The sequence below is a fragment of the Agarivorans albus genome (assembly GCF_019670105.1).
Lineage (GTDB): Bacteria > Pseudomonadota > Gammaproteobacteria > Enterobacterales > Celerinatantimonadaceae > Agarivorans > Agarivorans albus.
In genome coordinates this window covers 3320467-3435809 of the sequence record NZ_AP023032.1, presented here as the reverse complement: position 1 = coordinate 3435809, position 115343 = coordinate 3320467, and the positions used below count along the sequence as shown (strand labels likewise).

Sequence of the window (115343 nt, the reverse complement as noted above, 5' to 3'; positions counted from 1 at the left end):
TTGGCGTAGAAGTTAATGCCGTGTTTAGACTCTTCGTAAACCTCTTTTTGAGGGTGGTCTGGACCTAGGTGACACTTACCACAGGCTTCTGGTCTGCGCGCTTGCACCATCGAGAATTCGTGGCGTTGGTGACAAGCAGTACAAGCGCCAACCGAACCATCTGGGTTAATTCGTCCAATGCCGGTGTTGGGCCACGTGGTGGGGTCTAAATCACCGTTTTCCAGCACTTTCACCTCTGAACCGTGACACTGCCAGCAGCCATTAACCGCAGCGGGAGACTGGCCATTAAAGGTGAGTGCTCCTTCCACTACCTCTGCGAGGAAGTTATCTAGCGAACCAATGATCTGCCCAGCTTTTGCGTGGTGGCTTTTAGCGAACTCGTCAACTTCTTGAGTATGGCAATTAGCACAATCGGTAGGTGAAACAATCACCGAAATGGTGTGGCCTTCGTGAGTGATGGCGTCTTTGTCTTCAGGGTTTGCTTGGTGACATTCGTAGCACCCTACGTTGGCTCCGTAGTGTTTCGAACGGCCCCATTGTGCATAAATTGATGGGTTTTTGTCTTTATGACATCCGGCACACTCGGCGCTTTCTTGGCTGAGCTGCTTGAATGGTTTTAGCACTAAGGCTTTGGGTTCCGCATTACTTGAAAATGACAGTATTAAACACAGCGCCGCTGCCAAGGTGAGTATTGCGGTAATAACACTAGAACTACGGGGATGGTTATCCATATTTGTACCCTCTTTTTGCTTCCTGCTAGAAGTTCTTGTTGTTCGCTTTTTGAGCAAATTAACCATAGTAAAAATATGGTTAAGAGGGTATGTTCTACATCAACTTTATGTGATTTATTTGTAAATAGGGATGATGGTTTGTTGAGAAAGTTTTTTAAGTCCTTGCTTTACCGAGGTAAAAGCTATTTTGTCTAAAGGAAGGTTTTTTAGATTGTGCCATTGCCAGCCTGCCACATCATCTCTTGCTTGTGGTGATATCTTGCTGTCTAGCAAGTAAACAAAAAAGCTATCGCAAGTATGATAAAGCACTTGGTTGTAGGTATATTGATTAGCAAATGAGCCAAAGTAGCTAAATTTTTCGGTGGCTAGTTCAAGCCCAAGTTCTTCATTTAGCTCTCGTTGTAAGCCCTGTTCTAAGCTTTCACCATATTCGATGAATCCACCCGGTAAGTCCCAGTAGCCTTTTTTCGGATCAATGGCGCGCTCTACTAGTAATAGTTCTCCTTTATAAATGAGTAAGGCGCCAGCGGTAGAGGCCATATTGTGAAAGTAGCTAAATTTGCATTGTTTGCAAGCCCATTGTTTAACATCGATTTGCTTGAATGTAGTACTGGAACATTGAGGGCAATAAGTAAGGGCTGGCAAGCTATGTTCGCTTTTTGAGATTGAGACTTAGTTAAATACTACCCAGCTTTAGGTCTTAAATGAAGTCAAGGATTTGGGCCTTAGTGTTATATGGGGGATTAGTATCTCTATTTAGTTTTAAGCGTTGCTCACCACTGTATATGCTCTGCAATTATCTTGATAATTAGACTATTTACCTTTGTTTGTATTGAAGTTTTCGCCAGCGTTTAAAATTGGTGTCAGGTCATTTTATGGTCTAGCTCTCTCGCATATACTGCTTTTAGTTATTATTCAATTGCCTAGTTAGGCAGCTACTTACAAGGATCGTTAATGAAACCGCAGTTAAAACCCAATTGCCCAAACTTTTCATCTGGGCCTTGTGCAAAACGTCCGGGCTACGCGCTTAGCCAGCTGAACATTGATGCGCTTGGTCGCTCTCATCGCAGTAAAATTGGTAAAGCTCAACTAGGCGAAGCGATTCAACTTACCGAGCAATTATTGGAGTTACCGGAAGGTTACCGAGTGGGTATTGTTCCAGGCTCTGACACGGGGGCGATGGAAATGGTGATGTGGTCGCTATTAGGCCCTAAGCCACTAGATATTTTTAGTTGGGAGTCGTTTGGTAAAGGGTGGTTCACCGACGTGAGCAAGCAGCTAAAGCTTGAGCAAGTTAATCACTACAGCAGCGATTACGGCCAGCTACCAGACATGAACCAAGCTAACCCTGATAATGATTGTATTTTTACTTGGAACGGCACTACCTCTGGTGTAGCCGTGCCAAATGGTGATTGGATAAGCTCTCAACGCAGTGGTTTAACTATTTGTGATGCTACTTCTGCAGTATTTGCCATGCCTATGCCTTGGGAAAAGCTTGATGTTGTGACTTACAGCTGGCAAAAAGCTCTGGGCGGTGAGGGTGCTCACGGGGTGATTATTCTTAGCCCACGAGCAGTAGCACGATTAGAGAGCCACCAACCAAGCTGGCCAATGCCTAAAGTATTTCGATTAACCCAAGGAGGGAAACTCATTGAAGGTATATTCAAAGGCGAAACGATTAACACGCCGTCGATGTTATGTGTGGCGGACTATATCGACGCCCTCAAATGGGTTCAATCGTTGGGCGGAGTCTCGGCAAGCATCAGCAAATCCCAACAAAACCTCGAAGTCATAAAACAGTTTGTTGCCGACAACGCGTGGATTAGTTTCTTGGCGAAACAGCCTGAAACCCTATCAAATACCAGTGTTTGTTTAACATTGGATGCGTCTGCTGAACAGGTTAAAACTATCATCGGCCTGTTAGACCAAGAGCAGGTTGCTTTTGACATAGGTGCTTACCGAGATGCTCCTGCAGGCTTGCGCATTTGGTGTGGCGCCACTGTTGAGAAAGAAGATCTAGAGCGCTTTATGCCTTGGTTAGCTTGGGCTTATAAGCAGGTGTGCCTATAAGTTTGTAAAGATTTTAATATTCTATTTTCGTGCTGCAGTTTGTCACGAAAACACCGTAATTGTTGTTTAGGGAGAAGCTGTATGCCGAATATTCGGACCATTAATAATATTCACCAACAAGGCTTGGCATGTTTTAAGGAGCGTTACCAAGTAGCTGAAGGGCAGGAGGCACCAGATGCCATTATGCTCCGCAGCGCTAATTTACATGACTACGATTTTCCAAGTGAAGTTAAAGCCTTAGCGCGTTGTGGTGCGGGGGTAAATAATATTCCCATCCAGCGTTGTAGTGAGCAGGGCATCGTTGTGTTTAATACGCCTGGCGCCAATGCCAACGCCGTAAAAGAGTTAGTCTTGGGGGGAATGCTACTAAGTGCGCGTAACATCGCCGCCGGTTTAAGCTTTATTGAAGGCTTGAGCGAAGATATGGATGCAAAAGCTTTACAGCTTAAAGTTGAAGCCGAGAAAAAAGGGTTTGTTGGCTCTGAGCTCACCGGTAAAACGCTAGGAGTAGTTGGCTTAGGTGCTATTGGTGCCGAGGTGGCTCATGCTGCTCTTGGTTTAGGCATGAAGGTGGTTGGTTTTGACCCTGCACTGAGTGTGCAAGCAGCTTGGCGCTTATCTTCAGAAGTTGAGTGTGCTGATGAGCTAAAAGATCTTTTAGCTGCGAGTGATTATGTCACTATTCATGTGCCTGCTAACAAACATACCCAAGGCTTAATTAATAGCGATAACTTAGCATCTATTAAACAAGGTGCAGTGTTGCTGAACTTTGCGCGAGGCAGCATTGTAGACGAAGATGCCTTGCTTACCGCCTTAGCTAAACAGCAGTTATCTCAATACGTTAGCGATTTTCCGAGCCTTGCTTTGCTAAAACATCCTAAGGTACTTAGTTTGCCACACCTAGGCGCAAGCACTAACGAAGCCGAGCAAAACTGCGCCGTAATGGCTGCACGCCAATTAATTGATTTCTTGGAAAATGGCAACATTCATAATTCGGTTAACTTTCCTAACATTAAGTTAAGCAGAACAGAGGGCTACCGTATTGCCTTTGCCAACGACAACGTACCCAAGGTACTAAGTAATGTATTAGCCTTGCTCTCAGACATGGATATCAACGTGATTGATATGCTGAACAAGAGTCGCAATGATATTGCTTACACCTTGATGGACATTGCAACACCAGCCACCACCGAGTTGCTAGAGGCGATTGCCAATGTAGAGCATGTATTCCATGTGAATGCCATTGGTGAACACGCTTAAGACTTATGCTGTTGTTTACGAATTTCCCGGTTTTGTAGCTTACTAAGTGTGAAGCTGGGAAATCTTAAATCGAGTTCTATAGCCAGTACCCGTAACAGAAAAGCCGCGCCACTAGATAACAAGATATTGTAGACCTCGTTAATACCAAAGTGACTTAGCACTACGTAAGACAAGCTTCCTAATAAACAAGCTGTTACGTATATTTCAGGCTCAAAAATCACCAGCTTCACTTGTATCATTAAATCGCGAATTGCAGATCCTAAAGTGGAGCTGATTACCCCCATTAAAATAGCAATCAGCGGCGCGACCTCGTAACTTAAGGCCTTACTGGTACCTAATACTGCAAACAAGGCGATGCCCGCTGCATCCATCCACAATAAGATTCGATCAATTTTGATTACCCAATGGGCAAAAAAATAGGTCATCACTGAAGCGACAATACACACCGTGAGGTAGTTAGGATCGGCAATCCAGAAGATTTGATCAGTTCTCAGCAATAAATCGCGAATTGTTCCGCCACCTATGCCTGTGACAATGCCAACAAATACAAAAGCAAGGATGTCTAGCTCGCGCTTAGCAGCAGCCAGCGCGCCAGTTAGCGCAAAAACAAATACTGCGATTAAGCCTATTAGGTATAAGGTGGAGTGGAAATCTAAATCAAGAGTCATGCTAGTTAAGGCTGGTGAGAGACAGCTAGATTATAGTGCATATTAGCCTTGAGACTTTGATTTCTAACGTTTGAGCTGCTTTTTTTGGAGCTTAGATTAGCCCCATAAGTGCGGCTTTAACCGTAGCGGCAGTTTTATTAACCACGTCCAACTTACGCATCGCCTGGCTGATGTGAAAGTTTACTGTACGCGCAGTGATATTGAGAATGGTAGCTATTTCATCGGCAGTTTTGCCATCGGCTGTCCATTTCAACATTTCTAGCTCTCGTAAACTTAATTCTGGCATCTCAAGCTTTTCTTCGGTTATTCGAGATGCAAGACCGTGGTGAGTTACTTGGGTTAACCACAGTAATTGATAGCGATAACGCACTAGCTCGGCTGGCGTTAGCATTTCTGAAGAGCGGGCTAGGGTTAGCATGCCTACTGTGCCATTCGCTTGGCGAGACGATTGCGCCCAGCCATACTCAAGGCCAAAGGCGCGAGCGTCTTCCATTAGCTCTGGCGTTTGGGAGAACACTTGGTCACTCCAAACAATCGGAAGTTGGGACGTCATCCCATGGTGCACCGTAGGATCAACCGCCAAGTAGTTTTTCTCTTGGTAGGTATGTTGCCAAATGGTGGGGTAGTTATTAAGCATTTCGGTGCGAGGAGCAGACAAGGGATAAGGAACTCGCAAGCCATAAGCACAAAAGTCAAACCCTAAAGCGTTGGTGATTTTAGATAATTCTTGGAAAAAGGCCTCACTAGAGCCTTGGGTTTCCAACAAACAGAACTGTTCTTCTAACCAAGCTTCCATGACAGCTTTATCTTCTCCTAGTTATGCAAATACTGCGCATAATCATTTTTCCCGTAGAATTACCAGTATAACGCAACTGTTAATGTTGACAATTGATGCTTAGACCTCACAATGCTTTCATTGAGGGGAAGCTCAAATAATTAAAAAATAAAATTATGAAAACACAGGCAAGTGTACAGAATGTAATCGAATCACATCGCTATCAGGTTGTTCCCTGCAGTGATGGTTTGGTGAGGTTGTCAATTGAGCAGCTTAATGTGCTCGCTTTTAGCCATATTATTTCTGGCTTAGACAATATTAGTAGTGAAGAATTTAATAGTGAACAGGCTATTTTCAGTGGCTATACCGAATGGCTATTTGAAAATGTGTGCGCTATCACCCTAGGGTGGGACTGGCATTGGCAATGGCATAACGGCCGGATGCAATGTCGAGTAAAAGGCCTACCACGCAGTAATATTCAGTTGCAAGAAGAGGGCTTTGATGTGAGCCCGCGTCGCAATGATGAGTTGTTGCTAGAGGCTATTGAAGCGATGGCTTGGCAAGCAACAACGGCGGAAGCGATAAAAAATCGCTACCGCGAGTCGCCAATGGTAATGAGTTAAGCAATATCTATGTAGCAGGCAAACAGTGCGTAGCCATTCACAATTTTAGGTGGGCCGGCACGGTGGTAGCGAAAACCTGCATTGCGTAACATTCGCTCTATACCTAGCGGAGAGACTGAGATTAAGCGCTTAGCACCTTGTTTTTTGGCGCACTCGATTGAGGCGGTGAGCAAGGCTAAAGCTTCACTCGACATGAGTTGAGTTGGCGCTTGATTATGATTATCAAAGTCTACTGCAGCAAAGCGCGAAAGTTCCCAAACGTCGTGTTGCTTGGGGCAGGGAAGGCCATTCAATAACTCTGGAAATACTTCTTCCAGTAGGTAGGGTTTGGTGGTCGGCAATAAACGAGCGCAACCGCTAATATGGTCTTGTTCGTTTTTAGCGATAACATAAACGGTGTCATCGCGATCAAATTGGTCTTGCTCTATGCCATCAGGGGTATCGAGTTCCCAGCCAAGCATTTCTACAAACACTTGATGACGGTAGTTGTTTAGGTGTTGAAATGTAGTTGGTGAAAGTTGTTCTGCAACGCCGTTAACAAAGTCCATTAGCATCTCTCCCTTAGTGATGATGCTATGAGTACAATCCAGTGCGCACTGTTTTTAAACTGTTAAACCTAACAGCTAGCTAAGGACGTAATAATCAGCTATGGCTTTGTTTTTGTTGGATTTATCAATTGACTCTTAGTTTTAGTTCTAATATCGCTGCTCAAAAAATAAACTTATTATAATTCAGTTGACTAGCTAAATTTTTATTTAACTTTGATGAAGATGCACCCTACATTCGCTAATCATGCTATTAGGGAATTGTCGGTAGTCTGGGTAAGGGGTAAACAAAATATTTGGCCTTAAATAAATCCATTTTTTTTGATTTATGGCACTTTTTTCTACAACTGCCGTGTCAAATCGTTGCCAGTTAGCTTTTCCCGCCACAACGTGTATTTGCGCAGATTTGACTAAAACCTGCTTAAAATTAATTTGCTGTTTAAGCAGTAAATCTTGATGCAAATAACTTCGCCAATCTTCATCAGGTGCACAAAGCTTGGCAAAGATAGTTAGCACTTTACGCCAATTATTATTGTTGTTTTCTAGAATTGCCTGGCTTAGTTCAGCACCCTTTAGATCTTGATAACTAATTGGCAGAGAGGGAACTTGAGTATTGAGATAGAGTACGATTTGCGGATTTTCGCTACCTAATTGCACTTAACAGTCCTTGTTATTTATCCACTTTCTAAGTGTGGGAGTGTCATGCAACTGACACAAAATTGTTGCTTCTTTGTCATCTTCTGCTTCTAGCCTAACGGCGAATACAGGGAGAGAGCAATGATTTCAGCACAGCAGGTACTCAATCAACATTACCCCAGCCTAGCACAGCATCCGCGTCGTTATTCCTTGGCGAAATGGTTTTTTTCTAAAGTGTTGTTTGAAGACGAGTTCCAAGCCTTTGGCGAAAAGCACCCTCACTTAAAAGGGGTGGCTTTTATCGACCAAGTATTCACCGAGCTTAATGTTAGTTATCGCGTTAGTCAGAATGAGCGAGAGCGCATTCCTAGCGAAGGACGAGTGATTATTGTAGCTAACCACCCAATAGGTTCGATAGATGGCCTTGCTTTGCTGCACTTGGTTAGTCAGGTACGTAAAGACGTTAAAATTGTTGCTAATGAAATTCTCTCCGCCATTAAGCCACTTGACGATTTATTACTGCCAGTAGACAACATGCGCGGCAATAGCCAGCGTAAGCAGCTTAATGCCATTAAAGCGTTATTAGATGAAGAAGGGGCGGTGATTATTTTTCCTGCCGGTGAGGTCTCTCGTTTAAAGGGCGTTAAGGTAAAAGATGGAAAGTGGACCAAGGGTTTTGTGAGCATTGCCAAAAAAACCAACACTCCCTTATTGCCTATTTGCGTAAAGGCTAAAAACAGCAAGTTGTTTTACTTTTGCTCTTTTGTATATAGACCTTTATCTACTTTGTTATTGGTAAAAGAGCTGTTCTTTCATCGAAACAAAGTGTTCTCGATGGTGGTGGGTGAGCAGATCCCAGTAAAGAGTTTTGGTTTAAGTGGTCTAGACCGTTCCACTCAAGCTCAGTTAATCAAAAAGCACCTTTATCGTATTGGCAGTAACAAAAAAGGCCTGTTCCAAACAGAGGCTGCGATTGCTCATCCAGAGCAGCGCCTTGCTTTAAAAAAGGCGATTAAGCAATTAGAGAAAATAGGCGAGACGCCAGATGGAAAGCAGATTTGCATCTGTTATGGAAACTCCCAACCTTTAGTTTTATCTGAACTTGGTCGCCTCCGAGAGCTAGCTTTTCGCGCTGTAGGTGAAGGCACCGGTCGACGCACCGATACCGACAAATACGATGCAAACTATATGCATCTTATATTGTGGGACGCAGAGCAACTTGAAATTGCCGGAGCTTATCGTTTTGCCGATACTAAACGCTTAATCGAAGATAAGGGAATTGGCGCACTATATAGCCAATCACTATTCGAATACGATGAGAAAAACTGTGACTTTTTAGCTTCGGGTATTGAGTTAGGGCGCAGCTTTGTGCAACCCAAATATTGGGGCAAACGCAGCTTAGACTACCTGTGGCTGGGTATTGGCGCATTTTTGGCGCGCAATCCTCACTACCGATACTTGTTCGGCCCAGTGAGCATTAGCGCCGCAATGCCAGAGGCTGGCAGAGACTTACTGATTCATTTTTATCAAACCTACTTTCCTTCGAACAAAAGTTATGCGCGCTCGCGTCAGCCTTACCAGCTGGCCAAGCAACTAAAAAACAGTATTCATATGTCTTTCAGCGGTGATGATTATAAAGCTGATTTTGCCCAGCTAAAAAGTGCATTGGCAGCAATGGGGACCGCAGTGCCAACGCTGTATAAGCAATATACCGAGTTATGTCACGCCGGTGGGGTTCAGTTCATCGATTTCAATGTCGATCCAGAATTCAACCAGTGTATTGATGGTTTGGTATTAGTTGATTTACATCAGCTAAAAGAAAAGAAAAAAGCCCGCTATATCGACACTCACATTAGTGAAGAGTCGATGTTGGTTGAAGCGAAATAAAGACGTTCTATTTCATAGGCGAACATTGCAGCAGCGCCTTTTTTAAGCGGCTTACTGCCTGCTCCAGCTGAGGCTCTGTTAAGGCAGTGAAGTTTAGTCTAATTGCTTGGTAGTCTGGTGTATGATTGCTTGGCCAAAACTCATCACCCGGCACTATTGCTACCTTTTGTCTTAATGCAGCCTCTGCTAAAGACATTGCATTGTGGTGGGGGAGCCTTGCCCAGATAAACATGCCTCCTTGAGGGACATTAAATTCTAGTTTATCGCTAAGTTGCTGCTGCAAAAGCTCTGCTAGGTAGTCGCGCCGAGTTCGGTAAGTGTTGGTCAACTTATCTAAGTGCTCAGTAAAAGAAGGGTGGCGAACCGTGGCTAATAGCATCAATTGCATGGGCTGAGCGGAATGTAAATCGCTTGCTTGTTTCACTTTTATTAGCGGTGCTAGCAATGCTTGTTTGGCTCTTACATAGCCTACGCGCATACCTGGTGTGGCTATTTTTGAAAAAGAGCCGAGGTGAAATGCTGCATAACTAGATAGCTTGCTTACCGTGGGAAGTGGCTCACCTTGGTAGCGAAGTTGGCGGTAAGGAGCATCTTCTATAAGTGCGACGTTATATTTAGCTAGTAGGCTAGCAACGGCCTTTCGTTTGCTAAGGCTCCAACAGTGGCCGCTAGGGTTTTGAAAATCTGGCACAGCATAAAAAAGCTTTATTTTATAGTTAGCCAACTGTTGCTCTAGCTGGGCTAAATTGGGGCCGTCAGCTTCGGCTATCACGGTATGTATCTCGGCTTCCGCTAAATCAAAAACCTGCAAGGCGCCTAAATAGCTGGGGGCTTCACACAATACTTTATCCCCTGGGTTTAAGTAACTACGAGCGATTAAATCCAAGGCTTGTTGTGAGCCTGTGGTAATTAATACGTCCTCTGCGGCGCCATTTTCTTCAAGTAGCCATTGGCGAAGCTCAGTTAAGCCTTCGGTAGCACCATATTGAAAGATGCTAGGTGATTGAGCCAACTCATCAGCTGCCTGCGTTAAAATATCTAGCGGAAACAATTCTGCATCGGGTAAACCGCCGGCAAGAGAGAGCATATCAGCTTGCTGAGTCACCTTTAAAATGTTGCGTATATATGATGGTTTAGTTTGTTTAACTCGTTTGCTCACCGCTAACATGGCCATTTACCTACTTAGTAAAAACTGCTGACTATCATTGCAGAAACTGCTGTGGCAATGCTTTAGCGTTTATGTGTAATGACTTGTCCATATGTGCTATTTTGAGGAACTGACGGTGGATCTTTAAGGTATCGAATGTCTTTAAGCACAGATGGAGTGCGGGTAAATCGAATCAACGATGCTCTGTACTACATTCACCAACATATCGCCGAGCCCTTAGATGCGAGGCAATTGGCTAAAGTAGCTGCGTATTCCGCCTATCATTTTCATCGTTGTTTTAAGCAAGTGACCGGCGAAAATGTTAATGAGTATATTCGTCGTGCGCGGTTGGAGCGTTGTGCAAATTTATTAATGTTTTCACCCGGCCTCACCATACAAGAAGCATCACAATGTTGTGGTTTTTTGTCACCGGCGTCGTTTTCTCAAGCTTTTAAAAAGCACTTTGCCTGCTCACCTACACAATGGCGAAACCATGGTTACAGTAAGTTTAGCCAAGCTAATTACCAGCAGCATTGGAGCGATGACTTACAACAGCGAATCTTAAATGCCAAGGCGCTGCAAATGCCTGAGGTTAAGGTGCAGCGCTTGCCTGCCCAACCAGTCGCTTATGTGAGGCACCAAGGCTACGATCGTTCTATTCGCCAAGCCTATGAAAAACTGCATGTTTGGGCTGATAGCCAAGGCGTGGAGTGGCAAGTAAACAAGCTATTAGGTTTGTATCATTCTAATCCTGATATTGTTCCGGCTCCGCTTTGTCACTATGTTGCTTGTTTAGCGGTAGACGACCCAATAGTGCGTCGAGGTGGAGTTAGTGCCTTAACGATTCCCGAAGGCATGCATGCAACCTTACATGCCGCTGGAGGATATGGGGATTTGTTACCAATATTGCATAAATTTTATATGCAATGGCTGCCCAATAGTGGTTACCGTTTAGGTAATACGCCTGCTTATGTGCGCTATTCTCGATGTCAATTTCTGGATCCAAATGAACGCTTTGAGTTACAGCTTTGTATACCGATAACATTGTAGTTAAGTTGCTGTAATTGTTGATTTTCATTTATATATCAAATGCTTTGCTATTTTTAACACAGTTATCAATGTAATATTATTGTCATATTTTAGTCATAAAATCTTCGCCCAAATTAGCGCCTAATAGGCCTGTTAGGGATTGCCGCAGAGCTAGTTTTAGCCAATCTGCGAATGGAGTTTTTATGCGAGTATCACGATTCTCTAGACTATCTGCGATAGCATTATTTGCCGTAAGTGCGGTGTTAATTGCAGCCTTATACTTTTCCTTAGTTGAGTTGTCGAGCTCCAATCAGCAGCTACAAAATTATCAATCTCTCAAATCTCAATTTAATAGCCAGCTGGTGGCTAAGGTAAACAATTACTTAAATACCGGTAACGCGTTAGAGCTTAGTGAAGCTGAGCGTTTGCTGCTGGAACTGGTAGAGCGCTCCAATCAGCAGCATTTGCCAGGTTTGGCTGAGCTACTAAATCAACTACATATTGCCTTGCAAGACCGTTATTTAGCGCTGGGCAAACTCAGCGGTAATGAGCAAGGCTTGTTGATAAATGCAGAGCGTGAAATGCTTGGTTGGGCAGACAGTACCGTTGACTACGGCTTAAGCGCTCAAGCAGCCAGTTCTCGTGACTATATTCAACAAGGTACAGAACTTCTTAATGCTTTAGTTAACTTGTCGATGCAGCGAAGCCGCTATTTTGTAGACCCTAGTGCTAACAGTAAATCTGCTTACGATGATGCGTTTTTGCGGGTAAACAAACATGCAAAATCAATTGATGCTTTACCATTGTTGGGGGTGATGAGCGAAGTTGAAGTTGATGAGTTTGCCTTAGGCGACCCCGAAGAAGCTGTCGATTTAGCCGAAGAGATAAAGAGCGAGCTAGTAAGTTTAACTCAGCGCTACCCAAGAGAGCTGCAATCGACTAATGCTTTAATCGAACAACGGATGGTATTACGCAGCGCATTAGCGGCCGACATTGAGTTACTTACCCAGCAAATATCTCAAGCAGAGCAGGGCGTTATTAAGCAACGAGATGGGGTTACTCAAACGGTTAAAATCACACTATACAGTGTTGCGGGCTTAATTTTGCTAATTGCCATCGTAATGCAAGTTGTGATGCAAAGTACCGTATTAAAACCGCTTCGTGAACTGCGAAATGGCTTTGCCTCACTGGTTGAGAACGGCAGCATTGAGCGATTAAAAGTACGCCGAAATAATACCGAAATTGGCGAAATTGCTACCTTTTTCAACCAGCTATTGGCCAAGCAAGAAGACTTAGAAGAGCTTAAGAACAAGCAGCTATCTGTGGTATCTAATTCACTCGATTCGGTGACTAAACAGGTACGTGAAGTGTACTTAACCTCAGAGCAAACCGATCACCAAGTAGCTGAATCTCAATTGCTGATGGAACAACTGCGTTCATTAACAGAGCAGCTTAATCAGGTATCTAGTGACGTCGAGCACAATGCCAACGCTACCCAGAGCGCGATGAACGAATCGCAGCAAAATGTAGAACAGGTGATGAATGCCAGTAAGCGCACCAGTACCGCGGTCACCGAAGGGCGAGAATCTCTGGCGACCTTAGTTAAAGCGGTAACTGATGTAAGTGCAATCTTGGATGTTATTCGTAGCATTGCCGAACAAACTAACTTGCTCGCCCTAAATGCTGCTATTGAGTCAGCCCGAGCCGGTGAACATGGCCGTGGTTTTGCCGTGGTGGCAGATGAAGTTAGAACGCTATCAATGCGCACCCAAACTTCACTAGAAGAAATAACCGGTATTTTGAATCAGCTAAAACAGTCTTCGACTAGCCTAGAGTCAAACATTGGTGGAATAGAAGAAGCCAGTGAACATCAGCAGGCTATTTCTTCTAAGCTTATGGAAACCACTCATCAGGTACGTGAGCAAGCAGAAACTTCTGCTCAAGTGGCACATCAAGCCAGTGAGTATATTCGTGAACAAAGTGAGCATGTAGGTAGCTTCACTTCCAAAATGAGCACGGTGAAAACGCAAGTAGAGTCGGCCTACAAATTAGCCACTAAAATTGAATCCGATGTAAGCCAGCAAGTCTCTACTATTGTTAACGCATTAAAACCAGCCTAAGCCAATTAAGCCAAGTGCATCTTGGCCTTTGCATGCTATACTCGCGCATTGGCTCATACTGAGCTTATCGAATGTGAAAAGAGAGATAAAATGCTAGAAATTGGACGCCTTAATCAACTAGCCGTGATTGAAATGGCTGACTTAGGTGCCTACCTAGAAGGTGGCGAGTTCGGTGATATTTTGCTTTCAAGCAAAGAGCTGCCTGCTGATTTAAGCATTGGTCAGCAAATAGAGGTATTTGTTTACCGAGATAGCCAAGGTAATCTATTAGCGACTTTACAGAAGCCTTTGGTGCAAGTAGGCGAATGCGCTAACTTGCAGGTGAAGGACATTAACGATGTTGGCATCTTCCTCGATTGGGGCCTAGACAAAGATTTGTTCTTACCTTTTGGTGAGCAACAGCAGCCAATGGAAGTTGATCGTCATTACGTAGTGTATGTCTACTTAGACAATGAGCAACGCATTACCGCCAGCAATAAGCTCGATCGTTACATCGATAAGTCAGACCACAAGTATAAGCGTGGCGACAAAGTTGAGTTATTGGTTGCTGGGCGTACTGAGCTAGGTTACAAAGCAGTAGTAAATAACAAGCACTGGGGCGTACTGTATTACGATCAAGTGTTTAAGCGTATTCGCGCGGGTTATGCTGGTACTGGTTATATTCAAAAAGTACGAGAAGACCAAAAGCTAGACGTAAGTTTAGAGCCCATTGGCATACAAAAAGCCATTGATATTGGCGACACCATTTTAGCTAAGCTTCGCGAAGAGCAAGGCTACCTGGCCTTGAGTGATAAAAGTACCCCGCAAGCCATTTCTGCTATTTTTGGTGTGAGTAAAGGTACCTTTAAAAAAGCGATTGGTAAGCTTTATAAAGAAGGTTTAATCACCATTAGTAAAACTGGCATAGTGTTAAACGACAAAGAATAGTGAGCGTTTTTCATTAGCCAGATTAGCCCGCAACTTAGCGGGCTTTTTTGTAGCTGGCATATAGCGTTGAGCGACAGTAATTTTTATACGAAGGTGGGTTTTACTTGGGCTCCATGCTAGGCAATGGCTCCTCGTTAGAGACTGTTAAATTGTCTAAATTAATAGTTGCCGAATAAGCGATATTGTCGCGTTGAAACACGATGATTACAGAGTGCTCGCCGACAATTTTGTATCCATTTACAAAGTCGATATCTTTTAGTAATTCAAGGTACTCTTGGCCATTTGGCTTCGATATAGCTACGGTTTTTAGATCAGATGATGTTAACGAATTATTGTTATTAGTGTCCGACTTAACCACGTAATAAAGAATGGCTTTAGTTTCTTTGGTTTGCTCTGAATAAGAAGTATTTGGTAACTGATGAATGCTTGTTATCAAGTAGTCATTTTTATCAAATAACCAATACTTACTATTTGTTTCTACATTAATGAAGAGGTAGTTTCTGGTTGACGATGCCGACTTGCTGTATGACGCTGTGCTTATATTTTGCTCTGAATAGAGTGGGACCATTATTACGCTAGATCCATTAATGCTTATTAGATTTCCTAGCCGCCACTTTTTTTTATCTTCCTGTGTTTCTTCAATATTAACAATGTTTCTTACGTTTCTATCACGTGTAATGTCTTGGTAGATTGTAATGGCAGCGAATAGGCTTAGCGCTAGACCTACAATTCCAACTAACATAATTACAATGGCATTAAATCGCCATATTTTTTTGAAGAGTTTGCTTTCTTCCATCTTTATTCCTAAGTGAGCTTGCGTCTTTTTTATGTGAATAAAGCTACCACTAAGCTATTAATTAAAAAGAAAATACTATTTAAACGCTCAGAGCTTTCCTCTCTAGCTGTTTGCCAGTTTGCCAGTTTGCCAGTTTGCCAGTTTGGCTATTTAGTCATCATAAAGGCAGAGCTTGGTAATTTTAATCGCCGGCCTCTGCCTTTATCTAAATGATTAGCGATATTGGCTAATTGATGTTTTGAGTTGCTGCAGTGACGCTTGGACTTTTTCTAACGGTGAGGCAAAGTTCATCCGATAATAATTTTCGTTTATTTCACCAAACCAGGTGCCGGGTGTTAGCGCGAGTTTAGCATGCTGGCTTAATAGCTCTTTTAATTGCTCTGGGGCTAAGTTTAAGCCGGATAAATCAAACCATATTTGATTGGTACCTTCGGGTAGAAAGGCTTTAACTTGGGGGAGTTCCTTGGCCATAAATGCCATAATCCAGTTTCTTACTTCTTGGGTATAAGCCAAAAACTTTTCGAACCACTCTTTGCCATGCTGGTAGGCTGCAATGGTGGCATACAAACTAAATGCATTGCCGTGGTCTAGTGACATAGACACCGAGCTTGCTTTGATTTTTTCTCGTAAGGCTTGGTTATCACTATAGATATAGCCATTAGCAATGCTATTTAAGCCAAAGTTTTTAGCGGGGGAGCCAATAATGGTGAGGCTGTTGTCGTAGTTTAACGAGGCCATGCTGGTGAATCTTGCACCTTCAAACACGATATCGGCATGAACTTCATCACTTATAATCATTACCTGGTACTTTTTGGCAATGGTAACTAACTGTTGCAACTCTTGTTTAGTCCACACTCTACCTACCGGATTATGAGGGTTACATAACAACACCATGCGCACTTTGCCGCTGCTTAGCTGTTGCTCAAAATCTTGGTAATCAAATAGGTAACGATCTCCCTCTAGCTTAAGCGGGCTAGTCACAGCTTTGCGTCCGGCAGATTCAATTAAACGGCGAAATTGGTGGTACACCGGAGTTTGAATTAATACGCCGTCGCCTTCTTGAGTAAAGTCGCGAATTAGCAATGCTATTGCGCTGAGTACCCCTGGAACTTGCACAAAATGATTAGGGTTTAGGTCAAGCTGGTGGCGCTGTTGATTCCAATGAGCAATCGCCTTAAATACGGTTTGTGAATCAAATTCGTAAGAGTATTGCTCACGGTTTACTAATTGCTGCATAGCTTGGCTAATTGGAGAGGCAATGGGGAAATCCATATCGGCTATCCAGTAAGGTGTCAGCTGGTCGCTGCCATAAATTTGCTTTAGCATTTTACTATCATGCTTAATGAATTTGTCGCTAATACCTTGGTGGCTCGGGGTGGTTTGAAACATTAAGTTTTCCATTGATTTAGGTTGATAGTGTTAGGACGCAGCCTTAACCAAAAAGACGCAAGTTTTTAGCTTATGCGTCACTTAATACCAAGGAATCTAAAATACCTTTACCGCTGTGGATCCCGCCTTCGTTCTCACTCGCGGGTTTACTACGAATAAGATAGCCAGCATATCCGTTTAGCGGTGTTGCTGGTTCTTCATCGTAATAAGCACTAAATAAGCCTATCTCGCTCACCAGATCGTCGACGTGGGTTTGAGTGCTATTACGCACTGCGATGGTGGGGACTTCGCGTTCGTGTGGATATAAGCGCTGCATTAAAGCCCAAGCGTCATACTCATGAGGGGCTAACTGTTCAAGTTTATTAGCTATTTCTTCACCAAAAACGCAATGTCCACCACCTTCTCCTTGGTTTTTTAGTACCCATTCTTGCTTATCTGCCTGCCTATTAAACCAGCCGATGGTTGCTTGGTTTATTGGCTTCATATCTGCCAAGACACTTTTGATTAGCTTGGCATCATCTAGGTTTAACCCCCAGCGGGCATAGTCTTCTGCTGGCATGGTTGTTAGGAGCATTTGCATGGTTTTACTGGTGGCGAGTTGCTGGCTAAACGTGGCGTTTACGGCTACTTTGTGTTGCTCGATAAATAGCCTAGTTTGGCTAAGGGTTTCGCAGCAAACTCTTTCGCTGCGTGTTGTTGAGTAGTAGTCAGCGTATTGGTAACCGGCTCTAAGATATACCACATCAATAGCGCCTACGTCCTTTAACAGTAGGCGTTGATTATCGCCGCTGGATAATTGGGTACTAAGTTGCTCGAAGGTGCGCCTTAGGGTGCGAATCCCTTGTTTCTGTAGAGCTAGTTCCAGAAGATGTTGGTCGTACACATTGTCTTCATTTTCTTGTATCACCATTAAGAAAGTTGGTTTACTCGCTAAACCGTCTAAAGAAGCTTGAGCACGTGATTCAAAGCTTGCTTTAATGCTGTTTGCAGCTTTAACGATCGCAAGGGCGAGCTGTTCAATAGCTTGGTTTTCTGCTGGTGAGGCGTGCTTATCTTCTAGGTAGGTTTGGTAAAGCTGAGGCCATTGATTTTGTATAAAAGCATGCAGCTCTGTTGCGCGTTGGCCAAACGGCGCCATGCCTGCAGCAATACCATTAAACTCGATAACTTTTGGACCATGTTGTCGGTCGTCCATAAAATCGGTACGCATTATTAGCAGCGGTTTTCTAGCAGGTGATAAGCGATGTGCTGAGTCACCATGGGCTTGTTGGTGCAGGGCTAATAAACGTTCAAAAAAGGGCTCTGCTTTTGCCACTTTAGCGAGCGACGACTGAAGAAAGTCGTGATCTTCTGACACATTGTTAATTAGCCTTGTAATAAGAGATGTGGCTCTATGCAGGCGTTCGAATACTTCATGCGGCATAGTTATTGGCGCAATACTAAACGGACAATGCCTGGCAGAGTGATCGGCTTGACGAAAAGCTACGCCATGCATAATGGCCCATTCAGTTATTTCTTGGATTATTTGAGCTGAAATAAGAGGGCGCGTTGGTTTGGGCATGTGTTCTCCAGAGTACTCGTGGGAGCGAGCATTAATTTGATTGTTAACCGCTTTGTTGCAGACAAACAGCATTTAACATTTAGTCGATGAGCTTGTCTTTTTTGGGGAGTAGTCGGTGATGCCCTCTTGTCCTACTTCAAAGTCACAGCAAGCCATCATTTGTTCTCTAAACTTCACTCGGCTTCTTTGTACTCGGCTTTTAGCGCCAGAGAGCGATAAACCGAGCTGTTCGGCGATACTTTGTTGTGAGTAACCTTCTAACTCAGCTAAACGAAGCGGTGTGCCGTATTTTTCGGGCAGTTCATCGATGAGAGGGCGCAGGCACTCTGCTAACTCTTTACGGGCTAGACTACCGCTATCGTTATCTTCTGCGACCAAGTCTTCAGGCAATTCTTCATAGGGTTTCTGCTGGCGATAAAAATCCATAATGGTGTTATGGGCGATACGATATAACCAGCCTTTTAAGCTGCCCTTTGACTTAAGTTGATGCAAATTGCTACTGGCCTTGATGTAAACATCTTGCAAGATGTCATCGACAGCGTGGCTGTCATTTATCCGCTTGCTAACATAGCTTCTAAGCTGGGCTTTGTGGTTTTGCCATTCAGATATCATACAAACAGGGTCTCAAGGTTAAAAATCTTTGATTACTTTTAGTAAGACTAAGCAATTCACTAAAAGACGCAAAACTTTCTGATTTTTATTAAGCCTGCAGGCAACAAAAAAATACTTGGGTCGCTCTATCGAGCATTTAAGCTTGTTGTTACTTATTGATGTGTTAGCGTTATTCATCACGCATATTCAATGAGTTAGCTTTATGACACGTATTTTGGTTGCTGGTTTAGTCAATATTGAGACCACCTTAAAAATTGAAGGATTTCCTCAACACTACTACCCAGTGACTTACCCTTTCGACGGTATTCAAAGCAGTGTGTCTGGAGTGGCATTTAATGTGGCTAAAGCGCTTGCTACCCTGGGTGATGAGGTTGACTTATGCACGCTGCTGGCACCCGATATGGCAGGAGAGCAAGTGCAACAAGCCATAGCTCAAATACCGAAAGTTAAACCTTGTTTTGAGCTAACTATGCAAGATACACCACAGTCGGTCATTTTGTATGACCCAGAGGGGCGGCGGCAAATACATGTAGACCTGAAAGATATTCAGCAACGCAGATACTCGGAACAAGGCTTTAAGAAACAGCTTATACATAGCGACGCAGTTGTTGCTTGTAACATTAATTTTGCCCGGCCAATGCTAGAGCTGGCTAAGCAAGCTGGCAAACTAATTGCTACCGATGTACATACCCTAGGTAACATTGAAGACGAATATAACCAGCAATTTCTTGCCATGGCCGATGTGCTGTTTTTGAGTGACGAGCAAGTAAGTGGTGACTATCATCAGTTTATTTGGCAGTTGGTGGAGCGTTATCACAACTCGGTTATTGTGATGGGATTAGGCAGCAACGGTGCTTTGCTGTATACCCAACAGGCAAATTCCATTCAACATTTTCCCGCGACAACAACACGACCCGTGCTTAATACTATTGGTGCTGGAGATGCGTTATTTTCATGTTTTTTACATTACTACTTGTTAGAAAGTAACCCAGAAAAAGCGCTCAGCCGGGCGATGCTGTTTGCGTCTTACAAAATTGGAGAAGCGGGCGCTGCTTCAGGCTTTTTAAGCCATCAGCAGCTAGAAGACTTTGTTTCTACCTAGCAGCTGAATATTTAGTGAAGTTAAACTGTAAAAGTGTGATGCACTTACAAGCCTCGGTAAGCTTATAAGTGCATTTCTTGGGGATTAGATGTTTTCTACAAAGTTATATTCAGTTGTTTCGCCTGATACTACAGAGATAGTGGCCTGCTGCTCACTTGGGTCTGCAATCATTACAGCATCATAAATTTCTGGGTCATCATCTATCGCACTACAACTAAACGCCAGTAAATAGTCCGCAGCAGGTAAGTGAGCAAAACTGTAGGAGTATTCACCAGTTTCACTATCTAGTTGAACCATTTTCGAAGCGTAAGGCTGAACGACATTCGCGGGAACCTCGGTGTCTATTTCTGGATCAAACTCATCACCAAGTACAGACTCTTCAGCAATAGGGCTGGTGTAAAGGTAAACAACATTCCCTGTGTCAGCGACACATTCACCTGCAGAGAGAAGGTTTGGGTCTACAGTGCCCGAGACATTGCCAACTGTGGTATTGTCAATAATAGTTACGCCATGAGGTTTTAAGTTGTAGCTAGCGCCGCCAGCGGTGCTCACTAACGATTTTCTCAAGTTAAAGTCGATAGTATAGGCCTGAGTTCCCTCTGTAGTTACTGTAAAGCCACCTAAACGAAGTTTATTACTTGGCGTTTTTAACGGTAGTACTGCATTTGATTCTTCTACTACGTTGCAGTGTTGAGTATCACCATTTTGATTTTGTGGGCATTCGTAGGTGTTAATGATTAATTCGCTGTATTCGCCTATTGGTAATTCTGCATCGCTTAGCACTAACAGGCTGTCACCATTTTGGTAATCAAGTAAGTTGATGCTTATTGGATCGCCATTTTCATCTTCAATCGGTAATTCGATATCACCTTGGTCAGTACGCTTTAAGGTTAACGAAGCGTAGCTTACATTTACTTCTTGGGCGCTATCGACAGGTGCGTCTGCGATGGAAAAGGAGACCAATGCTGTAGTGGGTTGAGTGTCGGAGTCATCGCTACCACAGGCGGTAAGCCCAAGGGTTAACGAGGCAATAAGTGATAGCTTAAATATATTATTCATATTTTTCTCTTGTTAGCGTTTAGTCTAAATTTTGCGTCGTCTAGTTTTAATGTTTCGCCTTTGAGTATAGTTTTTTTGGCGAATGGCGCTAATTTAGCACAGTATTTGCTGGCAATGAGTAACAATATGTAAGTTGAGAATTTATTGATTGGGATAGTTAAAAAAGCCCAATCAGTAATGATTGGGCAAACAATTGCAGTTAGGAAATATTATAAACTGTAACGTAGCTTTAGCTCATTGGGGTGAGGGGCTAGGTAAGCTTGCTTCGCAACATAGTGGTTCGGATGCTCTCGCAAGTAGTGCTGAATAAGGCTAATTGGCACCAGTAAAGGCAATAAACCTTCGCGATATTCATGAATACGTTCGGCCAGTTCTTCACGTTGTTGGGCTGTGATTTCTCGCTTAAAGTAACCTTGCAAGTGTTGTAATACATTACAGTGGTTTTTGCGGCTGCAGTTATGTTTCAAAATTTCCATAAAACCTTTGATATAACTAGCGAAACCTTCTAGGTCTTGATTACTGCTAATGTTGGCTAATAAGGGGCCCAGTTCGCGGTATTTGGCAGGGTGGTGCGCCATCAATAAGTATTTATATTTAGCGTGAAAATCCTGCACTTTAGCCACGGTAAAGCCTTCGTGCTCAAGCTTTTTCCATTGGTGATAAGCAAATACACGATTAACAAAGTTTTCGCGCAGTACAGGGTCATTTAAACGGCCGTCTTCTTCAACTGGCAATAAAGGATAAGCTTTCATTAACTCGGCGGTAAATATACCAACACCGTCTTTGGTGGCGTTGTTTTTAGCCGGTGAATAAACACTGACTCGTTCCATACCGCAGCTAGGAGACTTTGCACATACAACGTAACCGCTATGATGGCTAAGTTGTGGTAAGCGACGCTTAGCGTATTGTTGCATTTTTTCGGTAACATCAAAGCTGCCGTCACTGGCTTGAATGCTTATAACGTCTTCTTGCTGAACTAAACGAATGGTTTTTCTTGGGGTGCCCATGCCTATAGCCATTTCTGGGCAAGTGGGCTCAAAATCAAAATACTTGGCTAATTCGATGCGACAAAAGCGCGATTGTTTGTGTCCGCCATCGTAGCGCACTTCTTCACCTAATAAGCAGCTACTAATACCTACAGAAATTTTGTCGCTAGAAAATTTATTCATGCTGTCAGCTCCTTCACATTATATTGAGTATAACGTTGCTCAAACAATTAGGATCACTTAGAGCTCAGCATTTCTATACCTTGTTATTAAATATATGATTTAGCTTGTCGGCTAAGCGTTTGCCGGCACGAACAATTTGTAGCTCTAAAGTGGGGCGATGTTGGTTTGCGTAGTTATCGGATAAGTTTTTATCGCCAAATTGATAAACAGCCGGTAATAGTTCACGGCTTTGATTTAGCCATTCTTCATAGTGAAAAAGCGGGTCGTTGCTAGGATATTGGCGCTGAAGTTGCTCGGCATATTTGCCCAAAGACAGCTTGTTACTATCAAGTAGTTGGCTATCCCACACCCGATGTAGATTTGAGCTTTTTCCATACCAACTAACTGAGACCTTATTACCACCCCGATCGCTTGCGTAACCTACATGCAACGGTTGATGAATGTCACTGACAAAATGAATATAAAACTTTAGGGCTTGTTGGCGCTCTAACTTACTTATATTCGGCTGCTTGAGCTGCTGTTCAAAATACTCCAATTGGCTGAGTACATCTCCTTTGGGGTTTCGCTGGCTTTGCTCAAGGGACTGCCCTTTGGGAATGTTAATGTAGTGCCAGGGGCCTGTGTGCTTCCAGGCTTTTTGTTTTCTCGCATAGTCTGCCCATGTTGCAAGTACTACCATGCTCTTGCCATCAAGTATTTGTTCGATGTGTTTTTGGCTTTGCGGGTCGAGTTGTTGCTGGGCAATATAAGCGATTAGTTGATGCCCTTTCATGCCAAAGGCAAAACAGCTTTGAGACAGAGAGAATAGGCAAATAAAAACAATACTAAATCGCACTGCCACTAGATGTTGAGCATTTAGACGACTTAGCATTGCTAGTTTATTGATGTTTATAGTTGACTAAGAACATGTTCGGCCTTGCTCACCTCAAAGGATTTAGGTGGTTCTACATTTAGCTGAGTAACCGTTAAGTTATCAATTATCATTGCGTAGCGCTGCGAACGTACCCCGCCAAAACTGGCGGTGTCCATATCTAAGCCTAGTGCTTTAGTAAAACTGGCATCGCCATCGCCCAACATCAGTATGTTTTCTGCGTTTTGCGCTTCGCCCCATGCTTGCATAACAAAGGCATCATTTACTGATACACAGGCTATAAGATCTACGCCTTTGGCTTTTATTTCGTCAGCCAGTACGACGTATCCGGGGAGGTGGGCTTCAGAACAAGTGGGGGTAAATGCACCGGGTACCGCAAATAGAACCACCTTTTTGCCCGCAAACAGCTCATGGCTGGTGTGATTCTGCATACCTTGTTGATTAAGTTCGGCTAATGGGGTGTCTGGAATAACTTGCCCTAGTTCTATCATTTTGCTCTTCCTAGTGAGTAGTGAAACCAAGCTATAGCTTGCTTAGACGTTTTAGCCTAAGGGGGAAAGGAGCTTAGTGCAAGTGGCGTAGCAAATAACAACTTCAAGCTTTGCACTAAGGTGTTTAAGCTCTGCTTGTTGGTTAGAGAGAGCCAAGCTTGATGCCGCCTAAAATAAAAAGAGCAGCCAATTGGCTACCCTTGTTAATATCTAAGCTTAGTGACTTACTTCGATGGACTTAAATCTTGCTCTAGCTTATCGCAAATATACTTACCAATTGGGAAGGCAGACGTGGCCGCGGGTGAGGGCGCATTACATACGTGTAAGCTACGCTGGCTGCTTGCAAATAAAAAGTCATGAACCAAGGTTCCATCTCTTAACACTGCTTGAGCCCGAATGCCGCTAGGATAAGGGCGAAGGTCATGAATGTTTAAGCTAGGGCAGTATTTTCTTACCCGCTGCAGATAACCTGATTTAAACATGGAGTCTTTGGTTTCGCTGAGGCCGCTACGAAAATGCTGTTTAGCCACTTTCCAAAAACCCTTGAAACCGAGCATTTCTTTGGTGTCGGCAAGGTTAAAGGACCCCTTGTTGTAACCCTCTCTGGACCAACCTTGTACGGCGTTGGGGCCTACCGTCACACTACCATCTATCATCTTAGTAAGATGAACACCCAAAAATGGCAAGTCGGGATTAGGGATGGGGTAAATAAGGTGTTTAATCAGTTGGTTATGCCTAGGTTGTAATTGATAGTATTCGCCTCGATAAGGAACAATTTGAAAGTCGATATCTAGCTTAAGCATGTTGCATAGGCGGTCGGCCATAAGCCCTCCGCAGGCAATAAGGTATTGGCTACTAATTTGACCATGCTGCGTATCAATCAATATCTTATCGGTTTGTTCGCTCAATCCTGTTACTTGGTGAGACAGCAAAATTTCACCGCCGGCTTGTTGAAATAACTCGGCCAGTTTTTGGCAGATTTGAGGATAACTAACGATGCCGGTGTCTTTTACTTGCAAAGCACCTAAGCCAACGATGTTAGGTTCTATTTCCTGCAGTTGTTTGGCGTTAAGCGGTTTTACCTTAATGCCATTCTGCTCACAGCGTGTGGCGAGCGCCTGCATATCACTCAATTCTTGTTGATTAGTGGCCACGAGTAGCTTGCCGCATTGCAAGTAGGGAATGTCGTGCTGTTGGCAAAAGCTGATGGTGTCTATTAAACCCTGCTTACAGAATTCGGCTTTTAGGCTGCCTGGCTGGTAGTAAACTCCAGCATGAATTACGCCGCTGTTATGGCCTGTTTGATGAAAGGCGAGTGAAGATTCTTTTTCTAGTAGCACTATTTTGGCGCTAGGTTTTCGCTTAATCAGTTCTAAAGCGCTGGCGAGGCCTACGATGCCTCCACCAATAATGCTGTAATCATAGTTCACTGAACCATTCCTTTTACTACTGATATCCATATGACTTTAAGCTTCATTCTGGCAAAGAAAAATCTCAGCTTAGACTAAAGATAAAAATCTGCTACTGAATAAAGCCTGCGTCAGTGATAAGGTCAAACTTACCAAAGGGCTAATGAGGCGCTAAATGGATTTCACAATTTATCATGGATTGTTGTTACTCACAGTAGGATTATTTGCCGGAGTTATCAATACCTTGGCGGGAGGGGGATCGAATCTAACACTTCCTGCGTTAATGGTAATGGGGATGCCAGCAGAGGTTGCAAATGCAACCAATAGGGTGGGTATTTTTTTGCAGTGTTTAACTGGGGTATTGGGCTTCAAAAAACACGGTAAATTGGATACTGATGATGTCGCCCCTATTTTATGGCCAACCTTAGTGGGTGGTTTGGTTGGCGCAGTAGCGGCCTCTTATGCTCCTTCATGGATCATTAAATATTTGTTGCTTGGCGCCATGCTGGCGATGGCTGCACTAATGCTAATTAAACCTAGTGTTGTAGCCCCCGAGGCCGGAACTGAAGCGCGTAAAATGAAAGATACTCCCTCGGCTAAATGGAGCTTGGCCGTCGCCGGTTTTTACGGCGGTTTTGTACAAGCTGGGGTCGGGTTTATTTTGGTTGCCGCGTTGGCAGGGAGTTTGCGCTACGATTTAGTCAGGGCTAACGCGCTGAAATTAGTATGTACCATTGCTTTTACTAGTGTGGCCTTGGTGGTCTTTATCGCCCGTGACCAAGTGTTATGGCTACCGGGGTTGGTATTGGCCATTGGTTACATTATTGGCGCACATTACGCGGTTAAATTTGCCATAAAAGCTGCCGCTAATACGCTTAAATGGTTTTTGTTTGTGATGACCTTAGTAGGCTGCATAGCCGCATTGTGGTTTTAGATCTTATAGCGGCAAATTAATAGGAAGGTAGTATGCAAAAAGTGTTAATTATCATTGCTATGCTAGCATTGAGTGCTTGCAGTTCTAAGCCTGAAGGTATTGAGCCTGTTCAGAATTTCAATCTAGATAAGTACTTAGGTACTTGGTACGAAATCGCTCGCTTGGATCATTCATTTGAGCGCGGCATGAGTCACGTTACTGCAACTTATACCCTGCGTGATGACGGCAAGGTATCTGTTCTGAATAAAGGCTTTTCCGAGCAAGACCACCAATGGTTTGAAGCAGAAGGTGTGGCGCAGTTTGTTAGTGAGCCTGATGTTGCACACTTGAAAGTGTCATTCTTTAGGCCATTTTACGGCGCTTATGTGGTGTTTGCTTTAGATGAAAAAGACTATCAATATGCTCTAGTGGCAGGGCCAAACCGAGATTATTTGTGGTTGTTAGCCAGAAGCCCCGAGCTATCACACGCCATTCGTACCGATTTAGTACATCAAGCTAAAGAGCTTGGATTTGATACTAGCGAACTGATTTTTGTAGAACACCACGGTGATGTGATAGCGTCAAAAGAGTGAAGAGATTTACAACAGGAGCAACTATGTGGACTGAAGGTAAAGTAATTCAACGTATAGATTGGAACGATGAACTGTTTTCCTTACGCATTAAAGCAGAGATAGATCCTTTTGTTGCAGGGCAGTTTATCAAGTTGTCTGAAATGCGAGATGACAAGCGTATTGCCCGTGCTTACTCGCTGGTTAACCCTCCCAACACAGACTATTTAGAAATACTGGCTATTAAGGTGGAAGATGGGCTGCTGTCACCCAATCTACACTTATTGCAAGTTGGCGATAGCATTGAAGTTTCAACTGCGGCAGCAGGGTTTATGGTACTAGACGAAGTCCCTCTCGCTAAGCACCTTTGGTTAATTGGTACGGGCACCGGAATAGGCCCATTTTTCTCAATGTTAGAAACTCCAGAGCCTTGGGAGCGATTCGAGAAAATTGTGCTGGTTTACGGTGTACGAAAAGCTAAGGACATTGCTTATCAAGAGCTGATTGATAAGTACTTAAATGAGCAAGCGGATAAATTTGTCTTTCAAGCCATGGTAACCAGAGAAGATTGCGTCGGCGCACTCAGGGCCAGGATCCCAGCTGCACTGGAAGCGGATCAACTAGAGGATGCAGTAGGGCTTAGTCTTAATGCGCAAGACTCTCAGGTGATCATGTGTGGTAATCCGCAAATGATCACTGATGCTCAAAGCATACTTGAGAATAAAGGCTTAAAGAAAAACCTTCGACGAAAGCCAGGACAAGTGACGGTAGAACGCTATTGGTAGTGTGTTTTTTTGAGCGTAAATGTTACTCTTTCGTATAGAAGTTTTGTCACTTATTTGATGTATTGATTAGCAATAAGCGTAAAATCTCAGCAATTGTTGTCGGTATTTTTTACAATATGACAATAATAATTTAAATCTATTATTTAAGTTGCTGTATATAAAGAGTTATTTATCTTGGCTTAATTTTTGCTTTAATCTGCTTAGTGATATTAAAGATATACATACTGCTATTTTGGGGGCACTGTGTTTAAACAAATTTTATTAGTAGCAAGTTGCGCGGTTTCGTTGTCTGCTTTCTCTGCCGAGCAAGTTTGGGATTTTGATGACGGCACATTAAACGGTGGCAACCGTAACGGTTATGGCAATACGCTTGACCTAGATGGCCTTAGTGTTCAAGGCTGGTCTGATACTGCGCGTCCTGCGGATTCAACCTTAAGAACAACTAAACTTACGTACAGCAGTAACTGGGGTCTAATGTCGTACAACCGCGATAATGAAAGCGGTACTCCTCAGCACTCAATTGATAGCTATGGCAATGACTTTGACATGGTGCTTCTAAGCTTTGATGAAGCAGTTAACCTAGCTGGCTTTACCTTAGGTTGGGCTAGCGAAGACTATGGCACTAACAGTCAATCAAGCCATGCTGATGTATCAGTATTAGCATATTCTGGCAATGATGCTCCTGCTTTGTACAACAATACCTGGGCTGATTTAGCCGGATTGGGTTGGACCACTGAAGCAGAAGTAAGCAACGCTGACGAATTCGCGTACCAAGCTATTGATTCTAGTGCTGCTTCAAAATATTGGTTGATTGGTGCTTATAATCCAATTTTCGGGAGTTTAGGGTGGTCTAGTGGTAATGATGGCTTTAAGTTGGCGGGTGTATCAACTAACAGCCCTCAAGTACCTGTAACCAGCGTACCAGAGCCAGGCACTGTACTACTGTTTGCTGCTGGCTTATTTGGCATCGCATTACGTAGCAGAAAGCGCCAAGCTTAAACCAATACTTCCTTTTCCTGTTTAATTAAAAATACGAAATACTCTGTATTTCGTATTTTTTTGTCTTTTTTTTACTATCTGTTCATTAGATACTGTTTAAGGCTTAATTGACTAGCCCTTGAAGCAACAAGGAATTAGCTTTGATAATGAACAAATTTTTAGTAGCTCTGTGTTTACTGTGTATAACAAATCTTAGCTTTGCTGATCAGCAGGCTAACGAGTACGAACTCGCTGTTAAAGCCTTTCATAGTGGAGAAGAAAATGAAGCCTTCATCCATTTAAAAAATGCACTAAAAGCTAATCCTGAACACCTTTCCTCAAAGCTAATGCTCGCCAAAGTATACTTTAACGCAAATAACTTAGGTTCTGCTGAGAAACAGTTAGAAGAGGCCTTAGTCTTAGGAGCCGACATTAATTTGGTATTACCACTGCTTGGCAATATCCTACTGTTGCAGGGGAAAACTAACGAACTGCTTGCGTTTGAAGAGCGAATTAATGAGTTCTCTAAGCCGAGTTTGTTTGAGTGGAAGTTATTGCGTGGTCGAATTTACTTAAAGAATGCTCAACCAGAATTAGCGCGCAATGAATTTGAGCAAGCTACTAAGCTTATGCCGAATAAGACAAGTGCGATGAATACCTTAGCAACTTTATATTTAAGACAAAAAGAATACGTACTTGCAGAGCAATGGATAGAGCGTTCATTACAAATAGCCAAAAATAATGAGAGAACATGGTTGTTGAAAGGCGATTTAGCTGCGGGTCAGAACAACTTACCTCTTGCCTTGGAGCATTATCAAACCGCTTATCGACTTGATCCTCAAGACCCAAAGATTTTGCGAAGCTTAGTGATGACTCACCTTAAGCTTAACCAGATTGAGCAAGCTAAAGGCTATTTAAAGATAATCCAAGAACAAACACCCAATGATCCTACAGCGATATTGATCGGCGCTACTTTGTTTGCCGGTGAAGACAATACCGAAATGGCCGAGCGAGCCTTAGCAGATTTATCTCAAAAGGTCTCTGCTGCAGAAACTGAGGAGCTAACAGACGCAAACACTTTGCTATTTATTCAGGGCGCGTCGGAATTTATTTTAGAAAACGATGAAAAAGCCCAGCAGTACTTAAGTCAGTACTTACGTCAAAAGCCCAGTGATCTCGGGGCTACCCGAATGCTGTCTAAGCTTTACCTTCGTAATAACGAGTCCTACAAGCTGCAGTTACTTTTGCAAGATAACTTCGATTACATTATTCGCGACTTAGGCTTGTCGGTTCAGTTAGTATATTTGTACATTGATGCCGGTAGGCTACGTGCGGCTCAACAAGCTTTTGAGCAAATTAGAGCCTACCATAGCGACTCAAATTACATGGTGATTTTGGATGCTGAATTGGCTCGGGCAAGTGGTGAATCCGAGCGGGCCTTTAGTCTGTTGGAAGAGCTTCCTTTTACCGAGGATAATGCGCCGATAAAGTGGTTACAGTTGAAAGGCGAATTAGCTTTAGAACTGAACAAGTTTGACCAAGCTAGCCCTGTAATTGAGAGTTTAATTGCCAGAAACATAAACAATGCCAATGCGCAAAACTTAATTGCTGCTTATTACATTAAGACAAAACAAGCAGAATTGGCACTGCGTTATCTTGATGAAGTGTTAGCAAACAACCCAAATAATGTAGGTGCTAGCTTTAACAAAGCAGTGGTCTGGAGAGCGCAGGGCAGCACTGAAGAAGCACTACAAATCTTAGACACCTTGTTAGCCGTAAACAAACAGCACACGCCAAGTCACCTTTTGGCTGCTCGCATTCACCTTGAGCAAAAAAACTATCTAGAAGCGACTGAACAGCTTGATAAAGTTTTGCTATACGAACAAGACAATCGCCAGGCACGCGAGCTAAAACTTGATACGTATATGCAAACAGCACAATGGTCGAATGCCTTAGCCGAAGTTGAGAAGCTAAATCGAGAGTATATTTTGAATGAGCGTTACTTAAGTGCTTATGCAGAAATTCTTATTCGATTAGAACGATATGAAGACGCAGACTACCCCTTAGGTTTATTGGACAGTATTTGGAAAGAGCAGCCAAATAAGTTAATAGGCTTAGCCAGAATGCAAGCCCAAGCCAAGCAGTTAGCAAATGCTAAGAGCTCTCTATTAAAGTCTCACCAGTTGGCACCGGAAAATATGTCAACTTTGATCCTGTTAACTAAAGTAGAACTGGAACAAAATGACTTGGAAGCTGCGGAAAAGACGGTGGCAGATTTAGCCAACAAATTTGGTGAAAGTAGCCAGTTGTTTCTCTTGCAAGGCGATATTCAAATGCGCAAAAGCCAAAAGGAACAAGCTCAGCAAAATTACAGTAAAGCTGTAGAGTTGAATGCGTTTAATCGAGAGGCGGTAGTGCGTTTGTATCAACTGGCTAAACAAGGCATTGCCGATGATGCTTTTCATCAACAAATGGAAGGTTTAGTTACTACTGCTGCAGAGTTGGCTTGGCATAAACGTATTTTGGCCGATAGCTATTTGCACCATAAGCAGCTTGTTAAAGCTCAACAACACTATGAAGACTTGCTCGCCTTGCCAGCATTAAAGCAAGATCCGGGTATTTTGAATAATTTAGCAAATATTTACTCTGGCCAAGACTTAGATAAAGCTTATCAAACTGTCGCACAGGTAGTAGAGCAGGGTGCTAAAAACGCCGCTATTTTGGACACTATTGGATGGATTGAAGTACAGCGTGGCAATGTTGACCAGGGTTTAGTTTACTTACGTGAAGCCTACACAATGAACGCATCAGATGCCGCAATTCGCTATCACTTGGCATTTGCTCTTAGTAAGTTGGGGCGCAAGGCCGAGGCTAAAGCGGAAGCAGAAGCAGCTGTGGAATTAGATCAGCAATTCTCTGAGTATGAAGACGCTAAAGCATTACTGGAGAGCTTGGGCTAAGCTCCTTGGAGGAATAAAAAAGGCCACGTAAGTGGCCTTTTTTGTCGCTCATACTTAGCCAATACGTTTGTATTTTATGCGATGAGGCTGAGCGGCTTCTTCACCAATGGTTTCTTTTAACCAAGCTTCGTACTCGGTAAAGTTGCCTGCGTGGAAGTTAACTTGTCCTTCGTCGCGGTAATCTAGAATGTGAGTGGCGATACGGTCTAAGAACCAACGGTCATGCGAGATAACCATAGCACAGCCAGCAAATTCCAAGAGTGCATTTTCTAGCGCTCGTAGTGTTTCAACATCTAAGTCGTTGGTTGGTTCATCTAGTAGCAGTACGTTACCACCAGTTTGAAGTAACTTAGCCAAATGCAAACGGCCACGTTCACCACCCGATAGCTCCCCAACGCGTTTTTGTTGGTCACCACCTCTAAAGTTGAATCGACCAACATAAGCGCGACTTGGTACTTCGATATTACCAATTTTTAGAATATCGGAACCGCCAGACACTTCTTGCCATACGGTGGCTTTATCATCCATCGCATCACGGAACTGGTCCACGCTAGCTATCTGAACACTTTCGCCAACTTCTACGCTACCTGAGTCTGCCTTTTCTGCACCAGTAATCATCTTAAATAGAGTCGATTTACCCGCCCCGTTAGGACCGATAATACCTACAATCGCTCCCTTAGGAATACTAAATGACAGGTCGTTAATTAGCACTCGTCCATCATAAGCCTTGCTTAGGTTGTTAACATCAATAACCTTATCACCTAGTCGTTGCGCTGCTGGAATGAATAGCTCGTTGGTTTCATTTCGGCTTTGAAAACTTTGAGTATTAAGTTCTTCAAAGCGAGCCATACGAGACTTACTTTTACTCTGACGGCCTTTCGCATTTGAACGAACCCACTCCAGCTCTTTCTGAATTGATTTCATTCGAGCTTTTTCTTGAGAGGCTTCTTGGTTCAAGCGGTCTTCTTTTTGTTCAAGCCAAGAAGAGTAGTTACCTTCCCACGGAATACCTTCACCGCGGTCTAGTTCCAAAATCCAGCCCGCTACGTTATCAAGGAAGTAACGGTCGTGGGTTACCGCCACAACAGTACCTTCATAATCATGTAAGAAGCGCTCTAACCAAGCTACAGATTCTGCATCTAAGTGGTTGGTAGGTTCGTCAAGTAGCAGCATGTCTGGTTTTTCAAGCAACAAGCGACACAGTGCTACGCGGCGACGTTCACCCCCAGAAAGCTTCTCAATTTTTTGGTCCCACTCTGGTAGGCGTAAGGCATCGGCTGCACGCTCTAGTTGATTCTCTAAACTATGTGCATCATGAGTAGCCAAAATCGCTTCTAATTCACCTTGCTCTTTAGCTAAGGCGTCAAAGTCTGCATCGGGTTCTGCGTATTCGGCATAAACTTGGTCTAAGCGAGTTTGGGCATTTTTTACCACAGCTACTGCTTCTTCAACCACTTCGCGAACCGTTTTGTCTAAGTCCATTTGAGGTTCTTGGGCAAGGTAACCAATTTTGGTTCCTGGGTTAGCACGTGCTTCACCCTCAATATCGGTATCAATACCCGCCATAATGCGTAGTAGGGTAGATTTACCTGAGCCGTTTAAACCGAGTACGCCAATTTTAGCGCCAGGGAAAAAGCTTAAAGAAATGTTTTTAAGAATATGTTTTTTAGGGGGAACGATTTTACCAACGCGGTTCATCGTATAAATAAATTGGGCCATTTGCCGTTCCTTTAAGGGTCTATACTCGAATTTTTGTGTCGCTAAAGCATACACCCAAATTCGCTACTTTTATCTTCCGCTATGATACTGGCTTCGTAGATGGAAGCTAGCTTTGTAAGCCACTTTATGCGGCGGTTTTTTGATGTTGCATAGTGAAGCAGCATAAAGCGGTACTATCTGCTTGTTTTTAACAGAGATAGCCATCAGGGCTTGTCGAATTTCTAAAGTAATAGTGGTATGTTGGAATCATCACAATTTGACACTGCAGATTAAATGAAACAGATTTTATTGGCCTGTGTTGCCCTATGTATGGCATTTTCAGTTTCAGCCTTAACTTACGATTTACCCGAAGATGGAAGTCGCCTGCTGGGCGGAAACCAATGGCACAGAGTGCAAAAAGGCGAAACTATTGCGCTTATCGCCGAGCGTTATGGTGTAGGTTTTTTAGCGGTAATGGCGGCGAACAAAGGGGTTGACCCTTTCTTACCAGAGGAAGATACAGAGCTTCTTATTCCCACTCAAATTTTGCTACCCGATGTGGAGCGTAAAGGGGTGGTGGTAAATCTTGCGGAATTGCGTTTGTATTACTTCCGACCAAATAGCACTGAAGTAGATGTGTTACCTATTGGCATTGGCCGAATTGGCCGCGAAACGCCAGAGATGAGCACTTACATTAGTCAAAAACGAGAGCAACCTACTTGGACACCTACTCAAAATATTCGTAATGAATATGCAGCTAAGGGGATTATTTTGCCACCGGTTGTACAGGCGGGGCCAGAAAATCCACTGGGTGAATACGCCCTGCGTTTGGCTTATGGTAATGGTGAGTATTTAATTCATGGCACTAACAAAGAGTTTGGTGTTGGCTTGCGTGTTAGCTCTGGTTGTATACGCTTGTTTCCCGACGATATCGAATACCTGTTTTCGCAGGTTAATCTGAAAACGCCAGTGAGGATCATTAATCAATCGATTAAACATTCGCTTGAACCTAGTGGCGAGTACTTATTAGAAGTGCACCAGCCGCTTAATCGCTCTGAAGAAGAAGTGACCCAAGCAACTACCTTACAATTGAGTCGTGATGATATTAAGTTTATTACTCAAGCAGGAGTTGACTCGTCGGTGGTGAATCAAGCGCTGAAAAACCAGCAAGGCATTGCTTTGTCGGTAGGTGAAAAACAAGGATAAAAAAAAGGTGATGCTTAGCATCACCTTTTTTCACATCGCTTTAAACTTACTTAGTGTAAGAAGATGCGATGTTGTCGATACGTTCGTTAGCGCGCATCGCTTCAGCTTTAGCTTGGTCAGCACTCATTTGAGCTGACTTAATGTCGCCACTCAAAGAGCTTTGCTCTGCACGAAGAGCTGCAACTTCGTTTGATAGTGCATCAACTTTGTCGCTTAGAGATTGTACGTTGTTTTCTAAAGCGGTAGTGTTTGAAGAACAACCCGCTAGTAAAATGGTAGAAGCAATAGCGCCTGCAACTAAAAACTTATTCATGGTAAGTCCGTCCTTTATATTCAATTCTAACGATTGTTAGCAATCGTTGATTCGTTTAAGCAAAGCTATTCACTGCAATTGAGTGAGCCGCTGGTATGATTATGGCTCAATATGAGCAAGCTGCAAGCGTTTGTTAGTAAAACCAAAAAAAAATAAGGCGAATACAGTTATTTAAGTTGATTTGTTAACATTTATTTAACAAGGGGCGTCGCCGCCTAGAGACATTTTAAGTAACAGCTAGCTAATTGTTAGTTAGCGCTTTTACACTGCTTACTAGATTGTTTCTTAATATGCTTAAATTCTGCTTGCTGATTAGCTTTGTTTTGATAACGCACCGGCAGGCTTTTTACCACAATTAAGTAGTCACCTAATGCTTGTTTTTGTTGCTCGCTTAATTTAATAAACTCACTGTGGTTTATCGCCACTAAAGAACTAACTTTTTTACCTTCAAGACGTTGTTCTACTCTTGAGTAGGTGCCTTGTCGTTGTTCAATATGAAAGTTGCCCACCGTGTGCATCACCTGTTGAGTAGTTTGAGACTGCAGTTGCAGAGTAATAGATTCTGCCATTGTCTCATCCCAAGCTAACATGGCGAAAAAGTGATTTTTGCTTTGTTCGCTATCGCCATGGTGAGCGTTACCAAACAGTCGCTGTTGGTAGGCCGGATCGTTGGTTGTAAAGTCTTGGGCAAGTTTGCTGCGTTCAGATTCTTCTAAGCCCTCTAAATAGCCTAAGCCTTGCTGACCAATACAGCGAACATGCTCGCGAGGCGCATTGGCTGCTACTACCGTAAGTTGTTTATCTTTGGCAAATTCAACTAGCGGCCGGTAATCAGATCGGTAGTTATCCCAGGCTTTGGTTTGTTTGATAAGCCATTCTTCACCTATTTCGTTAGCTAGGTAGCTATCTAATAAAGCTTGTTGGCTGCGATTAAATTGCTCCATCGATAAACTAATTTGGTTTTGTTGCTGATATAAGGCTTCCAATAAGCGCAGCTGTGCTAAGTGGATAGCGGGATGACTGTGGTATTCGCCAAACAGTATTACCTGAGAATCAGCCAGTTGCTTGGCAAGTGATTGGGTGTTTTCAACAATTTGTTGGTCGTTTGGGTTGTACAGTGCGTAGTCATAGTAAGTCTGCAATTGAATATCTGCGGATGGCGTTGCTTGCTCTTTAGGCGGAGTAGCGCTGCAAGCCGATAGAAAGAAAAGTGACAAAATGAGGCCTGAGAGGCGAAGTGACATAATATAAACTCTAATTGTAGATGATAATCATTATCATCTTAACCTTTGTTGGGCTGAGATGTAATGCTTAAATTAACGTGAATTTATTTCATAAAGATCAAAGCAGCTAGTGAGAAAATTGCAAATTTAATCGGCTAAACGCACACTACAGCTTCCAAGGCAGCTAGCGTTTTATTGTTACATTTGTTCATTTGAATAGCGTTAATGGTAAAAAATTTTGCTGTGATCTGAAAAGGACTCAGGTTAGAATGCGCCTTCGAAAAATCACCCACCAACATGTAACAAAAGAGTCAGGAGATACTGATGTTAAAGCGTGATATGAATATCGCCGATTACGATGCCGAATTATGGCAAGCCATTACTAAAGAAGAAGTTCGTCAAGAAGAGCACATTGAGCTGATTGCTTCTGAGAACTATGCCAGCCCACGAGTAATGGAAGCGCAAGGCTCTTACCTTACTAATAAGTACGCCGAAGGATATCCAGGTAAGCGTTACTATGGTGGTTGTGAGTATGTAGATAAAGCAGAAGTGCTAGCCATTGAGCGCGCCAAGCAACTATTTGGTGCCGACTACGCAAACGTGCAACCACATGCTGGTTCACAAGCTAACTCAGCTGTATTTATGGCTTTGCTTAAAGCAGGTGACACAGTACTAGGCATGAGTTTGGCTCATGGTGGTCACTTAACTCACGGTGCAAGCGTAAGCTTCTCAGGTAAAATCTACAACGCCGTTCAGTACGGGATTAACCCAGAAACTGGCGAGTTAGACTATGCAGAAGTTGAGCGTTTAGCTAAAGAACACAAACCTAAAATGATTATTGCTGGCTTCTCAGCCTACTCAGGTGTGGTTGATTGGCAGCGTTTCCGCGATATCGCAGACGAAGTAGGTGCTTACCTGTTCGTAGATATGGCGCACATTGCTGGTTTAGTGGCAGCTGGCTTGTATCCAAACCCAGTGCCAGTTGCAGATGTAGTAACAACTACTACTCACAAAACACTAGCTGGCCCACGTGGTGGTTTGATTTTGGCACGTGCCAACGAAGAAGTAGAGAAGAAGCTTAACTCTGCAGTATTCCCAGGTGGTCAAGGCGGTCCTTTGATGCATGTTATTGCTGCAAAAGCGGTAGCGTTCAAAGAAGCGATGGAGCCAGAGTTCAAGCAATACCAACAAAACGTATTAGATAATGCCAAAGCTATGGTTGCTGTACTGCAAGAGCGCGGTTATAAGATTGTGTCTAACGGTACAGAAAATCACTTGTTCTTGGTTGATCTCATCGACAAAGACATTACTGGTAAAGATGCCGACGCGGCACTAGGCCGTGCAAACATCACAGTAAATAAAAACTCGGTTCCAAACGATCCGCGTTCTCCATTCGTAACCAGTGGTTTACGTATTGGTACTCCAGCAATTACGCGTCGTGGCTTAGATGTAGCTGCTTCTAAAGAGTTAGCTGGTTGGATTTGTGATGTATTAGATAATTTACAAGACGAAGCGGTAATTGAGCGCGTTAAAGGCCAAGTGTTAGAACTTTGCCAGCGTTTCCCGGTCTACGCTTAAGTAAGCATGTAAACGTCAGGGATTGACGAGATAAAAGAAAGGAGGCTTTATGCCTCCTTTTTTGTATTTGTTTGTTAGTAAAACTACGGATTATTAAGACTAAATGTGAATAGGAACACAAACCAAGGAGGGATAGGCTGGGTTTTAGCCTGAGAATTAGACAGTTGGTACTGAAATTGCTCAGTTTTTAAGACCTAATTGATAAGTCAAATTACCAGCGCTAAAGGGTAATTGCAGAAGAGAGAGAATCACCATGGACATGAATCCTGTGGCTAGTGCAAAACGATTAATGATTATGCAGTTTGTAATTTGGGGCAGCTTTATGTTGTTCATCATTTCTTAATGTTTGCAGATTAAAGATATCCCTTGGCAATGGAATTGCCTGATTCCGCTTGTTTAAGCGAAGGATTAGTGAGTGTTAAGCGCTTGCCTTGATTAAGGTGAGTAGTACAGGCCACTCTAAGTAAAGATGTAAAATTACCTACCTTTTCTTCTCGTTGTAATACCTCATGGTAAATTTGTGTTAAAAAGCCCGCCAAACTAAGGTTAGCCTCATCGGCTATTTGCTCCAGTAGCTGCCAAAATATTGCTTCCAAACGAATACTGGTTACTACGCCATCTAAACGCACCGACCGAGACTTCAATTCAAACAATTCCGCTTCGGCGCCAGAATAAATTTCACACATTGGCAATCCCACCATGATCAAACCGAAGTCTAATCATGGTATACAAAATCAACTTTTGCCGTTTCAATTTAGTATTAAGCCAATAGCTTATTGAATTGCGCTAGCCATTGCGGGTGAGCAGGCCAAGCTGGTGCGGTGACCAAGTTCCCATCGGTAAGGGCTTGGTCAACGGCAATATCTGCATAGTCGCCGCCAGCAGCTGTCACTTCAGGCGCACAAGCTGGGTAGGCAGAAATGTGTCTGCCAGAGGCAATACCTGCCGCTGTTAATAGCTGTGCGCCATGGCATATTGCCGCTATCGGCTGTTGTTTAGCGGCAAAGGCTTGAATTATTTCTAATACCTTAGCATTTAAGCGTAAGTATTCCGGGGCCCGTCCGCCGGGCAATAATAGCGCGTCAAACTCCTCGGTATCGATGTCAGCAAAATTGCCGTTGAGAGTGAAGTTGTGCCCCGGTCTTTCGGTATAGGTTTGATCGCCTTCAAAGTCATGGATGGCGGTTTTAATTTGTTCGCCAATGCATTTCTCTGGGCAAGTTGCGATAACTTCGTGACCTACCATTTGCAGTGCCTGAAATGGCACCATTAACTCATAATCTTCAACAAAATCACCTGCAATAATCAGTATCTTCGCCATGACGCTTTCCTTAACAAGTTGTTTACATTTCTAGTGCAGCCTAACTTGAGCGGTAAGCTAAGCGGTAGTAATTGGTTACTACGCAAGCGCTATTTGCTTATATAACAAGCTTAATTTTAATCTAATCAGACTCTTAACAAGCTAAGGGCTAAACAGTAAGTATTTGGCTCAGTGATTAAACTGAGAGCTAATTCTCATTTTTTCTTCCTTTACTAAGTTAGCACCATTCTCTTTAGATAAGACCTTACCCAAATAAAGGAATTGTGGGCATTTTCGATAGTTACGCTTTAGCTAACCTGTACCTCTGACGGTTTAGCAGATAAAATTGCCGGATACTCGAATAAGGGATCGCCCATGCATTGTCCATTTTGTTCTGCTCATGAAACTAAGGTTATTGACTCGCGTTTGGTTGCCGATGGCCACCAAGTAAGAAGGCGTCGTGAATGCTTAGAATGCCATGAGCGCTTCACTTCTTTTGAAGTGGCCGAGTTGGTAATGCCGCGAGTGATTAAAGGCAATGGCATTAGAGAGCCTTTTAACGAAGAGAAAATGCGTGCTGGTATGATGCGTGCGTTGGAAAAACGCCCAGTAAGCGTTGACCAAGTAGAGCAAGCGGTAAACAAAATTAAGTCGCAGCTGCGGGCGACTGGCGAGCGTGAAGTTGCTACAAAATTCATTGGCAAGATTGTTATGGAACAGTTGATTGGCCTAGATAAAGTGGCCTACGTGCGTTTTGCTTCGGTTTATCACTCTTTTGAAGATATCAAAGAATTTAGTGACGAAATTGCTAAGTTGGAAAAGTAAGTGAGTTTTAGCGTTCAAGATTGCCAGTGTATGGCAAAGGCCATTGCGCTTGCCAAGCGCGGAAAATATACCACGGCACCCAATCCTAATGTGGGCTGCGTGTTGGTAAAAGATGGTCAGATTATTGGTGAAGGTTATCACCGTAAAGCCGGTGAAGGGCACGCCGAAGTGAATGCCGCGGCGGATGCCAAGCAACGTGGTTTTAGCCTAAAGGGGGCAAGCTGTTATGTCACTCTTGAGCCCTGCAGCCATGTAGGTAGAACGCCAGCTTGCGCCACAATGTTAGTAGAACAACAAGTGGCCGAAGTAGTGATTGCCATGGTTGACCCTAACCCACAGGTTGCTGGGCGCGGGATTAAGCGACTTGAAGAGGCTGGCATTAAAGTTCGTACCGGTCTAATGGAGCATTCAGCGCGTGCGCTTAACCCCGGATTTTTGAGCCGCGTTGAGCGTAAACGTCCTTTTGTTCGCTTGAAACTTGCTGGTTCTATCGATGCTAAAATAGCCTTAGCCAATGGCGAAAGCAAGTGGATCACCTCGGCTCATTCTCGCAGCGACGTGCAACGAGAACGGGCCGCTAGCCATGCTATTTTATCCACCGCTACTACGGTTATTCGCGATAATGCCAGCTTAAACGTGAGATTTAATGAGCTCGGTAGCCTTGCTGAGCAACTTGATGAAACACTGCTGCGCCAGCCATTGCGGGTGATTATTGACCGTAAACAACGCTTAGCAGAAGCAGCTCAAGACCTTAATATTTTTAAGAATAGTGAGTCTTTCTGGCTGGCCGGCCATCAATCACAAACGCAACTGCCAGCCGCAAAACAGCTGGTGATTGAAGACACGCCAAATTTTTTGCCGCAATTAATGCAGGAGCTAGCTGAAGCAGAAGTAAATGATATTTGGGTTGAAGCAGGAGCTAATTTTGCTGCAGCCCTGATTCAAGCTAACTTGGTTGATCAGCTTATCTGTTACCAAGCCGGTTTATTGATGGGAGCCGATGCTCACAGTTTAGTGGGGTTTGAGGGATATCAGTCGATGAGTGCGTTAAATTCTTGGCAATGCCTTGAAACTCGCCGAATTGGCCCCGACATTAAAACTATCTGGATCCCGCAAGCACAGGGCACACATTAATGTTTACTGGAATAATTGAAGCCCTAGGCAAGATTTCTCGCATTGAAAAACGCAGTGGTGACGTACGATTAAACATCGCCAGTGCTGGTTTAGATATGTCGGATGTAAGACTTGGCGATAGCATCGCGGTAAATGGTATATGTTTAACCGTGGTCGACTTCAGCAATGAGCACTTTTGCGCCGATGTATCTACCGAAACGTTAAGTTTAACTTCACTAGCTAAATGCAAACAAGGTGACAAGGTTAACCTTGAAAAAGCCATGCTCGCGACTAATCGCTTTGGTGGTCATATTGTCAGTGGTCATGTTGATGGCTTAGCAGAGGTAGTAAGCATTAGCCCCAGCGCACGTGCGATTAATATTTGGCTAAAGGTTCCTAATGATCTGGCGCGTTACATAGCCCATAAAGGCTCCGTAACCGTAGATGGCATTAGCTTAACGGTGAACGAAGTACAGCAGCAACAGCTACGTTTAACGATTATTCCCCATACCGCCGAGCAAACAACCATTGGTGCTTGGTCGCCTGGGCAAAAAATTAACTTAGAAGTTGATGTTATCGCTCGCTATGTGGAGCGTTTAATCGGCTATGCTGATGAGAACACTAACGATTCAAAAATAAATACTGCATTTTTGGCGCAGCACGGCTTTATGAAATAGCTCGCCCAATCAAGATGCGCTAATAACAATAAATACTATCCCCAAAGGTAAGAAAGGTTTTGCTATGTCACTAAGCAGTATCGAAGAAATTATTGAAGATTTACGCCATGGAAAAATGGTGGTGCTAATGGATGATGAAGATCGAGAGAATGAAGGCGATCTCATCATGGCAGCTGATATGGTAACACCAGAGGCCATCAACTTTATGGCTACCTATGGGCGTGGATTGATTTGTTTACCCATGACTAAACAGCGCTGTCAGCAACTAAAGTTGCCACTGATGGTAGATGTTAATACCGAGCAGTTTGCTACTAATTTCACGGTATCTATTGAAGCATCGCAAGGCGTGACTACCGGAATTTCTGCAGCAGATCGCTCACGCACTGTGCAAGCAGCCGTTGCCCGTGATGCTAAGCCTAGTGACATTGTTATGCCTGGCCATATCTTCCCGCTAATGGCGCAAGAAGGTGGGGTACTTACTCGCGCTGGACATACTGAAGCAGGAACTGATTTGGCAAGGTTAGCTGGTCGAGAACCTGCAGCTGTGATTGTTGAGATCCTTAATCAAGATGGCACTATGGCGCGTCGCCCTGATCTTGAGGTGTTCTGTAAAGAACATGGGTTAAAGATGGGCACTATCGCCGATCTCATCGAATACCGTAATAACAACGAAACCACTATTGAGCGAGTAGCAGAATGTAAAATGCCTAGCCGCCACGGTGATTTCAAGCTGATTACCTACCGCGATACCATCGATGAAAAAGTCCACTTTGTTATGCAAGCTGGTGAGATAAAAGAAGATGAGGCCACGCTGGTACGTGTGCACTTACACAATACTTTTAGTGATTTATTAGGCAGTGACCGGGCTGGAAAGATGAGCTGGCCGCTGGATAAAGCGCTAGAAAAAATTGCTCAAGAAAATGGCGTTCTGGTGCTACTTAGTACCGATGATAAGGCCGATAATTTGATTGACCAAGTTAAAGCCTTTGCTCTGCAAGATCGCGGTGAGACTCCAGCCCAGAAACAAGCGCACAGTGCTTCACGTACTGTGGGAGTGGGCTCGCAAATTTTAGCTGATTTGGGTGTAAGTAAAATGCGCTTGTTAAGTTCACCTAAGCGTTATCACGCATTATCTGGCTTCGGTTTGGAAGTGGTTGAGTATATCGACCAAGAATAATCTGAGTTTTAGTGAGAAATTATTTTATTAAGGGCCTAGCAGATTAGTTGTGCTAGAATAGCGCGATTTTTTTGATGGACTCAAAGAAAAGGCAGAATTAAGTATGAAAGTAATTGAAGCAAATTTAGCTACACCAAACGCTAAAGTGGCTATTGTTATCGCTCGTTTTAACAGCTTTATTAACGAGAGCTTGTTATCTGGCGCTGTGGATACGCTAACTCGTCAAGGTGGTATTAGCGATGACAACATTACAGTTGTTCGTGTACCGGGCGCAGTAGAGATCCCACTGGCTGCTAAACGCATTGCAGCAAGCAAAAAGTACGATGCTATTATTGCTTTAGGTACAGTAATTCGTGGTGGCACTTACCACTTTGAATTAGTGGCTAACGAATGCCACAAAGGTTTAGCTCAAGTTATGATGGAATTTGATATTCCAGTAACTTTTGGCGTGCTTACTACTGAGTCTATCGAGCAAGCGATTGAACGCGCTGGCACTAAAATGGGTAATAAAGGTACCGAAGCTGCCCTAAGCGCTTTGGAAATGATCAACTTAGTTGATCAGATAGAAGTTTAATTTGAGGAATTCTCTGTGAAACCAGCTGCACGTCGTAAAGCTAGGCAATTTGCTACTCAAGCAATTTATCAATGGCAGGTGACCAAGGACAGCGTTGCTAACATCGAACATCAGTTCCTAACCGAACAAGACATGAGTAAGGCCGATGTTCCTTATTTTTCTACTCTGCTGACTGGCGTAGTAGCAAACAGCGAAAAGTTAGATGAAGCGATGAGCTCTTCGCTTTCTCGTAAGTTAGAAGAATTAGATATTGTTGAACACGCAATTTTGTTGATTGGTGTTTACGAGCTATTAATGGTGAGCGATGTGCCACCTAAAGTTGTAATTAACGAAGCGATTGAATTAGCTAAGTCATTTGCCGCTGAAGATAGCCACAAGTTTGTTAATGGCGTGCTAGATAAAGTACTACGTTTACAGCAGTTTAAGTCTTAGTTGCATGTCTTCTCAGCCTCCTTTGGGTGAATTTGATATCATCGAAAAGTTCTTCCAGCGCAGTGCTTCACGCCCCGATGTATTACTGGGTGTAGGTGATGATGCAGCGCTGGTAACTGTTCCCGAGAATAACCAAATTGCTATTTCTACCGACACCTTGGTAGAAGGCGTACATTTTTTCTCAGATATCCCACCTCGCGCGCTTGGCCATAAAGCGCTTGCCGTTAATTTAAGCGACATGGCAGCCATGGGGGCAGAGCCGCGTTGGGTGACCTTAGCGATCACCTTGCCGGAAATTGACGAAGCGTGGTTAGCCCAGTTCAGCAAAGGCTTTTATGACTTAGCTGAATACTTCAATGTTGCCTTAATTGGTGGTGACACCACTAAAGGTCCCTTAAGTATTACCGTGACGGTTCACGGCGTAGTACCTGAAGGAAAAGCCTTGCGCAGAGACGGAGCCAAGCCTGGTGACTGGGTATATGTTACTGGCAATATTGGTGACTCTGGTCTTGCGCTAGCGCATCTTCAAGACAAAATCAGCTTAAACCCTCAACAGTTAGAGCTAAGCTTAAAACAGCACTATTACCCGCAACCTCGGGTGCTTGCTGGCTATGGCTTGCGTGATATAGCCTCTGCAACCATTGATATTTCAGATGGCCTATACAACGATTTACAGCATATCCTCAGAAAAAGCCATTGCTCGGCGGTACTAAACCTAGACAGCCTGCCACTTTCAGAGACCATGAATGAAGCCGTTGGTGTAGATCAAAGCATTGCCTTAGCACTAAATGGTGGCGAGGATTACGAGCTATGCTTTACTGTGCCTGAATCTAATAAAGGCTCAGTCGATACTTCTTTATCTTTCAGTGGAATACAGTTTACTTGTATCGGGCAGTTAGCGCCTGGCCATGGCGAGATAAAGCTAAAATATCAAGATAAACCTTATCAAATCGAACCCACTGGGTGGGATCACTTCAACTAATCCTAGCGAGTAGCGAGAACTGCAATGGATAAAGCTTTAGCCAAATTAAGCTTACGGAACCCTCTACACTTATGCGCACTTGGTTTAGGTAGTGGCTTAGCCCCCAAAGCACCGGGTACTTTTGGTACCTTAGCTGCCATTCCTTTGTATTTACTGCTAGCGCCATTACCTGTTTGGGCCTACGTGGCAGTACTACTAGTAAGCTTTGTTTTTGGTGTTTGGTGTTGTCAAAAAGCGAGTGATGCGATGGGGGTACATGATCATGGGGCGATTGTGTGGGATGAGTTTGTTGGCTACTGGATTACCATGTTCATGGTGCCGCTATCTCCCCTTAATGTGCTACTCGGCTTTATACTTTTTCGCTTTTTTGATGTTTTGAAGCCTTGGCCCATCAAAATTTTGGACAAAAAAGTGCACGGTGGCTTTGGTATAATGATAGATGACGTATTAGCCGGTGTGTTTGCTGCTATTTCTTTGCAAGTTGTGCTGTTTGTCCTCGCTTAACAGAGCATTCTCTCTGCTTGCCAAATTTGTTCTCCCCTAAATTTAGTTAATTCTGCTTATGCAAACCTTGCATAAGCTTATTCTTTATTGCATAAATATGACATTATATCGAATCCTTAATCACTATCACTGCCTTCTGTGATTTTTGGATTATAAAATCCTGTTTATGCTATTTACAGTGGCAGATAAAAATACTAATTTATTACGGGCAAAAAGCGGATCAGGCTTGATTAAGTCTTGCTCAGTTCACAATTGTTGTTTGAATAGCGACATTTGCTAGTGCAGGGTCTAGATTTATCAAGAACAATAATTATTAGTCTATTCGCAAACACACCGGAAATGCAGCCATAACGGTTGCATACATGACAAGATGTCACACGGAGAATCATAATGAAGAAAGGATTGGCGAAGCTGTCACTTGCACTTGTAGCTAGTGCGGTAGCTGTGGGCGTTCAAGCGCAAACATTTGTCTTCTGTTCAGAAGGCAGTCCAGAAGGTTTTAACCCAAGTTTATATACAGCAGGAACCACTTTTGATGCGTCTTCTAAGACCATCTTTAACCGTTTGGTTGAATTTGAAGTAGGTACAACCAATGTTGTTCCAGGGTTGGCAGAATCTTGGGATGTTTCTGAAGATGGCCTAGAGTACACCTTTCATTTACGCAAAGGCGTAAAATTTCACAGTCAGAAAAAAGGTTTCAAACCTTCTCGCGAATTTAATGCTGACGACGTAGTGTTCACCTTTGAACGCCAAGATGACCCTGAGCATCCTTACCATAAAGTATCGGGTGGTTCTTACGAGTACTACAGCGGTATGGGTATGAACGACTTGGTTAAAGAGATCGTTAAAGTTGACGATTACACGGTTAAGTTTGTACTAAGCAAGCCTGAAGCTCCGTTTATTGCAAACATGGCGATGGACTTTGCATCTATCTTCTCTGCTGAGCAAGCTGATGCGATGTTAGCTGCTGGTACACCTGAGAAACTAGACTTAGACCCTGTGGGTACTGGTCCTTTCCAAAAAGTACAATACCAAAAAGACTCAATTATTCGCTACGTAGGTAATGCAGATTACTGGCAAGGCGCGCCTAAGATTGACCGTTTGGTATTCTCTATTACACCAGATGCATCAGTACGTTACGCCAAGCTTAAAGCTGGCGAGTGTCACGTAATGCCTTATCCAAACCCGGCTGATGTTGAGCAAATGCAAAAAGATGCTGACATCAACCTAATGAGCCAAGAAGGCTTAAACGTAGGTTACTTGGCATTTAATACCCAAAAACCACCATTTGATAACGTTAAAGTTCGCCAAGCTCTTAGCCTAGCGGTTAACAAGCAAGCGATTATTGATGCGGTATTCCAGGGTAGCGGTAAAATTGCTAAAAACCCAATCCCACCAACAATGTGGTCTTACAACGAAGATACCGTTGATTACCCTTACGATCCGGTTAAAGCAAAAGCTTTATTGGCCGAAGCGGGTGTGACCGATCTTAAGACTAACATTTGGGCAATGCCAGTACAGCGTCCTTACAACCCTAACGCACGTCGTATGGCGGAAGTGATTCAAGCTGACTGGGCAAAAGTAGGCGTACAAGCTGAAATCGTTAGCTACGAATGGGGTGAATACCTTAAGCGTTCTAAGCAAGGTGAGCACGATACCGTGTTACTTGGTTGGACCGGTGATAATGGTGACCCAGATAACTTCCTAAGCGTATTACTAGGCTGTGATGCTGTTGGTGGTGGTAACCGTGCTATGTGGTGTCATAAGCCATTTAACGACGTAATCACTAAAGCTAAACAGATTTCTGTTCAAGCTGAACGTGCACCACTGTACGAAGAAGCACAGTTAATCTTTAAAGAACAAGCTCCGTGGGTAACAATTGCTCACTCAGTGGCTTACAAGCCAGTTCGTAAAGAAGTTCAAGGCTTTAAGATTGATCCATTAGGTGGTCACCACTTCTATGGCGTGTCGCTAAAATAAATATACTTAAGGGGCTGGCAACAGCCCCTTTCCTTCCTTCAGACACAGAGCTGTAGTTATGTTCCAGTTTATTATAAAAAAATTGATGTTGGTGATACCCACCTTCATCGGCATTACTCTTTTAACCTTTACTTTGATTCGCTTGATTCCTGGCGACCCAATAGAAGTAATGGCAGGTGAAAGGGGCGTGTCTCCTGAACGTCACGCAGCCTTGCGTGCCGAGTTGGGCTTAGACCAACCCTTGTTGGTCCAATACTTTGATTATGTGAAGAATATTGCGAGTGGCGATCTTGGACGTTCATTAATCACCAAGACGCCTGTAACCGAAGAATTTATGACCTTGTTTCCTGCCACTGTAGAGTTGGCTACCTGCGCAGCAATCTTTGCGATATTAGTAGGCTTGCCCTGCGGGATTATTGCTGCTGTGAAACGGGGTTCCTTATTTGACCATTCGGTCATGACCTTTTCTCTCACCGGCTATTCCATGCCCATATTCTGGTGGGCCTTGCTGTTAATGCTGGTGTTCTCGGTGAACTTGGGGATAACCCCCGTGTCCGGGCGGCTCGATGTGACCTTCTGGATAGATGAGGTCACCGGTTTTATGTTGATTGACACGCTGCTCTCCGACGAAGACGGCGCATTTCTATCTGCACTACATCACCTAGTTTTGCCAAGTATCGTATTGGGCACTATTCCGATGGCAGTAATCGCCCGTATGACCCGCTCATCAATGCTTGAAGTATTAGGCGAAGACTACATTCGTACCGCTCGCTCAAAAGGCATGGCGCCAATGCGAGTAATTGTAGTGCACGCGTTGCGTAACGCTCTTATTCCAGTAATTACAGTAATTGGTTTGCAGGTGGGCATTTTGTTATCGGGTGCGATTCTTACCGAGACAATTTTTGCTTGGCCAGGCATTGGTAAATGGTTGATTGAATCGATTGGCCGACGCGACTACCCAGTTGTACAAGGGGGCATTCTGATCGTGGCTACCATTATTATTGTGGTGAATTTGATTGTCGATATTCTTTACGGCGTGGTAAACCCACGGATCCGTCACGGCAAATAAGGAGGAGTGTATTATGTCTGAACAAACAACGACTCCAGCCACCACTGGACCACAAGTACAAACGCCGTTACAAGAATTTTGGGGCTACTTTAGTCAAAATACCGGAGCAGTCATTGGCTTGGTATTTATCGCAACAATGATTGTGGTGGCTTTGCTGGCAAATGTGATTGCGCCGCACTCTCCCATTGAACAATATCGTGATGCCTTGCTGCTACCACCGTTTTGGGTAGAGGGGGGGACCACCGCTCATATCCTCGGAACCGACGATGTTGGTCGCGATATCTTGTCGCGTCTAATTCATGGTGCGCAACTATCATTGTTTATTGGTTGCTTAGTGGTAACGCTGTCCTTAGGTATTGGCGTTATTCTGGGGCTAATTGCTGGATTCTTCCGCGGCTATGTTGAAACCATCATCATGCGCGCGGTAGACATTATGTTGGCCATGCCTAGCTTACTACTGGCAATTGCAATTGTGGCTATCTTAGGTCCAAGTATTTTCAACGCAGCTATGGCAATTGCCATTGTATCTATGCCGCACTATGTGCGTTTAACTCGAGCCTCAACCATCGCCGAGTTAAACAAAGATTACGTGATCTCTTCGCGGGTGGCCGGTGCTGGCTCACTGCGTTTAATGTTTATTACAATTCTACCTAACTGTACTGCACCACTTATCGTGCAGGCTACCTTGGGCTTCTCTAACGCTATTTTGGATATGGCTGCACTGGGCTTCCTAGGTTTAGGTGCTCAACCGCCAACGCCAGAGTGGGGAAGCATGTTGGCCGATGCCTTGCAGTTTGTGCAACGTGCTTGGTGGGTAGTTACCTTCCCTGGCTTAGTGATTCTGTTAACGGTATTAGCCTTTAACTTAATGGGCGACGGTTTACGTGATGCCCTTGATCCCAAGTTGAAGCAGTAGGAGAAGCCTTGTGTCTTTATTAGAAGTGAATAACCTTACTGTTGAGTTTGGTGATGGAGATAATCCATTTCGTGCGGTGGACCAAGTAGGTTACAGCGTAGAAAAGGGTGAAATTGTAGGTATTGTTGGCGAATCTGGCTCGGGTAAAAGTGTCAGTTCTTTGTCCATTATGGGGTTGATTGACTACCCGGGAAAAGTGACTGCCGACACCCTTAATTTTGAAGGGCAAGACTTATTGGCCATGCCAGAGGATAAACGTCGCGCGATTACCGGTGCTGAAATCGCGATGATTTTCCAAGAGCCAATGTCAAGCTTAAACCCGTGTTATACCGTTGAATACCAAATTAGTGAAGCCCTTAAAATTCATCAAAGCGGTGACAAAAAGTGGCGTCGTAAACGGGTAATCGAATTACTTGAGCAAGTGGGTATTCCTGATCCCGAATCGCGCTTAAAAACCTATCCGCATCAGTTATCGGGCGGTATGAGTCAGCGGGTGATGATCGCCATGGCGATAGCCTGCGATCCAAAACTGTTGATTGCCGATGAACCAACCACCGCGTTGGATGTAACCATTCAAGCGCAAATCGTCGATTTGTTGTTGGATCTACAAAAGCAGAAAAACATGGGCTTGGTGCTGATTACTCACGATTTAGCATTAGTGGCTGAGTCTGCTCACCGAGTGATTGTGATGTACGCTGGACAAGTGGTGGAAACCGGCCCAGCCGAAGAGATTTTCTCAACGCCGAAACATCCTTATACCCAAGCCTTGCTCCGTTCACTGCCTGAATCATCGGCAGGTAAAGAGCGTTTAGACGCACTACCTGGTGTCGTGCCTGGTGCGTTTGACCGACCAATTGGTTGCTTGTTAAACCCGCGTTGCCCTTATGCCACCGAGCGTTGTCAAAACGAACAGCCTGCAATGCAGGGAGAAGGAATGCGTCAAGTGCGATGCTTTACACCACTGGATGAAAGCGGGAGACCAAGCGCATGAGTGATAGCATTATGAAAGCAGCGGCTTTAGATGCTGCTCCAGTAGAAGAAACTACCCAAGAATCGGTATTGGAGGTAAACGGGGTTAAGAAGCATTACCACGTAAAAGCTGGAATGTTTAAACCAGACGCCACTGTTAAAGCCTTAGATGGTGTGAGCTTTAAGTTAGAGAAGGGTAAAACGTTGGCAGTGGTTGGTGAGTCTGGTTGCGGTAAGTCGACCTTAGCTCGGGTACTAACCATGATCGAAACGCCCACTGCTGGTGAGCTTTGCTTTGATGGCAAAGATATTCTTAGCTTGGGTAAAGATGCCGCCAAAGCCTTGCGTCAGAAAATCCAAATCATCTTCCAAAACCCCTATGGCTCGCTGAATCCGCGTAAAAAAGTAGGGACCATTCTCGAAGAACCTTTGGTGATTAACAGCGATATGAGCAAAGCCGAGCGAAAGCAAAAAGCCTTAGCTATGTTAGCCAAAGTGGGCTTGCGCCCTGAGCATTACGATCGTTACCCACATATGTTCTCTGGTGGTCAGCGTCAACGTATCGCTATTGCACGCGGTTTAATGCTTGACCCTAAGGTTGTGGTAGCCGATGAGCCCGTATCGGCGCTAGACGTATCTGTGCAGGCGCAGGTGTTAAACCTGATGATGGATCTGCAAGATGAGATGGGCTTAAGTTATATCTTCATTTCGCATGATTTATCGGTTGTAGAGCACATTGCAGATGAAGTGATGGTGATGTATTTAGGCAAGGCGGTAGAATATGCTTCTTGTGAGGAGCTGTTTGCTAATCCTAAGCATCCTTATACTCAAGCGCTGTTATCAAGTACGCCGCGCTTAGACCCTAGCCATCGCCGCGAGAAAATTAAGTTAGAAGGTGAACTGCCTTCGCCACTTAACCCACCTAAAGGTTGTGCTTTCCACGCACGTTGTCGTTATGCCAATGAGCGATGCAATAAAGAACAGCCAAGTTTGGTAAGCGAAGCTAATGCGCAAGTTGCGTGTTTTGCTCGAGAAGAAGGACGAATCGCTTAACTTGCACGCTATCCAATCAAAAAGCGGGCTTGTCCCGCTTTTTTTATTGCGTCATCACGTGTAAGTTAGCAGCATTAATCGTTTTAAGGTTCAAGACGTTGGCGTTGTTAGCAAAGTTGAAAATCAAATCCCTGCCTATTACTTTGTTGTTGCTTGTAAGCCTTGGCGCTTGGCAACAAGCTAAGGCCAATACTCTGGTTTGGGGAACCGCTTTTCACGCCGAGCCACAGCAACTTGTTGATGAACTGGATGCCAATAGTAACTTTATTAATCACTTGTTGTTCGACCCCTTATTTTTGCTCGATCAACAAGGGCGTATTGCGCCACGTTTAATCACCAAGTGGAAAATTATTTCTCCCACACAGATTCAGTTTGAATTACGCAGTGGCGTAGTGTTTCACTCTGGTAATCCACTGACGGCCGAAGACGTAGAGTGGACCTTCCAACAAATTTCTCAGCAAGCTCATTTACATGCTTTGTTTGCACCTATTAAGAGCTTAAAGGCGCTTAATACCCTGCAATTTGAAGTTCGTACTTATCGGCCTTTTTCTGAGTTGATTCAACGTTTGAGTTTTATTTTTCCGGCAGATAAGCAGTTTTACACCGCTGAAGAAAACACGAGCTCATCCTTTGCTGTATCGGGTACTGGCCCTTTTAAAGTAAGCCGTTATGTACCGGGTATTGTTACTGAGTTTGAAATTCATTCAAGCTACTGGCGTACTAATCGTAGCAATGTACAGCGGATTAAAGTGGTGCCGATTAAACAAGCTGAAATGCGCATGGCTAGCTTGTTTTCTCGCGATGTTGATATCGTAGATCACGTGCCAGAGAACTACGTAGAGTTGCTCAATAAAGATAAGCAATTGTCGGTGATTCAAACTGAAGGGTTAAAGTGGTTAGCTATTGAATTAAACCAGCGTAACCCAGCCTTAGACAATCGTAGAGTCCGCCAAGCGCTAAACTTAGCCATAGATAATATTCGTTTAGCCGAGGTGCTAGGGCCTTATGCTTTGGCTTCTACTCAGCTAAGCATACCAGGGCAAGCCGGTTACAATGCCGAGCTGTTGCCGCGTTATAACTTGTTATTGGCACATCAATTGTTACAGCAAGCGGGTTACGAAAAAGGCTTTAAACTAACCATGGCTGTACCTGAGTCATTATTTGGTGACCAATCTAAAGTGGTTTCACAGTTGGTGTCGATGTTGGATCGGGTGAATATTTCTTTGCAGCCCCAATGGTTAAGTGATCAAGACTACCAGTTGGCTGTGGATAGTTGTTCAAGTGACTTAGTGTTAACACGTAGGCAGGGAGATGCGGGCAATGTGTTGTCGATTGCGCGGGCGATGTTTCTCAGTGAGGGAGAACCGATTACCGATGAGGGTGGACCTTGTAAAGCCTATCAAAACGATAAAATTAGCCAACTTATTCTGGCCGGTGAGCAAGAGTTAGATGAGGAGAAACGCGCTAAAATTATTCAGTACTTAGAGCAGCAAATCTATCAGGAAGCAGTATTTGTTCCCTTATACTGGCAGCGAAAAATTTGGGCCTTGAACCAGCGGATTGATATAAAGAATATGAATCGGGCTAGTCCATTCCCATTGTTCGAGCAGCTACAGGTGCTCGATTAGTCGCTTAAGCTTGGCAGAAACGTTCAATTTTTTGTTGGATGCCTTTGCTATCTAAACCGAGTAAGTCATAAATTTGTTCTTGGCTACCTTGCTCAACAAAATTATCGGGTAAGCCAATGTTTAGTACTTTTACTTGGTTAAGCTGCTGAGCAAATAAGAATTCGTTTACTGCAGAGCCTGCGCCGCCTTGTATTGCATTTTCTTCCACTGTCACTAGCACATCATGCTCGGCAACCAAGGCTTTAATGCACGCTTCGTCTAAGGGCTTAACAAAGCGCATATCAACCAAGGTTGCATCTAGTTGCTCCGCCACTGGCGCGGCTTTGCACAGTAAACTACCAAAGTTAAGAATGGCGATTTTCTTGCCTTCTCTAATGACCCGAGCTTTACCAATTTCCATAGCGGTCATTTCGCTATTTACCGGTGTATTATCGGCACCACCACGCGGGTAGCGCACCGCTGCTGGGCCTTGGTGCAAGTGGCCGGTGTAGAGCATCTGCCTACATTCGTCTTCGTTAGCTGGTGCCATAATCACTAAGTTAGGCACGGTGCGTAGGTAGCTTAAATCAAAAGCACCTTGGTGAGTTGGGCCATCGGCTCCAACAATGCCAGCACGGTCAATGGCAAACAAAACGGGTAAATTTTGAATTGCTACATCGTGAATTAATTGATCATAGGCGCGTTGTAAAAAGGTACTGTAAATCGCAACAACCGGTTGGTAACCGGCAATTGCTAAGCCTGCAGCAAAGGTTACAGCATGCTGCTCGGCAATGGCCACATCAAAGTATTGTTCTGGAAACTCTTTAGAAAAACGCACCATGCCTGAGCCTTCGCGCATGGCGGGCGTAATTCCCATCAGCTTTTTATCTTTGGCTGCCATGTCGCATAACCAGTCACCAAAAACTTTAGAAAATGTAGGGGCTGCGCCTTTGCTTTTAGGCAAGTTGTCTTGGCTAGGGTCAAATTTAGGCACCCCGTGATAGCCAATCGGATCTTGCTCTGCGGGTAGGTAACCTTTACCTTTTTTGGTCATTACATGCAGAATTTGCGGGCCTTTTAAGTCGCGCATATTGCTTAAGGTGCGCACCAAGCCTTTCACATCATGGCCATCAATTGGACCAATGTAATTAAAACCAAATTCTTCAAACAAAGTACCCGGCACTACCATGCCTTTAAGGTGTTCTTCCGCTCTGCGAGCGAGCTCTTTAATCGGTGGCATGCCACTTAGTACTTTTTTGCCGCCTTCACGTAGCGATGAGTACAAAGAGCCAGAAAGAATATTGGCTAAAGAATTATTCAGTGCGCCAACGTTCTCAGAAATCGACATCTCGTTGTCATTAAGAATCACTAACATGTCGTTATGAATAGCACCAGCATGGTTTAGTGCTTCAAAAGCCATGCCTGCGGTCATTGCGCCATCGCCAATTACAGCAACCACTTTACGGCCTTGCTGTTCTTTTTCAGCCGCAATAGCCATACCTAAGGCGGCACCAATAGAAGTGCTTGAATGGCCTACGCTGAGTACATCGTATTCACTTTCGCCGCGCCATGGGAAAGGGTGCAAGCCTTTAAATTGGCGAATGGTCGACATTTTTTCACGGCGACCAGTTAAAATTTTGTGCGGATAAGCTTGGTGGCCTACGTCCCAAACCAGTTTATCGAACGGGGTGTTATACACGTAATGCAAGGCTACCGTTAGCTCAACAGCACCTAAACCTGATGCTAAATGGCCACTCGATTGGCTGACACTGTTAAGAAGGTATTGGCGAAGTTCATCACACAGTTCAGGTAGCTGCTGTTGCTCAAGCTGGCGAAGTTGCGGAGGCAAGTCAGCCAGAGCAAGTGTAGGGTAATCTTTAATATTCAGTGTCATATAAAATGCTTATCATTATTCTTATTGTTGACGACTAGTTGTTTCGATGTACGACATAATCAGCTAATAAGGCTAGCAACTCACTATTGTAAGGCAAACTCTCTAAGGCTTGAAGCGCTTCTTTACCTAGGTTTTCAGCTTTTTCTACGGCGCCTTCAAGGCCCAGTAAACTTGGGTAAGTGCTCTTATTTAGGGCCTGATCTGAGCCCTGTGGTTTACCTAAAGTGTCGGTATCACTAATTATATCTAAAATGTCATCACGAACTTGAAAGGCTAAGCCTAACGCATCTGCATAACGAGCTAAAGCCTGCTGCTCATTTGCTTGTTCAATCTTGCCACAAACTGCACCTAACATTACCGCTGCTTTGATAATGGCACCGGTTTTGTGTTGGTGCACTCTTTCTAGCTGCTCTAGGCTAACCTGTTGGTTGGTTGCCGCAATATCTAATGCCTGACCACCGCACATACCGTTATAACCAGCCGCTTGGCTTAATATTTTAAGCATTGCCACTTTTTGGGCATCGCTGGCCGGTGCTTCAGCAATTAAGCTAAAGGCGAGGCTTTGTAAGGCGTCACCCGCTAGAATGGCAGTTGCTTCGTCATAAGCAATATGGCAAGTAGGCTGGCCACGGCGCAGTTCATCATCATCCATGGCTGGTAAATCATCATGAATTAGCGAATAGGCGTGAATGCACTCTACAGCCGCTGCCGCAGCATTAAGTATATCTTTGGGCGCATTGTTTAATTGCCCAACTAAATAAACTAACAGAGGGCGAACTCGCTTACCGCCTAGCAATAGGCCGTGACGCATGGCTGCCAGTAGCTTTGGGTCATTAACAACTTGATTGGCTAAAACACTGTCTAAATGGGTGTTTATTTGGGATTGGTAGTCAGCAATGGTGCTAGCTAAACTAGAATTCACTCAGAAGGCTCCTGCACTAAAGGTTCTAGTGAATCGCCATTTGGCCCTTGGCGAAGTATCTCAACTTGCTGTTGAGCCTGCTGCAACTTAGCTTGGCCAGCATTGGCTAAACTGATGCCGCGTTCAAATTGCTTAAGAGAATCTTCGAGGCTTAGCTCACCTTGTTCAAGCTGTTGAACAATGTCTTCAAGTTCATTTAAGGTTTCTTCAAACTTCATCTTTTCTGGTTTTTTTGCAACCATGCTAGAGCCTCTATCAAGCGTATTCTGGCGCAAAGTTACCTTAGCCGTATGGGTAGGTCAAACTTGCGACTCAAGTATTTTAATATTGGCCGATAAATATAGAAGAGCTTGGTAGGTCAAGATATTGAAATGAGAACACAAAATTACCTTCGATTCTGTTTTGCGAGTAGACTAGTATTAGTTTAATTAGAATCTCTAGGCTACAGGTTAAAAGGAAAAAGCAGTGGATTTAGCAACGCTGATTGGGATTATCGGCGCCTTCGCCTTTGTTGTTATGGCGATGGTGATGGGTGGCGGAATTGAGATTTTTATCGACATTCCCTCGGTACTAATTGTTTTTTGTGGCTCCTTGTTTGTTGTATTGATGAAATACAACCTAGGTCAGTTTTTGGGAGCGGTGAAAATTGCGGCTAAGGCTTTTATGTTTAAAGCCGACAAGCCCGACGATCTTATCGAGCGCTCTGTAGAAATGGCCGACGCAGCCCGTAAAGGCGGCTTTTTGGCGCTAGAAGAAGCCGAGATCACCAACCCCTTTATGCAAAAAGGGATCGATATGCTGGTGGATGGCCATGATGCCGACGTCGTGCGCGCCACCATGGAAAAGGATATCTTGCTTACCTCCGAGCGCCATGAATTTGGAGCCGGTATTTTTAAAGCCTTAGGTGATGTAGCACCAGCCATGGGAATGATTGGTACGCTGATTGGCCTGGTAGCCATGTTATCTAACATGGATGACCCTAAATCCATTGGCCCTGCTATGGCGGTAGCCTTGTTAACGACTTTGTATGGAGCCATTCTTGCCAACATGGTGGCCATTCCTATTAGCGAAAAACTGCTATTGCGTGCGGGTGAAGAAAAGCTTAACCGTAGTTTGATTTTGGATGCTGTACTGGGTATTCAAGATGGCCAGAACCCGCGAGTGATTGAGGGTGTTTTGAAAAACTACTTGCCAGAAGGCAAGCGCTCACTAGGCACAACAGACGAGTAGGTAGCGCAGTATGGAAGAACCTTGCAAGTGCCCCCCCGAAGGACTGCCCGCATGGATGGGCACCTTCGCCGATCTCATGTCTCTGTTGATGTGCTTCTTTGTATTGCTGTTGGCCTTCTCGGAAATGGACGTACTAAAGTTTAAGCAAATTGCCGGTTCAATGAAGTATGCTTTTGGTGTGCAAAATCTACTGGAAGTAAAAGACATTCCAAAAGGAACCTCGGTAATTGCGCAAGAGTTTAGGCCGGGCCGCCCTGAGCCAACACCTATCGAAACCATCATGCAGCAAACCATTGATATGACTCAGGCCAAGCTTGAGTTTCATGATGGTGAAGAAGCTGATGCTGGTGGTCAGCAAAAAGCCGCTGGCCAGCAAACGGGTGGCCGAGCCTCAGCTACTCAAGCTCAGTCCTCACAAAGCCAGTCCGAAACCCAAGCCCAACAAAATGAAACGGCCAAGCGAATCGCCCAGCAGTTGCGAGACCAAATTGAAGATGGCGCCATTGAGGTGGAGTCGCTTGGTCAGCAAATTATTATTCGCGTGCGAGAGAAGGGCGCTTTCCCTTCAGGGTCTGCCTTTTTACAACCTAAGTTTCGCCCGGTTATTCGCCGTGTGGGTGAGGTGATTAAAGACATTCCTGGTATTGTCACCGTGTCTGGCCATACCGATAATCAGCAAGCAGAGTCAGAGTTGTACCGCTCTAACTGGGATTTATCTAGTCAGCGTGCTGTGTCGGTGGCCCATGAACTCATTAAAGTGCGTGGCTTTGCCGAAGAGCGCTTAATCGTGAGCGGATTAGCGGATACTCAACCCTTAATGAAAAATAATACTATCGAGAACCGCCGCCGTAACCGCCGCGTAGAAATCGGTATTATGCAAGGTAAGGCCTCTCAATCTGGTGAGATAGCCGTTTCTGGAGAAGAGTAAACCAGCCAACTCGCTTAGCTGAGCTAAGCGAGTTTTGTACTTTCTCAATTTATACTTTCCCCCAAATTCCTACCAAGGCGAGCTAAACTAAACAATATTGGCTCGCTGCCTTAACTCGCGGTATAATTCGCGCCCAAATTTATCAAGGCCCTTGAGTTATGAAGTTCATCGTTAAACTATTTCCAGAAATTGCCATGAAGAGTAAGCCGGTTCGTAAGCGCTTCAGCAAAATTCTTCAAAGCAATATTCGCAATGTAATTAGTCCAATCGATGAAACTATTCGAGTGCGTTTAGATTGGGATCGCATGGTTGTTACTTCGCGTAACGACAGCGAAGATAACCGCGAAGCGGTGATTCAAGCGCTTTCTTCTACGCCGGGTATCGTGCACTTCTTGGAAGTGAAACAACATAGCTACACCGATTTACACAATATTTATGAGTTAACTTTTGACGCTTGGAAAGATCGTTTAAAAGACAAAACCTTTTGTGTACGGGTTAAGCGAAGTGGCAAACACGATTTCTCATCTATTGAAGTAGAGCGTTACGTTGGTGGTGGTTTAAACCAACATTGTGAGAGCAATGGGGTGCGTTTAAAAAATCCTGACGTAACGGTGAAAATCGAAATCGCCGACGACGTGATGTATTTGGTGCAAGAGAAGCACCCAGGTTTAGGCGGTTTCCCAATCGCAACACAAGAAAGTGTATTGTCGCTTATTTCTGGCGGTTTTGACTCGGGCGTGTCGAGTTATCAACTCATCAAACGTGGCGCAAAAGTACACTACTGTTTCTTTAATTTAGGTGGTCGCGCTCATGAGCTAGGCGTTAAGCAGGTTGCTCACCACCTCTGGAAGCGCTTTGGTTCGTCGCATCGGGTTAAGTTTGTTGCGGTGGATTTTGATCCAGTGGTGAACGAGATACTTGAAAAAGTAGACAACGGCCAAATGGGCGTAGTACTCAAACGTATGATGGTGCGAGCAGCGTCTAAGGTGGCTCAGCATTTAGATATTCCCGCATTGGTAACCGGTGAAGCGGTAGGTCAAGTATCTAGCCAAACCTTGGTTAACTTAAGCATGATTGACCGAGTGTCAGAAACCTTGATTCTTCGCCCGCTAATTGCCACCGATAAACAAGATATTATTGATACGGCTAAGCATATTGGCACCAACGATTTTGCCGAAACTATGCCAGAGTACTGTGGTGTTATTTCTAACAAGCCAACGGTAAAAGCGGTTGAGTCTAAGCTACTGGCCGAAGAAGAAAACTTCGATTTTGCGATTTTGGATAAGGTAGTAGAAGAGTGCCGCATTACCGATATTCGTGATGTGACCAAAGAAGCCGACGAGCAAGTGACCGAAGTGCTTAGCGAAGAAGAGCTAGCACAAGATAAAGAAGCGGTTGTTTTAGATATTCGCTCCATAGAAGAACAAGAGCAACAGCCCTTTAGTTTAGAAGAAGTGGAAGTTAAGCATATCCCATTCTTTAAGTTAGCTACTCAGTTTGGCGATTTAGACCAATCTAAGCATTACATGCTGTATTGTGACCGTGGGGTCATGAGCAAATTACAAGCTTTGTATTTGCAAGATGCTGGTTTTAAAAATGTCGGTGTTTATAGCAACAAATAAGCATGAAATAGAGCCGACGAAAGTCGGCTTTTTTATTGGATGTTCCAAGCAAACTCATTAAAAAATAGGCATTTTTCTGCCCACTTAGCATTTTTACAAGCTTTTACTGCTAACCCGCTCAAATCCTGCGTCTTGTCACACCCTTTGCCGCTGGGTGGTATAAACTTAAACTAGGTTTTAGCATAAAGGGGTAGATGTATGAGCGATCTATTTTTAGTTACTGCCACCGGTGAAGATAAGCCTGGTACACTAAATCGCTTGGCCGATATTACCCACTCTCATCAAGGAAAGTGGTTAAGTAGTCGGGTTGTCAATTTAGATGGTCAAGTGGCTTGTATCTTCAAAGTGCAGGTTCCGCAAAAAAATACTCAGGCCTTGCAGCAAGCCTTGCTTGCGGTAGATGACTTACACCTAAGCATTAACGGCTGCAAACCGGCCCACTTATCTCAAAGTGAATCATTAAGCTTGGTCATTGATGCAGAAGATCGCCCCGGCCTCATTAACGATATTACGCGTTTGCTAGTGGGGCATGGCGTTAATGTTAATAAGCTTGAATGCCATCGAATGAGCGTACCTGAAGCAGGAGGCAGTGTGTTTACTGCCGAGCTTGATCTCATGGTGCCAGACAGTGAGAACACTGCTGGAATTATTGCCGAGATAGAAGGTTTGCAATCTCAGATGGTGGTTAATCAAGTTCACTAATCGGTATGTTACCAAAAGCAAAAAAGGGCAGTTTAGCTGCCCTTTTTAGTGGGTAAAGCACAGTGAACTCGTTATTTAAGATTGAATTCTTTCACTGCATTAAGAATGCTTCGAATACTGTATTGACCAATAAATTTGCCATTTTGCACCACTGGCATTCTACGACGTTTTTCTTTAATCAATTTTTCTGCAACAGCAAGAATATCCATGTCGGTACCAATAATATCGACTTCTTCACTCATGTAATCAGCGACTGAACCACCAATCTCCCCATGATAAGTGCCTTTTAAAATGGCCTGTAAGCAGTCAATTTCAGAAATAACACCAACTACTTCACGTCGCTCGTTGATGACGGTCGCGCCAGAAACCTTGGCGGTAATCATGATATCAATGGCTTCAAATAGAGAGTTTGAAGGGGTAACCGTAACCGGATTTTTGGTCATGTAGTCAATTGCTCGAATAGAGGTTAACGGCATGCTTTCTTCCTTAAAATTGCAGGGTTTCTTTAAGATATGAATAAAAAAAATGCTTTTTGTCCAGTTGTTTGTATAAAAAACTGGTGCGACTTAAAAAAACCAGGGTGACTTTGAATTAATTGTAGTTGTAATGTTGCTCAATAGTCGTATTTTTTGTGGGTAATTAGATTATCTGGCTCCTAGTCACTCTTATTATTCAGCTCACGGTTACTACTACCTTGGTCTAGCGATGTAAATTGTGTGAACAATGAATACTTTAGTCTTAGTCGATACACGTTACACTTGAGCATAATTGCTTAAGTTCAGCCAAAGAGATCCCGCTAATGAGTCAACGCAAGCTGCATGATTTGTTTTCGCCAAAGTCTATCGCGGTTATTGGTGCATCTAATCGTGCCTCACGCCCTGGCAATGTGGTAATGAAAAACCTAATGAGCGCCGGCTTTAATGGTCCGGTTATGCCGGTGAGCCCTAAATATAAAGCGGTGTTAGGTGTACTGGCTTATCCCAGTATCGAGAAGCTCCCTCAGCGCCCAGACCTCGCCATTGTTTGTGTAAACGCCAGCCGTTTGCCAGAGGTTGTGGAAAAGCTTGGCCAATTTGGCTGTAAAGCCGCGATTATTACAGCCGGCGGTTTAGATATTAAATTAGACGGCCAAGAGCAAACCATTGCGGAACAGGTTCTGGCCTTTGGCCAGCGTTACGGCATGCGTATTTTAGGGCCAAACAGCTTGGGCTTAATGCTACCTAATATTGGATTAAATGCCTCATTCGCTCACGCCAATAGCCAGTCAGGCAAGATAGCCTTTGTGTCGCAATCTGCAGCTGTGTGCACCACTGTATTAGATTGGGCAAATAATAAGGGCATTGGTTTCTCATCTTTTATCTCTTTAGGAGATGCCTTAGATATCGACTTTGGCGAACTGCTCGACTTCTTAGCCAGAGACGCCAAAACCCAAGTGATTATGCTGTATATCGACTCGGTGAAGGATACCCAGCGCTTTATGTCGGCGGCTCGAGCAGCCTCACGCAATAAAGCCATATTGGTGATTAAGTCCGGCCGCAGCCGCTTAGGCGCGCAAGCGGCAGCCCTGCATACCGGCGGACTAGTGGGCAACGACGCGGTTTACGACGCGGCGTTTAAGCGTGCTGGTATGTTACGGGTAAAAGACCTACACGAGCTGTTTGCTGCGGTAGAAACACTGACTTACGCCAACCCTTTGCAAGGTGAGCGCTTAGCTATTTTGAGTAACGGTGGCGGGCCAGCAGTGCTGGCGGTAGATGCTTTAATGGAGCGCGGGGGGAAACTGGCAGAGTTCTCAGAGGATACTTTGGCTAAGCTATCTGAGGTGCTACCCAGCGCTTGGTCAGGGCAAAACCCCTTAGATATTGTTGGCGACGCCGACCCAAGTCGCTATGCCAAAGCCTTAGACATCGTTGCAAGCTCAGGCGAAGCAGACGCATTGCTGTTAATGCACGCACCTTCGGCGCTGGCGGGGGCAGAGTCCACCGCCGATGCCTTAATTAATGTGATTAAGCAAGACAGCAAGGCGCGCCGTTTAAATATTCTTACCAACTGGATGGGCGAAGAAACCGCCTATTCTGGTCGGTTGGCCTTCACTAAAGCAGGCATTCCTACTTACCGCACCCCCGAGGGGGCTGTGGGAGCATTCATGCATATGGTTGAGTTTCGTCGCAATCAAAAATTGTTGTCAGAAACCCCCAGCACTACCGACAAAACCTTAGTTGATCAAGGTGCTAAGCAGTTGCTCCAGCAAGCGATTGCTAAAGATATTTTTGTGCTGGAAACTCATGATGCCAAGCCCTTGTTGCATGCCTATGGCTTGCAAACTATCGATACTTGGTTTGTGCACAATGTTGAAGAAGCCATTAGTTGCGCCGACACCATTGGCTACCCGGTAGCCTTAAAAATTCAGTCGCCCGATATACTGCACAAGTCTGATGTGCATGGGGTGAGCCTAAATATTAATAACCAGCATGAGCTAGAAATAGCCGCAGAATCGATGCTCGACAGGGTCAAGCAAGCCTACCCACAAGCCAAGGTGGAAGGCATGATTCTGCAACGAATGGCCTTAACTGCTGGCGCACAAGAGCTTCGTGTGGCAGTAATTAATGACCCAGTATTTGGCCCTGCTATTTTCTTGGGCGAAGGCGGCTCTGAGTGGGACGAAACCCAAGATGCAGCGGTGGCCCTGCCGCCACTTAATATGAGTTTGGCGCGTTATTTAGTGATTTCGGCACTTAAAGCTGAAAAAATACGAGACAGACGCTTGCCTAACGGATTGAAAATGCAGGCGCTCTGTACCATGCTAACCCGGCTATCAAACTTGATTATCGATTGCCCAGAGATTGCCCGTTTAGATCTCAATCCGGTGTTGGCTGCTGGCGATAACATTACCTTGCTTGACGTGAATATGCGTTTGCAAAAAACCGATCAGCGCTCAAGCCAGCGTCTTGCTATTCGCCCTTATCCCAAAGAGCTGGAAGAGTATTGCCAGACAAAAAGTGGCACAAAGGTATTGCTTCGCCCAATTTTGCCAGAAGACGAGCCTAACCACTTAGCCTTCGATTCATCACTTACCGAAGAAGATCGCTACAAGCGTTACTTTGGCGCACGTGGGCAAATGACCCATGAAGAAATGGCTTTGCTCACTCAAATTGATTACGCCCGAGAAATGGCCTTTATTGCGGTGGATGAGCAAGCCGAAGACGACCGGATGATACTAGGAGTAGTGCGCGCCAGCATCGATCCCGACAACTTAGATGCCGAGTTCGCCATGGTGGTGAGAAGCGATTTGCAAGGCCAAGGTTTAGGTAAACACTTACTGCAAAAGATGATTCGCTACTATCAACAAATGGGCACCCAAACATTAAGTGGCATGACCATGATCCAAAACCGCGGCATGGCAGGTTTAGCCAAACACCTTGGTTTTAAAGTGAAGTTTGAATTGGAAGATGGGGTAATTGAAATGCAGCTTGAGCTACAAAACAATCCCCCAGCAGAGGCTAGTTAGAAGCTTTTAGTTATTGGCTTGAACTAACAAATTGTTGCATCACAGCGCAGTTAGCATTAATGCGCTGGTCAAAATCTTCTAGTGCAGGGGTTTCGCTGCACGCGCCGCGTTTAGCGCCAATGCGTACTAAGCAAGATTCAAAGGAACTGTCGTAATGGTTGTGAATCAAACCATTGTCCAGTGGGCAACCGTCAATGCTGTTGTCTTCAGCCACCTTAAAGTACTGCGCCAAACTATCTCGCAAACCTAGGCTAAAAGGCCCTGCGTCTTGCTCTGGCTCAAAAGAATACACATAGCAGTGGTGCTGCAATACATCTTCGTGGCAGGTCAGTATGCCGTCACTGCTTAGTGCCTTTAGCAGCGCTTGCTGCTTAATAAGTAACTTGCCTTCTATAGAGCTTTCTTCGGTTTCAAGCGCAGTGCCATCGGCTACTCCAAAACCGCGATTGGGGTTTTCACCATATTGGTTAAAGCGATGTCCGGCTTTAAATCCAGTAGGGTTCACTAGCGGCAATAGGCTTAGGTTTACAGATAGAAATACATCATCGTTAAGCTGGCTAAGAAACTTTAGCATTCCCCATGGTCCAGCTGCTTCTTCTCCATGAAAGCCCGCGCTAATAAGAATATTAGGTAAATGTTGCTTGGGCGCCGCAGGGCTATATAAATCAACAGGGTAGCTTTCAATTTTACCAAGTGTTTGCTGTTGCATGCCTAAGCGCTGCATTTGTTCATGAAGTAATGAATAGAATCTATCGATGTCATTGCTGGCACAGCCAAACTGCTGAGACTGCCAATGAAACTGTTGGAATGAAGAACGGCTCAAAACCTAAGCTCCTGCATGGTTAAGTGATTGCTTAAGCGAACACTACCAGTACTTTTGCTTAGGCTCTAGTCTTGAGCAGTATTTACTTGTTTTTCTAAAAGGAATTAGCGCTTTAGCTTAAGTGGTTAATCGTCGTCATCGTCAGGGTGAAGGCTTACTACTTCGGCAAGTTCTTGTTGAAACAACTCGGCAATAGCGTGATGTTTTTCATTTAAGTAAAAGTAGCTGGTTATGGTAATGAAGGGTTCATTAAAGCAAGGTTTAATTAGCGCCTGATCGGTTTCATCAAGTAAGAACTCTATGGAGCGTTTGGTTGCTGGGAAGTAATCTGCGCGGCCGCGGCGAAGCATTTCCACCATTATGTGCGGGGTAGATACTTTCTCAAACCCCATTTCTGATAATTGATAAAAGATATCAAAGTAGGGTATTCCATTTAAACCTACCGGCTTAAAGTTACTCAGCTGGTTTGGGTCATTCACGCAGTTTTGGTCGTGTGGAACCCAAATCCATAATGATGAGCTCTCGATGGGCACATCTATTTTTATCATGTGGCTGGAATCACGAGTAGGAATTTCGTAGGGGAAAGCCTCGCCGTCTAACTCACCATTTTGCACTAAGCGGTGGGCGCGCGCTTCCGGCAGCGGGATAAGTTCCAGCTCAATATCTATTTGCGCGGCGGCTTCTACTAAATAATCTAAACCTGGCTCATCTTCGCCGGAGTCTAGGTCGTAGTCGAGCACGGCTACTTTCATCAATGCCGCTGCATTAATGAAAAAAGGCGTGAACAAAAAGCTTAGTATTAACAATCGAGTTGGCATTATTACTCAAGCGTTTTATTGGCTTAAGCAAAGTATAGAGGGCATTTTAGTAACGCTGCTCATAATTTAGTCATTTTGTGTTGAGAGCTTAAAAATACTCCGAAATGGCTAGGTAGTGCTGCCGAATATGTTCAATCAGCAATTTGATTTTTTTAGGTTGCTGGCGGGTAAAAGGATACATGGCGTAAATGCCTAACACCTTTGCGGCTTGCCCTGTTAGTACTTCGTGTAAGTCTTGTTTGGCTAAATCTTGGTACACCAAACAGCGTGGCACATAAATTAAACCATGCCCAGCTAACGCGGTTTTGCGTAATGCTCGTGCGTTGTTGGTGCTAAAGCCACTGTTAATGCGAATGGCTTGAGTGGTCTCTTTCACTTTAAATAACCAGTCTTCCGCGCCACCTTCCTGATAGCTATAACTTAGGCAGCGATGTTGTTTAAGCTCATCTGGGGCTTTGGGAGTGCCATGCTTTTTTAAGTAAGCTGGGCTGGCTACCACCACCCAATGCGAGTCGATAATATGCCTGGCAATTAACGATGAGTCAGGCAAGCTACCGGTGCGAATCACCAAATCAAATCCATCTTCTAGCAAGTCTACAAAGCGATTATCCATCGACATCTCAATGCTAATTTCTGGGTGTTGTTCGCTAAATGCTGCTAAGGCTTCGGCAAGTAGCAGTTCCCCAGAGATAGTTGGCACACTAATGCGGATCTTGCCGCTTAGGCTTTCGCCATATTCGCCTACTTCGGCAAAGGCTTCTTGTGCACTAAGCGCAATGTGTTTGGCTTGGCTATATAGTGCTTGGCCAGCCTCAGTGAGTGTAAGTTTTCGGGTAGTGCGATAGAGCAGTTGTACCGCCAGTTGCTGCTCTAAACGAGCCACGCGCTTGCTCACTACCGAATTAGTTAACTCGCGCTGTTCTGCGACCCGAGAGAACGAGCCTTGTTCAACCACGTCGGCAAATAAAATCAAATCATCTACATTTGGCATATTTTGGAAATAATTAATTTCTTTGTTTCTATATATGGATAAATCACCAAGGTGTAAAGTAAATGTTAATTAAAAGTGTGGTTTTAGCTAAGGCTTGCTTATTACTTCACGGTTTACTTGCACTAAGGTCTGATTTCCGCTGGAGCAGGATTAACTAAAATCAAAGCTGAAATGCTAAACCTTGTTTTATAGCTTGTTGTTTATTAGTAAGGGAAAGGGATGAGTCAAACGGGATTAAGGATATACCCCAGCAAACCCAGTAAGGTGTATTTCTACGCAACTTGTTTGCTAGACCTGCTCGATCCCGAAGGTGGCCTTGCCGCCATAGAACTAATTGAACGAGAAGGGGTAGAGGTTATTTGGGTAGAAAAACAAAGCTGCTGTGGCCAACCTGCCTATACCTCTGGCTACCAAGAACAAGCAAAAACCGTTGCCTTAAGCCAAATGGGGCTATTTCCGGAAGATTATCCAATAGTCGTGATGTCGGGTTCTTGTGCCGGAATGATGTTTAAGCACTATCCCCACTTATTTGCTAATGATGATATTTACGCCGACCAAGCGGAAGCATTTGCTGAACGAGTTTTTGAGTTTAGCGAATTTTTAGCCCATATTTGCCGGGCAAAATTACACGACCAAGGGCCCTTAACCTCGGTTGTGTTACACACCTCCTGCAGCGGGCGAAGAGAGTTGGGAATCCATGCCAGCTCGCAAGCTTTGCTATCTCAGTTAGATAAAGTAGAACTTAAAAAAGCCGAGTACGAAAGCGAATGTTGTGGTTTTGGCGGCAGTTTCTCACTGCGCCATAGTGAGATAAGCCAAGCGATGGTGGAAGACAAAGCCAGGCATTTGCAAGGCTCTGGTGCCAGTTATTTAGTGAGTGCCGATTGGGGCTGCTTAGCTAACATTAATGGACATTTGGCCTATCGAGGAGAAGCCAGTCGCTTTAACGGCCAGCACCTCGCGAGCTTTTTATGGCAACGTACCAAGGAAGCTAAAGCATGAGTGTACTGCATTACCAAGCGAGCCAGTTTAAACAACAAGCTAGCGATGCCTTAGCCAATCAAACCTTACGCAGCAACTTTCGCGGCGCCATGGATTATTTGCAACAAAAGCGCAAAGACGCGTTTAGCGATCCGCAAGAGCTCGCACAATTGCGTGAACACGCCGAGAACATTCGCCAGCGCTGTTTAAGCAAGTTACCGCAGCTACTAGAGCAGTTAGAGGAAAACTGCCAAGCCAATGGCATACAAGTGCATTGGGCCGAAGATGCCAAGCAAGCTCAACAGTTAATTGCCGAGTTAATTCAAAGCCAAGGCGCTACTAAGGTCGTTAAAGGCAAATCCATGGTGACAGAGGAGATCGAGCTTAACCAACATCTAGAAGGCCTAGGCATTGAATGTGTAGAGAGCGATATGGGTGAGTACATTGTGCAGCTGGCCAAAGAAACGCCCTCTCACATTATCATGCCGGCCATTCACAAAAATAAGCAGCAAGTAGCCGATTTATTTCAGCAACATATTAAAGACTTTGATTACACCTTATCAGTAGACAAGTTAATCCAAACCGGCCGCGAAGCTTTGCGCACCAAGTTTAAGCAAGCAGAGGTGGGCATATCTGGGGTGAACTTTGCGGTGGCTGAAACGGGCACCTTATGTTTGGTTGAAAATGAAGGTAATGGCCGCATGACCACTACCGTACCACCAGTGCATATTGCGGTTACTGGTATTGAGAAGGTGGTGGAGTTTTTAAGTGATGTGCCACCACTATTTAGCATTTTAACTCGCTCGGCGACTGGCCAGCATATTACCACTTACTTCAATATGATCTCTGGTCCACGACGTGCGCCAGAGCGAGACGGGCCAAACGAAGTGCATTTGGTATTGCTCGATAATGGTCGCTCACAAGCCTATGCCGACGAAGTCTTGCGTAAAACCCTGCAGTGTATTCGCTGTGGTGCCTGTATGAACCATTGCCCAGTTTATACCCGTGTTGGTGGCCATGCCTACGGCACCACTTACCCAGGCCCTATTGGGAAAATAATTTCGCCCCATTTACAGGGTTTAGCGCAAACCAGTGATCTGGTAACCGCCTCAAGCTTGTGTGGTGCCTGTGAAGAAGTGTGTCCGGTTAAGATCCCCATTCCTAGTTTGTTGCAGCGCTTGCGCCATGATGCAAAGCTGCCCGCTGCCGAGCAGACTCCAAGTTTGAAAGGGCAAGCGAGCGCCGCTAGTTGGGCAGAGCACACTGCGTGGCGGATGTGGGCTTGGTTGAGTACTCATCCTAGTATCTACAATTGGGCTATGGCTGTTGGTGTAAAGCTTGCCAAATATTTGCCTATGCCAATGGGAGAGTGGACGCGTTGTCGTAATAAACCTGAGTTAGCCAGCCAAACCTTTCACCAAACTATGAAGCGCCGCGCTAGCAAGTCGGTAACTCGTTCAGCAACTGGAGGAGCACGCTAATGGCGGTGAGTAACTCAAATGCCAAGCAAAACATTATGCAGCGCTTGGCTGCTGTTTCGGCCATAGCACCGACAAACCAAACCAGTGCTAATGCCTGGCAGGCCTCTTCACCAGAGCAGGCTTTAGCCCGTTTTGAACAAAGCTTAATGGCCGCCCATGCTGATGTAATTATTCTAGAAAATTCCAAGCAATTATCGGCTTGTTTGCTGGAGTTACAGCAACAGCACCAATGGCAAACTGCGCTATGTGGGAAAGGCGGCGAATGGAGTAAAGCTTTTAGTTTAGCGCTTGCCGAACACTTACAACTAAACCACTTTTTGCAGCCTTTTGAACAGCTCAAAACTGCCTTGTTTGATAGTACCGATGTCACTTTTACTGGCTGTGCAGCCGGTATTGCCGATACCGGCACTTTAGTGCTTAAACCTAGTGCCGATGAGCCCCGCAGTTTATCGTTGATTGCGCCGTGTCATGTGGCCGTGATTAAAGCCAGCCAAATTGTCGATAATTTTAGCCAATTAATCAGCGAGCAACATTGGCATAAAGGATTGCCAACTAATGTAGTGCTGATATCGGGACCGTCTAAAACCGCCGATATTCAGCAAACCTTAGCTTATGGTGCACACGGCCCCAGCCAGCTAATTGTGATTGTGATAAACGGCGAGTAGCCGAGATTAAACCAATTTTTAACACCAAGCAGAAGCAGTGGAGCAGCCAAAAATATGCCTCAAACACATAACGAGTTAGACGGACCTTACCAACAATTGTTTGAGCACTTGTCACTTACACTTGCTCCCGAGCAGCTAATGACCAGTGAAGCGCAAACTTTAGCTTATGGAACCGACGCTAGTTTTTATCGCCTAATTCCGCAGCTGGTGGTTAAAGTTAACACTTTAGAGCAACTGCAACTAGTAATGGCCAGCTGTGCTAATTTGCAGCTGCCTTATACTTTTCGTGCTGCAGGTACCAGTTTGTCGGGGCAAGCGATCAGTGATTCAGTGCTTATTTTGCTTAGTGATGATTGGCGCTCTCACCAAATATTAGATAACGGCAACAAAATTAGCCTACAGCCAGGGGTGATAGGCGCCGACGCCAACCGTTATTTAGCGCCTTTTCAGCGAAAAATTGGCCCTGATCCGGCTTCGATTAATGCCTGTAAAATTGGAGGTATTGCGGCCAATAATGCCTCGGGCATGTGTTGCGGCACCGCTCAAAACTCTTATCACACTATGGCATCAATTACCTTGGTACTTACCGACGGAACGGTGCTTAATACCGGTGACCCACAAAGTGTAGCGGCCTTTAAGCAAAGCCATGCTAGCTTGTTAGAACAGCTGAGCGAGTTGGCTCAAACCACCCAACAAAATACCGCTTTAGCCGACAAAATCCGCCATAAATATCGACTAAAAAACACCACGGGTTATAGCTTAAACGCGCTGGTGGACTTTACCGACCCCTTCGATATTTTGCAGCACTTGATGATTGGCTCAGAGGGTACCTTGGCCTTTATCGCCGAGCTTACCTACAACACAGTAGTGGAGCATCCACATAAAGCCTCAACGTTGTTGGTGTTCGAAAATAGTGATGTGGCCTGTAAAGCGGTAGAAGTATTAGCCAAGCAAGCGGTTGCGGCAGTGGAGTTAATGGATGGCCGCGCGCTAGCATCAGTGGCTAACCAAGCGGGTATGCCCAAGTTTATCGCCGACCTAGATAATCAAGCCTGCGCTTTACTAGTGGAAACGCGTGGTAGCCAAGCCGATGAATTAAGCCAATTGTGTCAGCAAGTGATGGACAGTTTGCGTAATTTCCCCCGCGTCGGTGAGGTTGCGTTTACCACTAAATCGTCTGAAACGGCTGCCTTGTGGGCCATTCGCAAAGGCATGTTTCCTGCTGTGGGCGCAGTGCGAGAAACCGGCACAACGGTAATTATCGAAGATGTGGCTTTTCCAGTAGAGCGCCTAGCCAATGGCGTGAACGAGCTGCAAGCATTGTTCACCAAACATGGTTATCACGAAGCGATTATTTTTGGCCACGCGCTAGCTGGTAACCTGCATTTTGTATTCACCCAAGGCTTCGAAGACCCGGATGAAGTGGCACGTTATGGCCGTTTTATGGATGAAGTGAGCCAGCTGGTGGCGGTTAAATATCAAGGTTCCCTTAAAGCTGAGCATGGCACTGGCCGCAACATGGCACCCTTTGTTGAGCTAGAGTGGGGCGCCGAAGGCATTGCACTTATGCAACAAATTAAGCAATTGTTTGACCCACAAGGTTTGCTTAATCCCGGCGTTATTCTTAATGATGACAGCCAAGCCCACTTAGCAAACTTAAAACCGATGCCAGCCGCCGATGACTTAGTGGATAAATGTATTGAATGCGGTTTTTGTGAACCGGTTTGTCCCTCGGGCAGCTTAAGCTTGAGCCCGCGGCAACGTATCGTTCTGTACCGAGAGTTAAGTGAATTACGCCGAACTGGCGACAAACCTCTGCGCTTGGCCGAGCTAGAAAAAGACTTTAAGTACCAAGGCGTTGATACCTGTGCTGCAGTAGGCTTGTGTGCCGACCGTTGTCCTGTTGGCATTAACACCGGCGATTTAGTGCGTAAACTGCGCGAAAAACACTATGCCAAACATCAAAATATCGCTCGCTGGACAGCGGAGCATTTTTCTAGCGTAGCTACAATGACACGTTTAGGTTTAGGTACCGCAGAGCTTGGCCATAAAATACTGGGCGACAAAGCCCTAGGTGCCATTAGCAAAGGCATTACTAAGGTATCGGCGGGTAAGGTGCCTACTTGGAACCCTAGTTTTCCGCGTCGGGCCAAGTATCAACCACCTCAAGCACGCTTTCATAAACAAAAGGTGGTGTATATTCCGTCTTGTGCCTCGCGCACTATGGCACCGCCCGCCGATGCTATCGACCCACGCCCCTTACTGGAAGTGACTTGCAGTGTGCTAGAAAAAGCTGGCTACGAAGTGCTTATTCCCGGTAATGGTGACGAGCTATGTTGTGGGATGCCTTATCACAGCAAAGGTATGTTTGATCTTGCTAGCAGTAAATCACAGCAATTAGAAGACGCAATATGGCAGTTAAGTGAACATGGCCGTTGGCCAGTGCTTATGGACACCAGCCCTTGTGCTAAACGCAGTAAAGAACAGTTTGAGCGTGACCTGGATATCCACGAACCCATCGGTTTTATTCACCAGCACGCGCTAGACAAGTTAGAGATTGCCCAACTTGATGAACCCGTGATGCTGCACCTAACTTGTAGTTCGCGGCGAATGGACATGCACGACCCCTTGTTAAGTATTGCCAAGCGCTGTGCTAAGCAAGCGATATTGCCTGAGCATATCTATTGCTGCGGCTGGGCAGGCGACAAAGGCTTTACTACTCCCGAGTTAAACCAAGCCGCGCTAGCCCCACTAAAAGCACAAGTACCAGAAGGCTGCACCCGTGGCTACAGCAATAGCCGAACCTGCGAAATAGGCTTATCACAACACAGCGGTGTGGTGTATCAATCGATATTGTACTTGGTAGATGAAGTGAGTTTGTGAAACTCTTTGGGGCTATGTCTTAAAAGACTAAGAATTGTGCTTAAACTGCAACTCTACTAAGCGTTGATATAGCGGGCAGCTTTGCAGCAGAGATTGGTGATCCCCAACATCAATTAAGCGGCCTTGGTCCATTACTGCGATTTTGTCGGCGTGCTGAATGGTTGAGAGGCGGTGAGCAATAATTAAGGTGGTTCTGTTATTCATTAACTCTTGCAGGGCTTGCTGAACGTGGTGTTCACTTTCGCTGTCTAGGGCACTGGTGGCTTCGTCCAGTAACAATATACTTGGGTTCTTTAATATGGCTCTAGCGATAGCAATGCGCTGGCGTTGGCCGCCAGATAATCGCACGCCTCTCTCGCCTAAAAAGCTGTTATAGCCCTGTGGTAATTGGCTAATAAACTCATGGGCGTGGGCTTTTTTGGCTGCTTCTATTACTTGTTCGTCGCTGGCATCGGGATTGCCATAACGAATGTTGTGGAATACGTCGCTGCTAAACAGGGCTGGGTGTTGTGGCACTAAGGCCATGTGTTGGCGCAGCGATGCTGGTTCTAGTTGGCGAATGTTTACGCCGCCTAAACTTACCTCGCCTATTTGCGGGTCGTAAAAGCGTTGCAGTAGTTCGAACAGGGTGGTTTTACCAGCGCCCGATGGCCCAACAAGTGCTAGCACTTTGCCTTTATCTGCTTTTAATGTGAGTTGCTCTGTTGCTGCAATATCGGGTTTAGAAGGGTAGTGGAAAGTGACATTTTTAAAGGCCACTTCGGCGCTTAACCCGTTAGCTGAGGCAAGGTCTTGACTAGGTGCGGTAATGTGGCTTTTTACTTGTAGAATTTCAATCAAGCGTTCGGTAGCACCCGCAGCGCGTTGTAATTCGCCTAATACTTCTGAAATGGTCGCTAAGGAAGACGCAACCATAATGGCATAAAACACAAAGGCGGCTAAATCTCCGGCCGACATCACGCCGTTGATTACATCGCTTCCGCCTACCCACAACATGCCGGCAATGGCACTAAATACAATCACGATGACGCCGGAGATTAAGATGGCACGTTGTTTAACTCGCTGTCTGCCTACTTCAAAGGCCTTTTCTACTTCTTTTGAAAACAGTGCACTTTCTTGGGCTTCGTTACTGTAACTCTGTACCGTTTTTATTTGCTCAATGGCTTCGCCTGCGTAGCTGCCTACATCGGCCATTGAGTCTTGGCTTTGGCGTGAGAGGGCTCTAACACGTCGGCCGTAAATCAGGATAGGAACCAAGATAAAGGGCACCGAGGCTAATACAATAAGGGTGAGCTTTATATTGGTGGCAAACAGCATGATTATTGCGCCCACACACATTAAGGCACTGCGCATAGCCATAGAAAATGACGAGCCAATAATGCTTTGCAATAAGGTGGTGTCGGTAGTGATGCGCGACATAATGTCGCCGCTGCCGTTGGTTTCAAAGTAGCTTGGGTGCAAGGTAATTACGTGGTTAAACACTGCTAGCCTTATGTCGGCGCTTACTCGCTCTCCCACCGAAGACACTAAGTAAAAACGAAAAAAGGTGCCAATAGAAATGAGCAGGGTGACCATAAGTATAAATTGAATGGCATTACCCAGCTCTTGTTGCGACTGCTGAGCGAAACCTTCATCAATTAAAATGCGCACCCCGTAGCCCACCGAGAGGGTGAGTGACGCAGTAAAAATTAGTGCTAGCAATGCCGCTGCTACTTTCACTTTATAGGGGCGAATAAAAGCAGTTAACTCAAACAATATGCGCAGGTTTTTAGCTTTTTTCTCTGGCTGCGCAGAGTTTGGGTTGGCGTTGTGCGCATGGTTGTTTGTTTGCGTTTGCATTTGCATTGCTGAGCCTTGGTTGTAGCCAACGTTTCGCTAACTATTATGTACTGCATGATTAAGCCGAATATAAGCTTGATAGTGCTGCTCATATAACGATGACTTCAAGTGCTTAGAATAGCAAAGCTTAGTCTTTGAAGTGTGTAGCAATTGTCACTTTGTAAGTGTTGTTAAGCAGGTTTAATAAGGGCGCTTGGTACTTAACTTTGTTGCGCCTTTAACGGTTTTGTAAACCTTTAGTTGGCAGGCATCACAGCGGGTTTCTAAACCAATGTACAAAGGGCCTTGGCAAAAGTGGCAATGGGCAGCCTTTAATGGTTCTAGCTTGGCTCGACGTTGTTTGTGGCTAGGGCGCTTTTTGTGTTTAAGCAACCAAACAAAGCATAAGATGTTGATGGCAAAGCTTAAGCCACGCAGCCACCAAATATAGTCACTGTATTGCGGTGCTTCTGGGTCAAATAGTAAGCCGGTTACGATCAGCGAAAATAACAAAATCACCACTTTTGAGACTAAACCATTGGTGTAGCGGCTATCGGTTTGATTATTACATTCGCTACAAAGCCAATGCTGCCTTTTGTTTAACGGTAAAATCGGGATCCAAAACAAACCTAGCCAAGCGCGATAACGCCACAGCTCGGCAATTACAGGTTTCTCACAGTAATTACAGTAATCTCGGCTGTAGCCAATCCGTTTGGCGTTTCGTTTCTTAATCCCTAAGTGTAAGTACATGCTGGCCGTTATCCGAGCCTAAGGCGCTTAGTGCTTAGGCAAGTGGGGTTTATTTTTTAGTTTACACAAGCGTGTATGTTACTGATTGAAATACAAGTAATACAGAATATTATTGGATTCTGTGATGTGAGATTCACGGAAATAAAAAGGCCAGCAAATAGGCTGGCCTAGGATTAACCTTGGCTATTAAGCTTTGCAGAGTTTATTTAGCAAAATTCAAGATTGGGAAGCACTTAAAGAAGCCATTGTCGGCACAGTTGATTAAGCCAATTTGAACGCCGTCGATTTCTTTGGTCATGTTAAATACACCTAACTGGAAGTTAGACTTTTCTGAAATGCTGGCCAAGCCTAAGTCTGCTTTGGTGTACCCTTCAGATACGTTTACCGCACTCCAGTTTAGGCCGTTTACATCGTTAGTAATGTTTACTGCTGCCAAGTTAACACCGGTAGTTGAGCCGGTATTCCAGTTAAATAAACCTAAAGATGCTCCTTTCATTTCTTCGGTTACTTTAGCGCCACCAAAAAATAGCCCAAAGTTAATACCAGTGGTGCGCTTGGTTTCAGACATACCTAATACCGAGAAGTCTACACCTCTTACTTCGTCTACTTGACCATGAAGTACTGATAAACGTACGCCGCCAACAGCATCTGAATCAGGCGCGTTGTAGCCGTTAATAGTTGAGAACATTACGGGGGATTCGGCAAAGGCAGGAGCAGAAATTAGGGCGCTAAGCGCGATAGCTGAAATGAATCTTTTCAAAGGTAAATCTCCATTAGTTGCATTGATATTATAAGTGGTTTTACCAAGGCAGTTGTCAATCAATAAGGGCGCGCAGTATATAGCAGTGAGTGATGTTGTGAATACCAGAATGCTTATATCTACAATGCGCACCATGTAAACATTTAGTGCCTAATTAAAAGGGTCACTGTATTTTTCATCGGCCAACATCTCATGGTCGGTAAGGGTGTTTAAGAAGGCGATGAGAGCTTGCTTCTCCTCTTCATTAAAGTTGAATTGGAAGGCTTGGCCATTTGAGTCTAACAGTGGTGCTCTTAGGTTTGGGTGTAGTTGAATACCGTTGCTGTAATGATCTATCACTTGCTCTAAGTTGGCAAAACGGCCGTCGTGCATATAGGGCGGACGAATAGCGATGTTTCGCAGTGAAGGCGCTTTAAATTTTCCGCTGTCGTTGCTATTGTCGGTTGTTTCTGCAATACCTAAATCATCGGAGGATATCGCATCTAGTCCATTTACCGTGGCGGTAGTTCTAAGTACTGGGCCATTGGGTATTGGGCCTACAAATGCTTCGCTAACATGGCAACCCGCGCAATTGGCACTATCGCCATTTTCATTTTCTCTTGGTAACAAGAAGAGATCTTTACCCAGGTTTTCTTGGGCGCTAAAACCTGGGAAATCAACACGTGGTGATAGCACCTCACTTCTGGCTACATCGTATTTGGCAGTAGTACTTACCATACTTCTTACAAATTGGGCTAAGGCTTTAGCAATGCGGTCACTGGAAATGCTCTCATCACCAAAGGCATCGTTAAACAGTGCAGGGTAGTAAGTTTGGTTGGAGACTATTTCTTCTAGTTCTGCGAGGATCAGCCCCATTTCTATCGGATCTTGAAATGGCATAAGCACTTGTTCTTCTAAAGTTGCTGCTCGCTCGTCCCAAAAGAACGTGCCACTAAAGTAAAAACGCGCGTTAACAATACTCATTGAATGACGGCGGGTTAGTTCGCCATCAAAACCAATGCTTTGCACTCGCGGGTCTGAGAAGCCATGTTCCGCTAAGTGACAAGATGCGCAGGCAGTGGTGCCGTTGGCACTTAGCTTTTTATCGTAGAACAGTACTCGGCCTAAGGTGGCGCCAGCATCGGTAACGGGGTTGTCTACTGGTGTATTGTCAAACTCGATGGCGGCATGTTGAAACTGAGATTGCGCCGGAAAGTTGTTTTCAGTGTAGTGAGTGGGTAGGGCAATATTGGCGTAATTAAAATGCGCTTCGGGTAAGTTTAGCGCCGATTCTGGCTCGGTGATAGGAGGGGCAACTTTTGTATTATCTTCACTTGAGCTTGTTTCACCACCGCCACCACAAGCACTGAGTAAAAGTACCAAACCAAGTTGAGTCGTAAACTGTTTTATCATCACTGACGTGTACCTTAAAAATTCCTTTTTTTAAACTAACAGCTGCAGTGTAAAGATGTGTAAACCTGCCTAATCTCTGGCGATAGTGTGACGTAATACTAGAGTCAACAAACCCTTACTTAGTTAAAGCACTTTACCGGGAGAGACACCAATAACACGCTTAAACGCCCGAGAAAATGCCGCTTCAGAGTTATAGCCTAGCTCTTCGGCCAGTTCAATTAAAGGAACATGCTGTTGCTGTAAGCGCTGATGAGCGAGGTTCATTCGCCATTGAGTGAGGTAGTTTTTAACGCTGTTGCCAATAAGTTGGCTAAACCGGGCAGAAAACCCTGAGCGCGACATACCACACTCTTGGGCTAGGCTTGCCACTGTCCAGCTTTTTTCTGGCTGGTGGTGAATCGCCCGTAAGGCGATGCCTATTTGTTTATCGCGTAATGCTCCCAACCAACCTTCACTGGCTTGTGGCGCTTGTTCAAGCCAATGGCGAATGAGCTGTATCACCAGAATATCGGCCAAGTGGGTAATGATGGTTTCCCCGCCAGGTTTAAGTAGCTGCGCTTCAGCGGTAATAAGGTCAAGGGTACTGGTAAGCCATTGCGGGTGTTCTAACTCACTTTGGTGCAGGCTTAATACTGGCGGCAATTGTTGAATGAGTTGTTGCGCCGCCAGCTGGTCGAAGCCAAGCACGCCACAGGTTACCTCTGTTAACTCGCCGCTTTGGTTAATCTCTAAGGTTTCGTATCTCTCACTTAGGCGTTTTACCCCAGACTCAAACAGTGGTGTGGGGCTTAATTGAGGATTACTCGTTAAGGTATGACCAAGTGTGTGCGGAATTAATACCAAGCTGCCTTGTTTTAGTTGTTGCGGAGATTGATTGGCTATACACAACCAGCACTGGCCTTTAGTCACTATGTGAAACATCAGCTTGCCTGGTAAAAGAGGCATAGAAATAGACCAGTCCCCGCGCAACACCGAGCGACAATATAAACCGCCATCTACCCGCAGTTGATGCAGCGTTTCTCCCAAAGGGTCGTTAGCAGTAGGAAAAAATACCGGATTGATGGACATAGCCCTTAATCTCGTTAATTTGGACGAATAGTTAAAAATTGTAGCTTTAAGGGCATTAAACATCCAGTTGCTTTATCAAATACTAAATAGGTGATTAACACACTAGATCTTAAACAGATATTTAGGAGCACAAGATGACAGCAACCACCTTAATTATTGGCGCTAAAGGTAAAACCGGACGTCGCGTAGAATCACTACTGCAAGCTAAAGGTATAAGTACTCGCGGTGTTTCCCGCTCAAGCTCTCCAGCTTTTGATTGGCTCAAACCAGAGACTTGGCTAGAGGCAATGCAGGGGTGTGAGTCTGCTTACGTAACTTACCAACCCGATTTGGCGGTTCCCGCCGCCAAACAACACATTGCGGAGTTTATCGTACAGGCTAAAAAAGCCGGCATAAAACACCTAGTGTTGTTATCGGGCAGAGGTGAACAAGGCGCCGAGCAGGCAGAGCAGCAACTCATTAATAGCGGTTTGAAGTGGAATGTAGTGCGAGCCAGTTGGTTTTCGCAAAACTTTAGCGAGGGCTTTCTAATAGAGTCTGTTTTAGCTGGGCAAGTTGCTTTACCCGCCGCAGACGTGCTCGAACCTTTTGTCGATGTAGACGACATTGCCGAGGTGGCAGTAGCTTGTTTAACTAAACCTGCTTTAGCAAATACTTTGTTTGAAGTAACGGGCCCCGAGTTATTAACCTTACGCGACTGCGTAGCGCAAGTTGCTCAAGCACAAAATAAGCCCATTGAGTTTATCGATATTAGTGTAAGCCAGTTTGTTGAAGCGCTAAAAAACCAAGGCATGCCAGCGGACATGCTATGGCTAATGAAGGAGTTATTCGGGTCGGTAATGGATGGTCGAAATAGCCATTTATGCAAGGGGGTAGAGCAAGCTTTGGGGCGCAAACCTAAATCATTTTCTAGTTATGCAGCAGAAGCTCATGCAGCAGGTGCTTGGCAGCGATAGTTTAAATCAACGTCTCCATTAACAAGCGAGTGCTGGGCATTCGCTTTTTCTTTTCTCTATGGTCTTTATTCGCATGGCTATTGCCTCGCTAAAAAATGAGAGACAGTTCAAAAACTAGTTTACTGATAACTGGGTCACTAGCTTGGCTGCAACTAAGCTGAAATGATGAACAAGTATCTCGTTAAATTTAGGGCACTTTTGCTGTTTGTTTGCCCAGCTATGTTTGCTTTTGCGTTGCCATTTGTAAAACCAGTTTCCCAAACTGGCGATTTTTATGGGCAACTTAGCCAAGCTCAGGCTTACAATATTTTGCTAAATCAGCAGGGTGAGCTGAATGATTACCAAGGCAAATATACCTATTTGTTTTTGGGCTTCCAGGGGTGTAGCCAAGCTTGCCCTCGCCAGTTACTCAATCTAGCAGCCTTAGCCGATGAAGCGGCATTACAGGCCGCCCAGTTTTTGTATATTGATTTGGTGATGTCTGCCCCTCACCAGACCTTTAGCTCTGCGATGTTAAACAAGGTGGAGTTTCGTCAGGTTGCTGATTTTCAGCAATCTATCGAGGTCTCACAACGCTTTCCAGGTTACGTCTCAACCAGTTTCGACCAGCAAGTAGTTGACCATTCAGCATACTTGTACCTGCTTAATCCTCTAGGTGAAGTGAGCTTGGTGTATACCCAGCAAAACCTTGATATTAGCCAGGTAGTTACCGATTTTAAGTTATTGCAACAAGGTGATTTATTATGATTTCTAACTCCGCACAGCTAGCCGACAAGCAGGTGCTGTATATTCTGTTGGCTCATTTACCGGTAGTAGGGCTGCTGGTACCTATTGGTTACGCAAGCCATTCTTTTGCGCTAACCATGTCGGTGCTCATCTCTATTGTTGCCTTGCTTAACTACACGTATATGCGCGGAACTCGCTTGTCTTCTTGCATAAATGCCATGTTGCTGATGGTGTACTCCATGGTAATGATTCAGGCCCAACTGGGCCGATTAGAAATGCATTTTCATATATTTGCCGCCTTGGCGTTTGTATTGATCTACAAAGATTGGTTACCGGTGGTGGCTGCAGCGGGCTTAATTGCAGTACATCACTTGGCGTTTACTGCTTTGCAGTTAAATGATGCGAGCTTGGGCGGTATACCAGTGATTTTGTATAGCACCGGTTGCTCCTGGGGAACGGCTTTTGTGCACGCAGCTTTTGTGGTGGTAGAAAGCGGGGTACTGATTTTTTACGCAATCAACATGGCTAAGGATGCGAAGGTGTCGAATTCTGTTATTTTGGCCGTCGATAAGTTGGCCGAAAATAAAGACCTTACTGCCACTATTACCAGCAATACTGAGCACCCCACGGTGATTGCCTTTAATACTTTAATAACCGAATTCAATGAGCTGTTTAGCGACTTAAAACAATCTATTGTGGATATAAATGATTTAGTGAGTGGGCTAAACCAGCAAAGTAGCGAAACCAAAGAAATTGTTATGCAGCAAATGCAGCAAAGTGATTCTGTCGCTAGCGCCTCTGTGCAGTTATCTCATTCGGCGCGTAACGTGTCTGACAATGCCAGCAATGCGGCAAATGCGGCGGAATCTGTAGAGACGCAAATTCAGTCTGGTTCAAAAGATGTAGACGAATCGGTAGCTGCTACGCAAACACTAAATAGCTTGCTTAGCGATTCGGAAGTTTATACCAGCCAACTTAACGAAAATGTTCAGGGAATTAATGCTGTTATCGAAGTGATTAAAGCGATATCGGAACAAACTAATTTGCTGGCCTTAAATGCAGCCATTGAAGCCGCCCGTGCAGGCGAGTTAGGGCGCGGTTTTGCGGTAGTAGCTGATGAAGTGCGGGCATTGGCAGCCAGAACCCAGCAATCGACTGGAGAGGTTAATCAAATCATCGATACCTTGCAAACCAACGCTTCGCAAGTGGTGGATTCAATGCAAAAAGGGTTGGTGTATTCCGATGAATCTAAAGCCAAAATTGAGTCTGGTGGTAGTACTCTTTCTCAGATTAATCAGAGCGTAAGTGATATGCGCGATGTGAATACCCAAATAGCTAATAGCACCACCGAACAAACCGATGCTTGTAACCAGATAGAACAAAGTATTAATGAGATAAGAGATAAAAATACCGTGTTAATTGAGCAAAGCCAGTTGCTTGCCGACACCGCTGAGAAAGTCGCTAATACCATGCTTTCGCTGGAGCAGCGAGTCGCCTTGTATCAAACTCAGAAGTGATTTTATGGCAGGGGGCAAAGCTTAGTCCTTTGCCTTGTTTACCTTAGTTGGGGCTGCGATTGGATACCAACAGGCTGGTAAAACAATTTACTCTAGTGCAAGCATCAACAGTGCTTTTCAGCTCGATGATTTGTTCATTATTCCCTTTTTTATTAAACACAAATCGTAGGCAACGATTAAGCGCGTAGTTTATTGTAAAATGGGTTCAATACCCCTATCGCTAGAGTAAACATGGACGTTAAACCTTACATAGATTATTTCGAAGAAATTGCTCATCTAGAAAGAGATAAGCAGTTTGACTTGTTAGAGCAGGCTTGTGAGCAGATTAATGCTTCCAGTCCTTTACCAGTATTTCCGCTGATTACTCATTTAGTGCGTTTAGGTTTATTGTTGCTATTGCTTGGTGGCAGCTATTTACTCTTTGGTTTAACCATTTGGATCTTAGCCTTAGCTGGTGTACTGGGTTTGTTAGCTGCACGTGTAGTAAGCAGCGAAATAACCGACACACTTATTCGCAAGGCGCTTAAATCACTTTTACTTGAATAAGAATATGTTGACTCATATCAAAAGCTTATAGCGCTTTATTACTTAGCCTCTTGGGGTGTTTTAACCTCAAGGAATAGAGTATGAACAAGTGCGGACAATGCAGGCAATTTACCCGAACACGTGAAAACCAAAAAGATCTTTGCGGAGCATGGGAACAGCCAACCATGGCTGATCGTCAAGCCTGCGATTTTTTTGCTGCTAAAAAGCCTTCTAGTAACTCAGCTTCCTTAGCGTCAGAGTCTGGTAGCTAGCACTGGCAAGAGAGCTTAGCGTGATGTTTCCATTTATTGAGTCTAGCGCTGGCATTGTCTACAATGACGCACTTTTTACGTATTTCAGGTAGTTAACATGAGCGAAAATAACGCTAAACCTGCTTTGCCAGATCATCTTGCAGGCAACCCTCGCAGCCCTTTCCATGTTGCAGAGTGTTTTGAGCACGACATTGGCATTAAACTTAATGGCAAAGAGCGCACCGACGTTGAAGAATACTGTATTAGCGAAGGTTGGGTAAAAATCCCTTCACCTAAAGCTAAAGACCGTTTTGGCCAGCCAATGCTCATTAAACTTAAAGGCGAAGTGGAAGCGTTTTATAAATAGGCCTTTTTTGCCTCAAGCCACAGCGTAACTAGCACTGTGGCTTATATTTTCTACTTAACCAGCATTTACCTTCTTAAGATCAAACCCTAAACCGCAGCTCGTTTTTTAAGCTCTTTCAGTGCTTTACTTCACTTCCGTGTTTCTTCTCAATTGCTTGTTTTTATGTGATTTTTTTAATGCTTAGAGCTGAGAACATTACGTTTTAATTGCTCTTTTGCCATTGCTTTGCGAACGACCAGTTGACCTAGGTAGAGTGTTTATTCTACCATTGCGGGTAGAATAAACACTCTACTTGAGAACGTCAATGCTTGAACAACAAATTGCCGAACAACTTGAGCGGGCATTTAGTGACTATGGGTTTACCGAGCCTAGTGTGGCTAAGTTGCAAAAAGCCTCTGGGGTAAGCTTGCGAACCTTATACCGTTATTACCCTTCTAAAGAATCGATGGTAATTGGCGCTTTGCAGCATAGACATGCTCGTTATATTGAGAAGCTTTCAGCTGAGCAAACAAACTCGCGAAAAGACAATCTGTTGGCAATATTTAGGCAACTAGAACAGTGGATGCAAACTCAAGCACCCAGTGGGTGCATGTCGATGAGTGCTTTGGCAGCGTATCCCGATAACTCTTTAATTAGCGATGCAGTAAAGCAACATAAGCAAGATTTGTTAGCCCTGTTTGAAACGCGCTGTGGCGATAAAGCGCTAGCCATGCAGATCTTTTTGCTGCACGAGGGCGTAAGCGCTGCTTGGCCGGTAATTGGTGCTCCTAGCTTTGAAGCTGCTCAACTCACTTTAGAACAACTTATAGGTAATTCGTAATGACAACTCTTCCAAATGTAATGTGTGCCGTGCATATGACCGGTCACGGAGATACCGATAAACTGAGCTATCGCAGTGATGTAGCAATGCCGATTATTGGCGCGCGTGATGTATTAATTAAAGTCGCGGCCGCCGGGGTAAACAATACCGATATTAATACCCGCATTGGTTGGTATTCGAAAAGTGACAAGGCCGATGACGCCTCTTGGTCGAGTGAGGCTTTGCAGTTTCCGCGTATTCAGGGAGCCGATGTTTGTGGCTACATTGTGGCGGTAGGTGAGCAGGTTGATGCGAGTAGAGTAGGAGAGCGAGTACTTATTGAGCCTTGTTTAACTGAGGTGAATGGCAAAGCGCTAGAGCAAGCTTGGTACTTTGGCTCGGAGTGTGATGGCGGCTTTGCCGAATACACCAAAGTGGCGGCTAGCCATGCCTACAAAATAACCAGTAAATATAGCGATGCAGAGCTCGCGTCTTTTCCTTGCTCTTATTCTACTGCAGAAAACTTACTGACCCGCGCTAAGGTTAAACAGGGTGACAAGGTACTAATTACTGGTGCTTCCGGTGGTGTTGGTTCGGCGGCCATTCAATTGGCTAAAGCACGTGGCGCGTATGTGCTTGCGCTCACTAGCCCAAGCAAGCAGCAAATGATTGAAGATCTTGGCGTTGATGAAGTGGTACTGCGTAGTGACAAGCTTAGCGATGTGATGTCCGCGAACAGTGTCGACGTAGTCATTGACCTAGTTGCGGGTAGTTTATTCCCTCAGTTGCTAGAGGTACTAAGGCCAAAAGGCCGTTACGCGGTATCGGGCGCGATAGGCGGAGCCATAGTGGAATTAGACGTTCGCACCTTGTACTTAAAAGACTTAAGTTTCTTTGGTTGTACGGTGATAGAGCCGGAGGTTTTTGGTAATTTAATTGCTCACATCGAGCGGGAAGATATCGCGCCGCTAGTTGCGCATACCTATCCATTAAAAGAGATAGTGGCTGCGCAAACCACCTTCTTAGAGAAAAAATTCTTAGGTAAAATTGTGCTAACAATGTAGCTAGCTACGCGCTACACATCTTGTTTTTCTATTAAACAAAGCGCTTAATTAAAAAGCCCTGAAGGAAAGTTGCTTCGGGGCTTTTCGGATCTGCAGAGCGTTACTAGCTTCTGAGTTAATGAGTTAAAGGCTTAAGTGCAAAATGGGGAAAGGCTTTCCCATGTCATCAAGCGGAGAGCGGGATACAAGCTTAAATCCCATGTGTTGATAGAAACCTACCGCAGCTGGATTTTGTTCATTCACATCTACTTTAGTGCAGTTTAAGGTGTCGATAGCATATTGCAGCAACAGCTTACCAATGCCTTGCTCACGTGCAGAGTTGGCAATAAACAGCATTTCAATTTTTTCATCGTTAGCGCCAATAAAACCAATAATAGCACCGTTGGCATCTTTAACGCAGCGCAGGGTTACAGCAGGAAAAGCCTGCTCAAGGATGATAGGTTTAAAGAACTCAATATCATCTTCTGTAATAAAGTCGTGAGTTACTCTCACCGAGTCTTCCCAAAGACTAAGCATTTCTGGGTAATCTTCAGCACGCACATTTTCTACAATCATTATTTTTCTCAGAGTACTTGAATCAATTTGAACGGCTAAAATAACCGTACTTTTTGCCCGCCAATATTAGCAAATAAACAGCATTTAGAGATAAGTATCGTCTTTGGGCTAGGCTTATTTTTTAGGTGGCTAGGCGTCGTAATTGGCCTTAACAAATTTGTTGCTGGTATGTCGTAAACCACTTTCCTTGCTAACGCTTTTTAATATGAGTATTTCGTTATTTCGCAAGCGAAACCTTTGTTGATCCGTATCAATTCATCTACTGCACCGCTCTCATTCACACTAGGGCAACTATAAAACAAAAGCTAAAACCAAGGTCAAAGACCAAACACCCGTGGAGCGAGTGATGATAAATATCCCACAAGTAAAATTAGGTATTGTTGCGGTTAGCCGCGATTGTTTCCCACTTTCATTGTCTGAACAGCGGCGCAAAGCAGTGGCTGCAGCGTGTACTGAAAAAGACATTCAAGTGGTTGAGCTACAAACCATTATCGAAAATGAAAACGACGTAGTGAAAGCCTTAGCTGAAGCCGAGCAAGCAGGCATTAATTCACTGGTTATTTACTTAGGCAACTTTGGCCCAGAAGGACCACTAAGCATAATGGCGCAGCGATTCGCTGGCCCAACTATGTTTGTAGCTGCCGCCGAAGAAGCCACTGCGGGGCTTAAAGATGCGCGCGGCGATGCATACTGCGGCGTATTAAATGCTTCTTACAGTGCAGGTTTGCGTAACTTGGCTGTGCATATTCCAGAATACCCAGTTGGCACGCCATGTGAAGTAGCCAAAATGATTGGCGATTTTGTACCGGTTTCTCGCACAATTTTGGGTTTGCAAGGGCTAAAGATTTTCTCGTTTGGCCCGCGTCCACAAGATTTTGTGGCTTGTAATGCGCCTATTAAAGCCTTGTTTGATCTTGGCGTAGAGATCATGGAAAACAGTGAGCTTGATTTACTGGATATCTATCAAGCTGCCGAAGGCCATGCCGACATTCCTAAAATTGTTGCCGAAATGGAAGCAGAACTTGGTGATAACAACCCATACCCAGATTTGTTACCAAAGCTTGCTCAGTATGAAGCTGCCTTGCTAGATTTTCATGCGGCTAATATGGGCGCGTCTACTTTTGGGGTGTTTGCCAATAAGTGCTGGCCGTCGTTTGAGAAGTTCTTTGGTTTTGTGCCATGTTACGTAAATGCACGTTTAGCACAGCGCGGTATTCCGGTTGCTTGTGAAGTGGATATTTATGGTGCCTTGTCTGAGTACATGATCACCTGTGCCACTAACCACCCAGCCACTTTGTTAGACATTAACAACACTGTGCCACAAGACATGGTTGAGGCTAACGCAGCGGTAATGGGTAACTATACGGCGAAAGATTTATTCATGGGCTTCCACTGTGGTAACACCGCGCCAAGCTGCATGAAAAACTCACAGCTACGCTTTCAAAAAATTATGCATAGCTTAATGGAGCCGGGCAAAGAACCTGATATTACTCGTGGCACCTTGGAAGGACAAATTAAACCGGGTGAAGTAACCCTATTTCGTTTGCAATCCACCGCCGATACTAAGTTGCGAGCCTATGTTGCACAGGGTGATATTTTAGATATCGACCCGCAATCGTTTGGTGCAATTGCCGCCTTTGGCATTCCTGAAATGCAGCGTTTTTATCGCCATGTATTGGTTGAGAAACGCTATCCGCACCACGCTGGTATTGCTTTTGGTCATGTAGCTAAAACGCTGTACCAAGTGCTTAACTTATTGGGCGTGTCTGACATCGATTACAACCAGCCAGCTCAAGAGCGCTATCCAAACGAAATCCCAAGTGTGTTTTTGTAAACGCATGATGCGCGAATAATGTAGCAATAAAAAACCGACCTTAGTCGGTTTTTTATTGCTTGATGGTATTAGCTACTAATGCAGAATCTAGATAGGCTCTAACTTTAACGATTTGCTTATCTTCAAACTCACATACCCAGCAATAGCGGTTGTTAAACGGCTTGCCTGCCTTGGTGGTTGAATTAGCAATTAGTTCCACCGCCGCGCTATTTTCACCACAAATACTCGATAAGTAATTAAGTTTTAAAGGAGCATTAAGTACCTCATTTAACTTAGCGATTGTCCCGTTAATAAACGCCTGTTTCGAATGATAGATGCCAGCAAGTGGATGGGAGCCGGTTACTTCCCAGATGACTGAATCACTCACATGTTCAAAAAACTGCTGAGGGTGTTCGCTTTCTAATGTCGCGAATATTTGTTTGAGCCAAATGGGGTTAAGCATTGTCATCCTTGGTATTAAAATTAAACCTATTAATAACTTAACTACCTTATCTCTTCAAACTTACTTATAGTCAAGTTACTCTGCGAGAATTGCTAAAGTGGAAAGGGGAAGTAAATGTGTAAATTAGTTACTGTTGTTTATCGTTCAATTGGCTTAGCTTGTTTAATGTTCGGTCTTACCATTTCTTCATTTGCTTACAGCAAGCCTACTCTGCATCCAAGCCAAGATTACAACTTACAAGTAGAGGCCCTCACTCAACTGCCAGGAGTGCCTTGGGGCATGGCTTGGCTTAATACCGATACATTGATTGTTACTTTGCGCCATGGTGAGTTAGTAAGTGTTAACCTTACTCAAGCTAAACAAGGGAAGAAAGCTTGGAAAAGTATTGCAGGCTTACCGGCAATTTGGGCGCAGGGTCAAGGTGGATTATTAGATGTTGTACGTGGACCCGATGGAAGCTTCTATTTTACCTACAGTAAGCCACTCAATGGCAGCGGCGTAACAACCCTAGCCAAAGCGCAAATAAAGCAAAATGAATTTGGCCAAGTGATGATGAGTAACTGGCAAGATGTACTCGTTACCGACTCTGCGGGTTCTACTAATCGTCATTACGGCAGTCGAATTGCGTTCCATGACACTTATCTGTATTTTTCGATAGGAGATAGAGGTGAGCGTGATAACGGCCAGAATACCGCTAACCATGCCGCTACTATTGTGCGCCTTAACCTAGATGGCAGCTTGCCTAGCGACAATCCGTTTGTGAAAGATAAACAGGTAGATAATGCCATTTATAGTTACGGTCACCGCAATCCTCAAGGTCTCGCTTATGATACAAAGCACCAGCGCCTATGGGCTATAGAGCACGGCCCGCGTGGTGGTGATGAGCTTAATCTAATTGAAGCAGGCGCTAACTATGGTTGGCCGATTACCTCTCATGGCAAAGAGTATTGGGGGCCGTTAAAGGTAGGCGAAGCAGAAATTAAAGAAGGCATAAACTCACCCTTAAAAGTGTATGTTCCTTCGATTGCGCCTGGTTCATTAATGCTTTACACCGGTGCTGCTTTTCCGGCTTGGCAAGGTGACTTACTAAGCGGAGCGTTAAAATTACAGCATATTAACCGCATCATTATGGATGAAAACGGCATGCCAGTTGGCGAAGAACGTTTACTTGAAGACTTGAACGAACGGGTGCGCGCGCTACTTAGCGATAGCCAAGGAAACATCTATTTTAGTGGTGATAGCGGCAATATCTACAAGCTTAGCCCAGCGCTATAACTATGCCGCTTCGGCATAGCTGTTTAACAGTACTTCAGCCACTGCTTTCGCGTGTTTTGCTGATGCCGAATCGTTAGTGGTGTGAGCGCCTACTATCGCGCCATCGGCTAAAATAGCTAGCTGTTTGGCCGTCTCTAAAGGTTGGGTGAGTGCTAACTCACTTAACTGTTGTTCGATAAGTTTTATCACCAAATTTTTATGTTCGGTGCAGGCAATATGTACCGGATTATCCGCTTGATGGTATTCGGCAGAGGCATTAATAAACATGCAGCCAAAAAAGTTATCTGAGTTAATCCAACTATCAAGAGCATCAAAAAAGGCCATGATGCGGGCAAGCTGTGGCTGGCACTTTTGCTGGGGAGCAAGCTGTTCAATGCTGTTTTCTAATAGCTCCAATAGCTGCTGATCACGCCGATACAAGCAAGCAACGATAAGATCTTCTTTCGATTTAAAATGGTTATACAAGGTTTTTTTGGCCACGCCAGATTCGGCCAAAATGGTATCAATACCCGTAGCTCTAAAACCGTGTTGGTAAAACAGCCCTTGGGCGGTGTCGATAAGTAAATCGCGTTTAGTACTGGCCATAATGTTTCCTGATTGCTTCGTGTTAAGTATACCGCTCTGTCTCCTGATTCGGCAAACTCTCTGGTTCACAAATTTTTCAAATTTAAAATTCTCTTTTTAAAACACTTTGTTAGCTGGCTATTTAAATTTGTCTCAGCCCTTTGGGTGATATTTTTATTGACATAGACAGACCTGTCTCCTAATTTAAATGGCAAGTAGACAGACTTGTTTACTTTGCTAAGGCAGAGTCATCAGGCTTGTCAGCCAAGAATGTTTAATCAACTAAGGATAAGGTTATGTTAAAGCTTTACGATTTCGAGTTGTCTGGTCACGCCCATCGAGTGAGATTGATGCTGGCTTTGCTAAAACTGCAGTATCAAAAAATTCCAGTTAACTTAGCGCAAGGAGAGCACAAACAAGACGCTTTCCGCTCGATTAACCCTTTTACTCAAGTACCAGTACTTGACGACGATGATCTGGTGATTCGAGATTCCATCGCCATTATCATTCACCTTGCCAACACCTATGCGCCGAGCTGGAACCCGAAAAACAGCGAACAACAAGCGCAAATTCAACAATGGTTGGCGCTAGCTGCACGCAACCTCGCAGAAGGGCCAGCTCGCGCTCGTTTAATTACGGTATTTGGCGCCAAGTTTGATCAAGAGGCAGTAATCGAAGCCAGCCATCAAATGTTGTCGATTATTGATGGTTTGCTTGAAGGTAAAGCGTGGATGGTTGGAGAGCGAGCCAGTATTGCCGACGTAGCATGTTACTCCTACATCGCTCATGCACCAGAAGGCAAGGTTGAGCTAGATGCATACCCAAATATTTTGCGCTGGTTAGCGAATGTAGAAGCGCTTGATGGATTTGTTGCAATGCAAAAAACTCCCTTAAAAGAAGCCGTTTAAGTTAGTGCAAATAGCTCGGTGTTTAGCGATGTAAACGCCGAGCTAGCCTAAAAATTGCTTAAACAGAACGCATTCAATGAATTACGACTCAAACATAGGAAAACAGCATGACCATAGAGCAACGCCTTCCACTACCGCCGTTTAATGCCGACACGGCTGCACTAAAAGTGCGCATGGCTGAAGATGGTTGGAATTCACGCAACCCAGAAAAAGTGGCTTTAGCCTATACCAAAGATAGCCAGTGGAGAAACCGCGATAGCTTTATTAAGGGCCGCGAGCAAATTCAGCAGTTTTTAAGCGAAAAGTGGGAAAAAGAACAAGCTTACCGTTTGATTAAAGAATTATGGGCCTATAGCGGTAACCGTATTGCGGTGCGATTTGCATACGAGTGGCAAGACAAAGCTGGCCAATGGTATCGCGCTTACGGCAACGAAAACTGGGAGTTTGATGAAAATGGCTTAATGCAAAGCCGTCATGCCAGCATTAATGACTTAGCAATAAGTGAAGAAGAACGGCTGTTTCATTGGCCGCAAGGGCGCAGGCCAGATGATCACCCAAGCTTGAGTGACTTGGGTTTATAACAAAGCAGGGGCGAAGTGTATTGCTCCGGTTTAATGATGTTGGTTATTGGGTGAGTTGGTGGTGTTGCAAAGGGGGCTTTGGCAGTGGTAGCTAAAGTCCAAAGCATGAGAAGGTGAGTTTATGGCTGTTTTTCACAAAGGTGAGCTAAGCGTACAGCAACGAGTTGGCGTGGCTGATATCGCAAGAACCATTGGTGATAAAGCCATTCGAAACTATATGCCCGAGCAGCATCGTGAGTTTTTTAGCCAACAAGCTTTGTTGTATGCCGGCGTGCTAGACAATCAAGGGCACCCCTGGGCTACTCCTATTTTGGGCGAGCAGGGTTTTGTTAGCTCGCCCAATGCTACCACCTTGTCTATCGAGGCTAGGGCGCTAATCGAATACGCGCAAGTTGCTCGGTTGTCGGTGGGTGACAGCATAGGCTTGTTGGGCTTGGAGTTTACTACTCGTAGGCGTAATCGTGTGAATGGTTTGGTTGCGTACTCAAGAGAGCAAGCGCTGCGTTTTGAGGTACAGCAAAGCTTTGGCAATTGTCCTAAGTACATTCAAAAGCGCGAGTTGAAACCAAGTGTGTTTAACCATGCTTTTGTGCCCAAAGCTGAAGACTTTCGCGAGCTGGCAGCAAATGATGTAGTGCTTGAGCAGGTATTAAGGCATTGCGACACCTTTTTTATTGCCTCTAGAGCTGCCGCGCTAAATAGTGAAGACAGCGATGGAGTCGATATCTCTCACCGCGGCGGTAAGCCAGGCTTTATCCATGTGCTTAAGGGCAAAACCAGTAAAATGCCAAGCTTGGTGTTCCCCGATTTTTCTGGCAACAATTTATTCAATACCCTTGGCAATATAGTGGCCGACCCAAGAGTGGGTTTGTACATACCAGACTTTGAAACCGGCTATAGTTTTTGGATTAAAGGCAAGGCATCAATCATTTGGGATGTGTCGCAGGTAAAACCTTATCCGGGCGCACAACGTTTTGTACAAGTCAGCATCGAGCAATGTTTAAGTTTAACCACGCCTACCTTAGTACAAAATTCAGATGTAGAGTTATCGCCAGCTTTGCAAAATTTGTCTTAAACCGTGTCTAGTGGGCTAGCCACGCCATCGGCACCCATATTAAGTACATGGGTATAAATCTGAGTGGTTCTAATATCACTGTGACCTAACTGGGCTTGAATGGTGCGAATATCTGTACCTCGTTGCAATAAATGCGTAGCAAAAGAGTGGCGCAAGGTATGGCAAGTGATAGGTTTACCAATATGCGTTTTTGTTCTGGCAGCCTTAAGGGCTTTTTGAATACCGCTTGGATCTAGATGATGGCGGCGAATGCAGCCATCGTTGGGATCTTTACTTAACGAGTGCGAAGGAAACAAATAATGCCAAGCAAAGTCGTGTGGGGCAGCTGGGTACTTCTTAGCAAGAGCATAAGGTAAATATACGCCGGCATATTCATTTTTTAGCTTGTCACTCTGATAGTATTGATAAGCAACAGTAATTTGCTTTTGTATTGCCGTAACCAGTGACTTTGCCAGTGTCACACGCCTATGCTTACCACCTTTGGCGTCCCATACTTCAATACCGAAATAGTCAAAATCAATATCTTTAATGCGTAAACGTAACATTTCGGTTTTTCGCAGGCCGCTGCCGTACATTAGCTGTGCCATTAATACATGTGGTGGGGAGAGCGCATCTATTAATGCGGTAACCTCGTGACGAGTAAGTACAACAGGTAGTTTGGCTTGGCGCTTGCTATGGCGAAAGTCTAACTGTAGTGATAAAGGTTTCTTAACAACCTCTTTATAAAGAAAAACTAAAGCGTTTAGTGCCACTGCTTGGCTTTGCGGAGCCAAGTTTCGTTGATTGGCTAAATGGCTGAGGAATTGCTCAACTTCATGATTGTGTAAGTCGCTAGGGTGTTTTTTGTGATTAAATAAAATAAAGCGTTTTATCCACTGTCGGTAGCTGCGAATAGTGGACTCCCTAAAACGTTTGGTTCGCATTTTTTCTTCTATGTAGCTGAGGTAAGGCGAGCTCATAACAATCCCTAACGCTGTTTTTTTATACAGTATTGGTGCGATTCCTACTTTCTACAAGTGATTGCATACTTTCATGCTGATGTTTTTGTTATTTTTCGAGCTAGGTGGCTGATGTAGCTTAGGAAAGGTGATAACCTTGTTTTTATCAAATGTATGATAAGAGGAAAAATTCCGTGTTTAAACAAGGAAATTTTCCTATTAATAAACTGTTATGTGTATAAGGTGAGACTATTTTAACGTTCATCAAAATCATATTATTTGGCACCTCGATTCAGCTGACAAATAGTCCCTTAGAAATCGATGAAACCCCTTTTGTTATCGAAGCGCCAGAACTTCTTGACGTAGTTACCACTGGCGCACATCTACTAATAGATATTAGTAAAAACGTAAAAACAGATGATCTACTTGAATCTCGTAAAGATGTGGAGTCGAAGTATCAAGAAGGTTGTATTGAAGCAAGAATGTTCGCTAAAGACGGAAAATCGTACGCTCTAACTAACCAAGGCGTTCTGTGGTCACAGGGCGCCGTGCTGGTATCACTTAGTAGTCATGGTGGGTTAAATACGGAATTGGAGTTTACTAAGGTAGCTATTTCTACTTGCAGGTTAGTGCGTGAGGCAACAGTTTCGTGGGTAAATTACAAACACTAACAAAAACACATAACAAGGTTATTAACCACCGCCAGCAAGCTGGCTGGACCTCCGCTGCGTCGCCTGTTTTGCGGCTTTACGCTACGCTACCACAAAACAATCAACACAGCTGCGGCCGGTTATAACGGCGTTAGGGCTAAATTTATAGAGGTGGGTACAGTTGAAAATATTATTTTGGCTTGGCGTGTTTTTTACCCTTTGTGCCCCCATTGTTATTGGAATTCACTTCAATGACACATCAACTAGTTGGGTTGCTGCATTAAGTGGGGCGTTCATTACTTTTGTTGCGAAGTTGCCAGAAATTGCGGAGCTGTCTTTGGGTCCAGTGAAAGCGAGAATGAGAGACAAAATTGAGGAAGCATCGGTAACCATCACTCAACTCAAAAAAATCGCAGTGTCCAATTCAGAGGCTACTCTTTCTGACTTAATTGCAGGGAGCTTTATGGGAGGCATGTCCCAAGCTAAACGATTGGAAATTCATAATAATGTAGTGAGTGCGCTTAAGGAAATAGGAGCGGATGAGGCTGAGTTAGAGTTTGTTGAACGTGATTGGAAAAAGGGAATTTCTATCATTTATTTGAGGGCTATTACATCGGCAGTAGAAGGCCGTGAGAAAGCACATCAAGTTAATTCAGCAGCTACAGAAGCACAAAAAAGTGCGAGTGCAGAATTGAAGATATTGTCAGATTTTGATACTTGGACATCACCAACAGCAAGCCAAACGAAAAAAGTTATAGAGAAATATGGTATCAACTCTGAAGACGTTGCGTTCTGGATAGCAGAATATAAGTACTTTGAGGAGCATGGTTCTATTCGTGACAAGGAAAGATTCGCACAAGTTTAAGTGCGCCCTAACAAAGCATTTAAGAGCGACTCCATAACGCGTGCCGGTTTCGCTCCGCTTACAGTATGGCACGCGTTACTCCGCGCCTTAATGCGGCGTTAATGGTACGGCAATGTGGAAAAACTACGAAGTAGATGAAAATACAAAGTACACCGTAGCTCTTTGTCAGTCTTCGAATGGACGACGATACTTTGATTTAGTTCAAGTAGGTGCTTCATATGATAATTCAGACCTAATATCTATGACGGATATAGTCTCATATGATCTACTCTTTCGAAGGAACTTTGAAGGTATTGTTTGTTCGGCCAAATTTAGTAACGGAATGAACTTCGGCGTTGATGCACATGGAATATGGCTAACCCAGGAAGAAATAGAGGCGTTTCAAAATGGTGTATCTCACGAAAAAACGAATTGGCTTAATGGCCTGCCACCCAATTTTCCGCAATGCTAGTAAAAACCATTAACAAGGCAAGCCAAAATCGTAGCACTTCGTGCTACTGGACTCGCGCAAGCGCTCGCCTTTGCTTGCGGCGTTAGGCATACAGGAAAATTGAGCGTAGAAATGGAGTTTGTGTGAGTATTAAGAAATTGAGTGCTGAATTATGTTCGGATGACAAAATGAACATGGCTTTAGATTTCTTGAGTCATATAGTTGTTAATACTGATCGGGCATTGATTAGTAGCTTAACTTCTTTAATTTCCTTCCCCGAAAAAATTGCAGATCTAAATCAATTTGGTTTATTACTATCAGAAATTAAAGATGACGCCTTTATTGAACCATTGGTAGAAATGATAATGCTGGCAGAACCGGGTAAATCGAAATATTTAGCCAGCTATATGCACTCACTCAACTGTATTATTGAAGATTGGGATGAATATTTTACACCGAATGGAGAGTTTGTTCATTTACTTGGTAAATGGATGTTAAATACAAATGGTGGTGAAATATCATGGAAGTCTTCATTAATTTTAAAGGATACGGAACATTCCGCTTGTATAAATTTTTACCTTGAGGGCATTAACGATAAAACGCTATTTAATCAAACTCGTATCGCTTGCTTAGAAGGTTTAGTTGCTCATCATGGCGAAAAGAATTTAAAATTCTTAATTGGCCTGGTTCCCGATTCAGATCCAGATTTCAATGAAGAGCTTAATAAATCAATTGAGTGGTTAAAGCACAAATTTAGTAGTTAAGTATGCCTAACAAGGCGTTCAAAAAGTCGGACACCGTAAAGCTTGCTCGGTTCTGCTTCGCTCCACATTTTAGCAAGCATTACTCAGCCGTTTAACGCGGCGTTAGGTAACTACGGATGGTTAATCTGTTGAATCCTGATTTGAGAGTCAGGGATTTAAGAAAATTAGTTGAACCTCACTTACATGCAGTTAGCTGGGAGCGTGGCGTTGACGAAACAAGCGAATGGGTTATTGCATCTCTCGAAGATAGCGATCATAAAAGTAAATTACTTAATTGGCTTAACGGCAAAAATGTATCGGATTCTTTTAAAATAATTATCACAGATAAAGCTTGGTCAAATTTAAGGTATTTAAGTTGGTCTCAATTATTATCGGATTTACCAACTTACTTCGATCAAGAAAATATTCTAATTGTTTCATCAGATCGTACATGGGTAATGGAATATGCTCCGCAGCAGATAGTAAGATTTGGTCAGTGGTAAAAGTTACCTAACAAGAAATTAAACAAGGACAAAAAACAGTTGGCTTTTGCTCCTTCGTCGCTATTTTAGCCAACAATTTTTTGCCTGTTAATTGGGCGTTATGTGTCATCAGAGAATTAAATTCAATGGATAATGATGTAAGTGAAAACCCAGAATGGGTAACTCGAGGAAAGACTATTAAGCAACTCATTCAAGAGCTTCAGTCATTTGAAAACCAAGAGTTAGAAGTAAAAATATCTATTGATGGTGGTGATACATTCAAATGTATCAGCTTGGTCGGCAAGCACCACGAAGGTGATATTTCATTCTGTGGGTTAGAAAACTATGAGTAAACACATAACAAGCAAAGGCAGCATCGCCCTGCGGGCTGGACGCGCTAACGCGCGCCGCTGCTTTGGGCGTTATGTGTCAGTCAACTATTTGCTCCAAAAACATTACCAACTTCACCAAGACGGTGTTTGAAGCGTTACCAAAATAGTGCATCGCCTATTTTTAGGTGATGCCTTGCCTTTTCCTTCTACTGATTGCTGGGGGGCTATGGGAAAGTTTAAGCAAAGTCAGTTTACAAATTTGCTTTGTTGGTTGCCAAAATCCCTTTGCATACACATTTATTGCAGAATATTTGCAGATTGAGGGTTTCTTAAGCTTGATCACAGTGCCATAACACCACATACTCTTTTACCATTCTGCGAATCCAGTTTATGGAAAAATTGGCATTGGTCGTTCAGGTACCTCGGTTTGATAAAAGCGCGAACTCGTTCAGTCCCACCAGTTTTCTACTTCGCTAAAGAACAGACAATCAAAATAAAGAATAGGGCTTAAAGCCCCAACATAAGTAGGAACACAACATGGCAGCTTTTGGTACGGTTTTTATGCCACAAATGGCATTAGCAAAATACGAAGATCAGCAATGGGGTGATAGTGAAATTGTCTCGTCTGACAGTATTAGCTTGCACCCTGGCGCGCACGTACTTCATTACTCAAGCACTTGTTTTGAAGGGCTTAAAGCCTTTCGTCACGAAGATGGTAGCGTGCATATTTTTCGCATGGACGCCAACATTAAACGTATGGCGCAATCTGCTGAGTTACTAAGCTTACCTGCTTTTAAACCCGAATTATTAGAGCAAATGGTTAAAGACATTGTGGCAAAATTTGCCGATGAAGTGCCAGCTGCTCCTGGTTCTATGTATATTCGCCCAACCTTTATTGGCACCGAGCCTGCCATTGGTAAAGCGGCCGCGCCAACTAGCTCGGCATTGCTTTACGTATTGCTATCGCCAGTGGGCGATTACTTTGCGGTAGGTGCTAAGCCGCTACGCTTATTGCTAGAAGAAAACGGCATGCGCTGTGCGCCGCATATGGGTATGGTTAAATCTGGCGGTAACTACGCCAGCGCTTTAGGGCCAATTAGCCAAGCGCGCACCGAAGTTGACGCCGACCAAGTTCTGTTTTGCCCAGGTGGCGACGTACAAGAAACGGGTGCTGCCAACTTTATTTTAATTGATGGCGACGAGCTAATTACTAAAGCGCTCGACAGTAGCTTTTTACACGGGGTGACACGTAACTCTATTCTAACCTTGGCGCGTGACTTGGGCTTAAAAGTAAGTGAGCGTGAGCTTACTGTTGACGAGCTATTAGAGCGTGCAGCTAAGCCAGGTTGTGAAGCAGCTTTATCGGGTACTGCTGCGGTATTAACGCCAGTAGGTACGCTTATTCACAACGGCAAAGAACACACCGTTGGTAATGGCGAAGCCGGTGAAACTACCTTGAAGTTGCGCCAAGCGCTTAACGATATTCAATGGGGTAAAGCCCAAGACCAGCATAACTGGTTAACTAGCATTTAAGCTAAATAGTAGATTGATGTTAAACAGCCCGCTTGTGCGGGCTGTTTTGTTTTAGCGTTTAGGTATTTGGCACTTAAGCGCGCTTAGGCTTGGCTAAACTGTTTAACCAAGCGCTGTAAGCTTTCTAAGCTACTTACCAGTTTTTGAGTGCGGCCCACCGAGCTGTCGGACAATAGCTTGGTAGAATCTACCGCTTCTTTCATTCGGTGTACGTGCTCGGTCATGCCTTGGGTAACCTGAACTTGCTCGGCGATTGCCTGTGAAGTGCTAGTGCTTTGCTCACCAATGGCATGTAAATCGTTAACAATGGCTTGAAAAGCCTGTTTGCTTTGTTGCGATTTAGCTACGCTGGAATCCGAAGCGACTATACCTTGCTCCATTAAGTTTCCGGTTTTGTTTACTGTGGCTTGTAGTACTTCTATTTTGCTTCGAATGTCGTCTACCGAGCTGCTGGTTTTACCCGATAGCGCGCGCACTTCGTCGGCCACCACAGCAAAACCTCTGCCGTGTTCACCAGCTCGAGCAGCTTCAATGGCAGCATTTAGCGCCAGCAAGTTGGTTTGCTCGGCAATGCCTTGAATCATCCCCAAAATGGTTTCGATGCTTTCTACATCGTTATATAGCTGGCCAAGGGCTTGCCGAGAGTCGTCTAATTGTTGGCTTAATGAGTTAACGGTGGCAACCGCTTCATCAATGGTTTTTGCTCCTTGCATCGCGGTAATGCTGGCATCTTGAGTAAACTCGCTGCTCTGTTTAGCTTGTTGCGAGACTTCATCAATTGAGGCAAGCATTTCCTCGGCCGATACCGCCATGGCGTCGGTGGCATTGCTCTGTTCGCTTAGCTCTTTGTCTATGGCTTGGCTGTTAGCGACTTCTTGTTTGGCGGAATCTAGGATGCTCTCGGAGGTTTCGTTTGCTCGGGCAGTTACGGCGCGCAGTTCTGCCTTTTTCATTAGCATGGCTAGCTCGATGGAAGATAAATCGTCGCAGTGGCCGGTGTAGGGCATTTCCATCAAGGGGTTGTGGTAGTTTGCTTGGGCAATTTGCTTAAGCGCAGCTAACCTAGCTTTAAACTTAATACTAAGCAGTAAACTAATCACCAAAAGTGGAATGGCGGTGGCCAGTAAAGTGGCCGAGCTAATTACATCCAAAGCTGTTAATACCAAGCAACCTAGGGAGGCTAAGATGCCAAGTTGCTGCCAGCTACACAGCGCCAGCCGCCTTACTTTTGCTTCGCCTTGTTGGAGTTTTTGGTAAAGCTTGCTGGCCCGAGATATTTGCTCATCGTTAGGCTGGGTGCGCACTGATTGGTATTCAAATACTTCGCCATTTTTATCCATTATGGGAGTAACAAATGCCGATACCCAGTAGTGTCCAGACTCTTTGCAACGGTTTTTTACTAATCCCATCCAGCTAGAACCTGCTTGAATATGTTGCCACAACTGAGCAAAAGCGGGCTTGGGCATGTCGGCATGGCGAATCACATTGTGTGGCTTATCTAGTAATTCGTCTTGTTGGTAACCTGCTACTTTACAGAAGCTGTCGTTACAATAGGTAATGTGGCTGTCGGCTGTGGTGGTTGATATAAGGTTGTCGCTGTCGGCAAACCTAACGCGTTGATCCGTCATCTAAGTTATTACTCCTAAACATCCATAACTTGTTGCTAGTGTTTGATCGCCTTGCCTGAACGAATACCAATCGTACTAAGTAACTGTTCATTCTATCGGGTTAAAATACTCGATAACTGCGTTAGAATTTTTGTTTGTAGAATAACTACGTATCGAAAAAATCTGCCTTGTTCTCGAGTATTTTCACGGCGTTATTTCTGATTACTTACTTGGTGTGATTGGCATAAACACTCCGTCTCAATAACCCGACTTTTCAACACCCTAGCCACTACTTTGCTGAATACTATATTTTTATGTTTTGTTGATATTTGATCGTGGATAAATATGCGGCATAAATAAGACAATTTAATGTCATTTATAGAAAGTAGTCACTTAAGCCCTACAAATTTTTGTAAATAGCTAATTTACTAGCGTATTTCACTAGGTGGTTACTGTTTCTCTGTCTTAAGGAGTTGTAGTGTTTTAGTGGCGGTAATGGGTAGGTAGTTCGTAAATTGTCTATTTTGCTCATAGTGCTTGCTTACACTGCGCGCACCCTAAGTAAAGAGTGACGAATCATGAATCTAAAATGCTTGCTAGTGCTACCAATATTAATGTTAGTTGGCTGTAAGGCTGAGCTGGTGACCCAATTAAACGCATCAGATATTAATAACCCAGATTCCAACGGCAAGGTACTTAGTGCCAATATGTATGTCACTTTAATGGATGGGTGTTTTCATCCCGAAACGGGCGTGGAAAGCGATGGTTTGGCCGAAGCTAATGGATTGATGTTCAATTTGTTTAAGCAGAACCATGAGCTGGTGTCGTGTAAGGCGAATGATGATCTAGGTTTGGAATATACTGCCAACTACAAAGTTGATGTGGTGCTAGATACGGTACAAGACAAAAAGTCTCCTGAGTCTAAAACCGGCATGGTGATTATTGCTAATAACGAACAGGGTTATATTAGTTTACAGCTAGACGACAACTTACGTAAGCGGCTAAAAGCCCGTACCGAAGAGCTAAATATGCTGGAGCTAGAAAGCGTATTTGTGCTGAATAACGATTTAGCTGAAGACTTAGAAGTTCATATCCCATCGTCATACGTACATGATGGTAAAAGCCTTAAAGCCCACCAGATGTTTACGGGTTGGATACCCGCAGGCAAGATTGGTGAGTTTTGGGCCAGTGATGTAGCGCTAGATGCTCTTCGTAATTCTGGTGAGCAAATATATAGTTTTGTTGCTAAGCCAAAAGAATAAGCTCAGAAACTGAGCCTGTGGGTCGAATAAAGCTGAGCTTTTTTAAGGCATGTAGCCTTATCTAGAATCAGAAAAACTAACGAGGCTAAAAAATTTAAACTTTTTTAGCCTCGTTTTTTTATTTGTTGCGATTACCTGTGTGAGATTGATTTAAACAAGGTATTCAAAATGCAAAAGTTACATGTTTCATATTCACCTATTGCTCGTGCAGTGCTTGTGGGCTTAACCCTTTCTTCGTTAGTTGCCTGTGGCCAATATAGTGCTGATGAGCAGGCCAATGTTGATCGAGTAGAGTCGCAACAGCAGAATGAGTCTGTTAAGCAAACCAAGCCAGCCCAACGACCGCAGCAAGACCAATCTATTAAGGCAGTGCACCCCATTGCTAAGCATCAGCGAGAAAAGCGCGCAGTTAGCCAAATGCAAACGGCAAGAACATCTAACTTTGCGGCGGCGCAGGGGCTTGCCGACTCTTCGTATTACTACGAGCAGGGCAATAACGAAAACTACCAAAAGTTTTCCGATTTATCGGTAGTGGCCGTAGCAGAGCAACCGGTTTCTACTTTTAGTGCCGATGTCGACAGTGCCAGTTACGCCAACATGCGCCGTTTTATCAACAATGGCCAACTTCCACCAAAAGATGCAGTGCGTGTAGAGGAGCTGATTAACTACTTTTCTTACGATTACGCGACTGGCAACGATGCAGCTTTGAGCATTGAGCAGCCTATTGCGATTGATACCTTACTTACCGCTTCTCCTTGGAACAGCAACAATCAACTAATTCGCATTGGAGTGAGCGCATACAAAGCGGATACCAGCATTCGCCCAGCTGCCAATGTAGTGTTTTTGGTTGATGTATCTGGCTCGATGCAATCGCAAGAAAAGCTGCCCCTGTTAAAGCAATCAATGTTATTGATGCTTAATAACCTAAAAGCCAGCGACAATGTGGCGATTGTGACTTATGCCAGTGGTACAGGTGTGGCTTTGCGTGCCACTAGCGTAAAAGATAAACACAAAATTGTAGCGGCCATAAACGGCTTGCAAGCGGGTGGTTCAACCAATGGCTCTGCTGGCATAGAGTTGGCCTACAACCAAGCGCAGCAAGGCTTTATTGAAGGCGGCATTAACCATGTTTATTTAATGTCAGACGGCGATCTTAATGTAGGCATCACCGACATTGATGAGCTTAAACATCGCATTACTCAAAAGCGTAAAGCAGGCGTGCAGTTCTCAACCATTGGCTTTGGTACCGGCAATTATAATGACCATTTAATGGAGCAACTGGCTGATAATGGCAATGGTGTAGCGGGTTATATTGATACCTTGCACGAAGCGCAAAAACTGCTGGTGGATCAATTAGGTAGCAGCTTGCATACGGTGGCGCATGATGTGAAGTTTCAAGTAGAGTTTAATCCCCGTATGGTGTCGGAATACCGCTTACTGGGTTACGAGAACCGCCAACTTGAGCGCGCCGATTTTAACAATGACAAAAAAGATGCTGGCGACATGGGAGCGGGGCACAGTGTAACGGCTATCTACGAGATAACCCCAGTGGGTAAACCGGGTTTAATTGACCCTTTGGTATTTCAGCAGCAGAAGCAAAACAAAATGGCTAAGCCACAGGTGAATGAAGCGCTGGCCGAAGTGCGAGTACGTTACAAAAAAGCGCAATCGCAAGCTTCCGAAAAGTATGCTCAGCGGGTGTTTAGCCAAGATTTGGTTGATTTTGAGCAAGCTAACAATGACGACCGCTTTGCGATTGCTGTAGCAGCTTTTGGCCAAAAACTACGGGCCAATGAGCAGTTGGATGAGCTTGCTTATCAGCAAATTATTGATTGGGCTAATGCTGCAAAAGGACAAGATAAGTTTGGTTATCGCGCAGAGTTTGTTAAATTAGCGCGATTAACCAATACCTTAGCCTTGCAATCGCCGATTACGCCACAGCCGCAGCAATTGCCAGAGTTAGAGTATGCAGTGCAACCATTACCGGTAACCTTACCCGCAAGGATTGATGCGAACAATGAAGAGCTTAGTCAGTGATGAACAACTGATGCTTGATTATGGTCAGCGTGGTGACGTAGCCGCGTTTGACCAGCTTTATCAACGCTATCGCAAACCCTTGTTTGGTTTTATTCGGCAAAAAATGGCAGAGGCTGCCTGCAACGAAGTATTTCAAGAAGTTTGGGAATCGATAATTAGTCAAGCTAGCCAATACAAGGTACCTAGTGATGACGAGCAAAATATCGCGCACTTTCGAGGCTATCTTTATACCATTACACGCCGCCGAATTGCCGATTACTGGCGCTCGCAAGGCAAGCATAGCCATAACGACGAACAAGAAGTAGATGAATTGGAATCTCTTTCAAACCCCGAGAAAGAGCATCAGCAAGGCCTTGATAAGCAAGTGATATTACGCTGTGTGGAGTTACTGCCTAGTAAGCAACAAGATGTATTTATGCTAAAACAATCGGGCCTAGCTGTGGCCGAGATGAGCCAAGTACTTGATGCATCCTTTGATGCCATAAAAAGCCGCATGCGGGTTGCTTATCAACAATTGCGAGAGTGCTGGGAGAAACATCATGGTTGATACACCTAAAGGTAATGCGCCCAGCGATCAGCAAATTGATCAAGCTTATCAGCAAGCGCTAAACCAATTTGAACCCTCGGAACTGCTAGATAAACGTATTCAAAATCTGGCTAAGCAGCAGGCAAAACAATCCCGTAAGGCTAAATCTTACTCTTGGGCGGCTGCACCTTGGTGGGCGAGCGCTGCGTCTTTGGCTTGTGTGGGAGTGCTAGGCTGGTGGTTGGTTACCGAAATTAGTGTGCCACCAAGTGAAATAAGTTATCAAAGCAATGTGCAGTTAATTAGCCCGTCGCAACAGGCTAATGAGCTGGCGACTGAAGAGCTCGACCAGCAAAAACGGCAGCTAGCAGAAAAGCTATTGCGTAAGCGAGAGCTAGATACCCAAGCAATTGAGCGAGAGCGCAGAGAGTTAGCCAAACAGAAGGCCATGCAAAAACCAACTATGCAGGCTGAAAAAATACAAAGGCAAACAGAGATTGCCGCTAAGTCTGCTGAGCAGCATTACGCTCTTGAAGAGCAGCCAGCTGCATTCTCATCTTTGCCGAGTGATGAGATGTCTGATGCTGTTGCTATAGCCGTAAGCGATGCTGTTCTGCAGTGTGTGGAGCAAGCGCTAAGCGCTTACTCATTTGAGCAGTTGGAATTACAACTCGCCCAAACTTTGCCAGAAGATGCTAAGCAAGCACTTACGCAGCCACCACGCTGGTTAAGTTGGCAACAAATACAATGGAAGTTAGTGACTGTTGAAAGTGGCTGGCTGATAGTAGGGGATGGGCTTGACGTTGATTCATCACGTATCTACCGCTTGCCAAATTCGCTAGTCGAAGCCTGTAAATCGTCGAAGTGATTCGCTCAATTAGGCCAAGCTTTTTAGGTTAGCGAGTTTTAATGGCAAGATCATAGCGGCTACAAAGGAGCCGCTTTTTTTTGAGCGCCAAAGCGATCAGCATCTACGCCTTGTTTCCAATAACCTACTGCAAAGGTGTTTAGGCGATCAAAATCTAAGTCTTGCTGCAACATCGGCCGTAAAGAGCGGATCTGCGAGGCTTCTAAGCCCATAAATATATGGCTATCGCTAGCCATACCTGCGGCGATTGTTTGCACTTGCTCTGCAAAGCTAATAGTTGCTTCATCCTCAACATACCAGTGGGTGTTCTCTGCAGCGTGATAGTCTAGCTCTATAATGTCTGCGCGAGTGGGAACGGCGATTACGACCCTTAATTCAGCTTGTGGGTTAAGCCTTGGCACATAGCCATTAATGGCGTTAACCGAGGTAATATCCCCTAGTAGCAAATAACTGTGATGATTAAACTGGGTTAGCTTTAGTTGCCCAGGACCAGCAATGCTTAAATGCTCACCTAGTTTTGCTTGGCTCGCCCAGTTAGTCGCTGGCCCGCTGTGCCGATTTATTACAAAATCTAAAGCAAGCTCTTGGCTCGCCGAGTTAAACCAACGAATGGTGTAGGAGCGCATATTAGGTTTTGAACCATCGCTGTTTGGCAATATCACCTTCACATGTGCCCCTTCCTTAGATTCAGGAAAGCGTTTAAGGCTGCTGCCTTTCACTACAATCCGCAGTAGGTGAGGAGAGAGTGGGATAAGCTGTGATACCTGAACGGGATACATTTTTGGCTTCATCGTTACTCCGAATGACTTGTACATTGTTTAATAGGTTGATAAAATCAACTATATTTTTAAAGGTAGACTTAGTCAACTATTATTTGAGGTCTTATGAAACAGCAATCAATTTCTGATTCGGTTTTTGCTCTGGTTCAAGCATATCGAATTGCTATGCGCTCTGGCTTAAAAGCCCAACAACTCGGCTTAAATGCCATGCATGTGAGCTGTTTAAGTTTTATTGCCGCTAGTCACCATTGCACGGCTAACGACATTGTTAATCACTTTTCTCGCGATAAAGCGCAAATCGCCCGTTTGCTAAAAGAAATGATTGAAAAAGATTGGCTGAGAAAAACCGCCAACCCAGAAGATAAACGCAGCCAGCTCTTGTCTCTCACCGACGAGGGGCAAGCGCTGGCAAGCTTAATTGAAGAGACCCAAAGCAAAGTACAAAGCCAAATGTGTCAAAACCTGAGTGAACAACAAGTTGAGGAATTTGAAACGCTGGCAAAGATGATGGTGGGGAATCTAAACCAGATGACTTAAGCTGCACTTTGTTGACCAAGTACCGCCTTAGATCCATTTCTTCACTTTAAAAATGGCAAAGAATGATGCGGCAATCACTGCCATGCCACTTAAGGTGAAGTAGTAGCCATATTTAAAGTTTAGTTCGGGCATATTTTCAAAGTTCATTCCGTAGATCCCTGCGATAAAACCTAAGGGAACAAAGATGGCGGTAATCATGGTGAGTACTTTCATGGTGTTGTTTAGGTCGTGAGTGCTAATGGAAATATGTCCGTCTAACAAGTCGCCACACAGTTCGTAATACATTTTAGACAAACCATATATGCGCTTACTACGCTCATATAGTTTTAGCCATTCATGTTGGTCTTTGGTTGATTTTGTCGAAAAGTACGCCAGTTCATCGGAGCTTAGGCGATCAATAACATTTTGATTAAACTCTAGAACGCGGTTGAGTTTGCGAAAATGGTATCGATAATTAACTAGCTTTTTTAAGCTGTTAACTTTATCACCAGCGAGTAATTCATCTTCTACTCGTTCGATTTCTTGGTCAAAATCTAATAACTTGTGTAAGTAATTGTTCGCCACGTTTTGCATTAGTGCTACCGCCAAGTGCTCGGTGGTTTTATTGTTCTCTTTACTTAAGTTAGCTTGTAGCATTTCAATGGCTTGCGAAGGTTGCGGATGCAGGCTAACAATCATTCGGCTTTTACAAATTAAACCAATATTTTGTGCGCGTAGTTCATAGTCGTCGGCTAGGCTAACCGCTTCTTTAAATAGGATTAAGGTAGTGCCGGGAAATGCTTCGGCTCTGGCTGTTTGTTTTTGTTGGAAGTAGCTGGCAAGCGCCAGCTCATGACAACCAAGGTGAACCAATTGTTGTTGCAGCTCCTTAGATACGTCACCCGAAATATCTATCCACAAAAACTCATCTACGCTTGGGTTAAAGCTGGCGACTAGCTCAAGGCCCGCTTGTTTATACACACCGGCCGTTTTTTTAATTACTTTTATGCTCATTGGCTATCTCTTTATTTGGCGGGCAAGTAAGGCTTACAGCACCAGCTCCATGGTTTGATAAACTTCGGTGAGGCCGTTAACCAAGAACTGAGCACCCATACACACCAACAAGAAGCCCATAATACGGGTGAAGGCGTCGATGCCGTTTTTACCTAATAATTTAAGTGTTGGATAAGCCATGCTAAGTACTAGCCATGCAACCAAGGCCACGCCGGCGAAGCCTATTAAGCTGCCTAAGTAAACGCTAGGTTTGCTTACATCCTCAGGTAAGCTGGCAATCTCAGACGCGCCACTAATCACTAGCGCCATGGTACCTGGCCCACACATAGACGGAATGGTGAGCGGTACAAATGCGATGGAGTCTTGCTTGGGTAGTTCAATTTTTTCTGGTGGTGCTGGGAATAGCATCTTAAAGCCAATTGCACCAATAATCAGTCCACCGCCTAAACGTAAACTAGGCATCGAAATACTAAATAATTCCAAGATAGAAGAACCGATAAAAAAGGTAACGGTTAAGGCGATAAACAAAAACAAACTGGCCATCTTGGCTTGGCGCGACAGATAGCTTTTACCATGCCCTTTACTTAAACCCAGCAAAAGGGTGGCCGAGGTGGGAGGGTTAACCATGGGGAGCAAAGCCAGCATGGTTAAGCCTGCTACGGTAAAAATAGTTTCAATCTGCATATCAGTCTCTTTTGGTTGATTGCGTTAAGGTTTAGGTGAGTTAGCCACCGTGTTGCAGGCATTGTTGATGAATTTCTAGCTTAACTCGATGTATTTGAGTGATTCGTTTTTGTTCACCTTTTAGGCTACGTCTCGACGCCAAAAGCAACATTAATGAATCACTGAAATACCTCTTCAATCCGGCTTGTTAGCGATAAATTGGCCGCATATCTACTTCCTAATCTTTGAGATTTAAATGCGCAGACAGACAAGAGCCCTTAATCGCTACTCGTTGTGGCACTACTTGGTCATCTTAATTAGCCTTGGCTTTTTGATGCTAAATGCCTTACCTAATATTTATGCCGAACGGCCAGTGATTAAAGTCAGTACTAATACGCAAGCAGCGTCTGGCGAGCTAGTGGGGACTCAGCTTTACCAGTGGTTGAACGAGGAAGGTATAGAGATAAGTTTTGCTGAAATAAGTGATAGCCAAGCTACGCTCACTCTGGCCAGTGCCAGCGAGCAGCAGCACGCTCAAGCAGTATTAAACAAGCATCTCGGAGAGCATGCTGAAGTAGTTATTGCTATGCAGTCTAGTGGGCCAGCATGGTTAGCGCGCTTAGGATTATCACCGTTGCAACTTGGCTTGGATTTACGTGGTGGTGTGCAATTCTTACTAGAAGTTGATACTCAACAAGCGATTAATGAGTCTTTAGCACAGCAACGAGGTGAACTAAATACGCTACTACGAACACAAGATGCGCGTGGCGCACGAGTGTTAAGTAATGAGCAGCAACAACTTGAATTAAGCTTCCCTGCAAGAGTGGCAGAGCAAACAATGGCAGCACTTAATGCCTTTCAAAGCAACTTCCCAGAGCATGAAGTGAGACAGCAACAAGCGGGTTTGTTCACCATTAACCTAGCTGGTAATCAAGATTTTCATCAAGCGCTGATGATGCAAAATTTGCAAACCTTGAGAGATCGCGTAGCAGCCCTCGGCATTACCGAGGCAGTAGTGCAGCGCCAGGGCCATAACTTTATAAGAATTGAGTTGCCTGGCGTACAAGATCCCGCGCAAGCAAAACGCGTTATCGGTGCCACAGCTACCATTAGCTTTCACGCACTTAGTGCTAACGGCGATGTTCATCAAAACGTTTCTGGTGAGCCTGTTGGCATCGATACTAGGCCCATTTTAACTGGTCAAAAAATTACTAATGCTAGTGCTCAGTTTGGTGAGTTTGGCATGCCTGAAGTGTTGATTAATTTGGACAGTGCTGGTGGTAACCGGATGTCTGATTTTAGCCGACAAAATATTGGCCAGCCAATGGCCACGCTTTATACCGAATACTTAGAAAATGACGCTGGAGTATTGGAGCGACATAGCAAGGTAATTAGTGTTGCTACCATTCAAGCGCATTTAGGATCTAGGTTTACCATTACCGGTATGGACAGTGTGCAAGCTACCCAAGAGCTTGCCTTGCTACTTAAAGCAGGCAGCTTGTCGGCACCTATTTCTATTGTAGAAGAACGGCTATTGGGCCCCAGTTTAGGTGAGCAAAATATTAGCAATGGCTTTGCGGCTCTTGCCCTTGGTATGGGCTTAATGCTGGCCTTTATGTTGGTGTGGTATCGAGGCCTTGGCTTAATTGCAAACATCGCCTTGGTGCTTAATTTAGTTTGTTTGATTGGTTTACTTTCTTTGGTGCCGGGGGCTGTACTCACTTTGCCAGGCATTGCGGGCCTTGTGCTTACTATTGGTATGGCAACCGACACCAACGTACTGATTTTTGAGCGAATAAAAGAAGAAAGGCGCCGTGGTTTAAGTGAAGAAATGGCGGTACATCATGGCTACAAAAATGCTTTTAGCACTATTTTTGACGCCAACTTTACCTCACTGATTATTGCAGCAATTTTGTTTTCGGTAGGTTTTGGCCCGATTAAAGGCTTTGCCATTACCTTCGGCCTTGGCTTGTTAACCAGCGTGTTTACCGGCGTGTATGTGTCGCGCTCTTTGGTCAATTTACAACTTGCTTGGCGTCGAAAAGCTGCGCTAAGACAACTACAGGAGCTTGCATCATGAAAGCTTGGATAAACCGTTTTTCGCTTACGGCTTTGCGCCAAGGGGCTTTGAACCTGTCGGTGGTTTTGGTACTGGCTTCTGTCGTGGGGTTGGTCACAAAAGGGATTAGCTTTGGCGTCGACTTTACTGGCGGAGTTGTGACCGAATTAGCTACTCATTACCCGCCGGAGCAAGAGCAAATGGCTAAGCAATTAGACCTGCTGCTGGTCGATGGGTATTCAATGAGCCGCTCTGGTTCCAACCATTGGATCATTCGCCAAGGGTTGGATATTAGCGAGGCGGTTACTGCCAATTGGCACAGCCAGTTACCAGATGCTTGGCAAGTTGAGTTGCTGGGTAGCTCGATTATTGGTCCGCAGGTAGGTAGCGAGTTGTTTGAAATGGGCGGATTGGCAATTTTTGCTTCATTGCTGGCGATGATGATCTATTTGTCGTTCCGCTTTGAGTGGCGATTAGCCTTAGCGTCGGTGATTGCGCTTTTTCACGATGTATTGCTGGTATTAGGTTTGTTTGCCTGGTTACAGATTGAATTCGACCTAACGGTAATGGCAGCTGTTCTGGCGGTGATAGGCTACTCCCTGAATGACTCGATAGTGATTGGCGACAGGATAAGAGAGTACTTACGGGCCAGCAGCAAAATAGAACTCGATACCCAAATTAACCGTGCTTTGGTGTCGACAATGACCCGCACTTTGGTGACATCTGGTACTACTTTGTTAACCGTTGCTTGTATTTGGTTATTGGCTGGCGCTCCGCTACAAGCTTTTGCTACCGCCTTATTTAGCGGGATTGTTATAGGCACCTTCTCCTCGGTAGGCATTGGTGCCACCTTGCCAAAAGTATTAGGCTTACAAGCGTCTGACTATCAGCTTATAGAGCCAACTAGAAATGGCCGAGTTGGCTAAAGATTGGAGGATAAAAGATGAAACAAAGCTATTTTATTGCCTTTATGTTGTTACTTTTTATTGTGTTACCAAGACTGACGCATTCTTTAGTCAATCCTGACCCTAGCCTAGGTAATGAGTTGAGCATTGAGCTAATTCAAGAAAGCTAGCGCTAACTAAGCTGAGATGTTTTCGTTAACGGCACCCTTTGGGTGTCGTTTTTTGTTGCGGTTTTACTTAGCTGTAGTAAGCCTAATTGAAAGTGACGCTAGCTGGTTTAAATGAATGAGAAAGTAATGGTATTGGCAAGCAATGAGGCCGAGTTTATTTAGGATTTATTACCAAAGGGAAGGTGGAGAAAAGTGAACTTAAGTCGTCCGTGACTGTTAGATGGCTAGTGTTAATTAGTAATGAAAATGTAGGGTGAAGCCGTAGTAGGATTCTTTAGCGCGAACCTCACTTGGCGTTTGCACTGGATTGCTGGTGTTAAAAGTAATGCCTGTTTTTATGGTGTCATTCCCGGTAACTCGGTTAATCCCCTTACCAATACTTTCTACTGGGTCCAGTAAAAACAAGGAGGCGTTCCCCAACCTAGTAGAACCCATTACCTCACCGCCACCGGCGCGAATGCGCTGCTCGGTTTGATAGGCCCATTCACCATATAACCAGCCACCGATGGGAGTAACAATTAGATCTTGAATAGACGGTACTTCGGCAAAGGCCTCAATACCATATTCCCAGTAAAAGGTGCTCATGAGGGTGGTATAGAGAAAGGAGTTAAACTGGTCGTAACCGCTTTTTCGGGCTACTTGATAATACACCCCGCCAAAGTAAGGGTGGCCAATGTAGTTTATTGCCCAATGGTCGTCGTCCCATACCGGACCTTGTCTTACATTGTCCCACCATTTCTGCGCCATGTTGCCGCGGCCTATTTCTGATTTATCCCAGTTGGTCACGGACTCTGGCATTAGGTATAAAGCACCAATTACGCCTGCTCCAAGCCCAAACATTAACTTAGTTTGTGACCATAGACGCTCTTGGTCTTCGCCATTTGCGGCGTTAAATAAGGTAACTTCAGGAAATAGATTGCTTGAACTGCTTTCGGCAAAACTAGTGGTGCTAAATGTTAAGGCAAGGGCCGCCGCAACAGGCTTTATCATGGTTTCTCCTCTTAATAAAAAGAAGAGAATTTTAGTAACTAAGACATAAATCTCACAGGTATATCAAAAATTCATATGTGTATTTCATAGGGCGAGGCTAGATGGGATAGAGCCGCTTAGTGCAAGGCATTAAACTTAAGTGATTGAATCGAGCTGTAGCAAAGAAGCAGTGTTTCCGCTTACTGGGAGGGCTAAGCTCCTTGCTCGCATGGGCTGAGCAAGGAGGCAGTATAAACTGGCGAGTAAGGCTTAGCGACTGACAACCTGGTCAACGAGTTTAAGCTCTTTATCTAGCTGCGAGAAAGCCAACTCACCCAGTAGCATTTGATCCCACTTTTGTTTTGTTAGCTCAAAGGTCTTGCCTTTATTCGCTTGTTGGGTAATCGCAATCACTCCATTTCTTAGCGCAATCGCATAATGCGCATCTTCATCTACAAAATGAAGATTAAACTGTAGCGCCTTATCTTCGGCTAAGCGGGTATCAAGCATATAACGTAGGTAGTGAACGTTATCATCTAATGGGGAGCTGGCGAGCTTTTGCGCATCTAATGCTGCGAAGCTATCACTGAGTTGTTGATAGTCTGTGATGGTGTGTTTACCAAAGCTAAGACTTCCTTCCTGTAATAAGGCTTCGGAAATGTAGAAGCCACGAGCGTTAGCTGAGCTAGTATGTTGGCCAAGTGATCGGGCGCTATCGGCTCGGGTTTGTTTGGCCAGCTCTGTTAATGCTCCCATGTTTTGCAACTGCGTGGTTAAAAACAAGCTCCACTGTGTACTGTTTATATCGCCTTTGGCCTGGGCTTGTTGTGCCATGGCAATAACTGCATCTACACCGCCCATTGCTTCAACGGTTTTCTGCGCTTGTAGCTGTTTGGGAAGTGGATTGATATCGTAGACATCCCAACCCATCCAGCCAATTCGAGCGTTGTATACTTGCTTGGCGTAGCTTTCTACCTGGCCATAGGTTTCTTGATTAGCACGTAAGCGTTTGGGCATGTAGATCCATTCTGCAATTTCTTGGGCATCTTTACCCATGGCAATTCCGCGGTAGGTTTGGTCATGGATGAGTTGCATGCTGTCTCTAAAATACTCGAGTGCTTGGCGGGCCTTATCTTTACCAATGTTAGCTGCTCCATGAATGTCTATATGTAGCTCTATATCGCGACTTAAGGCTAAATCAGCCGCGTTGACTAAACGCATAGGATCTCGGTAGATATCGCCTCGCAGAGTATAAAGATTAAATAGGCTGTCATCATTCATCGCATTAGAAACCAGCAACTTATGCTGTGGGAAATAGAATGCCACAGAGTCGAGCACGTCGGTTTGGCTTGGCAGTACTTCTACCTCAAGGCCTGCAATGGAGTAAGTTTCAATTACGCGGTCTTTAAAGGTTATGTCAGGTGGAATAAATCCGGATTCACCACTCAGTTTCTTTGGACTAAAACCTAACATGCTGGGAAAAGCATCTTTACCTTTTAGAGGGTGAAGCATGCCAAACTGAATAGCGGCTCTGGTTTTGAAGTTACCGCTTAATATGCTTATGCCCTCATCTGCTCGTAAGTTAGCGGTGAGTTCCTCATGGCCAAAGATTTGGGTGTTTTCATCCCGCCAAGCCTCAGCGCCATGTGCATAATGAGAGTGGGTGTAGAGAATGCCAGCTACCTTAATTGACTGGCCTACTTTTCTCTCTAGTGCTGCTCGTTGCTCGCTTGCTAATTGAATGTTGTCTCCGGTATCTATAATGATCCATCCTTTAGGACCTTCTAAAGCAATGATGTTGCCAATCCCCCAGCCGGCGATGCGATACACCCCCTCGCTAATTTGATTTACTTGTTTTTCGGCCACATTCCAAGCGGTATTCACTGCGGCTTGTGGGCGAGCAGTAATAGCGCCATTTTCGGTCGTCACAAGCTCTTGTTGCAGAGACATGCCGTATTGATTAGGTGCAGCAGACACTGCCCCGGCAATAGCCAAACTGATTAAGCTGGCACTTATTGGTTTAACAGCCTTTGTTATCTTCATCTTTCTAGAACCTGATTATGTTGTCGTATCCGGGAGCAGCGTTAAGTGATAAGGCTTAAGCAACTGCCGCTATATTGCGTTGGTAAATTGGGATACAGGTGAAAGAGTATTCCCGTTTAGTTGATAAGCAGTGTATTGAGGGATAAGCGCGGAGGCGATGAATTACAGTGATTCATTTACCTTAGTTAGCTGGGCGAGTTATAGCTTTGTATACCAGGTGTCTTTTGTCAGAAAACAAGATCTAGCAAGTGAACAGTTAAAGCCTTGGCTGTGGTGTGTGCTGAAAAAATATTTAGCTCTCGGGTTGCTCAAAACTATTAAAACAGCTGCTAAGTATCTGATGGATTAGTTGGCTAAGTGGTGAGCCGCGTCGGGTTTGCAAGTAGTTCCCCACAATTGATATCTCGCGTTGGCTATGAGGAGTATTACTAGGAAGTGGATAGCATTTTAGCTTAGGGTTATTGTAAGTGATAAAGCTGCTAGAGTAAGTTATGGCGTCTGAGCGCTTAAGTTTTTCGGTGATTAACTCAATTTCATGAGTATCTAAGATAACCTGAGCTGAGTAGCCTTTTGCTGCGTAATACTCATGTAAAGCAGAGCGCTTTGAGCCTTGATTTTCTGGAGCCATACGTACAACAGGCAGGTGGTGAATATCGGCAAGTTCCGAGCTTTGGCTAAGTACAGGGTGAGCTTCTCTTGCAACAATCGCTAATTTAACGCGTTTTAAAGCATGGGAGTATACCTCTTGCGGTAAGCTGAGCTCGCCGATTTGGACAATGTAGTCTAGCTTGCCATTGAGCAGGTAATTTAAGCTATTTGAGTTAATAAAAACTAGCTTGAATTTTGCTTTAGGCAAAGCGTTTTCTAAAGCCTGATAGAGCTCAGAGCCAAATACTTCTAACAAAGTTGGGGTAAGGGCTATGCTTACCTCTTCATCAAACTCCAAAGGATTAAAGTTTTGGTAAGTTTGTATAACTTTACTGATCGGTAGCAGCATGTCATCGGCGGCTTCAGCTAACTTTTCTGCTAACTCCGAGGGTTCTATACCGTGGGCTTTTCTTATTACTAATTGCTCGCCGAAGGTTTCTTTTAATTTGGCTAAACCTCGGCTGACACTGGGCTGAGAAATGCCTAAAACTTTGGCTGCTTGGTGGGTATTCTTGGTTTCTACAACTACCTTGAGTAACTTTATGAGGTTTAAATCAAGATCGGCCAGTTGTTTATCCATGTTTACCCTGCTGGTTACAAAAATGTTAGCGCAATAGGGTGATAATAAACACGAATAGACAGCTTAGCAATGCTAGTGGAATAGGAAGAAGAGGAAAGCAATCCCTTGCTATCAATAGCTTTTACAAAGACTTAATCCGCTTACCTCGGCTGCTTAGGCGATACAGTATACCCACGATCGCCACTAACATAAGCACTAGGCTACTAAGTATAAAAATCCGAGTGAGTAGATGTTGGTATGCATCTACTAAAGGGTTAATGGTGATCCATTTGCCTACTAGGAGCAGTAGGCAAACCCACATTAAGGCACTGGTAAAGCTCATCAATACAGTTTTTGACGATTTAAACCTTGCAGCTCCCATTAACATGGGGGTGACCACGCGTACAAAAGGAATAAAGCGAGAAACCAGCAGGGCGATAAAACCAAAGCGCCTTAACAAAGTGTTTGCCCGCTGCATGGTATCGCTAGGAACTGCTCGCTTAGCATGGCTCATTAGCTTGTTTTTTTGCAAGTAACGACCTTGTAAGTAAGCTATGCAGGTTCCTAAACCTGCTCCTAAACTTAGTAATGCAAAGGTACTGGTAAAATCCAGTATGCCTAAGCCGATAAGGGTCCCAGCAAATAGCACTAAGCTATCGCCGGGTAGTGGCAGGAATACAAAGCTAGACTCAATAAACAAAATTAAGAACAGCAAAAATAATAACCAATGTGTGGAGCTCATTTCCCGCAATGATTCGAAGTCGCTGTTATAAATCATCGATAATAATTCAAGCATTTAGCTCCTCTCCTTATACAAAAATCAGTACTAAATACATGGTGAACAGTATTAGGTGAGAAACGCCATTAAGTACATTGGTTTTAGCGCTCACCACGCTCACAGAAGTGGCCAACAAGGTAGCAATAAGCAGGGTAGTATCAATTGCCCCTAAACCCAGAGTAATTGGCTCAGCCATCAAGCTTGAAATCACTAATACGGTAGGCACCGTAAGGGCAATACTGGCCAGTACCGAACCAAAAAATAGGTTCATGGCGCGCTGTAATTGATTTTTCATAATGGCTTTAACCCCACCAAGGCCTTCTGGCGCAAGCACTAACAGCGCAACAATTAAACCACCTAGTGCTGCTGGCGCGCCAAGGTTGCTAATGCCGTGGTCGATAGGCATGGCCAAGTTTTTAGCCAGTAAGATAATCACCGCTAGATAACCCACGAGTAGTAAGAAGTGATAGAGATTGCTCTTTAATGGGCCGTGCGCTTCGTGTTCGTCTTCATTTTTAGCATCTACAAAGAAGTAGCTATGACTTTTAGTTTGGGTGTAGAGGAAAACAGCATACAAGGCGACCGACACCACAATCAGTGCGATGGTGAAAATGAGTGGCATTGCGCCTGCGCTGTTAGTGGGAATAAAGTTAGGTAAAATTAAACACAATACCGAAAGTGGAATAATGGCCACCATGTATGAAGTAATGCCTTCTCGGCTAAAGGTTTGAGTATGGTAACGCAGCCCGCCTAGCACTAAGCCTATGCCGAGTAAGCCATTAAGTACCGCCATAATCACCGCAAACATCGTGTCTCGAGCTAGTACAGGGTTGGCGTCTCCGGTTAACATCACCGAAGAAATCATCACAACTTCAAGAATAATCACCGAGAGAGTCAGCAATAAGGTGCCGTAGGGGTCACCCAGTTTTATGGCTAGCGCATCGGAGTGACGAACTACCGCAAAGATAGATGCTAATACAATACCGAACAGAATAAGTGTAGTGAACGAGTAAG

110 protein-coding genes (2 of these 110 only partly in view) are annotated in these 115343 nt (G+C 44.5%); 64 read left to right on the top strand and 46 right to left on the bottom strand.

Annotated features, from left to right (window positions below; all coding sequences use genetic code 11):
- On the bottom strand, positions 1-731 hold the 5' portion of the coding sequence (locus tag K5620_RS15555) for a multiheme c-type cytochrome (RefSeq protein ID WP_016402647.1). 736 nt of this gene lie to the left of the window's left edge; only the first 731 of its 1467 coding nucleotides appear in the window; it begins with the start codon at positions 729-731; the stop codon falls past the left edge of the window.
- A gap of 114 nt (positions 732-845) precedes the next feature.
- A complete protein-coding gene (locus tag K5620_RS15550; RefSeq protein WP_016402648.1) occupies positions 846-1271 on the bottom strand; it encodes an NUDIX hydrolase in 426 nt (141 codons plus the stop codon).
- Positions 1272-1685: 414 nt separating this feature from the next.
- Between K5620_RS15550 and K5620_RS15545 the strand changes: the two genes are divergently transcribed.
- Together K5620_RS15545 and K5620_RS15540 are read left to right on the top strand one after the other, a co-directional pair.
- The gene (locus K5620_RS15545) at positions 1686-2801 is read left to right on the top strand and encodes a phosphoserine transaminase (RefSeq protein ID WP_016402650.1); all 1116 of its coding nucleotides are present in this window, start codon (positions 1686-1688) and stop codon (positions 2799-2801) included.
- Positions 2802-2882: 81 nt separating this feature from the next.
- A complete protein-coding gene (locus tag K5620_RS15540; protein ID WP_016402651.1) occupies positions 2883-4061 on the top strand; it encodes a 3-phosphoglycerate dehydrogenase family protein in 1179 nt (392 codons plus the stop codon).
- Here K5620_RS15540 and K5620_RS15535 read toward each other — a convergent pair.
- Both K5620_RS15535 and K5620_RS15530 read right to left on the bottom strand, forming a co-directional pair.
- A complete protein-coding gene (locus K5620_RS15535) occupies positions 4058-4729 on the bottom strand; it encodes a trimeric intracellular cation channel family protein (RefSeq protein WP_016402652.1) in 672 nt (223 codons plus the stop codon). The two genes, K5620_RS15540 and K5620_RS15535, sit on opposite strands and share 4 nt — an antisense overlap.
- 91 nt (positions 4730-4820) lie before the next feature.
- The gene (locus K5620_RS15530) at positions 4821-5525 is read right to left on the bottom strand and encodes an autoinducer binding domain-containing protein (protein WP_016402653.1); all 705 of its coding nucleotides are present in this window, start codon (positions 5523-5525) and stop codon (positions 4821-4823) included.
- A 155-nt stretch (positions 5526-5680) separates the two neighbouring features.
- On the opposite strand from K5620_RS15530, the gene K5620_RS15525 reads away from it, so the two are divergent.
- A complete protein-coding gene (locus K5620_RS15525; protein ID WP_051147636.1) occupies positions 5681-6127 on the top strand; it encodes a DUF4902 domain-containing protein in 447 nt (148 codons plus the stop codon).
- On the opposite strand, the gene K5620_RS15520 is transcribed toward K5620_RS15525, so the two are convergent.
- Together K5620_RS15520 and K5620_RS15515 are read right to left on the bottom strand one after the other, a co-directional pair.
- Entirely contained in the window at positions 6124-6675 is a 552-nt protein-coding gene (locus tag K5620_RS15520) for an acyl-homoserine-lactone synthase (RefSeq protein WP_016402655.1), read from the bottom strand. The two genes, K5620_RS15525 and K5620_RS15520, sit on opposite strands and share 4 nt — an antisense overlap.
- Before the next feature lie 207 nt (positions 6676-6882).
- Positions 6883-7329, bottom strand: a complete 447-nt coding sequence (locus K5620_RS15515; protein WP_221077395.1) for a DUF6942 family protein — start codon at positions 7327-7329, stop codon at positions 6883-6885.
- 120 nt (positions 7330-7449) lie between these two features.
- Between K5620_RS15515 and olsF the strand changes: the two genes are divergently transcribed.
- A complete protein-coding gene (olsF, locus tag K5620_RS15510; RefSeq protein ID WP_016402657.1) occupies positions 7450-9195 on the top strand; it encodes a bifunctional ornithine lipid synthase OlsF in 1746 nt (581 codons plus the stop codon).
- Between the two features lie 7 nt (positions 9196-9202).
- Here the strand turns inward: olsF and K5620_RS15505 are convergent, their stop codons facing one another.
- Positions 9203-10369, bottom strand: a complete 1167-nt coding sequence (locus K5620_RS15505) for an aminotransferase-like domain-containing protein (protein WP_246612293.1) — start codon at positions 10367-10369, stop codon at positions 9203-9205.
- 129 nt (positions 10370-10498) lie between these two features.
- Between K5620_RS15505 and K5620_RS15500 the strand changes: the two genes are divergently transcribed.
- From K5620_RS15500 to K5620_RS15490, 3 genes are all read left to right on the top strand, one after another.
- Complete coding sequence (locus tag K5620_RS15500) at positions 10499-11392, top strand: AraC family transcriptional regulator (protein ID WP_016402659.1); 894 nt, start codon at positions 10499-10501, stop codon at positions 11390-11392.
- A gap of 182 nt (positions 11393-11574) precedes the next feature.
- Positions 11575-13491 (top strand): methyl-accepting chemotaxis protein, encoded by a 1917-nt coding sequence (locus K5620_RS15495; protein WP_016402660.1) that lies wholly within the window; start codon positions 11575-11577, stop codon positions 13489-13491.
- Positions 13492-13581: 90 nt separating this feature from the next.
- Complete coding sequence (locus K5620_RS15490; RefSeq protein ID WP_016402661.1) at positions 13582-14418, top strand: CvfB family protein; 837 nt, start codon at positions 13582-13584, stop codon at positions 14416-14418.
- A 100-nt stretch (positions 14419-14518) separates the two neighbouring features.
- Here K5620_RS15490 and K5620_RS15485 read toward each other — a convergent pair whose 3' ends face one another.
- From K5620_RS15485 to sigZ, 4 genes are all read right to left on the bottom strand, one after another.
- Positions 14519-15214, bottom strand: coding sequence for a hypothetical protein (locus tag K5620_RS15485; protein ID WP_016402662.1), 696 nt, complete (start codon positions 15212-15214; stop codon positions 14519-14521).
- Between the two features lie 213 nt (positions 15215-15427).
- Complete coding sequence (locus K5620_RS15480; RefSeq protein ID WP_016402664.1) at positions 15428-16603, bottom strand: MalY/PatB family protein; 1176 nt, start codon at positions 16601-16603, stop codon at positions 15428-15430.
- A 70-nt stretch (positions 16604-16673) separates the two neighbouring features.
- Positions 16674-18164: a glutathione synthase gene (locus K5620_RS15475; RefSeq protein ID WP_040307393.1), complete on the bottom strand. Its 1491-nt coding sequence runs from the start codon at positions 18162-18164 to the stop codon at positions 16674-16676.
- A 72-nt stretch (positions 18165-18236) separates the two neighbouring features.
- On the bottom strand, positions 18237-18776 hold the full coding sequence (sigZ, locus tag K5620_RS15470) for an RNA polymerase sigma factor SigZ (protein WP_016402666.1): 540 nt from the start codon (positions 18774-18776) through the stop codon (positions 18237-18239).
- Between the two features lie 202 nt (positions 18777-18978).
- Between sigZ and K5620_RS15465 the strand changes: the two genes are divergently transcribed.
- The gene (locus tag K5620_RS15465; protein WP_016402667.1) at positions 18979-19878 is read left to right on the top strand and encodes a carbohydrate kinase family protein; all 900 of its coding nucleotides are present in this window, start codon (positions 18979-18981) and stop codon (positions 19876-19878) included.
- Positions 19879-19962: 84 nt separating this feature from the next.
- Here the strand turns inward: K5620_RS15465 and K5620_RS15460 are convergent, their stop codons facing one another.
- The 5 genes from K5620_RS15460 to lhgO form a co-directional block, all read right to left on the bottom strand.
- Positions 19963-20937, bottom strand: coding sequence for a DUF4382 domain-containing protein (locus tag K5620_RS15460; RefSeq protein WP_016402668.1), 975 nt, complete (start codon positions 20935-20937; stop codon positions 19963-19965).
- Between the two features lie 209 nt (positions 20938-21146).
- Positions 21147-22106 carry a YbgA family protein gene (locus K5620_RS15455; protein ID WP_016402670.1) on the bottom strand — a complete coding sequence of 320 codons (960 nt, stop codon included), beginning with the start codon at positions 22104-22106 and terminating at the stop codon, positions 21147-21149.
- Between the two features lie 73 nt (positions 22107-22179).
- The gene (locus K5620_RS15450; RefSeq protein ID WP_084681927.1) at positions 22180-22977 is read right to left on the bottom strand and encodes a S1/P1 nuclease; all 798 of its coding nucleotides are present in this window, start codon (positions 22975-22977) and stop codon (positions 22180-22182) included.
- Between the two features lie 17 nt (positions 22978-22994).
- A complete protein-coding gene (locus K5620_RS15445; RefSeq protein WP_016402672.1) occupies positions 22995-23468 on the bottom strand; it encodes a peroxiredoxin in 474 nt (157 codons plus the stop codon).
- Between the two features lie 224 nt (positions 23469-23692).
- Entirely contained in the window at positions 23693-24898 is a 1206-nt protein-coding gene (gene lhgO, locus K5620_RS15440) for an L-2-hydroxyglutarate oxidase (protein ID WP_016402673.1), read from the bottom strand.
- 154 nt (positions 24899-25052) lie between these two features.
- On the opposite strand from lhgO, the gene K5620_RS15435 reads away from it, so the two are divergent.
- The 5 genes from K5620_RS15435 (at position 25053) to K5620_RS15415 (ending at position 31082) form a co-directional block, all read left to right on the top strand.
- On the top strand, positions 25053-25811 hold the full coding sequence (locus K5620_RS15435; RefSeq protein ID WP_016402674.1) for a sulfite exporter TauE/SafE family protein: 759 nt from the start codon (positions 25053-25055) through the stop codon (positions 25809-25811).
- A 32-nt stretch (positions 25812-25843) separates the two neighbouring features.
- Positions 25844-26383, top strand: coding sequence for a lipocalin family protein (locus tag K5620_RS15430; protein ID WP_016402675.1), 540 nt, complete (start codon positions 25844-25846; stop codon positions 26381-26383).
- 23 nt (positions 26384-26406) lie between these two features.
- On the top strand, positions 26407-27144 hold the full coding sequence (locus tag K5620_RS15425) for a ferredoxin--NADP reductase (RefSeq protein WP_016402676.1): 738 nt from the start codon (positions 26407-26409) through the stop codon (positions 27142-27144).
- 243 nt (positions 27145-27387) lie between these two features.
- Positions 27388-28143: an exosortase-dependent surface protein XDP1 gene (gene xdp1, locus K5620_RS15420; protein ID WP_016402677.1), complete on the top strand. Its 756-nt coding sequence runs from the start codon at positions 27388-27390 to the stop codon at positions 28141-28143.
- A gap of 146 nt (positions 28144-28289) precedes the next feature.
- Complete coding sequence (locus K5620_RS15415; RefSeq protein WP_016402678.1) at positions 28290-31082, top strand: tetratricopeptide repeat protein; 2793 nt, start codon at positions 28290-28292, stop codon at positions 31080-31082.
- 54 nt (positions 31083-31136) lie between these two features.
- Here K5620_RS15415 and ettA read toward each other — a convergent pair whose 3' ends face one another.
- Positions 31137-32801 carry an energy-dependent translational throttle protein EttA gene (gene ettA, locus K5620_RS15410; protein ID WP_016402679.1) on the bottom strand — a complete coding sequence of 555 codons (1665 nt, stop codon included), beginning with the start codon at positions 32799-32801 and terminating at the stop codon, positions 31137-31139.
- Positions 32802-33074: 273 nt separating this feature from the next.
- Here ettA and K5620_RS15405 point away from each other — a divergent pair, with 273 nt between their 5' ends.
- On the top strand, positions 33075-33986 hold the full coding sequence (locus K5620_RS15405; RefSeq protein WP_016402680.1) for a L,D-transpeptidase family protein: 912 nt from the start codon (positions 33075-33077) through the stop codon (positions 33984-33986).
- A gap of 46 nt (positions 33987-34032) precedes the next feature.
- Here K5620_RS15405 and K5620_RS15400 read toward each other — a convergent pair whose 3' ends face one another.
- Positions 34033-34299: an Lpp/OprI family alanine-zipper lipoprotein gene (locus tag K5620_RS15400; protein WP_016402681.1), complete on the bottom strand. Its 267-nt coding sequence runs from the start codon at positions 34297-34299 to the stop codon at positions 34033-34035.
- A gap of 248 nt (positions 34300-34547) precedes the next feature.
- A complete protein-coding gene (locus K5620_RS15395; protein WP_040307386.1) occupies positions 34548-35543 on the bottom strand; it encodes a ChaN family lipoprotein in 996 nt (331 codons plus the stop codon).
- A gap of 303 nt (positions 35544-35846) precedes the next feature.
- Here K5620_RS15395 and glyA point away from each other — a divergent pair, with 303 nt between their 5' ends.
- Positions 35847-37100, top strand: a complete 1254-nt coding sequence (gene glyA, locus K5620_RS15390; protein WP_016402684.1) for a serine hydroxymethyltransferase — start codon at positions 35847-35849, stop codon at positions 37098-37100.
- Positions 37101-37453: 353 nt separating this feature from the next.
- On the opposite strand, the gene K5620_RS15385 is transcribed toward glyA, so the two are convergent.
- Both K5620_RS15385 and K5620_RS15380 read right to left on the bottom strand, forming a co-directional pair.
- Entirely contained in the window at positions 37454-37786 is a 333-nt protein-coding gene (locus K5620_RS15385) for a ribbon-helix-helix domain-containing protein (protein ID WP_221077394.1), read from the bottom strand.
- 74 nt (positions 37787-37860) lie between these two features.
- Positions 37861-38421, bottom strand: a complete 561-nt coding sequence (locus tag K5620_RS15380) for a DJ-1/PfpI family protein (RefSeq protein WP_016402687.1) — start codon at positions 38419-38421, stop codon at positions 37861-37863.
- 354 nt (positions 38422-38775) lie between these two features.
- On the opposite strand from K5620_RS15380, the gene nrdR reads away from it, so the two are divergent.
- From nrdR to K5620_RS15310, 14 genes are all read left to right on the top strand, one after another.
- The gene (gene nrdR, locus K5620_RS15375; protein WP_016402688.1) at positions 38776-39225 is read left to right on the top strand and encodes a transcriptional regulator NrdR; all 450 of its coding nucleotides are present in this window, start codon (positions 38776-38778) and stop codon (positions 39223-39225) included.
- Entirely contained in the window at positions 39226-40359 is a 1134-nt protein-coding gene (gene ribD, locus K5620_RS15370) for a bifunctional diaminohydroxyphosphoribosylaminopyrimidine deaminase/5-amino-6-(5-phosphoribosylamino)uracil reductase RibD (protein WP_016402689.1), read from the top strand.
- Entirely contained in the window at positions 40359-41015 is a 657-nt protein-coding gene (locus K5620_RS15365; protein WP_016402690.1) for a riboflavin synthase, read from the top strand. The genes ribD and K5620_RS15365 overlap by 1 nt, the downstream gene beginning before the upstream one ends.
- A gap of 64 nt (positions 41016-41079) precedes the next feature.
- A complete protein-coding gene (gene ribBA, locus K5620_RS15360; RefSeq protein ID WP_016402691.1) occupies positions 41080-42192 on the top strand; it encodes a bifunctional 3,4-dihydroxy-2-butanone-4-phosphate synthase/GTP cyclohydrolase II in 1113 nt (370 codons plus the stop codon).
- A gap of 103 nt (positions 42193-42295) precedes the next feature.
- Positions 42296-42766 (top strand): 6,7-dimethyl-8-ribityllumazine synthase, encoded by a 471-nt coding sequence (ribH, locus tag K5620_RS15355; RefSeq protein WP_016402692.1) that lies wholly within the window; start codon positions 42296-42298, stop codon positions 42764-42766.
- A gap of 15 nt (positions 42767-42781) precedes the next feature.
- Positions 42782-43198 (top strand): transcription antitermination factor NusB, encoded by a 417-nt coding sequence (nusB, locus tag K5620_RS15350; protein ID WP_016402693.1) that lies wholly within the window; start codon positions 42782-42784, stop codon positions 43196-43198.
- Between the two features lie 4 nt (positions 43199-43202).
- Positions 43203-44180, top strand: coding sequence for a thiamine-phosphate kinase (gene thiL, locus K5620_RS15345; protein ID WP_016402694.1), 978 nt, complete (start codon positions 43203-43205; stop codon positions 44178-44180).
- 24 nt (positions 44181-44204) lie between these two features.
- Positions 44205-44684 (top strand): phosphatidylglycerophosphatase A family protein, encoded by a 480-nt coding sequence (locus K5620_RS15340; protein WP_016402695.1) that lies wholly within the window; start codon positions 44205-44207, stop codon positions 44682-44684.
- A 390-nt stretch (positions 44685-45074) separates the two neighbouring features.
- The gene (locus K5620_RS15335; RefSeq protein WP_016402696.1) at positions 45075-46664 is read left to right on the top strand and encodes an ABC transporter substrate-binding protein; all 1590 of its coding nucleotides are present in this window, start codon (positions 45075-45077) and stop codon (positions 46662-46664) included.
- 58 nt (positions 46665-46722) lie between these two features.
- The gene (locus K5620_RS15330) at positions 46723-47733 is read left to right on the top strand and encodes an ABC transporter permease subunit (protein ID WP_016402697.1); all 1011 of its coding nucleotides are present in this window, start codon (positions 46723-46725) and stop codon (positions 47731-47733) included.
- Between the two features lie 13 nt (positions 47734-47746).
- A complete protein-coding gene (gene dppC, locus K5620_RS15325) occupies positions 47747-48649 on the top strand; it encodes a dipeptide ABC transporter permease DppC (protein WP_016402698.1) in 903 nt (300 codons plus the stop codon).
- A 10-nt stretch (positions 48650-48659) separates the two neighbouring features.
- Positions 48660-49640, top strand: coding sequence for a dipeptide ABC transporter ATP-binding protein (gene dppD, locus K5620_RS15320; protein ID WP_016402699.1), 981 nt, complete (start codon positions 48660-48662; stop codon positions 49638-49640).
- On the top strand, positions 49637-50671 hold the full coding sequence (locus K5620_RS15315; protein WP_016402700.1) for a peptide ABC transporter ATP-binding protein: 1035 nt from the start codon (positions 49637-49639) through the stop codon (positions 50669-50671). The genes dppD and K5620_RS15315 overlap by 4 nt, the downstream gene beginning before the upstream one ends.
- Before the next feature lie 98 nt (positions 50672-50769).
- Complete coding sequence (locus K5620_RS15310) at positions 50770-52299, top strand: ABC transporter substrate-binding protein (protein ID WP_016402701.1); 1530 nt, start codon at positions 50770-50772, stop codon at positions 52297-52299.
- Positions 52300-52303: 4 nt separating this feature from the next.
- Here K5620_RS15310 and dxs read toward each other — a convergent pair whose 3' ends face one another.
- From dxs to K5620_RS15295, 3 genes are read right to left on the bottom strand one after another with little or no spacing between them, the layout of a single operon-like run.
- A complete protein-coding gene (gene dxs, locus K5620_RS15305; RefSeq protein WP_016402702.1) occupies positions 52304-54172 on the bottom strand; it encodes a 1-deoxy-D-xylulose-5-phosphate synthase in 1869 nt (622 codons plus the stop codon).
- Positions 54173-54206: 34 nt separating this feature from the next.
- Positions 54207-55094, bottom strand: coding sequence for a (2E,6E)-farnesyl diphosphate synthase (gene ispA / locus K5620_RS15300; protein ID WP_016402703.1), 888 nt, complete (start codon positions 55092-55094; stop codon positions 54207-54209).
- Positions 55091-55336 (bottom strand): exodeoxyribonuclease VII small subunit, encoded by a 246-nt coding sequence (locus tag K5620_RS15295; protein ID WP_016402704.1) that lies wholly within the window; start codon positions 55334-55336, stop codon positions 55091-55093. The genes ispA and K5620_RS15295 overlap by 4 nt, the downstream gene beginning before the upstream one ends.
- Positions 55337-55559: 223 nt before the next feature.
- Between K5620_RS15295 and pomA the strand changes: the two genes are divergently transcribed.
- The 4 genes from pomA to K5620_RS15275 all read left to right on the top strand — a co-directional run bounded on the left by pomA (position 55560) and on the right by K5620_RS15275 (position 59576).
- The gene (gene pomA, locus K5620_RS15290) at positions 55560-56324 is read left to right on the top strand and encodes a flagellar motor protein PomA (protein WP_016402705.1); all 765 of its coding nucleotides are present in this window, start codon (positions 55560-55562) and stop codon (positions 56322-56324) included.
- Positions 56325-56334: 10 nt separating this feature from the next.
- Complete coding sequence (locus tag K5620_RS15285; RefSeq protein WP_040307387.1) at positions 56335-57252, top strand: flagellar motor protein MotB; 918 nt, start codon at positions 56335-56337, stop codon at positions 57250-57252.
- 158 nt (positions 57253-57410) lie between these two features.
- Positions 57411-58874: a tRNA uracil 4-sulfurtransferase ThiI gene (gene thiI / locus K5620_RS15280; RefSeq protein ID WP_016402707.1), complete on the top strand. Its 1464-nt coding sequence runs from the start codon at positions 57411-57413 to the stop codon at positions 58872-58874.
- 198 nt (positions 58875-59072) lie between these two features.
- Positions 59073-59576 carry a glycine cleavage system transcriptional repressor gene (locus tag K5620_RS15275; protein ID WP_016402708.1) on the top strand — a complete coding sequence of 168 codons (504 nt, stop codon included), beginning with the start codon at positions 59073-59075 and terminating at the stop codon, positions 59574-59576.
- 71 nt (positions 59577-59647) lie between these two features.
- On the opposite strand, the gene K5620_RS15270 is transcribed toward K5620_RS15275, so the two are convergent.
- Positions 59648-60052, bottom strand: a complete 405-nt coding sequence (locus tag K5620_RS15270) for a CBS domain-containing protein (RefSeq protein WP_016402709.1) — start codon at positions 60050-60052, stop codon at positions 59648-59650.
- A 323-nt stretch (positions 60053-60375) separates the two neighbouring features.
- On the opposite strand from K5620_RS15270, the gene K5620_RS15265 reads away from it, so the two are divergent.
- A complete protein-coding gene (locus K5620_RS15265; RefSeq protein WP_016402710.1) occupies positions 60376-63084 on the top strand; it encodes a bifunctional acetate--CoA ligase family protein/GNAT family N-acetyltransferase in 2709 nt (902 codons plus the stop codon).
- Positions 63085-63094: 10 nt separating this feature from the next.
- Here K5620_RS15265 and K5620_RS15260 read toward each other — a convergent pair whose 3' ends face one another.
- The 3 genes from K5620_RS15260 to K5620_RS15250 all read right to left on the bottom strand — a co-directional run bounded on the left by K5620_RS15260 (position 63095) and on the right by K5620_RS15250 (position 65716).
- Positions 63095-63907: an N-acetyl-ornithine deacetylase gene (locus K5620_RS15260; RefSeq protein WP_016402711.1), complete on the bottom strand. Its 813-nt coding sequence runs from the start codon at positions 63905-63907 to the stop codon at positions 63095-63097.
- A gap of 125 nt (positions 63908-64032) precedes the next feature.
- The gene (locus K5620_RS15255; RefSeq protein ID WP_016402712.1) at positions 64033-64659 is read right to left on the bottom strand and encodes a type 2 periplasmic-binding domain-containing protein; all 627 of its coding nucleotides are present in this window, start codon (positions 64657-64659) and stop codon (positions 64033-64035) included.
- A 154-nt stretch (positions 64660-64813) separates the two neighbouring features.
- On the bottom strand, positions 64814-65716 hold the full coding sequence (locus K5620_RS15250; RefSeq protein WP_016402714.1) for a LysR family transcriptional regulator: 903 nt from the start codon (positions 65714-65716) through the stop codon (positions 64814-64816).
- Between the two features lie 219 nt (positions 65717-65935).
- On the opposite strand from K5620_RS15250, the gene K5620_RS15245 reads away from it, so the two are divergent.
- From K5620_RS15245 to K5620_RS15230, 4 genes are read left to right on the top strand one after another with little or no spacing between them, the layout of a single operon-like run.
- Entirely contained in the window at positions 65936-66718 is a 783-nt protein-coding gene (locus K5620_RS15245) for a (Fe-S)-binding protein (RefSeq protein WP_016402715.1), read from the top strand.
- Positions 66715-68178: a LutB/LldF family L-lactate oxidation iron-sulfur protein gene (locus K5620_RS15240; protein WP_016402716.1), complete on the top strand. Its 1464-nt coding sequence runs from the start codon at positions 66715-66717 to the stop codon at positions 68176-68178. Before K5620_RS15245 ends, K5620_RS15240 begins: the two co-directional genes overlap by 4 nt.
- Entirely contained in the window at positions 68178-68843 is a 666-nt protein-coding gene (locus tag K5620_RS15235; RefSeq protein WP_016402717.1) for a LutC/YkgG family protein, read from the top strand. The genes K5620_RS15240 and K5620_RS15235 overlap by 1 nt, the downstream gene beginning before the upstream one ends.
- Before the next feature lie 54 nt (positions 68844-68897).
- Positions 68898-71726: an FAD-binding and (Fe-S)-binding domain-containing protein gene (locus tag K5620_RS15230; protein WP_016402718.1), complete on the top strand. Its 2829-nt coding sequence runs from the start codon at positions 68898-68900 to the stop codon at positions 71724-71726.
- Positions 71727-71753: 27 nt separating this feature from the next.
- Here K5620_RS15230 and K5620_RS15225 read toward each other — a convergent pair whose 3' ends face one another.
- The 5 genes from K5620_RS15225 to K5620_RS15205 form a co-directional block, all read right to left on the bottom strand.
- The gene (locus K5620_RS15225; protein ID WP_016402719.1) at positions 71754-73571 is read right to left on the bottom strand and encodes an ABC transporter ATP-binding protein/permease; all 1818 of its coding nucleotides are present in this window, start codon (positions 73569-73571) and stop codon (positions 71754-71756) included.
- Between the two features lie 174 nt (positions 73572-73745).
- Positions 73746-74294: a hypothetical protein gene (locus K5620_RS15220; RefSeq protein WP_016402720.1), complete on the bottom strand. Its 549-nt coding sequence runs from the start codon at positions 74292-74294 to the stop codon at positions 73746-73748.
- A 202-nt stretch (positions 74295-74496) separates the two neighbouring features.
- Entirely contained in the window at positions 74497-75054 is a 558-nt protein-coding gene (locus tag K5620_RS15215; RefSeq protein WP_016402721.1) for a VC2662 family protein, read from the bottom strand.
- Positions 75055-75204: 150 nt separating this feature from the next.
- On the bottom strand, positions 75205-76446 hold the full coding sequence (locus K5620_RS15210; RefSeq protein WP_016402722.1) for a cytochrome-c peroxidase: 1242 nt from the start codon (positions 76444-76446) through the stop codon (positions 75205-75207).
- Positions 76447-76569: 123 nt separating this feature from the next.
- Positions 76570-77514, bottom strand: a complete 945-nt coding sequence (locus K5620_RS15205; protein ID WP_016402723.1) for an AraC family transcriptional regulator — start codon at positions 77512-77514, stop codon at positions 76570-76572.
- A 134-nt stretch (positions 77515-77648) separates the two neighbouring features.
- Between K5620_RS15205 and K5620_RS15200 the strand changes: the two genes are divergently transcribed.
- From K5620_RS15200 to K5620_RS15165, 8 genes are all read left to right on the top strand, one after another.
- Positions 77649-78470, top strand: a complete 822-nt coding sequence (locus tag K5620_RS15200) for an NAD(P)H-binding protein (RefSeq protein ID WP_016402724.1) — start codon at positions 77649-77651, stop codon at positions 78468-78470.
- A gap of 165 nt (positions 78471-78635) precedes the next feature.
- Positions 78636-79217, top strand: coding sequence for an SCO family protein (locus K5620_RS15195; protein WP_221077393.1), 582 nt, complete (start codon positions 78636-78638; stop codon positions 79215-79217).
- Positions 79214-80713 (top strand): methyl-accepting chemotaxis protein, encoded by a 1500-nt coding sequence (locus K5620_RS15190; RefSeq protein WP_016402727.1) that lies wholly within the window; start codon positions 79214-79216, stop codon positions 80711-80713. The genes K5620_RS15195 and K5620_RS15190 overlap by 4 nt, the downstream gene beginning before the upstream one ends.
- A 231-nt stretch (positions 80714-80944) precedes the next feature.
- Positions 80945-81259 (top strand): hypothetical protein, encoded by a 315-nt coding sequence (locus K5620_RS15185; RefSeq protein ID WP_016402729.1) that lies wholly within the window; start codon positions 80945-80947, stop codon positions 81257-81259.
- Between the two features lie 80 nt (positions 81260-81339).
- Positions 81340-81510, top strand: a complete 171-nt coding sequence (locus K5620_RS15180; protein ID WP_016402730.1) for a hypothetical protein — start codon at positions 81340-81342, stop codon at positions 81508-81510.
- A gap of 97 nt (positions 81511-81607) precedes the next feature.
- Positions 81608-81856, top strand: coding sequence for a DUF3297 family protein (locus K5620_RS15175; protein ID WP_016402731.1), 249 nt, complete (start codon positions 81608-81610; stop codon positions 81854-81856).
- Between the two features lie 304 nt (positions 81857-82160).
- A complete protein-coding gene (locus tag K5620_RS15170; protein ID WP_016402732.1) occupies positions 82161-82676 on the top strand; it encodes a TetR/AcrR family transcriptional regulator in 516 nt (171 codons plus the stop codon).
- The gene (locus K5620_RS15165) at positions 82676-83719 is read left to right on the top strand and encodes an alcohol dehydrogenase family protein (RefSeq protein WP_016402733.1); all 1044 of its coding nucleotides are present in this window, start codon (positions 82676-82678) and stop codon (positions 83717-83719) included. The genes K5620_RS15170 and K5620_RS15165 overlap by 1 nt, the downstream gene beginning before the upstream one ends.
- A 123-nt stretch (positions 83720-83842) precedes the next feature.
- Here the strand turns inward: K5620_RS15165 and K5620_RS15160 are convergent, their stop codons facing one another.
- Entirely contained in the window at positions 83843-84274 is a 432-nt protein-coding gene (locus K5620_RS15160; protein ID WP_016402734.1) for a GNAT family N-acetyltransferase, read from the bottom strand.
- A 346-nt stretch (positions 84275-84620) separates the two neighbouring features.
- On the opposite strand from K5620_RS15160, the gene K5620_RS15155 reads away from it, so the two are divergent.
- Positions 84621-86108, top strand: coding sequence for an L-fucose/L-arabinose isomerase family protein (locus K5620_RS15155; protein ID WP_016402735.1), 1488 nt, complete (start codon positions 84621-84623; stop codon positions 86106-86108).
- Between the two features lie 52 nt (positions 86109-86160).
- Here K5620_RS15155 and K5620_RS15150 read toward each other — a convergent pair whose 3' ends face one another.
- Positions 86161-86550: a nuclear transport factor 2 family protein gene (locus tag K5620_RS15150; RefSeq protein WP_221077392.1), complete on the bottom strand. Its 390-nt coding sequence runs from the start codon at positions 86548-86550 to the stop codon at positions 86161-86163.
- A gap of 114 nt (positions 86551-86664) precedes the next feature.
- On the opposite strand from K5620_RS15150, the gene K5620_RS15145 reads away from it, so the two are divergent.
- On the top strand, positions 86665-87825 hold the full coding sequence (locus tag K5620_RS15145; RefSeq protein ID WP_016404037.1) for a PQQ-dependent sugar dehydrogenase: 1161 nt from the start codon (positions 86665-86667) through the stop codon (positions 87823-87825).
- Here the strand turns inward: K5620_RS15145 and K5620_RS15140 are convergent, their stop codons facing one another.
- A complete protein-coding gene (locus K5620_RS15140; protein ID WP_221077391.1) occupies positions 87826-88410 on the bottom strand; it encodes a TetR/AcrR family transcriptional regulator in 585 nt (194 codons plus the stop codon).
- Positions 88411-88685: 275 nt separating this feature from the next.
- On the opposite strand from K5620_RS15140, the gene K5620_RS15135 reads away from it, so the two are divergent.
- The 3 genes from K5620_RS15135 (at position 88686) to K5620_RS15125 (ending at position 90953) form a co-directional block, all read left to right on the top strand.
- Positions 88686-89297: a glutathione S-transferase family protein gene (locus K5620_RS15135; protein ID WP_016404034.1), complete on the top strand. Its 612-nt coding sequence runs from the start codon at positions 88686-88688 to the stop codon at positions 89295-89297.
- 113 nt (positions 89298-89410) lie between these two features.
- Positions 89411-89878, top strand: coding sequence for a nuclear transport factor 2 family protein (locus K5620_RS15130; protein ID WP_215426505.1), 468 nt, complete (start codon positions 89411-89413; stop codon positions 89876-89878).
- 121 nt (positions 89879-89999) lie between these two features.
- Positions 90000-90953: a pyridoxamine 5'-phosphate oxidase family protein gene (locus K5620_RS15125; protein WP_016404032.1), complete on the top strand. Its 954-nt coding sequence runs from the start codon at positions 90000-90002 to the stop codon at positions 90951-90953.
- Here the strand turns inward: K5620_RS15125 and K5620_RS15120 are convergent.
- Positions 90950-91912, bottom strand: a complete 963-nt coding sequence (locus tag K5620_RS15120) for an integron integrase (RefSeq protein ID WP_016404031.1) — start codon at positions 91910-91912, stop codon at positions 90950-90952. The genes K5620_RS15125 and K5620_RS15120 overlap by 4 nt on opposite strands.
- Before the next feature lie 810 nt (positions 91913-92722).
- On the opposite strand from K5620_RS15120, the gene K5620_RS15115 reads away from it, so the two are divergent.
- The 5 genes from K5620_RS15115 (at position 92723) to K5620_RS15095 (ending at position 96926) form a co-directional block, all read left to right on the top strand.
- Positions 92723-93406: a hypothetical protein gene (locus K5620_RS15115; RefSeq protein ID WP_016404030.1), complete on the top strand. Its 684-nt coding sequence runs from the start codon at positions 92723-92725 to the stop codon at positions 93404-93406.
- Positions 93407-93979: 573 nt separating this feature from the next.
- Positions 93980-94600 carry a hypothetical protein gene (locus K5620_RS15110; protein WP_016404029.1) on the top strand — a complete coding sequence of 207 codons (621 nt, stop codon included), beginning with the start codon at positions 93980-93982 and terminating at the stop codon, positions 94598-94600.
- 116 nt (positions 94601-94716) lie between these two features.
- A complete protein-coding gene (locus tag K5620_RS15105) occupies positions 94717-95082 on the top strand; it encodes a hypothetical protein (RefSeq protein ID WP_040307720.1) in 366 nt (121 codons plus the stop codon).
- Between the two features lie 125 nt (positions 95083-95207).
- Complete coding sequence (locus tag K5620_RS15100; protein ID WP_016404028.1) at positions 95208-95414, top strand: hypothetical protein; 207 nt, start codon at positions 95208-95210, stop codon at positions 95412-95414.
- A 516-nt stretch (positions 95415-95930) separates the two neighbouring features.
- Entirely contained in the window at positions 95931-96926 is a 996-nt protein-coding gene (locus K5620_RS15095; protein WP_016404026.1) for a branched-chain amino acid aminotransferase, read from the top strand.
- An 83-nt stretch (positions 96927-97009) separates the two neighbouring features.
- Here the strand turns inward: K5620_RS15095 and K5620_RS15090 are convergent, their stop codons facing one another.
- Positions 97010-98554 carry a methyl-accepting chemotaxis protein gene (locus tag K5620_RS15090; RefSeq protein ID WP_221077390.1) on the bottom strand — a complete coding sequence of 515 codons (1545 nt, stop codon included), beginning with the start codon at positions 98552-98554 and terminating at the stop codon, positions 97010-97012.
- A 557-nt stretch (positions 98555-99111) separates the two neighbouring features.
- On the opposite strand from K5620_RS15090, the gene K5620_RS15085 reads away from it, so the two are divergent.
- The 4 genes from K5620_RS15085 (at position 99112) to K5620_RS15070 (ending at position 103226) form a co-directional block, all read left to right on the top strand.
- Entirely contained in the window at positions 99112-99795 is a 684-nt protein-coding gene (locus K5620_RS15085; protein ID WP_016402915.1) for a DUF7424 family protein, read from the top strand.
- Between the two features lie 168 nt (positions 99796-99963).
- On the top strand, positions 99964-101832 hold the full coding sequence (locus tag K5620_RS15080) for a vWA domain-containing protein (RefSeq protein ID WP_016402914.1): 1869 nt from the start codon (positions 99964-99966) through the stop codon (positions 101830-101832).
- Positions 101813-102379, top strand: a complete 567-nt coding sequence (locus K5620_RS15075; protein ID WP_016402913.1) for a sigma-70 family RNA polymerase sigma factor — start codon at positions 101813-101815, stop codon at positions 102377-102379. Before K5620_RS15080 ends, K5620_RS15075 begins: the two co-directional genes overlap by 20 nt.
- The gene (locus K5620_RS15070; protein ID WP_016402912.1) at positions 102372-103226 is read left to right on the top strand and encodes a flotillin family protein; all 855 of its coding nucleotides are present in this window, start codon (positions 102372-102374) and stop codon (positions 103224-103226) included. The genes K5620_RS15075 and K5620_RS15070 overlap by 8 nt, the downstream gene beginning before the upstream one ends.
- Positions 103227-103285: 59 nt before the next feature.
- Here K5620_RS15070 and K5620_RS15065 read toward each other — a convergent pair whose 3' ends face one another.
- Positions 103286-104017, bottom strand: coding sequence for a siderophore-interacting protein (locus K5620_RS15065; protein WP_016402911.1), 732 nt, complete (start codon positions 104015-104017; stop codon positions 103286-103288).
- Positions 104018-104110: 93 nt separating this feature from the next.
- On the opposite strand from K5620_RS15065, the gene K5620_RS15060 reads away from it, so the two are divergent.
- Positions 104111-104542, top strand: a complete 432-nt coding sequence (locus K5620_RS15060; RefSeq protein WP_016402910.1) for a MarR family winged helix-turn-helix transcriptional regulator — start codon at positions 104111-104113, stop codon at positions 104540-104542.
- A 27-nt stretch (positions 104543-104569) separates the two neighbouring features.
- On the opposite strand, the gene K5620_RS15055 is transcribed toward K5620_RS15060, so the two are convergent.
- Both K5620_RS15055 and K5620_RS15050 read right to left on the bottom strand, forming a co-directional pair.
- Complete coding sequence (locus tag K5620_RS15055; RefSeq protein WP_016402909.1) at positions 104570-105535, bottom strand: magnesium transporter CorA family protein; 966 nt, start codon at positions 105533-105535, stop codon at positions 104570-104572.
- A gap of 33 nt (positions 105536-105568) precedes the next feature.
- A complete protein-coding gene (locus tag K5620_RS15050; RefSeq protein ID WP_016402908.1) occupies positions 105569-106219 on the bottom strand; it encodes a MarC family NAAT transporter in 651 nt (216 codons plus the stop codon).
- A 235-nt stretch (positions 106220-106454) separates the two neighbouring features.
- On the opposite strand from K5620_RS15050, the gene secD reads away from it, so the two are divergent.
- Genes secD through K5620_RS21830 form a run of 3 tightly spaced genes read left to right on the top strand, consistent with a single transcriptional unit; the run spans position 106455 to position 109332 of the window.
- Positions 106455-108278: a protein translocase subunit SecD gene (gene secD / locus K5620_RS15045; RefSeq protein WP_040307434.1), complete on the top strand. Its 1824-nt coding sequence runs from the start codon at positions 106455-106457 to the stop codon at positions 108276-108278.
- Complete coding sequence (gene secF / locus K5620_RS15040; RefSeq protein ID WP_016402906.1) at positions 108275-109183, top strand: protein translocase subunit SecF; 909 nt, start codon at positions 108275-108277, stop codon at positions 109181-109183. The genes secD and secF overlap by 4 nt, the downstream gene beginning before the upstream one ends.
- A 17-nt stretch (positions 109184-109200) precedes the next feature.
- On the top strand, positions 109201-109332 hold the full coding sequence (locus K5620_RS21830) for a hypothetical protein (protein WP_016402905.1): 132 nt from the start codon (positions 109201-109203) through the stop codon (positions 109330-109332).
- A gap of 234 nt (positions 109333-109566) precedes the next feature.
- On the opposite strand, the gene K5620_RS15035 is transcribed toward K5620_RS21830, so the two are convergent.
- From K5620_RS15035 to K5620_RS15015, 5 genes are all read right to left on the bottom strand, one after another.
- Positions 109567-110322, bottom strand: coding sequence for a DUF3943 domain-containing protein (locus K5620_RS15035; RefSeq protein ID WP_016402904.1), 756 nt, complete (start codon positions 110320-110322; stop codon positions 109567-109569).
- A 249-nt stretch (positions 110323-110571) separates the two neighbouring features.
- Positions 110572-112344: an alkyl sulfatase dimerization domain-containing protein gene (locus K5620_RS15030; RefSeq protein WP_016402903.1), complete on the bottom strand. Its 1773-nt coding sequence runs from the start codon at positions 112342-112344 to the stop codon at positions 110572-110574.
- 292 nt (positions 112345-112636) lie between these two features.
- Positions 112637-113572: a LysR family transcriptional regulator gene (locus K5620_RS15025; protein ID WP_016402902.1), complete on the bottom strand. Its 936-nt coding sequence runs from the start codon at positions 113570-113572 to the stop codon at positions 112637-112639.
- Positions 113573-113693: 121 nt separating this feature from the next.
- Complete coding sequence (locus K5620_RS15020; protein ID WP_016402901.1) at positions 113694-114347, bottom strand: DedA family protein; 654 nt, start codon at positions 114345-114347, stop codon at positions 113694-113696.
- Positions 114348-114360: 13 nt separating this feature from the next.
- Positions 114361-115343, bottom strand: partial view of a calcium:cation antiporter gene (locus tag K5620_RS15015; protein ID WP_016402900.1) — the 3' portion only. It continues 109 nt past the right edge of the window; the window shows 983 of its 1092 coding nt (coding positions 110-1092); the start codon falls outside the window, past its right edge; the stop codon is at positions 114361-114363.

Coding starts and splice junctions, on each gene's coding strand:
- K5620_RS15550 (WP_016402648.1), bottom strand. CDS start 1,271: ATGGCCTCTACCGCTGGCGCCTTACTCATTTATAAAGGAGAACTATTA.
- K5620_RS15545 (WP_016402650.1), top strand. CDS start 1,686: ATGAAACCGCAGTTAAAACCCAATTGCCCAAACTTTTCATCTGGGCCT.
- K5620_RS15540 (WP_016402651.1), top strand. CDS start 2,883: ATGCCGAATATTCGGACCATTAATAATATTCACCAACAAGGCTTGGCA.
- K5620_RS15535 (WP_016402652.1), bottom strand. CDS start 4,729: ATGACTCTTGATTTAGATTTCCACTCCACCTTATACCTAATAGGCTTA.
- K5620_RS15530 (WP_016402653.1), bottom strand. CDS start 5,525: ATGGAAGCTTGGTTAGAAGAACAGTTCTGTTTGTTGGAAACCCAAGGC.
- K5620_RS15525 (WP_051147636.1), top strand. CDS start 5,681: ATGAAAACACAGGCAAGTGTACAGAATGTAATCGAATCACATCGCTAT.
- K5620_RS15520 (WP_016402655.1), bottom strand. CDS start 6,675: ATGGACTTTGTTAACGGCGTTGCAGAACAACTTTCACCAACTACATTT.
- olsF (WP_016402657.1), top strand. CDS start 7,450: ATGATTTCAGCACAGCAGGTACTCAATCAACATTACCCCAGCCTAGCA.
- K5620_RS15505 (WP_246612293.1), bottom strand. CDS start 10,369: ATGGCCATGTTAGCGGTGAGCAAACGAGTTAAACAAACTAAACCATCA.
- K5620_RS15500 (WP_016402659.1), top strand. CDS start 10,499: ATGTCTTTAAGCACAGATGGAGTGCGGGTAAATCGAATCAACGATGCT.
- K5620_RS15495 (WP_016402660.1), top strand. CDS start 11,575: ATGCGAGTATCACGATTCTCTAGACTATCTGCGATAGCATTATTTGCC.
- K5620_RS15490 (WP_016402661.1), top strand. CDS start 13,582: ATGCTAGAAATTGGACGCCTTAATCAACTAGCCGTGATTGAAATGGCT.
- K5620_RS15485 (WP_016402662.1), bottom strand. CDS start 15,214: ATGGAAGAAAGCAAACTCTTCAAAAAAATATGGCGATTTAATGCCATT.
- K5620_RS15480 (WP_016402664.1), bottom strand. CDS start 16,603: ATGTTTCAAACCACCCCGAGCCACCAAGGTATTAGCGACAAATTCATT.
- K5620_RS15475 (WP_040307393.1), bottom strand. CDS start 18,164: ATGCCCAAACCAACGCGCCCTCTTATTTCAGCTCAAATAATCCAAGAA.
- sigZ (WP_016402666.1), bottom strand. CDS start 18,776: ATGATATCTGAATGGCAAAACCACAAAGCCCAGCTTAGAAGCTATGTT.
- K5620_RS15465 (WP_016402667.1), top strand. CDS start 18,979: ATGACACGTATTTTGGTTGCTGGTTTAGTCAATATTGAGACCACCTTA.
- K5620_RS15460 (WP_016402668.1), bottom strand. CDS start 20,937: ATGAATAATATATTTAAGCTATCACTTATTGCCTCGTTAACCCTTGGG.
- K5620_RS15455 (WP_016402670.1), bottom strand. CDS start 22,106: ATGAATAAATTTTCTAGCGACAAAATTTCTGTAGGTATTAGTAGCTGC.
- K5620_RS15450 (WP_084681927.1), bottom strand. CDS start 22,977: ATGCTAAGTCGTCTAAATGCTCAACATCTAGTGGCAGTGCGATTTAGT.
- K5620_RS15445 (WP_016402672.1), bottom strand. CDS start 23,468: ATGATAGAACTAGGGCAAGTTATTCCAGACACCCCATTAGCCGAACTT.
- K5620_RS15435 (WP_016402674.1), top strand. CDS start 25,053: ATGGATTTCACAATTTATCATGGATTGTTGTTACTCACAGTAGGATTA.
- K5620_RS15430 (WP_016402675.1), top strand. CDS start 25,844: ATGCAAAAAGTGTTAATTATCATTGCTATGCTAGCATTGAGTGCTTGC.
- K5620_RS15425 (WP_016402676.1), top strand. CDS start 26,407: ATGTGGACTGAAGGTAAAGTAATTCAACGTATAGATTGGAACGATGAA.
- K5620_RS15415 (WP_016402678.1), top strand. CDS start 28,290: ATGAACAAATTTTTAGTAGCTCTGTGTTTACTGTGTATAACAAATCTT.
- ettA (WP_016402679.1), bottom strand. CDS start 32,801: ATGGCCCAATTTATTTATACGATGAACCGCGTTGGTAAAATCGTTCCC.
- K5620_RS15405 (WP_016402680.1), top strand. CDS start 33,075: ATGAAACAGATTTTATTGGCCTGTGTTGCCCTATGTATGGCATTTTCA.
- K5620_RS15400 (WP_016402681.1), bottom strand. CDS start 34,299: ATGAATAAGTTTTTAGTTGCAGGCGCTATTGCTTCTACCATTTTACTA.
- K5620_RS15395 (WP_040307386.1), bottom strand. CDS start 35,543: ATGTCACTTCGCCTCTCAGGCCTCATTTTGTCACTTTTCTTTCTATCG.
- glyA (WP_016402684.1), top strand. CDS start 35,847: ATGTTAAAGCGTGATATGAATATCGCCGATTACGATGCCGAATTATGG.
- K5620_RS15385 (WP_221077394.1), bottom strand. CDS start 37,786: ATGTGTGAAATTTATTCTGGCGCCGAAGCGGAATTGTTTGAATTGAAG.
- K5620_RS15380 (WP_016402687.1), bottom strand. CDS start 38,421: ATGGCGAAGATACTGATTATTGCAGGTGATTTTGTTGAAGATTATGAG.
- nrdR (WP_016402688.1), top strand. CDS start 38,776: ATGCATTGTCCATTTTGTTCTGCTCATGAAACTAAGGTTATTGACTCG.
- K5620_RS15365 (WP_016402690.1), top strand. CDS start 40,359: ATGTTTACTGGAATAATTGAAGCCCTAGGCAAGATTTCTCGCATTGAA.
- ribBA (WP_016402691.1), top strand. CDS start 41,080: ATGTCACTAAGCAGTATCGAAGAAATTATTGAAGATTTACGCCATGGA.
- ribH (WP_016402692.1), top strand. CDS start 42,296: ATGAAAGTAATTGAAGCAAATTTAGCTACACCAAACGCTAAAGTGGCT.
- thiL (WP_016402694.1), top strand. CDS start 43,203: ATGTCTTCTCAGCCTCCTTTGGGTGAATTTGATATCATCGAAAAGTTC.
- K5620_RS15340 (WP_016402695.1), top strand. CDS start 44,205: ATGGATAAAGCTTTAGCCAAATTAAGCTTACGGAACCCTCTACACTTA.
- K5620_RS15335 (WP_016402696.1), top strand. CDS start 45,075: ATGAAGAAAGGATTGGCGAAGCTGTCACTTGCACTTGTAGCTAGTGCG.
- K5620_RS15330 (WP_016402697.1), top strand. CDS start 46,723: ATGTTCCAGTTTATTATAAAAAAATTGATGTTGGTGATACCCACCTTC.
- dppC (WP_016402698.1), top strand. CDS start 47,747: ATGTCTGAACAAACAACGACTCCAGCCACCACTGGACCACAAGTACAA.
- K5620_RS15315 (WP_016402700.1), top strand. CDS start 49,637: ATGAGTGATAGCATTATGAAAGCAGCGGCTTTAGATGCTGCTCCAGTA.
- dxs (WP_016402702.1), bottom strand. CDS start 54,172: ATGACACTGAATATTAAAGATTACCCTACACTTGCTCTGGCTGACTTG.
- K5620_RS15295 (WP_016402704.1), bottom strand. CDS start 55,336: ATGGTTGCAAAAAAACCAGAAAAGATGAAGTTTGAAGAAACCTTAAAT.
- K5620_RS15285 (WP_040307387.1), top strand. CDS start 56,335: ATGGAAGAACCTTGCAAGTGCCCCCCCGAAGGACTGCCCGCATGGATG.
- thiI (WP_016402707.1), top strand. CDS start 57,411: ATGAAGTTCATCGTTAAACTATTTCCAGAAATTGCCATGAAGAGTAAG.
- K5620_RS15275 (WP_016402708.1), top strand. CDS start 59,073: ATGAGCGATCTATTTTTAGTTACTGCCACCGGTGAAGATAAGCCTGGT.
- K5620_RS15270 (WP_016402709.1), bottom strand. CDS start 60,052: ATGCCGTTAACCTCTATTCGAGCAATTGACTACATGACCAAAAATCCG.
- K5620_RS15265 (WP_016402710.1), top strand. CDS start 60,376: ATGAGTCAACGCAAGCTGCATGATTTGTTTTCGCCAAAGTCTATCGCG.
- K5620_RS15255 (WP_016402712.1), bottom strand. CDS start 64,659: ATGAAAGTAGCCGTGCTCGACTACGACCTAGACTCCGGCGAAGATGAG.
- K5620_RS15250 (WP_016402714.1), bottom strand. CDS start 65,716: ATGCCAAATGTAGATGATTTGATTTTATTTGCCGACGTGGTTGAACAA.
- K5620_RS15245 (WP_016402715.1), top strand. CDS start 65,936: ATGAGTCAAACGGGATTAAGGATATACCCCAGCAAACCCAGTAAGGTG.
- K5620_RS15240 (WP_016402716.1), top strand. CDS start 66,715: ATGAGTGTACTGCATTACCAAGCGAGCCAGTTTAAACAACAAGCTAGC.
- K5620_RS15235 (WP_016402717.1), top strand. CDS start 68,178: ATGGCGGTGAGTAACTCAAATGCCAAGCAAAACATTATGCAGCGCTTG.
- K5620_RS15230 (WP_016402718.1), top strand. CDS start 68,898: ATGCCTCAAACACATAACGAGTTAGACGGACCTTACCAACAATTGTTT.
- K5620_RS15225 (WP_016402719.1), bottom strand. CDS start 73,571: ATGCAAATGCAAACGCAAACAAACAACCATGCGCACAACGCCAACCCA.
- K5620_RS15220 (WP_016402720.1), bottom strand. CDS start 74,294: ATGTACTTACACTTAGGGATTAAGAAACGAAACGCCAAACGGATTGGC.
- K5620_RS15210 (WP_016402722.1), bottom strand. CDS start 76,446: ATGATAAAACAGTTTACGACTCAACTTGGTTTGGTACTTTTACTCAGT.
- K5620_RS15205 (WP_016402723.1), bottom strand. CDS start 77,514: ATGTCCATCAATCCGGTATTTTTTCCTACTGCTAACGACCCTTTGGGA.
- K5620_RS15200 (WP_016402724.1), top strand. CDS start 77,649: ATGACAGCAACCACCTTAATTATTGGCGCTAAAGGTAAAACCGGACGT.
- K5620_RS15195 (WP_221077393.1), top strand. CDS start 78,636: ATGAACAAGTATCTCGTTAAATTTAGGGCACTTTTGCTGTTTGTTTGC.
- K5620_RS15190 (WP_016402727.1), top strand. CDS start 79,214: ATGATTTCTAACTCCGCACAGCTAGCCGACAAGCAGGTGCTGTATATT.
- K5620_RS15185 (WP_016402729.1), top strand. CDS start 80,945: ATGGACGTTAAACCTTACATAGATTATTTCGAAGAAATTGCTCATCTA.
- K5620_RS15180 (WP_016402730.1), top strand. CDS start 81,340: ATGAACAAGTGCGGACAATGCAGGCAATTTACCCGAACACGTGAAAAC.
- K5620_RS15175 (WP_016402731.1), top strand. CDS start 81,608: ATGAGCGAAAATAACGCTAAACCTGCTTTGCCAGATCATCTTGCAGGC.
- K5620_RS15170 (WP_016402732.1), top strand. CDS start 82,161: ATGCTTGAACAACAAATTGCCGAACAACTTGAGCGGGCATTTAGTGAC.
- K5620_RS15165 (WP_016402733.1), top strand. CDS start 82,676: ATGACAACTCTTCCAAATGTAATGTGTGCCGTGCATATGACCGGTCAC.
- K5620_RS15160 (WP_016402734.1), bottom strand. CDS start 84,274: ATGATTGTAGAAAATGTGCGTGCTGAAGATTACCCAGAAATGCTTAGT.
- K5620_RS15155 (WP_016402735.1), top strand. CDS start 84,621: ATGATAAATATCCCACAAGTAAAATTAGGTATTGTTGCGGTTAGCCGC.
- K5620_RS15150 (WP_221077392.1), bottom strand. CDS start 86,550: ATGCTTAACCCCATTTGGCTCAAACAAATATTCGCGACATTAGAAAGC.
- K5620_RS15145 (WP_016404037.1), top strand. CDS start 86,665: ATGTGTAAATTAGTTACTGTTGTTTATCGTTCAATTGGCTTAGCTTGT.
- K5620_RS15140 (WP_221077391.1), bottom strand. CDS start 88,410: ATGGCCAGTACTAAACGCGATTTACTTATCGACACCGCCCAAGGGCTG.
- K5620_RS15135 (WP_016404034.1), top strand. CDS start 88,686: ATGTTAAAGCTTTACGATTTCGAGTTGTCTGGTCACGCCCATCGAGTG.
- K5620_RS15125 (WP_016404032.1), top strand. CDS start 90,000: ATGGCTGTTTTTCACAAAGGTGAGCTAAGCGTACAGCAACGAGTTGGC.
- K5620_RS15120 (WP_016404031.1), bottom strand. CDS start 91,912: ATGAGCTCGCCTTACCTCAGCTACATAGAAGAAAAAATGCGAACCAAA.
- K5620_RS15105 (WP_040307720.1), top strand. CDS start 94,717: ATGGTTAATCTGTTGAATCCTGATTTGAGAGTCAGGGATTTAAGAAAA.
- K5620_RS15100 (WP_016404028.1), top strand. CDS start 95,208: ATGGATAATGATGTAAGTGAAAACCCAGAATGGGTAACTCGAGGAAAG.
- K5620_RS15095 (WP_016404026.1), top strand. CDS start 95,931: ATGGCAGCTTTTGGTACGGTTTTTATGCCACAAATGGCATTAGCAAAA.
- K5620_RS15090 (WP_221077390.1), bottom strand. CDS start 98,554: ATGACGGATCAACGCGTTAGGTTTGCCGACAGCGACAACCTTATATCA.
- K5620_RS15085 (WP_016402915.1), top strand. CDS start 99,112: ATGAATCTAAAATGCTTGCTAGTGCTACCAATATTAATGTTAGTTGGC.
- K5620_RS15080 (WP_016402914.1), top strand. CDS start 99,964: ATGCAAAAGTTACATGTTTCATATTCACCTATTGCTCGTGCAGTGCTT.
- K5620_RS15075 (WP_016402913.1), top strand. CDS start 101,813: ATGAAGAGCTTAGTCAGTGATGAACAACTGATGCTTGATTATGGTCAG.
- K5620_RS15070 (WP_016402912.1), top strand. CDS start 102,372: ATGGTTGATACACCTAAAGGTAATGCGCCCAGCGATCAGCAAATTGAT.
- K5620_RS15065 (WP_016402911.1), bottom strand. CDS start 104,017: ATGAAGCCAAAAATGTATCCCGTTCAGGTATCACAGCTTATCCCACTC.
- K5620_RS15060 (WP_016402910.1), top strand. CDS start 104,111: ATGAAACAGCAATCAATTTCTGATTCGGTTTTTGCTCTGGTTCAAGCA.
- K5620_RS15055 (WP_016402909.1), bottom strand. CDS start 105,535: ATGAGCATAAAAGTAATTAAAAAAACGGCCGGTGTGTATAAACAAGCG.
- K5620_RS15050 (WP_016402908.1), bottom strand. CDS start 106,219: ATGCAGATTGAAACTATTTTTACCGTAGCAGGCTTAACCATGCTGGCT.
- secD (WP_040307434.1), top strand. CDS start 106,455: ATGCGCAGACAGACAAGAGCCCTTAATCGCTACTCGTTGTGGCACTAC.
- secF (WP_016402906.1), top strand. CDS start 108,275: ATGAAAGCTTGGATAAACCGTTTTTCGCTTACGGCTTTGCGCCAAGGG.
- K5620_RS21830 (WP_016402905.1), top strand. CDS start 109,201: ATGAAACAAAGCTATTTTATTGCCTTTATGTTGTTACTTTTTATTGTG.
- K5620_RS15035 (WP_016402904.1), bottom strand. CDS start 110,322: ATGATAAAGCCTGTTGCGGCGGCCCTTGCCTTAACATTTAGCACCACT.
- K5620_RS15030 (WP_016402903.1), bottom strand. CDS start 112,344: ATGAAGATAACAAAGGCTGTTAAACCAATAAGTGCCAGCTTAATCAGT.
- K5620_RS15025 (WP_016402902.1), bottom strand. CDS start 113,572: ATGGATAAACAACTGGCCGATCTTGATTTAAACCTCATAAAGTTACTC.
- K5620_RS15020 (WP_016402901.1), bottom strand. CDS start 114,347: ATGCTTGAATTATTATCGATGATTTATAACAGCGACTTCGAATCATTG.